103 protein-coding genes (2 of these 103 running past the window's edge) are annotated in these 114,269 nt (G+C 73.2%); 46 read left to right on the forward strand and 57 right to left on the reverse strand.

Annotation, left to right across the window (positions count from 1 at the left end; translation table 11 throughout):
* On the reverse strand, positions 1–2,435 hold the 5' portion of the coding sequence (locus EV284_RS04175) for a CHAT domain-containing protein (RefSeq protein ID WP_242625558.1). The gene continues 871 nt to the left of window position 1, outside the view; only the first 2,435 of its 3,306 coding nucleotides appear in the window; the start codon lies at positions 2,433–2,435; its stop codon lies off the left edge, out of view.
* Positions 2,436–2,599: 164 nt separating this feature from the next.
* Here EV284_RS04175 and EV284_RS04180 point away from each other — a divergent pair, with 164 nt between their 5' ends.
* On the forward strand, positions 2,600–3,004 hold the full coding sequence (locus EV284_RS04180) for a hypothetical protein (protein WP_130330314.1): 405 nt from the start codon (positions 2,600–2,602) through the stop codon (positions 3,002–3,004).
* Positions 3,001–3,909: a hypothetical protein gene (locus EV284_RS04185; protein WP_130330316.1), complete on the forward strand. Its 909-nt coding sequence runs from the start codon at positions 3,001–3,003 to the stop codon at positions 3,907–3,909. The genes EV284_RS04180 and EV284_RS04185 overlap by 4 nt, the downstream gene beginning before the upstream one ends.
* A 14-nt stretch (positions 3,910–3,923) precedes the next feature.
* On the opposite strand, the gene EV284_RS04190 is transcribed toward EV284_RS04185, so the two are convergent.
* On the reverse strand, positions 3,924–5,483 hold the full coding sequence (locus EV284_RS04190; RefSeq protein WP_130330318.1) for a cytosine permease: 1,560 nt from the start codon (positions 5,481–5,483) through the stop codon (positions 3,924–3,926).
* Between the two features lie 451 nt (positions 5,484–5,934).
* Between EV284_RS04190 and EV284_RS04195 the strand changes: the two genes are divergently transcribed.
* The gene (locus EV284_RS04195) at positions 5,935–6,357 is read left to right on the forward strand and encodes a subtilase-type protease inhibitor (protein ID WP_130330320.1); all 423 of its coding nucleotides are present in this window, start codon (positions 5,935–5,937) and stop codon (positions 6,355–6,357) included.
* A 188-nt stretch (positions 6,358–6,545) separates the two neighbouring features.
* On the opposite strand, the gene EV284_RS04200 is transcribed toward EV284_RS04195, so the two are convergent.
* The 4 genes from EV284_RS04200 to EV284_RS04215 form a co-directional block, all read right to left on the reverse strand.
* Positions 6,546–9,362 (reverse strand): NHLP bacteriocin export ABC transporter permease/ATPase subunit, encoded by a 2,817-nt coding sequence (locus tag EV284_RS04200; RefSeq protein ID WP_130330322.1) that lies wholly within the window; start codon positions 9,360–9,362, stop codon positions 6,546–6,548.
* A 1-nt stretch (position 9,363) separates the two neighbouring features.
* A complete protein-coding gene (locus tag EV284_RS04205; RefSeq protein WP_207228901.1) occupies positions 9,364–11,598 on the reverse strand; it encodes an NHLP family bacteriocin export ABC transporter peptidase/permease/ATPase subunit in 2,235 nt (744 codons plus the stop codon).
* Complete coding sequence (locus tag EV284_RS04210) at positions 11,595–12,401, reverse strand: HlyD family efflux transporter periplasmic adaptor subunit (RefSeq protein WP_130330324.1); 807 nt, start codon at positions 12,399–12,401, stop codon at positions 11,595–11,597. The genes EV284_RS04205 and EV284_RS04210 overlap by 4 nt, the downstream gene beginning before the upstream one ends.
* Positions 12,402–12,509: 108 nt before the next feature.
* Positions 12,510–12,725: a hypothetical protein gene (locus EV284_RS04215; RefSeq protein WP_031179346.1), complete on the reverse strand. Its 216-nt coding sequence runs from the start codon at positions 12,723–12,725 to the stop codon at positions 12,510–12,512.
* Between the two features lie 654 nt (positions 12,726–13,379).
* Here EV284_RS04215 and EV284_RS04220 point away from each other — a divergent pair.
* Positions 13,380–14,759 carry a S1 family peptidase gene (locus EV284_RS04220; protein ID WP_130330326.1) on the forward strand — a complete coding sequence of 460 codons (1,380 nt, stop codon included), beginning with the start codon at positions 13,380–13,382 and terminating at the stop codon, positions 14,757–14,759.
* A 54-nt stretch (positions 14,760–14,813) separates the two neighbouring features.
* On the opposite strand, the gene EV284_RS04225 is transcribed toward EV284_RS04220, so the two are convergent.
* A complete protein-coding gene (locus EV284_RS04225) occupies positions 14,814–16,937 on the reverse strand; it encodes a SpoIIE family protein phosphatase (protein WP_130330328.1) in 2,124 nt (707 codons plus the stop codon).
* A 215-nt stretch (positions 16,938–17,152) separates the two neighbouring features.
* On the opposite strand from EV284_RS04225, the gene EV284_RS04230 reads away from it, so the two are divergent.
* Complete coding sequence (locus EV284_RS04230) at positions 17,153–19,606, forward strand: SpoIIE family protein phosphatase (protein ID WP_207228943.1); 2,454 nt, start codon at positions 17,153–17,155, stop codon at positions 19,604–19,606.
* A gap of 125 nt (positions 19,607–19,731) precedes the next feature.
* Positions 19,732–20,001 (forward strand): hypothetical protein, encoded by a 270-nt coding sequence (locus EV284_RS04235; protein WP_130330330.1) that lies wholly within the window; start codon positions 19,732–19,734, stop codon positions 19,999–20,001.
* A 60-nt stretch (positions 20,002–20,061) separates the two neighbouring features.
* On the opposite strand, the gene EV284_RS04240 is transcribed toward EV284_RS04235, so the two are convergent.
* Together EV284_RS04240 and EV284_RS04245 are read right to left on the reverse strand one after the other, a co-directional pair.
* A complete protein-coding gene (locus tag EV284_RS04240; RefSeq protein WP_130330332.1) occupies positions 20,062–20,646 on the reverse strand; it encodes a hydrolase in 585 nt (194 codons plus the stop codon).
* Between the two features lie 45 nt (positions 20,647–20,691).
* The gene (locus tag EV284_RS04245; RefSeq protein ID WP_130330335.1) at positions 20,692–21,129 is read right to left on the reverse strand and encodes a MarR family transcriptional regulator; all 438 of its coding nucleotides are present in this window, start codon (positions 21,127–21,129) and stop codon (positions 20,692–20,694) included.
* An 89-nt stretch (positions 21,130–21,218) separates the two neighbouring features.
* Between EV284_RS04245 and EV284_RS04250 the strand changes: the two genes are divergently transcribed.
* Positions 21,219–21,713 (forward strand): metallophosphoesterase, encoded by a 495-nt coding sequence (locus EV284_RS04250; protein ID WP_130330337.1) that lies wholly within the window; start codon positions 21,219–21,221, stop codon positions 21,711–21,713.
* 96 nt (positions 21,714–21,809) lie between these two features.
* The gene (locus tag EV284_RS04255; RefSeq protein WP_130330339.1) at positions 21,810–22,835 is read left to right on the forward strand and encodes an alcohol dehydrogenase; all 1,026 of its coding nucleotides are present in this window, start codon (positions 21,810–21,812) and stop codon (positions 22,833–22,835) included.
* A gap of 5 nt (positions 22,836–22,840) precedes the next feature.
* On the opposite strand, the gene EV284_RS04260 is transcribed toward EV284_RS04255, so the two are convergent.
* Positions 22,841–23,035 carry a hypothetical protein gene (locus tag EV284_RS04260; protein ID WP_130330341.1) on the reverse strand — a complete coding sequence of 65 codons (195 nt, stop codon included), beginning with the start codon at positions 23,033–23,035 and terminating at the stop codon, positions 22,841–22,843.
* Positions 23,023–23,388: a nuclear transport factor 2 family protein gene (locus EV284_RS04265; RefSeq protein WP_130330343.1), complete on the reverse strand. Its 366-nt coding sequence runs from the start codon at positions 23,386–23,388 to the stop codon at positions 23,023–23,025. Before EV284_RS04265 ends, EV284_RS04260 begins: the two co-directional genes overlap by 13 nt.
* A 171-nt stretch (positions 23,389–23,559) precedes the next feature.
* Between EV284_RS04265 and EV284_RS04270 the strand changes: the two genes are divergently transcribed.
* The 6 genes from EV284_RS04270 to EV284_RS04295 all read left to right on the forward strand — a co-directional run bounded on the left by EV284_RS04270 (position 23,560) and on the right by EV284_RS04295 (position 27,792).
* Positions 23,560–23,859 (forward strand): hypothetical protein, encoded by a 300-nt coding sequence (locus EV284_RS04270; RefSeq protein WP_130330345.1) that lies wholly within the window; start codon positions 23,560–23,562, stop codon positions 23,857–23,859.
* Between the two features lie 166 nt (positions 23,860–24,025).
* On the forward strand, positions 24,026–25,114 hold the full coding sequence (locus tag EV284_RS04275) for an S-(hydroxymethyl)mycothiol dehydrogenase (RefSeq protein WP_130330347.1): 1,089 nt from the start codon (positions 24,026–24,028) through the stop codon (positions 25,112–25,114).
* Positions 25,114–25,743 (forward strand): MBL fold metallo-hydrolase, encoded by a 630-nt coding sequence (locus tag EV284_RS04280; RefSeq protein WP_130330349.1) that lies wholly within the window; start codon positions 25,114–25,116, stop codon positions 25,741–25,743. Before EV284_RS04275 ends, EV284_RS04280 begins: the two co-directional genes overlap by 1 nt.
* Before the next feature lie 77 nt (positions 25,744–25,820).
* Positions 25,821–26,630 (forward strand): SDR family NAD(P)-dependent oxidoreductase, encoded by an 810-nt coding sequence (locus EV284_RS04285; RefSeq protein WP_130330351.1) that lies wholly within the window; start codon positions 25,821–25,823, stop codon positions 26,628–26,630.
* Positions 26,631–26,776: 146 nt separating this feature from the next.
* Positions 26,777–27,472 carry a L,D-transpeptidase gene (locus tag EV284_RS04290; RefSeq protein ID WP_130330353.1) on the forward strand — a complete coding sequence of 232 codons (696 nt, stop codon included), beginning with the start codon at positions 26,777–26,779 and terminating at the stop codon, positions 27,470–27,472.
* A 134-nt stretch (positions 27,473–27,606) separates the two neighbouring features.
* A complete protein-coding gene (locus tag EV284_RS04295; RefSeq protein WP_086696398.1) occupies positions 27,607–27,792 on the forward strand; it encodes a hypothetical protein in 186 nt (61 codons plus the stop codon).
* Between the two features lie 107 nt (positions 27,793–27,899).
* Here EV284_RS04295 and EV284_RS04300 read toward each other — a convergent pair whose 3' ends face one another.
* Complete coding sequence (locus EV284_RS04300) at positions 27,900–29,273, reverse strand: S1 family peptidase (protein WP_130330355.1); 1,374 nt, start codon at positions 29,271–29,273, stop codon at positions 27,900–27,902.
* A gap of 132 nt (positions 29,274–29,405) precedes the next feature.
* A complete protein-coding gene (locus EV284_RS04305) occupies positions 29,406–30,236 on the reverse strand; it encodes an SAM-dependent methyltransferase (RefSeq protein WP_130330357.1) in 831 nt (276 codons plus the stop codon).
* Positions 30,237–30,378: 142 nt separating this feature from the next.
* Between EV284_RS04305 and EV284_RS04310 the strand changes: the two genes are divergently transcribed.
* Positions 30,379–30,765, forward strand: coding sequence for a PPOX class F420-dependent oxidoreductase (locus tag EV284_RS04310; RefSeq protein ID WP_130330359.1), 387 nt, complete (start codon positions 30,379–30,381; stop codon positions 30,763–30,765).
* A 13-nt stretch (positions 30,766–30,778) separates the two neighbouring features.
* Here EV284_RS04310 and EV284_RS04315 read toward each other — a convergent pair whose 3' ends face one another.
* Complete coding sequence (locus tag EV284_RS04315; RefSeq protein WP_130330361.1) at positions 30,779–31,183, reverse strand: zinc ribbon domain-containing protein; 405 nt, start codon at positions 31,181–31,183, stop codon at positions 30,779–30,781.
* Between the two features lie 116 nt (positions 31,184–31,299).
* Entirely contained in the window at positions 31,300–32,031 is a 732-nt protein-coding gene (locus EV284_RS04320) for a TetR family transcriptional regulator (RefSeq protein ID WP_130330363.1), read from the reverse strand.
* Between the two features lie 165 nt (positions 32,032–32,196).
* Here EV284_RS04320 and EV284_RS04325 point away from each other — a divergent pair, with 165 nt between their 5' ends.
* Both EV284_RS04325 and EV284_RS04330 read left to right on the forward strand, forming a co-directional pair.
* Entirely contained in the window at positions 32,197–33,048 is an 852-nt protein-coding gene (locus tag EV284_RS04325) for a hypothetical protein (protein WP_130330365.1), read from the forward strand.
* A 67-nt stretch (positions 33,049–33,115) separates the two neighbouring features.
* Positions 33,116–33,718, forward strand: coding sequence for a peptidoglycan-binding protein (locus EV284_RS04330; RefSeq protein ID WP_130330367.1), 603 nt, complete (start codon positions 33,116–33,118; stop codon positions 33,716–33,718).
* A 4-nt stretch (positions 33,719–33,722) separates the two neighbouring features.
* Here EV284_RS04330 and EV284_RS04335 read toward each other — a convergent pair whose 3' ends face one another.
* From EV284_RS04335 to EV284_RS04355, 5 genes are all read right to left on the reverse strand, one after another.
* A complete protein-coding gene (locus EV284_RS04335; protein WP_130331084.1) occupies positions 33,723–36,068 on the reverse strand; it encodes a SpoIIE family protein phosphatase in 2,346 nt (781 codons plus the stop codon).
* Between the two features lie 147 nt (positions 36,069–36,215).
* Positions 36,216–36,596, reverse strand: a complete 381-nt coding sequence (locus EV284_RS04340; protein WP_031179370.1) for a hypothetical protein — start codon at positions 36,594–36,596, stop codon at positions 36,216–36,218.
* Between the two features lie 177 nt (positions 36,597–36,773).
* The gene (locus tag EV284_RS04345) at positions 36,774–37,715 is read right to left on the reverse strand and encodes a MurR/RpiR family transcriptional regulator (protein ID WP_130330369.1); all 942 of its coding nucleotides are present in this window, start codon (positions 37,713–37,715) and stop codon (positions 36,774–36,776) included.
* Between the two features lie 54 nt (positions 37,716–37,769).
* Positions 37,770–39,323, reverse strand: coding sequence for a phospholipid carrier-dependent glycosyltransferase (locus tag EV284_RS04350; protein ID WP_242625602.1), 1,554 nt, complete (start codon positions 39,321–39,323; stop codon positions 37,770–37,772).
* Positions 39,324–39,614: 291 nt separating this feature from the next.
* Complete coding sequence (locus tag EV284_RS04355) at positions 39,615–40,280, reverse strand: nucleoside/nucleotide kinase family protein (protein WP_130330373.1); 666 nt, start codon at positions 40,278–40,280, stop codon at positions 39,615–39,617.
* Positions 40,281–40,385: 105 nt separating this feature from the next.
* Between EV284_RS04355 and EV284_RS04360 the strand changes: the two genes are divergently transcribed.
* The 3 genes from EV284_RS04360 (at position 40,386) to EV284_RS04370 (ending at position 44,614) form a co-directional block, all read left to right on the forward strand.
* Positions 40,386–41,126, forward strand: a complete 741-nt coding sequence (locus EV284_RS04360) for a beta-phosphoglucomutase family hydrolase (protein ID WP_130330375.1) — start codon at positions 40,386–40,388, stop codon at positions 41,124–41,126.
* Entirely contained in the window at positions 41,123–43,474 is a 2,352-nt protein-coding gene (locus EV284_RS04365) for a glycosyl hydrolase family 65 protein (protein ID WP_130330377.1), read from the forward strand. The genes EV284_RS04360 and EV284_RS04365 overlap by 4 nt, the downstream gene beginning before the upstream one ends.
* A 171-nt stretch (positions 43,475–43,645) precedes the next feature.
* Complete coding sequence (locus tag EV284_RS04370; RefSeq protein ID WP_130330379.1) at positions 43,646–44,614, forward strand: lysylphosphatidylglycerol synthase domain-containing protein; 969 nt, start codon at positions 43,646–43,648, stop codon at positions 44,612–44,614.
* Between the two features lie 20 nt (positions 44,615–44,634).
* Here EV284_RS04370 and EV284_RS04375 read toward each other — a convergent pair whose 3' ends face one another.
* A complete protein-coding gene (locus EV284_RS04375) occupies positions 44,635–44,841 on the reverse strand; it encodes a hypothetical protein (RefSeq protein ID WP_130330381.1) in 207 nt (68 codons plus the stop codon).
* Positions 44,842–44,985: 144 nt separating this feature from the next.
* Between EV284_RS04375 and EV284_RS04380 the strand changes: the two genes are divergently transcribed.
* Positions 44,986–46,824 carry a glycoside hydrolase family 15 protein gene (locus EV284_RS04380; RefSeq protein WP_130330383.1) on the forward strand — a complete coding sequence of 613 codons (1,839 nt, stop codon included), beginning with the start codon at positions 44,986–44,988 and terminating at the stop codon, positions 46,822–46,824.
* A 29-nt stretch (positions 46,825–46,853) separates the two neighbouring features.
* Here the strand turns inward: EV284_RS04380 and EV284_RS04385 are convergent, their stop codons facing one another.
* From EV284_RS04385 to EV284_RS33510, 5 genes are all read right to left on the reverse strand, one after another.
* The gene (locus EV284_RS04385; RefSeq protein WP_242625559.1) at positions 46,854–49,592 is read right to left on the reverse strand and encodes a SpoIIE family protein phosphatase/ATP-binding protein; all 2,739 of its coding nucleotides are present in this window, start codon (positions 49,590–49,592) and stop codon (positions 46,854–46,856) included.
* Between the two features lie 159 nt (positions 49,593–49,751).
* Complete coding sequence (locus tag EV284_RS04390; RefSeq protein ID WP_130330385.1) at positions 49,752–50,042, reverse strand: YkvA family protein; 291 nt, start codon at positions 50,040–50,042, stop codon at positions 49,752–49,754.
* A gap of 78 nt (positions 50,043–50,120) precedes the next feature.
* Entirely contained in the window at positions 50,121–51,305 is a 1,185-nt protein-coding gene (locus EV284_RS04395; protein WP_242625560.1) for a hypothetical protein, read from the reverse strand.
* A 235-nt stretch (positions 51,306–51,540) separates the two neighbouring features.
* Entirely contained in the window at positions 51,541–52,905 is a 1,365-nt protein-coding gene (locus EV284_RS04400; RefSeq protein WP_130330387.1) for an FAD-dependent oxidoreductase, read from the reverse strand.
* A 114-nt stretch (positions 52,906–53,019) separates the two neighbouring features.
* The gene (locus EV284_RS33510; RefSeq protein ID WP_278045807.1) at positions 53,020–54,822 is read right to left on the reverse strand and encodes a C40 family peptidase; all 1,803 of its coding nucleotides are present in this window, start codon (positions 54,820–54,822) and stop codon (positions 53,020–53,022) included.
* A gap of 463 nt (positions 54,823–55,285) precedes the next feature.
* On the opposite strand from EV284_RS33510, the gene EV284_RS04410 reads away from it, so the two are divergent.
* Positions 55,286–57,241, forward strand: a complete 1,956-nt coding sequence (locus tag EV284_RS04410) for a DUF1996 domain-containing protein (protein ID WP_130331090.1) — start codon at positions 55,286–55,288, stop codon at positions 57,239–57,241.
* A 43-nt stretch (positions 57,242–57,284) separates the two neighbouring features.
* Here EV284_RS04410 and EV284_RS04415 read toward each other — a convergent pair whose 3' ends face one another.
* Positions 57,285–57,926, reverse strand: a complete 642-nt coding sequence (locus tag EV284_RS04415) for a class I SAM-dependent methyltransferase (RefSeq protein WP_242625561.1) — start codon at positions 57,924–57,926, stop codon at positions 57,285–57,287.
* A gap of 108 nt (positions 57,927–58,034) precedes the next feature.
* Between EV284_RS04415 and EV284_RS33125 the strand changes: the two genes are divergently transcribed.
* From EV284_RS33125 to EV284_RS04450, 7 genes are all read left to right on the forward strand, one after another.
* Positions 58,035–58,487: an NAD(P)H-dependent oxidoreductase gene (locus tag EV284_RS33125; RefSeq protein WP_242625562.1), complete on the forward strand. Its 453-nt coding sequence runs from the start codon at positions 58,035–58,037 to the stop codon at positions 58,485–58,487.
* A gap of 212 nt (positions 58,488–58,699) precedes the next feature.
* Positions 58,700–60,784 carry an acetoacetate decarboxylase family protein gene (locus tag EV284_RS04425; RefSeq protein WP_130330393.1) on the forward strand — a complete coding sequence of 695 codons (2,085 nt, stop codon included), beginning with the start codon at positions 58,700–58,702 and terminating at the stop codon, positions 60,782–60,784.
* Between the two features lie 22 nt (positions 60,785–60,806).
* Complete coding sequence (locus EV284_RS04430; protein ID WP_130330395.1) at positions 60,807–61,124, forward strand: hypothetical protein; 318 nt, start codon at positions 60,807–60,809, stop codon at positions 61,122–61,124.
* A gap of 110 nt (positions 61,125–61,234) precedes the next feature.
* The gene (locus EV284_RS04435; RefSeq protein ID WP_130330397.1) at positions 61,235–62,488 is read left to right on the forward strand and encodes a beta-ketoacyl-[acyl-carrier-protein] synthase family protein; all 1,254 of its coding nucleotides are present in this window, start codon (positions 61,235–61,237) and stop codon (positions 62,486–62,488) included.
* A gap of 81 nt (positions 62,489–62,569) precedes the next feature.
* Positions 62,570–63,538, forward strand: coding sequence for an acyl-CoA desaturase (locus EV284_RS04440; protein WP_242625604.1), 969 nt, complete (start codon positions 62,570–62,572; stop codon positions 63,536–63,538).
* A 56-nt stretch (positions 63,539–63,594) separates the two neighbouring features.
* Positions 63,595–64,092, forward strand: a complete 498-nt coding sequence (locus EV284_RS04445) for a hypothetical protein (RefSeq protein WP_130330399.1) — start codon at positions 63,595–63,597, stop codon at positions 64,090–64,092.
* Between the two features lie 96 nt (positions 64,093–64,188).
* Positions 64,189–64,659: an SPW repeat protein gene (locus EV284_RS04450; protein WP_207228903.1), complete on the forward strand. Its 471-nt coding sequence runs from the start codon at positions 64,189–64,191 to the stop codon at positions 64,657–64,659.
* A 56-nt stretch (positions 64,660–64,715) separates the two neighbouring features.
* Here EV284_RS04450 and EV284_RS04455 read toward each other — a convergent pair whose 3' ends face one another.
* The 7 genes from EV284_RS04455 to EV284_RS04485 form a co-directional block, all read right to left on the reverse strand.
* Positions 64,716–65,705: an aldo/keto reductase gene (locus tag EV284_RS04455; RefSeq protein WP_130330401.1), complete on the reverse strand. Its 990-nt coding sequence runs from the start codon at positions 65,703–65,705 to the stop codon at positions 64,716–64,718.
* Positions 65,706–65,863: 158 nt separating this feature from the next.
* Positions 65,864–67,090 carry a cytochrome P450 gene (locus EV284_RS04460; RefSeq protein WP_130330403.1) on the reverse strand — a complete coding sequence of 409 codons (1,227 nt, stop codon included), beginning with the start codon at positions 67,088–67,090 and terminating at the stop codon, positions 65,864–65,866.
* A complete protein-coding gene (locus EV284_RS04465) occupies positions 67,087–68,307 on the reverse strand; it encodes a cytochrome P450 (RefSeq protein ID WP_130330405.1) in 1,221 nt (406 codons plus the stop codon). Before EV284_RS04465 ends, EV284_RS04460 begins: the two co-directional genes overlap by 4 nt.
* A complete protein-coding gene (locus EV284_RS04470; protein ID WP_130331096.1) occupies positions 68,307–68,888 on the reverse strand; it encodes an ATP/GTP-binding protein in 582 nt (193 codons plus the stop codon). The genes EV284_RS04465 and EV284_RS04470 overlap by 1 nt, the downstream gene beginning before the upstream one ends.
* 13 nt (positions 68,889–68,901) lie before the next feature.
* A complete protein-coding gene (locus tag EV284_RS04475; RefSeq protein WP_130330407.1) occupies positions 68,902–69,249 on the reverse strand; it encodes a DUF742 domain-containing protein in 348 nt (115 codons plus the stop codon).
* Complete coding sequence (locus EV284_RS04480; RefSeq protein ID WP_030813062.1) at positions 69,246–69,653, reverse strand: roadblock/LC7 domain-containing protein; 408 nt, start codon at positions 69,651–69,653, stop codon at positions 69,246–69,248. The genes EV284_RS04475 and EV284_RS04480 overlap by 4 nt, the downstream gene beginning before the upstream one ends.
* A complete protein-coding gene (locus EV284_RS04485; protein WP_130330409.1) occupies positions 69,650–71,161 on the reverse strand; it encodes an ATP-binding protein in 1,512 nt (503 codons plus the stop codon). Before EV284_RS04485 ends, EV284_RS04480 begins: the two co-directional genes overlap by 4 nt.
* A 365-nt stretch (positions 71,162–71,526) precedes the next feature.
* Here EV284_RS04485 and EV284_RS04490 point away from each other — a divergent pair, with 365 nt between their 5' ends.
* Positions 71,527–72,297 (forward strand): hypothetical protein, encoded by a 771-nt coding sequence (locus EV284_RS04490; RefSeq protein WP_242625605.1) that lies wholly within the window; start codon positions 71,527–71,529, stop codon positions 72,295–72,297.
* Between the two features lie 76 nt (positions 72,298–72,373).
* Entirely contained in the window at positions 72,374–75,748 is a 3,375-nt protein-coding gene (locus tag EV284_RS04495) for a pyruvate carboxylase (protein WP_130330411.1), read from the forward strand.
* A gap of 58 nt (positions 75,749–75,806) precedes the next feature.
* On the opposite strand, the gene EV284_RS04500 is transcribed toward EV284_RS04495, so the two are convergent.
* The 3 genes from EV284_RS04500 to EV284_RS04510 all read right to left on the reverse strand — a co-directional run bounded on the left by EV284_RS04500 (position 75,807) and on the right by EV284_RS04510 (position 78,458).
* Positions 75,807–76,256, reverse strand: coding sequence for a hypothetical protein (locus EV284_RS04500; RefSeq protein ID WP_130330413.1), 450 nt, complete (start codon positions 76,254–76,256; stop codon positions 75,807–75,809).
* A gap of 91 nt (positions 76,257–76,347) precedes the next feature.
* Positions 76,348–77,118 (reverse strand): polysaccharide lyase family 7 protein, encoded by a 771-nt coding sequence (locus tag EV284_RS04505; protein WP_130330415.1) that lies wholly within the window; start codon positions 77,116–77,118, stop codon positions 76,348–76,350.
* A gap of 119 nt (positions 77,119–77,237) precedes the next feature.
* Complete coding sequence (locus EV284_RS04510) at positions 77,238–78,458, reverse strand: carbohydrate-binding protein (protein WP_130330417.1); 1,221 nt, start codon at positions 78,456–78,458, stop codon at positions 77,238–77,240.
* A gap of 286 nt (positions 78,459–78,744) precedes the next feature.
* Here EV284_RS04510 and EV284_RS04515 point away from each other — a divergent pair, with 286 nt between their 5' ends.
* From EV284_RS04515 to EV284_RS04525, 3 genes are all read left to right on the forward strand, one after another.
* Positions 78,745–79,836, forward strand: a complete 1,092-nt coding sequence (locus tag EV284_RS04515; RefSeq protein WP_130330419.1) for a GNAT family N-acetyltransferase — start codon at positions 78,745–78,747, stop codon at positions 79,834–79,836.
* Positions 79,837–80,036: 200 nt separating this feature from the next.
* Positions 80,037–82,193 carry a discoidin domain-containing protein gene (locus EV284_RS04520; protein WP_130330421.1) on the forward strand — a complete coding sequence of 719 codons (2,157 nt, stop codon included), beginning with the start codon at positions 80,037–80,039 and terminating at the stop codon, positions 82,191–82,193.
* Between the two features lie 302 nt (positions 82,194–82,495).
* A complete protein-coding gene (locus tag EV284_RS04525) occupies positions 82,496–82,732 on the forward strand; it encodes a chaplin (RefSeq protein ID WP_130330423.1) in 237 nt (78 codons plus the stop codon).
* A 60-nt stretch (positions 82,733–82,792) separates the two neighbouring features.
* Here the strand turns inward: EV284_RS04525 and EV284_RS04530 are convergent, their stop codons facing one another.
* The gene (locus EV284_RS04530) at positions 82,793–83,953 is read right to left on the reverse strand and encodes an acyltransferase (RefSeq protein ID WP_130330425.1); all 1,161 of its coding nucleotides are present in this window, start codon (positions 83,951–83,953) and stop codon (positions 82,793–82,795) included.
* 322 nt (positions 83,954–84,275) lie between these two features.
* Here EV284_RS04530 and EV284_RS04535 point away from each other — a divergent pair, with 322 nt between their 5' ends.
* The 3 genes from EV284_RS04535 (at position 84,276) to EV284_RS04545 (ending at position 87,725) form a co-directional block, all read left to right on the forward strand.
* Positions 84,276–84,716 (forward strand): Fur family transcriptional regulator, encoded by a 441-nt coding sequence (locus EV284_RS04535; RefSeq protein ID WP_130330427.1) that lies wholly within the window; start codon positions 84,276–84,278, stop codon positions 84,714–84,716.
* A gap of 35 nt (positions 84,717–84,751) precedes the next feature.
* On the forward strand, positions 84,752–86,992 hold the full coding sequence (gene katG, locus EV284_RS04540; RefSeq protein WP_130330429.1) for a catalase/peroxidase HPI: 2,241 nt from the start codon (positions 84,752–84,754) through the stop codon (positions 86,990–86,992).
* A gap of 130 nt (positions 86,993–87,122) precedes the next feature.
* The gene (locus EV284_RS04545; RefSeq protein ID WP_130330431.1) at positions 87,123–87,725 is read left to right on the forward strand and encodes a hypothetical protein; all 603 of its coding nucleotides are present in this window, start codon (positions 87,123–87,125) and stop codon (positions 87,723–87,725) included.
* Positions 87,726–87,734: 9 nt separating this feature from the next.
* On the opposite strand, the gene EV284_RS04550 is transcribed toward EV284_RS04545, so the two are convergent.
* Positions 87,735–88,622 (reverse strand): serine hydrolase, encoded by an 888-nt coding sequence (locus EV284_RS04550; RefSeq protein WP_130330433.1) that lies wholly within the window; start codon positions 88,620–88,622, stop codon positions 87,735–87,737.
* On the reverse strand, positions 88,619–89,482 hold the full coding sequence (locus EV284_RS04555) for a LysR family transcriptional regulator (RefSeq protein ID WP_130330435.1): 864 nt from the start codon (positions 89,480–89,482) through the stop codon (positions 88,619–88,621). Before EV284_RS04555 ends, EV284_RS04550 begins: the two co-directional genes overlap by 4 nt.
* A 134-nt stretch (positions 89,483–89,616) precedes the next feature.
* Here EV284_RS04555 and bla point away from each other — a divergent pair, with 134 nt between their 5' ends.
* From bla to EV284_RS04570, 3 genes are all read left to right on the forward strand, one after another.
* Complete coding sequence (gene bla / locus EV284_RS04560; protein ID WP_130330437.1) at positions 89,617–90,525, forward strand: class A beta-lactamase; 909 nt, start codon at positions 89,617–89,619, stop codon at positions 90,523–90,525.
* A gap of 280 nt (positions 90,526–90,805) precedes the next feature.
* Positions 90,806–91,732: a hypothetical protein gene (locus EV284_RS04565; RefSeq protein ID WP_130330439.1), complete on the forward strand. Its 927-nt coding sequence runs from the start codon at positions 90,806–90,808 to the stop codon at positions 91,730–91,732.
* 188 nt (positions 91,733–91,920) lie between these two features.
* Entirely contained in the window at positions 91,921–92,103 is a 183-nt protein-coding gene (locus tag EV284_RS04570; protein WP_130330441.1) for a hypothetical protein, read from the forward strand.
* A gap of 12 nt (positions 92,104–92,115) precedes the next feature.
* On the opposite strand, the gene EV284_RS04575 is transcribed toward EV284_RS04570, so the two are convergent.
* A complete protein-coding gene (locus EV284_RS04575; protein WP_130330443.1) occupies positions 92,116–93,087 on the reverse strand; it encodes a phosphotransferase in 972 nt (323 codons plus the stop codon).
* Positions 93,088–93,206: 119 nt separating this feature from the next.
* Positions 93,207–94,301 carry an ROK family transcriptional regulator gene (locus EV284_RS04580; protein ID WP_130330445.1) on the reverse strand — a complete coding sequence of 365 codons (1,095 nt, stop codon included), beginning with the start codon at positions 94,299–94,301 and terminating at the stop codon, positions 93,207–93,209.
* A 92-nt stretch (positions 94,302–94,393) separates the two neighbouring features.
* On the opposite strand from EV284_RS04580, the gene EV284_RS04585 reads away from it, so the two are divergent.
* Positions 94,394–95,662 carry a DUF1479 domain-containing protein gene (locus EV284_RS04585; RefSeq protein ID WP_130330447.1) on the forward strand — a complete coding sequence of 423 codons (1,269 nt, stop codon included), beginning with the start codon at positions 94,394–94,396 and terminating at the stop codon, positions 95,660–95,662.
* 7 nt (positions 95,663–95,669) lie between these two features.
* Here the strand turns inward: EV284_RS04585 and EV284_RS04590 are convergent, their stop codons facing one another.
* Positions 95,670–96,446, reverse strand: coding sequence for an isoprenyl transferase (locus tag EV284_RS04590; protein ID WP_130330449.1), 777 nt, complete (start codon positions 96,444–96,446; stop codon positions 95,670–95,672).
* Between the two features lie 116 nt (positions 96,447–96,562).
* Between EV284_RS04590 and EV284_RS04595 the strand changes: the two genes are divergently transcribed.
* Positions 96,563–97,531, forward strand: coding sequence for a TAXI family TRAP transporter solute-binding subunit (locus tag EV284_RS04595; protein ID WP_242625563.1), 969 nt, complete (start codon positions 96,563–96,565; stop codon positions 97,529–97,531).
* On the opposite strand, the gene EV284_RS04600 is transcribed toward EV284_RS04595, so the two are convergent.
* From EV284_RS04600 to EV284_RS04615, 4 genes are all read right to left on the reverse strand, one after another.
* A complete protein-coding gene (locus EV284_RS04600; protein ID WP_130330451.1) occupies positions 97,510–98,895 on the reverse strand; it encodes a HAMP domain-containing sensor histidine kinase in 1,386 nt (461 codons plus the stop codon). The genes EV284_RS04595 and EV284_RS04600 overlap by 22 nt on opposite strands.
* Positions 98,892–99,563 carry a response regulator transcription factor gene (locus EV284_RS04605; RefSeq protein ID WP_130330453.1) on the reverse strand — a complete coding sequence of 224 codons (672 nt, stop codon included), beginning with the start codon at positions 99,561–99,563 and terminating at the stop codon, positions 98,892–98,894. The genes EV284_RS04600 and EV284_RS04605 overlap by 4 nt, the downstream gene beginning before the upstream one ends.
* 71 nt (positions 99,564–99,634) lie before the next feature.
* On the reverse strand, positions 99,635–100,987 hold the full coding sequence (locus tag EV284_RS04610) for an MFS transporter (RefSeq protein WP_130330455.1): 1,353 nt from the start codon (positions 100,985–100,987) through the stop codon (positions 99,635–99,637).
* A gap of 120 nt (positions 100,988–101,107) precedes the next feature.
* Positions 101,108–101,866 carry a GNAT family N-acetyltransferase gene (locus EV284_RS04615; protein ID WP_130330457.1) on the reverse strand — a complete coding sequence of 253 codons (759 nt, stop codon included), beginning with the start codon at positions 101,864–101,866 and terminating at the stop codon, positions 101,108–101,110.
* 123 nt (positions 101,867–101,989) lie between these two features.
* Here EV284_RS04615 and EV284_RS04620 point away from each other — a divergent pair, with 123 nt between their 5' ends.
* Together EV284_RS04620 and EV284_RS04625 are read left to right on the forward strand one after the other, a co-directional pair.
* Complete coding sequence (locus tag EV284_RS04620; protein ID WP_207228906.1) at positions 101,990–102,616, forward strand: PAS domain-containing protein; 627 nt, start codon at positions 101,990–101,992, stop codon at positions 102,614–102,616.
* 30 nt (positions 102,617–102,646) lie between these two features.
* On the forward strand, positions 102,647–103,615 hold the full coding sequence (locus tag EV284_RS04625; protein ID WP_130330459.1) for a threo-3-hydroxy-L-aspartate ammonia-lyase: 969 nt from the start codon (positions 102,647–102,649) through the stop codon (positions 103,613–103,615).
* Between the two features lie 60 nt (positions 103,616–103,675).
* Here EV284_RS04625 and EV284_RS04630 read toward each other — a convergent pair whose 3' ends face one another.
* The 6 genes from EV284_RS04630 to EV284_RS04650 form a co-directional block, all read right to left on the reverse strand.
* Positions 103,676–104,167 (reverse strand): peptidylprolyl isomerase, encoded by a 492-nt coding sequence (locus tag EV284_RS04630; RefSeq protein ID WP_130330461.1) that lies wholly within the window; start codon positions 104,165–104,167, stop codon positions 103,676–103,678.
* Between the two features lie 201 nt (positions 104,168–104,368).
* Positions 104,369–105,613, reverse strand: a complete 1,245-nt coding sequence (locus tag EV284_RS04635; RefSeq protein ID WP_130330463.1) for a cytochrome P450 — start codon at positions 105,611–105,613, stop codon at positions 104,369–104,371.
* Positions 105,614–105,757: 144 nt separating this feature from the next.
* The gene (locus tag EV284_RS32600) at positions 105,758–105,913 is read right to left on the reverse strand and encodes a DUF6131 family protein (RefSeq protein ID WP_135793346.1); all 156 of its coding nucleotides are present in this window, start codon (positions 105,911–105,913) and stop codon (positions 105,758–105,760) included.
* 128 nt (positions 105,914–106,041) lie between these two features.
* Positions 106,042–107,115 (reverse strand): NAD(+)/NADH kinase, encoded by a 1,074-nt coding sequence (locus tag EV284_RS04640; protein ID WP_130330465.1) that lies wholly within the window; start codon positions 107,113–107,115, stop codon positions 106,042–106,044.
* A gap of 89 nt (positions 107,116–107,204) precedes the next feature.
* Positions 107,205–108,056, reverse strand: a complete 852-nt coding sequence (locus EV284_RS04645) for a CAP domain-containing protein (RefSeq protein ID WP_130330467.1) — start codon at positions 108,054–108,056, stop codon at positions 107,205–107,207.
* Positions 108,057–108,491: 435 nt separating this feature from the next.
* Positions 108,492–109,331 (reverse strand): helix-turn-helix transcriptional regulator, encoded by an 840-nt coding sequence (locus EV284_RS04650; RefSeq protein WP_130330469.1) that lies wholly within the window; start codon positions 109,329–109,331, stop codon positions 108,492–108,494.
* 87 nt (positions 109,332–109,418) lie between these two features.
* On the opposite strand from EV284_RS04650, the gene EV284_RS04655 reads away from it, so the two are divergent.
* Positions 109,419–110,210, forward strand: coding sequence for a glucose 1-dehydrogenase (locus EV284_RS04655; RefSeq protein ID WP_130330471.1), 792 nt, complete (start codon positions 109,419–109,421; stop codon positions 110,208–110,210).
* 39 nt (positions 110,211–110,249) lie between these two features.
* Here the strand turns inward: EV284_RS04655 and EV284_RS04660 are convergent, their stop codons facing one another.
* Positions 110,250–111,095: a DUF1206 domain-containing protein gene (locus EV284_RS04660; RefSeq protein WP_207228908.1), complete on the reverse strand. Its 846-nt coding sequence runs from the start codon at positions 111,093–111,095 to the stop codon at positions 110,250–110,252.
* Positions 111,096–111,160: 65 nt separating this feature from the next.
* Here EV284_RS04660 and EV284_RS04665 point away from each other — a divergent pair, with 65 nt between their 5' ends.
* Positions 111,161–112,366, forward strand: a complete 1,206-nt coding sequence (locus tag EV284_RS04665; protein ID WP_130330473.1) for an MFS transporter — start codon at positions 111,161–111,163, stop codon at positions 112,364–112,366.
* Between the two features lie 56 nt (positions 112,367–112,422).
* On the opposite strand, the gene EV284_RS04670 is transcribed toward EV284_RS04665, so the two are convergent.
* From EV284_RS04670 to EV284_RS04680, 3 genes are all read right to left on the reverse strand, one after another.
* On the reverse strand, positions 112,423–113,307 hold the full coding sequence (locus EV284_RS04670) for an FKBP-type peptidyl-prolyl cis-trans isomerase (RefSeq protein WP_165425454.1): 885 nt from the start codon (positions 113,305–113,307) through the stop codon (positions 112,423–112,425).
* 243 nt (positions 113,308–113,550) lie between these two features.
* Positions 113,551–113,859, reverse strand: a complete 309-nt coding sequence (locus EV284_RS04675; RefSeq protein ID WP_130330477.1) for a hypothetical protein — start codon at positions 113,857–113,859, stop codon at positions 113,551–113,553.
* Positions 113,860–113,950: 91 nt separating this feature from the next.
* On the reverse strand, positions 113,951–114,269 hold the 3' end of the coding sequence (locus EV284_RS04680; RefSeq protein WP_130330479.1) for a DNRLRE domain-containing protein. Its footprint extends 5,834 nt past the window's final position; only the last 319 of its 6,153 coding nucleotides appear in the window; its start codon lies beyond the right edge, outside the window; its stop codon occupies positions 113,951–113,953.

A 114,269-nucleotide genomic window follows, 5' to 3' on the forward strand; every position in this document is an offset into this window, starting at 1 on the left:
ACCGCCTCCTGCGCGGCCCGCTCCCCGTCCGGGGCGGCCGCCTCGGCGAGCGCGGCGGTCAGGCGTCCCACCTGCCTCTCCACCGCCGGAAGTCCCGCTTCCGGCAGCGGGACCAGGAGCACCCGGTCCGGGAGCAGCACCAGCGCGTCGCTGCGGTACGGACTCGCGTACACCACGACCACCGGCCCCTGCCCGGCACACGCCCGGACCTCGGCGGTGCTCGGACCGGCCAGGAAGCGGCCGAAGCCCGGCAGCGCGCGGATCTCGCCGACCAGCCGCTCCCACCGGGCCGCGAGCGCGTGCCGTTCGTCGGCGTTCCGCCCCTCCGCGTCCGTCCCCTCGCTGTTCTCGCCCTCCGTGGAGTCCAGCGCCTCGATGAGCTCGCGCAGCCCCGTGAAACGGTCGGCGGCCGCCGGATACGCGGCCCGCAGCCGCTCCAGTTCGGCACGCGCCGCGATGGTCTGCCCGAGCAGCACCCCGCGCCCCTGCTCCAACAGCAGCACCGCGTGGTCGAGTCGGCCCAGCTGCACGGCACACGCGGCGGCATCGGCGGCCAGCCCCTGCACACTGGTCAGCCCGTGTTCCTGGTCGCTGCGGTTCAGCCGTCTGGTGATGCTGAACGGCAGCAGGGTGAGGGCGAGTTCGAACCCCTCGAGCGCCTGCTCCCACCGGCCCGCGTCCCCCGCGGCGATGCCCCAGGAGTACGCGGCCCGGACCCGCTGCGCCGCGGGCAGCGCCGTGATCCGGGCGACCTGCCGGTAGGCGTCCTCCGCCGCGAGCAGCACGGCCGGGTCCTCGGTCACCTCATGCAGGGTGCGCAGCGCGGACGCGTACGACTGGAGGCGGTTGGCCAAGTGGGCCGCGCCGGGGGCCGAGGCCCACACCGCCCGGCCCAGCGTGGTCACCGCCTGGTTCAGCAGCGCCGGGTCCTCGGCCGCGCGGGCCCCGGTGAGCTGGACCAGACCCAGGTTGTGCAGATGGTCGGCGTGCCCCGGAGTGCCGTACGCCGTCCGTTCCACGGCCTCGGTCAGTACCGCGACCGACTCCGCCAGATCGGCCTGGTCGCCCCCGCACTTGTACCGCTTGGAGAGGGCGTTGCCGAGGTGGTTCAGCCGCATGGCCCGCTCCCTGCCGCCCGGCGGGGTCCGGGCGAGCACCTCGCGGGCCGCGTCGACGGCCTCGCTCGCGGCGTCCGCGTCACCCGTCCGGTCGGACCAGGTCTGGAGGATCACCCCGAGGTTGGCGAGCGCGATGTCGGAGTCCCGAGCCGTACGGGGCGTGTGCAGCGCCAGCCGGGCCAGCCGGGCGGCCTCGCGCAGCGTCTCCAGGTCGCTCGTCAGGTGGTAGCGCTCGCGCAGGGCCAGGGCGAGGTTCGCCACCCGCTCGAAGTGGCCCTCCTCCTGGGGCGAGGGCTCCGCGATGGCGGCGCGCAGGACGCGTACCGACTCGTCCAGCAGAGCCGCTTCGCCGGTGCGTTCCCCGAGCAGGTGCAGGGCGTTGCCGAGGCTGTTCAGCCGGTGGGGGAGCGGCCGACTGCCCCGAGGTGTCTCCCGCACGGCCTCGGTCAGCAGGGCCACGGCTTCCCGCAGCTGACCGGTGTCCTCGGTGTGCGCGGCCGCCAGCCGGAGGGCCACCCCGAGCCCGGTGAGGGTCCGCACCCGCAGCGGGTGCCCCCTGGGGGTCCGGGCGTGGGCCGCGCGGTGTGCGGCGACCATGGCCTCGGCGTCGGCCGCCCGGGAGGTCAGTTCGGCTTTCGTCTGCCAGGCCGTGGCCAGGTTGAGCAGCGCCTGCGGTCGGCGCGGCGAGTCGGGCGGGGTGCCGGTGAGGGCCGCGTCCAGCAGCTCCACGGCCTCCCGCGCCTGGTCCGGGTTCCGGTACAGCTCGGCGGCGTGACGGAGGGTCGCCGCCAGGTTGTTCCGTACGGTCGGCAGCTCCGGCGAGTCCTCGGTCAGCAGGCTCAGGGCCACCCGGCGCAGCCGCTCCGCCTCCGCGAGGTCGGCGGGGTCGCCCGTCGCCTCGCCGCGCTCGGCCAGCAGGCCGCCGAGGGTGTCGAGGATGAAGGGCCGGTTGTCCCCGCCGTGCATGGGCAGCTCGGCGGCTCGGCGCAGGGCGGCGATGCCCGCAGCCAGGTCGGCCGGATCACGGGTGAGTGCGTGGCGGTCGGCCAGCATGGCGCCCAGGAGGCGGAAGTCCTGCTCGTCCGGGGCGGGGCCCGCGGTGAGCACCCGTCCCTCGGCGATCGACTCGTCCAGGTCCCGCCGGTCGTGGAACGCCGACCAGCGCATCACGAGGGTGCTGCGCAGTGCCGCCCGGCACGCGCCGGGTACGGGGCCTCCGGGTGGCGCCGCGCGCAGGGCCTCCCGGGAGATCCCGACCGCGCTGTCCAGCGGAAGACGGTCACCTGTCCGGTCGAACTCGCGAATCAGCGCAGCCACTTGGCGGAGCGCGCGCCCAGCCGCTCCGTGCGCGTCCGACATGACCGGCCCCCGTGTGTGACGCCATGGGTTTTCGAGTCCCGAGCCCGATTTTACCCAAGTGCTCCGCGCGGTGCCCTCGTTATGCTGAGTCGCCGGTCGGCTGGTCCAGGGAGGTCAAGACGATGAGCGGGCATGACGACGGGGACGGCGGCCCGGGCCACGAGCGGCTGGCGGCCCTCTGCCACCGGTTGGCCGTGCGGGCGCCCGAACTCGGCCCCGAGGGGGACCGGTTGATCGACCACATCACCACCGAGGTGCGCGGCGGACGCCCGCCGGAGGAACTCGAGGACTCCTTCGACGAGTTGGAGGACCTCCTGCTGGCCGCCGGTCTCACCGCGGGCCTCGGCTCGTACCGCACCGACACCCCGCCCGTCTATCAGCGGTTTCCCGGCGCCGGGCACCCGCTGCTGCGCGTACTTGCGTGTCCCGGTGGCGGCTGCGCCCGCGTGGAGGCCCCCGAGCCCGAGAGCCCGGCCCGGTGCCGGATCTTCGGACGGCCACTGCGGGAGATCAGGCTGCGCCCGTGACCGCCTTCCTCAACGCGCTCAGCGGCAAGCTGGCCGAACGCTGGCTCGCCCTGCTGGCCGTTCCCGGCCTGGTGTACCTCGCCCTGCTGGCCACCGCCGTCACCCTCGGCCAGCGGCACTGGCGGGACACCGGCCGGCTGCGCGAGCGCCTCGACGCCCTCGCCGGGGCGCCGGGCGCGCACAGCGCCGGTGTGCTCGCGGTGTGCGCGGTCGCCGTGCTGGCCGGGGCCGCGCTGGCAGGTGCCGGTGCGCAGGCGCTGGGTGCGCTGGTGGAGCGGATCTGGCTGACCGGCCCGCGCGGGCCGGTGACCCGGTGGCTGACGGAGCGCCGGGCGCGCGAGTGGCGGGCCGCCGACGGCGCTTACCGCACGGCCCTGATCGCCGCAGGCCGGGCCCGGCTGGGCGGTGCGGCCGACGCGGACGCCCTGGCGGAGGAGGCGGAGTCGCGGTACGCCCGGCGCAACGAGCTCGGGCTCGTGGCGCCGCGCCACCCCTTTTGGACCGGAGACCGGGTCACGACCCCGGACCGGCGCGTGTGGCGGGCGTACCGCCTGGACCTGGCCGCCGCCTGGCCCCACCTCTGGCTCCTCGCCCCCGACAGCACCCGCGCCGAACTCGGCACGGCGCGGGCCGCCCTGAGTGCCGCCGCCCGGCTGACGGCCTGGGGCCTGGCCTATCTGCTGGCGGCCGTGTGGTGGTGGCCCGCCGCGCTGGTCGGCGCCGCCACGACGGCGACGGGTGTCGTACGCGGCCGTGCGGCGGCGGCGTCCTTCGCGGAGCTGGCGGAGGCCCTGGTCGACCTCCAGGGCGCGGACCTGGCCCGCGCCCTCGGCCTGCCGTGCGAGGGCCGTCTCACCCCGGAGACCGGCGAAGAGGTGACCCGGCTGCTGAGCAAGCCCGACTGAGCCGGTCGGCGAGGTCACACGGCGGCCGGCGCCGGCACCTGCGTGATCGGTGGCACCGGCAGCTCCCGCGTGGGCACCCAGCGCGCGCCCTCCGGCCCGTAGGCCGCCCGCGGTTCCGGGAACAGCCACAGCAGGGCGAGGTACAGCACCGCCGCCACGGCCAGCGACAGCGGCAGGCTGATGTCGACCCCGCCCGCCAGGCCGCCCAGCGGGCCGACGAACTGCCCCGGGATGTCGGTGCAGAGGATGCCGAGGGCCGCCGACACCCACCACGCGGTCATCCCGCGCCAGTTCCAGCCGTGGGCGAACCAGTAACGGCCGCCGCGCTGTCGGCGGTTGAAGACCTGGAGGGCATCCGGGTCGTACCAGCCGCGCCGGGTGAAGAAGCCGATGATCATCACCACCATCCACGGTGTGGTGCAGGTGATGATCATCGTGGCGAAGGTGGAGATCGACTGCACCAGGTCCAGGGCGAACCGGCCGAGGAAGATGAACGCGACCGACACCGCGCCGACCAGCATGGTCGCCCGCACCCGCGACAGGCGGGGGAACACCGAGGAGAAGTCCAGCCCGGTGCCGTACAGCGCGGTCGTGCCCGTGGACATGCCGCCGATCAGGGCGAGCAGGCACACCGGCAGGAAGAACCAGCTCGGAGAGATCGCCAGCAGCCCGCCCACGAAGTCGGGCGCGGCCGGGTCGACGTACTTCGGGGCCTTGGTGGCGATGATGCTCGCCGTCGCCAGGCCGAACACGAAGGGGAGCAGGGTGGCGAGCTGGGAGAGGAACGCGGCGCCGGCCACCCGCCGGCGCGGGACGTCCGCCGGGATGTACCGCGACCAGTCACCGAGGAACGCCCCGAACGACACCGGGTTGGACAGCACGATCAGGGCCGCGCCGATGAAGGACGGCCAGAACATCGCCCGCGTCGCGGCGTCCGCCGAGGCGGTGAACGAGCCGCCGTACGACGGGTCGAAGTCACCGGCGAAGGCGACCGAGCCCAGCAGGAACAGCACCGTGGCCGAGGGGACCGCGATCTTGTTGACGAACAGCATGAAGCGGAACCCGTACACGCACACCGCGAGCACCAGTCCCGCGAACAGCGCGTACGCGACCACGTACGACAGCGTGCCGCGCGGCAGGCCGAACAGGCGGTGCGCGCCGCCGACCAGGGCGTCGCCCGAGCTCCACACCGAGATGGAGAAGAACGCCACCGCCGTCAGCAGGGAGAGGAAGGAACCGACCACGCGGCCGTGCACGCCCAGGTGCGCCGAGGAGGAGACCGCGTTGTTGGTGCCGTTGGCCGGGCCGAAAACCGCCATCGGACAGAGGATCAGGGCACCCGTGAGCACCCCGAGCACGGTCGCCGCGAGGCCCTGCCGGAAGGAGAGCCCGAAGAGGATGGGGAACGCCCCCAGGACGCAGGTGGAGAAGGTGTTGGCGCCCCCGAAGGCGACCCGGAACAGGTCGAACGGGGTCGCGGTGCGCTCCGCGTCGGGGATGCGCTCGACTCCGTAGGGCTCGACCTCGGTGAGCGAGGGCGCCGGGGCGGGGGAGTCGGGGTGCTGTGGGGTCAACGAGGGCTCCTGGGGCCGGGTCTGCCGACCGTACGGCCGGATCGGCACGGCGAGCCAGGGGACGTTTCATCCATCCTCGGCCGCCCCGGTGGAGGGTTCGACCATCGGGAGGGCCCGGCGAAACCCGCGCGAACGCGAGGAATCGTGAAGGTGTCGCGGGCGGATCGTGAAAGCGGCCCCCGCGCGGGCGGGCGGAATGTTTCAGGCCGATTGCGCAGGCGGTGAGTTCCGGCCATCGGGCGGACCCCCGTGTTCGGAAAGCCCGGCGTTGAGGGGTGGAGGTGTTCGAATTCTGTGACTTCGCGCCACTGATTCAATACGCAATGTTACCGAAAGTCATGGGTGGGATGTGTGTTCCGGCTGCGGACTCGGCAGAGTGGCGCTCGCCGTCGCGGCGCCCCACCGGGCAACGGGCGGCACACCCTCAAAATCGAGCGGAAGGATGCACACCATGCGGAACACCGCGCGCTGGGCCGCGGCCCTCGGCCTCACCGCCGCCGCCGTCTGCGGACCCCTGACCGGTTCCGCCGTAGCCGCGCCTGCCTCCCTGTACGCGCCCTCGGCACTGGTCCTCACCACCGGGCACGGCGACAGCGCGACCACGGTCACCCCGGAGCGCGCCGTCACCCTGAGCTGCGCCCCGACGGCCACCGGCACGCACCCGGCCGCGGCGGAGGCCTGTGCCGAACTGCGCGGCGTGGGAGGCGACTTCACCGCTCTCAAGGCCCGCGCCGACGTCCACTGCACCCGGCTGTACGACCCGGTGGTCGTCACCGTCCAGGGTGTCTGGCAGGGCCAACGGGTCGCCTACGAGCGCACGTTCGGCAACGCTTGCGCGAAGGACGCGCTCGGCAGCAGCGTCTTCGCGTTCTAGACCGGGATCGCACGGACTCCGTGCCGCAGGGTCGGTTTTCGCAACTGGGGAGTGCGGCCCCTGGGGCGGAGCGGCCGGCGATCCCGTACCGGGAGGGTGAGGCGGAGTGGGGCCGCCGCCTTCCGGACCCACAGCCGCTTCCCGGCCAGGCCCGTGGGGGGCCTTGCCGGGAAGCGGCACATCCATCCCTACGTGAGCTGCCTGCGCACCAGTTCGTGCAGCCGGCCGCCGGTGTCGGCGAGCAGTTCGGCGGGGGTGCCCTGCTGGATCACCTTGCCGTCCTCCATCACGACCACCCGGTCCGCGTCCATCACGGTGGACAGCCGGTGGGCGATCACCACCCGGGTGGCGTTCAGCTTGCGGGTGGACTCGATGACCGTGCGCTGGGTGTCGTTGTCCAGGGCGCTGGTCGCCTCGTCGAAGAAGAGGATGCGCGGCCGGCGGATCAACGCCTGCGCGATCATCAGCCGTTGGCGCTGGCCGCCGGAGACCGCGCCGCTCCCGGCGACGATCGTGTGCAGCCCCATCGGCATCCGCCGCACGTCCTCCGCCAGGCCCGCCAGCTCGATGGCCGCCATGACCTCCTCCGGCGAGTACGGCTCGGTGCCGCAGACCACGTCCATGATGGAACCGTTGAACGGCTGCGCGTGCTGGAGCACCACCCCGCACTGCCGCCGCACCGCGGACTGGTCCAGCGCGCCGAGATCCTGGCCGTCGTACAGCACACTGCCGGAGACCGGCTTGTCGAAGCCGATCAGCAGGCGCAGCAGGGTGGACTTCCCGCAGCCGCTGGGGCCGACCACCGCGACGAACTCGCCCGGCCGCACCGAGAAGGACACGTCGTCCAGGACCAGCGGGCCGTCGTCGGAGTACCGGAAGGACAGCCGCCGGGCCTCCAGCGCGCCGGTCAGCGGGCCCGGCCGGGTGCTGCCCGCCCGCACCTCCGGGGTGGCGTCCAGCACCGGGCGCAGCTCCTCGAACAGCGGAAGCGCCGCCACCGCCGACACGAAGGCGCCGGTCAACTGGGTGACCGAGGTCAGCACCATCGTCACCGCCGTGCTGAAGGTGAGGAACGACGCCGCCGACATCGCGCCCTTCGCCGGGCCCGCCAGCAGCATGAACATCACCAGTGTGCACACCGGCAGATACACCGCGCCCAGCACCGAGCTGAGGTTCTTGATCCGGCCGACCTTCTGCTGGAGCTCCCGGCTGCGCGCGAACTCCCGGGCCCAGGCGGCGTAGGCGTAGTTCTCCGCCGACGCCACCCGCAGCTTGGGCAGCCCGCGCAGGGTCTGGAACGCCTGGTTGTTCAGTTTGTTGCCGAGCGTCACAAGACGCCGCTGCCAGCGCACCTGCCACAGTCCGAGCCCCGTGAAGACGGCGCCGATCACCAGGAGCATCGCGATCGCGGCCATCGCCATCGGCACGTTGTAGTAGAGCAGCAGGCCGACGTTCATCGCGCCGATCGTCACCGACTGCGCCACCACCGGGCCGACGCCCGCCAGCAGCCGCCGGATCGAGCTGATGCCCATCGCGGCACTCGCCAGCTCGCCGGTGGAGCGCCCGCTGAAGAACCGGGTCGGCAGCCGCAGCAGCCGGTCCCAGACCGCCGGCTGGAGCGAGCCCTCTATGCGCCCCTCCAGGCGCAGGATGGTGAGGTTCTCCAGCAGCGTGAACGCCGCCGACACCACCCCGCTGAGCATCACCGCGAGACACACCTGCGCGATCAGGTTCTCCCGCGCCTGCGGCACGTACTCGCCGAGCACCTTGCCCGTGGCGACGGGCACCAGCGCGCCGATCGCCACCGTGACCAACCCCGCCAGCAGCAGGTTCAGCACGTCGTTCCGCGTGCCGCCCAGGCTGAACCGGAGCAGGCCCAGCGGGCCGAGCCGCTTCTCGGGCAGCGGCCGGTAGAACATCACCGCCCGCGGCTCGAACTCCTCCGCGTTCGCCTTCTCCACCGGCGTCTCCCGGCCGGTCGCCGGCTGTACGGCCACATAGCCGCCCCGGCGCCACAGCAGCGCCACCGGCGCACCCGAGAGCGCCCGGTGACCGACCAGCGGGCCCACGTTCTCCCGCCACCAGCGGCCCTCCAGGCGTACCGCCCGGACCCTTACGCGCGAGGCCAGCGCCACCCGCTCCACCGGGTCCAGCCGCTCGCTCTCGCCGATCCCGCGCGCCGGGTCGGCCAGCGTGATCCCGGCCGCCTGCGCGACCAGCTTGCAGGCCGCGTAACCGGCGTCCGCGTCGGCCGCCGTCGTCCGCCGGTCCGAGCGCTTGCCGATGGAGGCGAGCAAGGTCTGGTCGGCCTGGGCGCGTACCGCCTCACCGGCCTTGATGCCGGCCGCCGCCCGCGTCTCGTGGGTGCGCTCCAGCTGCTCGATCCAGCGGTCCAGCGCGGTCAGCAGCCGGTACTGCTGGTCGACCAGGCTCTGCCACAGCCCCGGGTCCATCAGCAGGTCGGCCGCCGCCTCCGCGCCGTACACCGAGCCGTACTGCACGCTGCCCGGCGGCACCTGCATCCAGAACACGTCGTCGTCCGAGGGCGCCACCGACTTGTCCTCGGCGAGCGGCGCCTGGAACAGCACCGAGAGACCCCGGCCGACGCCGAGCGCGAGGGCGTACTCCAGCGGGCTGGAGGAGGGCGGCACGTACTGCGGGTTGCCGTACTCGTCGTAGGACCAGGTCTCGGTCTGCGCGCCCTGGTACAGCTCGCGCAGGTCGACCCGGTGCACCACGCAGTCCCGCACCGGGCGGGCGACCAGGGAGTGCTGGGGTCCGGCGACCGGGCCGAGCAGCAGCGCGCCCGCCTCCAGCCGGCCCAGGTGGTGCCAGTGACCCTGCTCGGCGGCGTCCACCGCGAACAGGTCGAGCGCGCCGGCGGCCACCAGCCAGAGGACCTGTGGTCCTTCGAGATCGAGCCGGTTCAGGCCGGCGCAGTCGACCCGCGTACCCAGCGAGCCGAGGGCGCCCAGCACCAGATCACCGTCGTGCGTGGACGTCATCTCACCGCTCCCTGACCAGCGCCGCGTACGCGCCACCGCGCGCCACCAGCTCCTCGTGCCTGCCCCGCTCCACGACCGTGCCGTGCTGGAGCACCACGATCTCGTCGCTGTCGCGGACCGTGGACAGCCGGTGGGCGATCACCACACAGGCGCAGCCGCGCCGGCGCAGGTTGTCCATCACCGTCAGCTCCGTCTCCGCGTCCAGCGCGCTGGTCACCTCGTCCAGCACCAGGATGCTGGGGCGGCGCACCAGCGCCCGCGCGATCTCCAGCCGCTGGCGCTGCCCGCCGGAGAAGTTGCGGCCGTCCTGCTCGACCTTGCTGTGCACCCCGCCCGGCCTGCGGGCCACCACGTCGTACAGCGCCGCGTCCCGCAGCGCCTCCTCCACCGCCTCGTCCGGGATCGAGGGGTCCCACAGCGCCACGTTGTCGCGGACCGAGCCCTCGAAGAGGAACACGTCCTGGTCGACGAAGGACACCGAGGCGGCGAGCGCGCCGCGCGGGATGTCCTCCAGCCTGCGGCCGTCGATCCGGATCACGCCCTCCCAGGGCGAGTACAGGCCGGAGATCAGCCGGGACACCGTCGACTTGCCGCTGCCGGAGCCGCCCACCAGCGCCACCTGCTGACCCGGCCCGACCGTGAGGTCGAAGTCCGTCAGCAGCGGCTTGTCCAGCGGGCTGTAGCCGAAGGTGACGCCCTCCAGCTCCACGTGCCCGCGCAGCCTGCGGGTGGAGTCGGCGCCGCCGGGACGCGCGTACAGCGGGTCGGCCTGGAAGTTCTCCACGTCCTTCAGCCGGGCCACGTCGGCCGCGAAGTCCTGGATGCGGCCCGCCACGCCGTTGAGCCGGGTGAGCGGCGCGGTGAAGCGGGCCACCAGCGCCTGGAACGCCACCAGCAGACCGACCGAGATGTGCCCCTCGACCGCCCGGAGACCGCCGATCCACAGGATCAGCGCGCTGTTGAAGGTGGCCAGCGTCGGCGCGACCACGCCCAGCCAGGCGCTCGGCACCCCGAGCTTCTGCTGCTCCTCCAGCGTCGCCGCGTGCTGCCCCGCCCACTTGCGGAAGTAGCCGTCCTCCCCGCCGGTCGCCTTCATCGTCTCGATGAGCTGGAGCCCGGTGTACGAGGTGTTCGTCAGCCGCGCGGTGTCCGCCCGCAGCTTCGCGGTACGGGTCGCGCGCAGCCGGATCACCAGCCGCATCGCCACGATGTTCAGCAGCGCCACGCCGATGCCGACGAAGGTGAGCTGCGGGTCGTAGGTGTACAGCAGGACCGCGTACAGCACGACCACGATCGCGTCCACGCCCGCCGCCGCGAGGTCGCGGGCCAGTGTCTCGGCGACCTGGTCGTTCGACTGCAGGCGCTGCACCAGGTCGGCGGGGGAGCGCTGGGAGAAGAAGGTGACCGGCAGCCGCAGCAGGTGGCGCAGGAACCGCGCGCTGGACAGCGTGGAGGAGATGATCCGGCCGTGCAGCAGGTTGGCCTGCTGGAGCCAGGTCAGCACCAGGGTCAGCGCCACACAGGTCGCCATCGACGTGAACAGCACGCCGAGCAGCGAGGTCTGGCCGCCGATCAGGAACATGTCGATGTAGGTACGGCTCAGCGCGGGGACCGCCGCGCCCACCGCGACCAGCAGCAGACTCGCCAGCACCGCCGCGGGCAGGGTGCCCGCCGTGCCGCGCAACCGGGCGGGCATCGCGCCGAGCACACCGGGCTTGCGGCCGCCCCTGCTGAAGCCGTCGCCCGGCTCCAGCACCAGCACCACACCGGTGAAGCTGCCGTCGAACTCCTCCATGGGCACGAACCGGCGGCCCTTGGCGGGGTCGTTGATGTACACCCCGCGCCGGCCGAAGCGGCGGCCCATGCCGTCGTAGACGACGTAGTGGTTGAACTCCCAGAACAGGATGGCCGGGGCGCGCACCTCGGCGAGCGCCGCGAGGTCCATCTGCATGCCCTTGGCGGTCAGCCCGTAACTCCGGGCCGCCTTCAGCAGGTTGCTCGCGCGCGAGCCGTCGCGGGAGACACCGCAGGCGATGCGGAGCTCCTCCAGCGGGACATGGCGGCCGTAGTGGCCGAGCACCATGGCGAGGGAGGCGGCGCCGCACTCGACGGCCTCCATCTGGAGCACGGTGGGCGTACGGACCGTGCCGCCACGGGGTTTGGGCACCGGGCGGCGGGCCGGCGCGGCCCGTCTGCGGCCCCGGTTCTCCTGCGCGGTGTCGGTCGGGGCGGTCACGGGAGCAGCCAATCGATCGGGCGCTGGTCGCTCAGATGGACCGCACCGGAGGCCAGGGTCATGGAGTCCAGCCCGAACGGCGGCCCGCCCGCCGACGACCAGCGGTAACCGCTCTTCGCGGAGGCCGACTTGTCCAGCGAGACGAGGACGGCGACCGGGCGGCCCTTGCTGGTGAACTGCTTGCCGAGCTGGCTGTCGCCGAGGAACGCCCCGATCGACTGCGGGGTCTGCGCCGTGCGGTCCACCGACTTCACCGTGCCGCGCAGCACGCCGTAGCGCTCGGCCGGTACGGAGGACACGGTCAGGTCCACGGTGGCGTGCGCGGGGATCGAGGCCGCGTTCTCGGCGGGGACGTACACCGTCGCGTACAGGGGGTCGGAGTCGTGTGCGACCTTCTCCACGGCGGCCACGTCGGCGCCGGTCTGCACGATCTGCCCGATGGTCGCGGCCAGCGCGGTGATCCGGCCCGCGGCGACGGTACGGATCACCGAATCGCCTTGCGCGGTCCGGACCTTGAGCACCGGGGCGCCGGCGGGCAGGCGTTGCCCCTGCCTGGTGAGCACACCGGTGACCTGGCCGGCCACGGGGCTCTGGAGGACGTAACTGCCCTGCCCGTGCGTGAGGATGGCCGGGGCGCTCACGGTGGAGGCGACCGAACCGGTCACCGCCCACACTGATGCGGCCGCCATGACGACGACGGTGATACCGAGGACGAGCCACCCCTGCGGACGTGCCAGCCGCACCGGGAGGTCGAGATCCTCCGGCGACTGGAGCTTGGCGAGGGCCTGTTGGCGGAACTGCACGGAACTTCCCTCACCCGAGGAGAGACGACGGCACGGAAAGGTTTCGGGACGCCCGAGAGTCCCGGACCCGCGAGGGGGTCCGGGACTCTCGGTGACACCGAGGTGCGGTCAGAGACCGGCGACCAGGCCGGTGACCGGGGCGGTGTTGAGGCCGGTGACACCCTCGACGGTGCCGACGACGGTGTCCACCAGGCCGGAAACCGGGGCGATGCCGTTGACGGCGCCGGTCACGGTGGAGAGGGCGTTCACGGACAGACCGCCGGAAACGTTGTCCAGCTCGGCGTCCGAGATCTCGACGGTCTCGACACGGGGGGTGGAGTTCATGGGAGAACTTCCCTTCGTATAGGTCTTCATAAGGGGGGAGCGGCCCCCTCTGGGGACAGATGACGGCCGCGACCGCGAGGAGTTCCAGACCTTCCGGCCGCCGTCTCCGGCAGCCATGGGGCGGTTCCTGCGATGCGATGGATCAAAGCACGCACGCCGCGCCCGGTTCCACTTACTCAGGGCTCTCACCAGCGAGTTCGGTGCAGGGTGGGGGTCATTCGTGCAGGGAGGCGCACTCCCTGGGCGGTTTTCCTCCACATTCCCCGCGCCGTCGTCGCACCGTCTCCACTACCGCCGGTAACGCGAATCCGGCACACCTCTCCAAAGGCATGTCCGGGGCACCCGTACCGGCGCGCGGACCCCTCGGTCCGTGCCCCGCCTGGGTGCGGGATGTGCAGATTCCCTGAAGCCGGGATTCCGTTACCGGTGTTGGACGCAGGGCGACCCGGTCGTGACAAGGGGTGACCGAGGTGCCGGTGTGTCAGAAGAGGCGTGGGCGTGGCTGATTCCCCACCCGCACAACGAAGTTGGCAATCGGGATTGAACGCGCCGGGCGGACCGCCCGTACCTGTAGCCAGCCGGCACCCCCCTACGAACTGCCCGACAGCGGCAGACCCCCGCACCCAGGAGGTCGAGAAGTTGAGTCACAAGCGCATGCCCAAGAGGAAGGCCGCGATAGCGGTCGGCGGTGTCGCGGCGCTCGGAGCGGCGGCCCTGCTGCTGCCCAACGCCAACGCGTCCCAGGACAAGGACACGGCCGCGACGGGCACCGCGAGGACCCTCAAGGCCACCGACGCGACCACCCTCGCCGCCCAGTTGAAGCAGTCCCTGGGCGGCCAGTTCGCCGGCTCCTACTACGACAGCGCCAAGCGGCAGCTCGTCGTCAACGCCGTCGGTGACGGTGCCGCCGTCGCACGTGCGAAGAGTGCGGGCGCCGTCGTACGGCAGGTGGAGAACAGCACCGCCGACCTCCAGTCCGCCGCGCGGACCCTGCGGACCAAGGCGGCCATCCCCGGTACCGCCTGGGCCGTCGACCCGCGCACCAACAAGGTGATCGTCAGCGCCGACTCCACGGTGACCGGCGCCAAGTGGGACCGGCTGGAGTCGACCGTCGACGGTCTCGGGTCCGGCACGGCCACGCTGAAGAAGACCGGCGGCACCTTCAAGACCTTCGTCTCCGGCGGCGACGCGATCTTCTCCCAGGTGCAGGGCGGCGGCGTCCGCTGCTCCCTCGGCTTCAACGTCACCGCCTCCGACGGCAGCCCCGCCTTCCTGACCGCCGGTCACTGCGGGGTCGCGGCCAAGGAGTGGTCCGACTCGCAGACGGGGCAGCCCATCGCCACCGTCGACCAGGCCACCTTCCCCGGCGAGGGCGACTTCTCCCTCGTCAAGTACGACGACCCGGCGACCCAGGCGCCCAGCGAGGTCAACGCGGGCAACGGCCAGGTCGTGGCGATCACCCAGGCCGCCGAGGCCACCGTCGGCTCCACCGTGTTCCGGATGGGCTCCACCACCGGGCTGCACGACGGCCAGGTCACCGGCCTGGACGCCACCGTGAACTTCCAGAGCGAGACCGACCCGAACGGTGTCGACACCGTCACCGGACTCATCCAGACCGACGTGTGCGCCGAGCCCGGCGACAGCGGCGGCTCGCTGTTCACCCAGGAGGGCGCGGCGATCGGCCTGACCTCCGGCGGCAGCGGCGACTGCACCAGCGGCGGCGAGACCTTCTTCCAGCCGGTCACCGCCGCCCTCGCGGCCACGGGCGCCACCCTCGGCGACGGGGGCGCGGGTGCCGGTGCCGGTGACGGCCAGGCGGGTGCTGGCGACCAGGCGGGCGCCGGGGACCAGTCCGGCGCGGGCGACCAGGCGGGTGCCGGGGACCAGTCCGGTGCCGGTGCCGGTGACCAGGCGGGCGGTGACCAGATCGGCGGCGCCGACGACCAGGCCGGCGCGGGTGCGGGAGCCGCTCAGGAGCAGGGCACCAAGCACCACCACCGCAACCGTCAGCAGGGCGGAACCGCCTCCAACTGACCGACCGGGTCCGGCCCTTCGGCGGAGGGGCCGGACCCTTTGCGCGGCGGACGCTCACATACCGTCCTGCGCCCGGAGCAGCAGCACCGCCACGTCGTCCACCCGGTCCCGCCCCGCCGTGCCGTGCCGGACCAGCGCGTCCGCCAGTTCCTCCAGCGGACCGTCGCCCGCCTCGGAGAACAGCGCGCCCAGGTCGGTCAGCGCGTCCTCGATGTCCACACCGGGCGACTCCACCAGTCCGTCCGTATAAAGGGCGAGCACCGAGCCCGGGGTGAGCGGCACCTCCGTCGTCGGGTAGGCCGCCTCCGAGTCGATGCCGAGCAGCGGGCCCCCGGCCAGGTCCAGCACCCGTACCCGCCCGTCCGGACGTCTGAGCAGCGGCGGCGGATGACCGGCCCGCGCCATCACGGCACGGCCGTGCGCGGGGTCGAGGCGCAGATAGAGGCAACTGGCGAACAGCTCGGTACCGAGGTCGATCAGCAGCCGGTTGATGCTGCGCATCACCTCGCCCGGTGCCTGCCCCACCGTGCTGTACGCGCGGACACCGGTGCGGATCTGGCCCATCAGCGCCGCCGCCGTCACGTTGTGCCCCTGCACGTCGCCGATCACCGCGGACGCCCGCGGCCGGGTCGGCACCAGGTCGTAGAAATCGCCGCCGATGTCCATGCCCCGTGTCGCCGGGAGATAGCGCGCGGCGGCCTCGATGCCGGGCGGCGGGGACAGCGAGTGCGGCAGCAGCGCCTCCTGGAGCCCGTGCGCCAGCCGGTGCTTGGCGTCGTACAGCATCGTCCGCTCCAGCGCCTGGGCGATCAGCCCGCCCAGGCTGGTCAGCACCGCCCGCTCCTCGGCGGGGAAGGAACGCGGCTCGGCGTACGCCAGCACACACGTCCCCACCGGGCGCCCGGACGCGACCAACGGCAGAAAGGCCCACGCCGAGAAGCCGTCACGGGACTCGCGTCGCACGGGATACAGCCGCTCCAACTGCTCCAGAGACTCGAAGAACGCCGGCACTCCACTGCTCAGCGCCTGGGTGCCCGGGGTGCGTTCGCTCAGCGGCATCCCGTCGAACCAGCCGGCCACCCGCTCGTCCCGGTAGCCGCGGTGCCCGAGCACCCGCATCCGCCCCTCCTCGGCGGCGAGCAGCATCAGCGCGTGACTGCCGACCGCCGGACCCACCTCGTCCGCGACCAGCTGGACGAGATCCTCGACCGCCACCGCCTCCGTCAGCGCCCCCGTCAGGCTCAGCAGCCGCGAGATCGTCACCAGCCGGTGCGGCCGCGCCCCGGCCGGCACACGCGTGCGCTCGGTCAGCACCCGGACCCGCGTGATGCGCACGCTCACCCCGGTGCTGCCCGGATAGAGCCGGAAGGACAGCCAGTGGCCGGGTGGCCGCAGGGCCACGAAGGAGGCCGGACGGCGGCTGATCAGCGCGGCCCGGTAACGGTCCTCGTACAGCGGATCGTTCAGCCACGGCACCGACACCCAGGGCAGCGTGCCGAGCAGTTCGGCGGCGGGTCGGCCGAGGAGCTCCGCGGCGGCCGCGTTGACGTGGCCGATCCGGCCGTGCAGGTCGAGCGACACCAGCCCGTACGGCAGCCGGGCCACCATCCGCGCCGCCTCAACCGGTCCCAGCGTGTCCACGACGGCCGCGTCCGGTGTCGCCACCAGATCCCGTTCGGAGCCCAGCGACAGATTCCCGGCCGACGCCCGCGCCAGCACCCGGGTCAGCCGCTCGCACCCCGCCGCCAGCAGCGTCCGCTCCCGCTCGGTCAGCTCCGGGCCGTGCCCGGCCGGCCAGGTCACGAACACCGAGCCGAGCACGGCGTCGTCCGTGGCCAGCGGCAGCGCCGCCAGCGCGAAGGGGTACGGCAGCACCATCGCGATGCGCGGGAAGCGGCGTGCCATCTCCTCGCCGCCGCCGACCCACACCGGCCGCCGCTGCCGCACCGCCTGCGCGACCGGGATGGGCGCGCTCACCCCGACCCGCTCCCACGGCGCGGCGAACGCCCTGGGCAGGCCCGCCATCACCGCCATCTCCAGCACGGGCACATCGGGCCGCAGCAGGTAGACCGCGCCCGAGTGCGCGCCCACGTCCTCCATCATCGCGGTCAGGGCGACCGACAGCGGCGGCCGTCCCGCCTCCGCCGTCTCCCGCGCGGGGTCCGGCGTGTCGGACACGCCGACCACCTCCTCGTACGGCCCTCGCGCCCCGGACTGCGGACGAGTCCCAGCTCTGGGAGACACGCCGAGTACCCCCTCCCGACGCCGCTCATGCCGAGCGGCGGAAAAGGCCGGTACACGCATGCATGAGGCTTACGGGCCAATCGCGCGGTAGGGAAAAACCGCGCGTGGTCGGTGCACAGGGGCTGCGCCACGCGCCCGCACGCGCTGTAATGGCCAACGTGGTGGGTGAGGGTGCTGCGGTGCGCAGGACGGGAGCCGGGCGTGCCGAGCACGTCCTCGCCACACTCATGGCCGCGCCCCCCTCCTCCGACCGGCTCCGCCGCGTCCTGGAACAGGCCCTCGTCCTCGCCGGCGCCTCGTTCGCCGGCGTGTACGCCCCCGGTGACGACCCCGCAGTGCTGTGCCTGGCCGAGTCCGTCGGACTGCCCGGCTCGCTGTACGGCCTGCGCGACAGCTACCCCGCGGGCGGCGGCGCCCCGGTCGCCGGGGCCCACCGCACCGGCCGCCCCCTCTGGCTCGGCCCCGGCGAAGTGGCCGACCGGGCCGAGGGCCGCCGTACCCCGGCACCCGACTTCTCCCTCGCCGCCCTGCCCCTCGCCGGGCCCGGCGGCGGCTCGCTGCTGGCGGTCGCGGAACGGCCCGAGGGGTTCGACGCGGGGGAGAGGGCCGCGCTGGAACTCATCGCCCGCGCCGTCGCCGTCCCCGAGCCCGGCCCCGCCGACTCCCGCGAACTGGCCCCGGACGCCTTCAGCCTCGCCATGGACACCGGGCGGGTGGAGGTCGGCGACGAGATACTGCGGCTCTTCGGCATAGGGCGCGACGACTTCGACGGCAAGGTGGAGACGCTGCTCCGGCTCACGGTGCCCGAGGACCTGCCCGCGCTGATGTCGGTGGTGGAGCCCGGCCACATGTCGCTGGACGAGCGCGAGCTGGAGTTCCGCGTCCGGCAGCCGTCCGGGGCGCTCCGCTGGCTCCGGCTGCGCGGACGGCTGCTGCCCGGCGGGGAGGGCAGGCCCGCACGGCTGGCCGGCACCGTCGCGGACGCCACCAAGCTGCGCTCCGACGTCACCGACGTGGCGCGCGTCCAGCGCCTCGCCGCCGACCTCGCCACGGCGGGCACCGTGAAGGACGTGGGGCACGCCGTCGTCGACGCCCTGCGCAAGCCGCTGCGCGCCGACCGCATCGCCCTGGCCGAACTGGAGAACGACCGGCTCGTGGTCACCGTCCTCGACCCGCCCGAACCCGAGGCGTGGCCCGAACTCTGGCGGGCCGAGTGGCGCGGGGAGTGGCCCGACGCCCCCGTACGCGCCATGCCCGCCCTCGCCGCCGCCCTGCGCGACGGCCGCGCCCACATCTGGCCCGCCGGCTCCGCCCTGGAGCCGAGCCTCGCCGGAGTCGGCCCCGGCGGCCTGGCGGTGCTGCCGCTGCCCGCGGGCGGCCGGATGGCCGGGGCCTGCCTGATCGGCTGGGACCGCCCGCACGAGTTCGCCCCCGACGAACGCGCCCTGCTCACCGCCTGTGCCGCCCTCGCCGGACAGGCCCTGCGACGCGCCCACGCCTTCGACGCCGAGCACGAACTCGTCGGCATGCTCCAGCGCACCCTGCTGCCCCACCGGCTGCCCCGCCTGCCCGGCGCCGAGGCCGTCGCCCGGTACCTGCCCGCCACCGAGGGCCTGGAGGTCGGCGGTGACTGGTACGACGTGATCCCGCTCGCCGACAACCACGTGGCCTTCGTCATCGGCGACGTCCAGGGACACAACGCGGGCGCCGCCACCCTGATGGGCCAGATGCGCACCGCCCTGCGCGCCTACGCGGCCGAGGGCCACCCTCCCGACGTGGTCGCGGCCCACGCCAACCGGCTGCTCCTGGACATGGAGACCGACCTCTTCGCCACCTGCGTCTACGTCGACATCGACATGGAGCAGGGCACCGCCCTCTGCGTACGCGCCGGGCACCCGCAGCCGGTGCTGCGCCACCCGGACGGCAGCACCGAGATCGTGGAGGCCGAGGGCGGACCGCCGCTCGGGGTCCTCACCCGGGCGGAGTACCCGATGACGCCGCTGAGACTCAAGGCCGGCACGGTCCTCGCGCTGACCACCGACGGCCTGGTCGAGTCGTCCGGCACGGACCTCGACACCGGCATGGACCGGCTCGCCCGCGACCTCGCCGCCGCCGATCCCGTCCACCTCGGCCAGACCGCCGACGCCCTGCTGGCGGGCGCGCACCGGGGCGACGACGTGGCGCTGCTGCTGGTCCGCTACGACGGCATGGCCGTGCGCCCGCGCCGCGAGAGCTGGAGCGTGTGGCGGGTCCCGGAGGCGGTACGGCACGCCCGGCGTTTCGTCCGCCGCACCCTGCGCGCCTGGGAGCTGCCGAGGGACACCGCCGACACCGCGCTGCTGGTGGTGTCCGAGCTGGTCACCAACGCCCTCGTGCACACCGAGGGGCAGGTACGGCTCGACCTCAGCCTGGTCGGGCACCGGCTGCGCATCGCGGTCACCGACTCCTCGCCGCGCGGGCCCCTCAAGCCGACCAGCGTCGGCTGGGAGGCCACCGGCGGCCGGGGCATCCTGCTGGTCGAGGCGGTCTCGCACGCCTGGGGGACCGTCCCGGTCAGCGGCGGCAAGCAGGTGTGGGCGGAGCTGGTGACGGACGAGGCGTGAGGGGCGGGTGGGGGATGAGAGACCTCGACGAGGCGGGCGACGACGCCGGGAGACCGGCCCTGGCGGACAGCGCGGACGGCGGCCCCGAGTGGCGGGTTCGCCCCGCGTGCCTAGGGTCGGTTGGTGTGGCACACACCTTCGAAGAACTGGTCCAGAAGCAGCGCGCGGCGGCCGCGGCCCACGCCACGGTGGAGGGACTGCGGGACACCTACGGTCCCCCGGCCGAGCGGGCGATGACCGGCGCGCAGTCCGGGACGTACGAGACCGCCCTGCGCGCCTGGCGCGACCTGGCCCGCGACGTGCAGACCGCGCTCAGCGAGTACGCCCGGGACACCGGACGGCCCCGCGCCGAGGTCGAGGCCGAGGTGGAGCGCGCCGCGGCCGCCGGGGACTGACCGGACGACGGCGGCGGAAAGGCCCGGCACCCCCGTGGGTGCCGGGCCGTCCGGGCGTGCTCAGGCGTGGGTCTTGGCCAGCAGTTCGAGGATCTCCGCCGTCGTACCGCTCTCACCGAGGCGGGGGAAGATCCGCTCGACGCTGTTGGCGTGCGCGTCCGCGTCGGCGTCGGCCATGGCGTCGGTGGCCAGGGTGACGTGGTAGCCGGCCGCGTACGCGTCACGGGCGGTGGACTCCACGCCGATGCTGGTGGCGATGCCGGTGAGCACGATCTGCGTGACGCCCCGGCGGCGGAGCTGCACCTCCAGGTCGGTGCCGAAGAGGGCGCTCCAGTTGTGCTTGGTGACCAGGACGTCCCCGGCGTGGCCGGTCAGCTCGTCCACGATCACGTCCCAGCCCTCGGGGAAGGACAGGCCGCGCGCCTGGCGCTCGGTGCGGCCGGGCACCGCGTCCGCGCCGTCGGCGGCGAAGGACACCCGGACCAGCACCACGGGCAGGTCACGGGCGCGGAAGGCGTCGGCCAGCTCGGCACTGCGGGCCACCACGTCGGCGGCGCTGTGCGGCTGGACGGGCATCGCCGTGATCCCGGCCTGGAGGTCGATCACGACGAGGGCGGTACGGGGGTCGAGCGTGGTGACGGACATGCGTCGGCCTTTCGAGAAGGGTGGGGGCCGGGGAGGGCCCGGTGTTCAGGGGCGGGACAGCCGCTCCAGCAGCTCCAGCGCGGTCAGCACCGTCTCCCGCTCCTCCTCGGTGAACCGGTCCTGGAAGGCGCGGGCGAGCCACTCCTCACGCAGTTGCCGGTTGCCCTCGACGCGGGCCCGGCCCGCCTCGGTGAGGGTGACGAGCTGACGGCGGCCGTCGTCCGGGTCGGGGGCGCGGCGGATGAGTCCCTGCTGGTCCAGCGCGGCGAGCGTGGCCGCCATGGACTGCGGACGAACGCCCTCGGCCGCCGCGAGCGCGCTCGCCGTGGCCGCGCCGTGCTTGCCGACCAGGGAGAGCGCGGACTCCTGCGGGGGCGTGAGATCGGCGTCCCGCGCCACCTCACGGATACGGCGCCGCAGCCGGCTGAACACCACCCGCAGCTCGCGCGCCGCGCGGGCGGCCGAACCGGACATCTGGACCATGCCCGCCACCGTAGAGAACGTCAGCCCAGCCTGTCCAGTTCGAGCTGTTCAGTTTTACCTGTCCATTGTGCTTTCCCTAGGCTGGAGACGTGCGCCTCCTCCTCATGTCCGACACCCACCTCCCGAAGCGGGCCAAGCGGCTCCCAGACCGCCTCCTCGCCGAACTCCCGCACGCGGACGTGGTGTTCCACGCCGGCGACTGGGTGGACACCGCCACCCTCGACCTGCTGGAGTCCGAGAGCCGCCGCCTGGTCGGCGTGTACGGCAACAACGACGGCGACGACCTGCGCGCCCGGCTGCCCGAGGTGGCCCACGCCGAGCTGGGCGGCCTGCGCTTCGGCGTGGTGCACGAGACCGGGCCCACCCGAGGCCGCGAGGCCCGCTGCGCCGAGCGCTTCCCCGGCCTGGACGTCCTGGTCTTCGGGCACAGCCACATCCCCTGGGACACCACCGCCCCCGGCGGCCTCCGCCTGCTCAACCCCGGCTCCCCGACCGACCGCCGACGCCAGCCGCACGCCACCTACCTGACCGCCACCGTGGCGGACGGCGTCCTGGCCGACGTCACCTTGCACACCCTTCCCTGAGCCCGGTTCCCCGCCTCGGCGCGCGCGATCGGGGTACTGCTGGTCTGCTGGAGCGAAGGCCCGGGCGGGCCTTCCCGACGTTCTCCGGAGAGGCGTATGAGTACGTATCGAGTGGCGCAGGTGACCGAACCCGGCGGCGGCTTCGAGCTGGTCGAACGGGAGGTGCGGCAGCCGGGCCCCGGCCATGTGCGGATCGCCGTGGAGGCGTGCGGGATCTGCCACAGCGACGCCATGTTCGTCGAGGGCGGGCTGCCGGGCATCTCCTTCCCCGAGGTGGCCGGGCACGAGATCGCCGGGCGGATCGCCGAGCTGGGGGAGGGTACGGCGGACCGGGACTGGAAGGTCGGGGACCGGGTCGCGGTCGGCTGGTTCGGCGGGAGCTGCGGCTGGTGCAAGCCGTGCCGCGAGGGCGACTTCATCACCTGCGTCCGCCTCCAGGTGCCCGGCTGGGCCTACGACGGCGGCTTCGCCGAGCAGGTGATCGTGCCCGTCGACGCCCTCGCCCGCATCCCCGAGGGACTGGACGCCGTCGACGCGGGGCCCATGGCCTGCGCGGGCGTCACCACCTTCAACGCCCTGCGGCGCACCGACGCCCGGCCCGGCGGAGACCTGGTCGCGGTTCTCGGGGTCGGCGGTCTGGGGCACCTCGGGGTGCGGTACGCGGCCGCGATGGGGTTCGAGACCGTCGCCATCGCACGCGGCGCCGAGAAGGAGGACTTCGCGCGGGAACTGGGCGCCCACCACTACATCGACAGCACCTCCGGGACCGCGGTCGCCGAGGCGCTCCAGGCGCTGGGCGGTGCCAAGGTGGTGCTGGCCACCGCCGGGAACTCCGATGCCATGTCGGCCACCGTGGACGGCCTCGCCCCACGCGGCCAGCTCGTCGTCATCGGCGCCACCATGGAGCCGATCGACATCAGCCCGGTCCAGCTCCTGATGGCCGGCCGTGAGGTCAGGGGCCACCCCTCCGGCACCTCCCAGGACGTGCAGGACACCTTGGAGTTCAGCGCCCTGCACGGCATCCGCCCGATGAGCGAGACCGTGCCGCTCGACGACGTCGAGTCCGCCTTCCAGAAGATGCTCGCGGGCAAGGCCCGCTTCCGGATGGTTCTCACCACCTGACCCGCTCAGCGGTGCCGGTGCGGCAGACCCGGCCGCACCGCCCGCAGCACCGCCAGCACCAGCCGGACCGGACCGGGCAGCACGCTCCACCGCCGGGAACTCCCGCCCGGCGGCGGACCCGGTCCCAGCCGGGCCGAGAAGGTCCAGGTCAGCCGGGAGCTGACCTGGACCCGCGCGAGCCTCGCACCTACTCGTCCCATGCCTGGATGAGGATCTGTTCCGAGATCCGGCCGTCGCGCAGGGTGACCATCGACTCGGCGTAGACCTTGTTGCCGTTGGGGTACTGGCACGACTCGGTGAACGCCGCGTGGTCGCCGTCGATGACGCACTGGTCGAGCCGGTGGATCATCTCGCGGCTGTAGATGTCGGCGAGCATCTCCTCGATCTCGCCCCTTCCGCGCAGCACCTTGGGGTGGCTCGGCTGGTCGGCCTGGTCGATGACACGGATCTGCGCGTCGTCCTCGTACAGCGCGAGCAGGCCGTCTCCCGAGTCCGCTTCGATGGCCTCGCGCAGTGCCTCCGTGGTGAAGGCGGAATCCTTCTTGCTCGCCATGGTGACCTCCTTCGTACGCCCGCGGCCCGGCGGGCGGCGGACCGCGGGGGCCCACATCCGAGACTCCTCCGCCCCGGCGGCGACGGCAAACGCAGGCGACCGGGTCCGCCTGTCGGGTGAGCCACGGCCGCCGCCCGTGTCCGGCACGGGGGTACGGACGTTGCTCCAGGCATGATCTCAACACGACGCATCGTCGCCGCCGTCGGTCTGGCCGTCGGTGTCACGGGCCTTGCCGCACCCCTGGCGAACGCGGCCGACGCCGCCGCACCGGCAGGCGGGCAGCTCAACCCGATGACCGTGCTGGACGACGTCGCCCTCAGCGAACTCCCGCCCCAGGCCCAGAGCCAGGTCCCGCGCGTCGGCGAGCAGTTGCGCGGCCTGAACCAGGTGAGCGAGCTGAACCGGCTGAACGAACTGCACCAGCTCACCGACCTCGCCGCCCCCGTGACCGGCCTGCTCCCCGGCCTCTAGGGCCGAGCCGGGTCTGAACAGCCGTACCCGCGAGGGCCGTCCGTGACCGGGCGGCCCTCGCTCGTGCCGGGAAACCCGCTGGTCCACGCCCTCACGGAACCTCCCCGCGGATCTCCGGTGGCGTAGGGTCGGCACGAGCGGAACACCGATGGAAAGGGGCCTGACCATGGCGCAGGAAGTACGCGGCGTCGTCGCACCGGGGAAGGACGAGCCGGTACGGATCGAGACGATCGTGATCCCCGATCCGGGCCCCGGCGAGGCCGTCGTGGACATCCAGGCGTGCGGGGTCTGCCACACCGACCTGCACTACAAGCAGGGCGGAATCTCCGACGACTACCCCTTCCTGCTGGGCCACGAGGCCGCCGGTGTCGTGGAGTCGGTCGGCGAGGGCGTCACCGACGTGGCACCCGGTGACTTCGTCATCCTCAACTGGCGTGCGGTGTGCGGCAATTGTCGTGCCTGTCTGCGGGGACGCCCCTGGTACTGCTTCAACACCCACAACGCGAAGCAGAAGATGACCCTGGCCTCCACCGGCCAGGAACTCACCCCCGCCCTCGGCATCGGCGCCTTCGCCGAGAAGACGCTCGTCGCGGCCGGCCAGTGCACCAAGGTCGACCCCGAGGTCTCCCCGGCCGTCGCCGGACTGCTCGGCTGCGGTGTCATGGCGGGCATCGGCGCGGCCATCAACACCGGCAACGTCGGCCGGGGCGACTCCGTCGCCGTCATCGGCTGCGGCGGCGTCGGGGACGCGGCCATCGCCGGGGCCGCGCTGGCCGGGGCCGTGAAGATCATCGCTGTTGACATCGACGACCGGAAGCTGCAGAAGGCGCGCACGCTGGGCGCCACCCACACGGTCAACTCCAAGGAGACCGACCCGGTCGAGGCGATCCGCGAACTCACCGGCGGTTTCGGCGCCGACGTGGTGATCGACGCGGTCGGCCGTCCGGAGACCTACCGGCAGGCCTTCTACGCCCGGGACCTGGCCGGCACCGTCGTCCTGGTCGGCGTGCCCACGCCGGAGATGAAGCTCGAACTGCCCCTGCTGGACGTGTTCGGCCGCGGCGGCTCCCTCAAGTCCTCCTGGTACGGCGACTGTCTGCCCTCGCGGGACTTCCCGGTGCTGATCGACCTGCACCTCCAGGGGCGCCTGCCGCTGGACGCGTTCGTCTCCGAGACCATCCGACTGGACGAGGTGGAGCAGGCGTTCGAGCGGATGCAGCACGGCGACGTGCTGCGCTCGGTGGTGGAGTTCTGATGACCGCCCGTATCGAACGCCTCGTCACCTCCGGCCAGTTCACTCTCGACGGCGGAAGCTGGGACGTCGACAACAACGTGTGGATCGTCGGCGACGACCACGAGGCCGTCGTCATCGACCCCGCGCACGACGCCCAGGCCATCGTCGCGGCCGTGGGCGACCGCCGGCTCACCGCGATCGTGTGCACCCACGCGCACAACGACCATGTGAACGCGGCCCCCGCCCTCGCCGAGCTGACCGGTGCCACGATCTGGCTCCACCCGGACGACCTGCCGCTCTGGCGGCTCACCCACCCCGACCGCGAGCCCGACGAGCACCTGGTCGACGGTCAGGTGCTGGAGGCCGCAGGAGCCGACCTGACCGTGCTGCACACGCCCGGCCACGCCCCCGGCGCCGTCTGCCTCTACGACCCCGGCCTCGGCGCGGTGTTCAGCGGCGACACCCTCTTCCAGGGCGGCCCCGGCGCCACCGGGCGGTCGTACTCGCACTTCCCGACGATCATCGACTCGATCCGGGACCGGCTGCTCACCCTGCCCCCACAGACCAAGGTGCTCACCGGCCACGGCGACCCGACGACGATCGGCGAGGAGTCGGGTCACCTCCAGGAGTGGATCGAGCGGGGTCACTGATCCGCACCGCCTGAGCGGGGACCGCCGCGGCCGCACAGCCTCTGTCGCGGCGGTCCCCGCTGCCCTACCGTCGGCCCATGACCGATCTCACCCATCGCTTCACGGGCCACGCGGCCCTCGTCACGGGCGCGGGCCGGGGCATCGGCGCCGCCGTCGCCCGGCGCCTCGCCCAGGAGGGCGCCCGCGTCCTGGTCACCGACCAGGACGCACCCGAGGCCGAGCGGACCGCCGACTCGCTGCGCCAACAGGGGCTCACCGCCGAGGCGTCGGTGTGCGACGTGGCCGACCGGGCCTCGGTGGAGGCGGCTGTGGCCCACGCGGTCGACGCCTTCGGCTCGCTCGACGTGCTGGTGAACTGCGCCGCCCACTGCTCACCGGACGCGGGCACGAAGTTCGAGGACGACCCGGACGAGTCCTGGGCCCGTGACCTCGACATCACCCTGGGCGGCGTCCGCCGCTGCTGCCAGGCCGCGCTGCCCCACCTCGCCGCCTCCGGACGCGGCGCCATCGTGAGCATCGGCTCGGTCAACGGCCTGATGGACTTCGGCAACCACGCCTACAGCGCCGCCAAGGCCGGCCTCGGCTCCCTCACCCGCACCCTCGCCGGCCGCTCGGCCGCCCGCGGGGTCCGGGTCAACCTGGTCGCGCCGGGCACCGTGCGCACCTCCGCCTGGGAGGGCCGCGACGACGACCTGGACGCCGTACGCGACTGCTACCCGCTCGGCCGGGTCGGCGAGCCCGGGGACATCGCGGCGGCCGTCGCCTTCCTCGCCTCCCGCGACGCCGCCTGGATCACCGGAACCACCCTCGTCGTCGACGGCGGCCTCACCTCGGTGCACACCGGGTTCAGGACCGCGATGGACGGGAGCCGCGGCGGACCGGGATAAAGTTCACCGTTTCGTCACAGCATGCCGGAAACGCAACCATCCGGCCGACGAGCCGGTCTAGTAGGCCGAAAGCCCCACGGACGAGCGGGGCAGACAACCCCGGGGGACGTCCCGGGACCCGCAGGGGAGAAGGGATGGGGCCGACCATGGGCGACATACGCAGACGGGGAGCCGTGGCACTCGGGATCGGCGCGCTGGTCGCGCCGCTCACCATCGCCGCCACCGCCACTCCGGCCCAGGCCGCGAGCTGCACCACCAAGGCGGGCCCGTACCAAAAGCAGGTCGAGCGGTTCCTCGGCCGCACGGTGGATGGCAAGCAGTCCTCGGGGGACTGCTCGGCCATCCGCAGCTTCCAGAACAAGCACGGCATCACCCCCAACATCGGCTACGCCGGACCCGTCACCTGGGGTGTGATGGACCTCATGAACCGGCAGAAGGCCGTGGGGAAGAACCCCAACAAGGACGGCAAGTGCCCGGTGAACAAGGGCCGCATCGCCTGTGTGAACCTCACCCTGCAGCTCAGCTGGGTCCAGGACGGCAAGAAGCTGGTCTACGGCCCCGTCCCGGTGCGCACCGGCCGCGACAAGTACGAGACCCGCACCGGTCTGAAGAAGGTCTACTGGCGTGACATCGACCACGTCTCCAACCTCTACGACGTGCCGATGCCCTACAGCCAGTTCTTCGACGGCGGCCAGGCCTTCCACTCCGTCGGTCTCAGCATGTGGAACCCGCCGGGCTCCCACGGCTGTGTGAACATGACCACGAAGGACGCGAAGAAGTACTGGTCGCTGCTGAAGAACGGCGACGACGTCTTCGTCTACGGCCGCAAGCCCGGCACCTGAGCACGGCCCGCGTGCGGACGGGCGGGCCGAGCCGAACTCGCCCTTCCGCACGGCTTCTTGACGTGATGAGCAACACGGTCCGAAATGCCCGAATCGCACGTACTTATTCACGGCGCCTTCACGGGGACCGGCCTATGCTTCACACCATGTCCACCACTGCTGAAGCCTCCTGCGGGCGCTCGGCCGCGGAGGTCAACGAGGAGATCCGGGCCCTGTGGCGCCGGTCGGGCGGCATCCTGACCAGCGAGCAGCGCGCGGAGTACCAGCGCCTCGTGATGGAGTGGGCCGCCGCGGCCCCGACGCCGCGCCGCCCGGTCTGACCGGACCCCGCAGAGCCACCGTCGAACCGCCCAGAGGGCACCCGTGACCGGGTGCCCTCGTCTGCCGTGCCCGTCTCCTCGGCCGCCGCGACCGCCTCGGCCGGGACTCAGTTCCAGGTCGCCGAGTAGTACCGCTGGTACGCCTTGCGGTCCTGCTCGGCACGGATGTACCGGGTGGCGACCAGCGCGATCACGCTCCCCGCGATCACCAGCAGTCCGGGGCCGACGTTGCGGGTGTCGGTGAGGCGGGCCAGCAGGGTCTGTCCGTCCACGCCGGTGACCGGGGCCGAGGAGCCGGGGCGGGCCGCGCTCGGCGTCATCCCGCTCTGGCCGGCCTCCGTCGTGGGGGCGGGGGCGGCGCTCTGGGCGCCGGGGGGCGGCGTCGCGGTGATGAGCTTCACGTTCAGGGCGGTGAGCGCCTTGGTCACCGGCTGGAAGAAGGTCGTCCCGCCCGTGGTGCAGTCGCCGTTGCCGCCCGAGGTGACGCCGAGGGCGACACCCTCGGAGAACATCGGGCCTCCGCTGTCCCCGGGTTCGGCGCAGACATCGGTCTCGATCAGGCCGGTGACGGTGCCCTCGGGGTAGTTCACGGTCGCGTTGAGCGCGGTCACCTGCCCGTCGTGCAGCCCGCTGGTGCTGCCGCTGCGGAACACCCGCTGGCCCACGGCCGCGTCGCCCGCGCCGGTGATGCGGACGCCCTTGCCGCCGCCGACCGCGACCACGTCGGCGCCCTGGCCGGCCTTGTCGGTGTCGTACTGGACGAGGGAGAAGTCGCCGCCGGGGAAGCTGCTCTTCACCGTCGCGCCGAGCTGCCGGGTGCCCTGGCCGTCCGCGAACCAGATGGAGCCGGTCGGCCCGCAGTGCCCGGCCGTGAGGATGAAGTCCCGCTGTCCGTCGCTCACGTTGAACCCGGCCGAGCAGCGACCGCCGGTCGAGAGGATCGGCTGGGCGCCGTTGAGCCGGGTGGTGAACCTGCCCCCGGTCCGTCGCATCGTCACGAAGTCACCGATGCGCGAGGCGACCTGCGTCATCTTCGTCCAGTCGCCGGACGAGACCGTGCGGTCCCCGCTCACCACGATCCGGTTGGTGCGGTAGTCCACCGCCCAGGCGGTTCCCGGCACGCGCGGGGCCGAACGCAGCGCGGTGGTGGCGGACTTCAGCTCGTTCATGCTGTGTCCGACGACCTTCGCCCGCGCTCCGGCCGCGCGTACCTCGGCGGCCGCCCGCTCGTCGGTCACGGCGACGACCGGACGGCCCTGCGCGTCCACCCAGTTGCCCGCCGAGCGGGCGGTGCCGAGCCGCTCCGCGAGTGCGGCGCCCTTGGTCCCGGCCGTACCGGCCGCGCTGAAGGTGGCCGCCGGCGTGGCCGGGGTCTCGCTCGCCATGGCGGCCTGCGCGACCATCCCTCCTCCCAGGAGGAGTCCGCCGACCGCCGCCAGCCGTGTCACTCGCCGGACGACCCGCCGTCGTGCGTGCCTCATGCCAGACTCCCGAACCCCGAGCGCGCACCGCCCGGACCGGCGGCACGGGGCCCTCCGGTCGCGAGCGCCCCCCGTCAGTACGGGACCGGGGCCGGGAGTGTTCACCGGACGGCACGATTCCGCCCGGCGGGGTCAGTTCTTGCGGGCCACCCCGCCGAACATGGCGACCTCCTCCGGCTCGGCGTCCCCGGCGCCCTCGGGACGCCAGCGCGAGCAGGACACCACGCCCGGCTCCAGCAGCTCCAGACCGTCGAAGAAGCGGGTCACGTCCTCGGGGGTGCGCTGGGTGAGCTTGGGCGTGCCGTGCTCGTTCCAGAACTTCACCGCCTCGTCCACGTCCGGCATCGAGGGGCTGGTGACGGTGTGCGACAGCACCAGGTGGCTCCCGGCCGGCAGCCGGTCCACCAACTGCCGTACCAGGCCGTACGGGTCCTCGTCGTCGCCGATGAAGATGACCACGCCGAGCAGCATCAGGGCCACCGGCCGGCTGAAGTCCAGTGTCTTCGACGCATGTTCGAAGATCGCGTCGATGTTGCGCAGATCCTCGTCCAGGTAGTCGGTACGGCCCTCCGGGGTGCTGGTGAGCAGGGCGCGGGCGTGGGTGAGGACCAGCGGGTCGTTGTCGACGTAGACGACCCGCGTCTCCGGGGCCACGCTCTGCGCGACCTCGTGCGTGTTGTCGGCGGTGGGCAGGCCGGTGCCGATGTCCAGGAACTGCCGGATGCCGAGGTCGCCGACCAGATGACGCACGGCGCGGCCCAGGAAGAGGCGGTCGTGGCGGGCGTACTCCCCGATGCCGGGGTGCAGTTGGCGGATCTGGTCGCCGGCCGCGCGGTCGACCTCGTAGTTGTCCTTGCCGCCGAGCCAGTAGTTCCAGATGCGGGCGGTGTGCGGCTGGCCGGTGTTGATGCGGGCGCGCAGGGACACGGCCACGTCGTTGGTGGCGGCCGGGTTGTCGGTCACGGGGGTCAGCTCCTGGGGTGCCTGGGACGGGAGGTACCGGTCAAGACGCAATCTAGACGCCGGAGTTGTTCCGCGCCGCAGGTCCGCGGCATTGGGGGTGTCCGCGCGGCCCGCCGGTGGCCCGCCTCGTAGACTCCGAGCCATGGAAGACGCGCTTGTGTCCCGGCTCGGCTCGGGCAAGTATCTGCTGGTCACCAGCTACCGCAAGGACGGCACCGCGGTGGCCACCCCGGTCTGGGTCGTCCCCGACGGCGACGCCCTCGGCGTCTGGACCGCCGCCGACAGCTACAAGGTCAAGCGCATCCGCCGCCGCGCGGACGTCCTGGTGGGTCCCTGCGACATGCGCGGCCGCCCGACCGGCGCCCCGCACCCCGCGCACGCCGAGATCGCCGACCCCGCCACCACGGCCCGCTACCGCGCCCTGATCGCCCGCAAGTACGGCATCGCGGGCCGCCTCACCCTGCTGGGCAGCAGGCTGCGACGGGGGACCGAGGGCACGGTGGGAATCCGGGTGACCTTTCCGTCCTAGCCGGCCGACCGCTTCAGGTCCACGCCCGGCACGACTCGTCCAGCAGCTGGAAGACCGGTTCGCCGCGTACCGGGTCCTCGGCCGTCGACAGGCGGACCCGGTCGCCGCTGTGGATGCCGATCAGGGGGCCCATGACGCGGCCGCGCACGACGAAACCCTCGGCGAGTTCGACGAGGGAGACGTTGCGGGCGGCGGGGGTGTTGCGGTGGACGGTGGTGGAGTGGCGGACCGTGCCGATGCCCTCGCTGCGCTCGGTGCGCAGGTCGCTGCCCTGGCAGACCGGACACAGCAGCCGGTGGTACATCGCGGTGCCGCACCAGCCGCAGCGCTGGTACTCGAGGGAGTCGGCGGGGCGTTCGGTGAGGAGGCTCGCCGAGCCCGCCCCCGGCTGGGCCGTTCCTGCTGAGTGGTGGTACACGCTCGTCAACTCCCTGCACTGGGCCGGAATCCGCTCGTGCCCGATGCCGTGCCACCGTGCACGGGCGACAGCGTATGGCACTCAGTGTCACTCGTAAAGGCACTGCGTACCCTTAATTACCGGCTCTCGCCCCGGGCCGCCTCGAACTGCCGCACCACCTGCCAGAGCGGGGCGTCCCTGCGGGCCACCAGCACCACCACGTCGTCCGGGCGCGGCGACTCGGGCGGGAAGGGGGAGGGCGCGGGCCGGGCCGGCGCGTCGGCGAACGCCGCCTGGACGCAGCCCAGCGCGTGGTCCACGGCCGTCTCCGCGTCCCCCTTGCCGTCCGAACGCAGCCACGAGCGCAGGGCGTTGTTGTGCGCGGCGACCACCGCGGCCGCGATCACGTCCGCGCGCAGCGTGCCGTCCGGGAGGTCCGCGAACCTCCCGCGCAGATACGCGGCGAGTGCCCGCTCGTAGCGCCAGACGACCGACAGCTCGTACGCCCGCAGCCCCGGCACCCGGCGGGTCAGCCGGTAGCGCTGGACCGAGAACGCCGGGTTCTCCGCGTACATGCGCAGCACCAGCCGGGCCGCGTCGCACACCCGCCGCACCGGCTCCGCGTCGCTCTCGCCCGCCGCGAGGAACGCGGTCATGTCGGCGAGGCAGCTCTCGTGGTCGGGGAAGACCACGTCCTCCTTGGAGGGGAAGTAGCGGAAGAACGACCGCCGTCCGACCTCCGCCAGCGCCACGATGTCGTCCACCGTGGTCTGCTCGTACCCGCGCTCCAGGAAGAGCTGGAAGGCGGCCGCCACCAGGGCGTCGCGCATCGGCGGCTTCGCGGGCGGCGCCGCACTGCTGGTGCTCATGGACGGGAACGTAGCATCCGGTGGCCGCGCCTGGCACTGAGTGCAGCCAACAGGGCCACGCGAGGGAACCGAGTGCTCCGTGCGGGCCCGGCGATCATCGTCCACCTGCTGCGACGTAACCTTTCTCCACCCTGTCGGCACCCGGCCCGTACGAGGAGATCCCGTATGCCCTCCGCCCGCCCCCGCCTGCTCTACGTCACCGACCTGGCGTACCCGGCCCGCGGGCGTCGCTACGGCGACGAGGACGTCTTCCTCACCTCCCGGCTGCGCGACCACTTCGACCTCGCCCTCTGTCACCCGATGGACGCGGCCGCGCTGATGGACGGCTTCGACGCCGTCGTGGTCCGCAACAGCGGCCCCGTGCTGGGCTACCACGCCGAGTACGAGGCGTTCCGGGCCCGCGCCCTGGAGACCGGCGCCCGCGTCTACAACCCGCTGACCGGCAAGGCCGACATGGCCGGCAAGGGGTATCTGCTCGACCTCACCGAGGCCGGACTCCCGGTCATCCCCACCGTCGACCGTGCCGAGGACCTGCACCGGCTGCCCGCCGCCGACCGGTACGTGGTCAAGCCTACCTACGGCGCGGACTCCCTCGGCCTGCGCACCGTCCCGGCCGGCCGCGTGGCCGAGGCGCCGGTGGCGGACGGCTCGGTCCTGGTCCAGCCGCACATCGAATTCGTCCACGAGGTGTCCTTCTACTTCGTGGACGACGACTTCCAGTACGCCCTCTACGCCCCCGACCCCCGCGACCGCTGGGACCTGCGGCCGTACCGGGCGACCGCCGCCGACCTGGAGTTCGCGCGCGGCTTCGTCGACTGGAACGGCCTCGGCTTCGGCATCCAGCGCGTCGACGCCTGCCGCACCCTGGAGGGCGAGCTGCTGCTGGTCGAGCTGGAGGACCTGAACCCCTATCTCTCCCTGGACGTCCTGCCCGAGGAGGAGCAGGACGCGTTCGTGGGCACGTTCACCGCGTCCCTGAGCCGTTTCGTGCTGGCGGGTGCCCTGGCCCCGGCGTGACAGGGGCCCGCTGAACGGCGCCGCCCCGCGCTCCGTATCCCCCGGCGAGGGACGGAAGGAGAGCAGCGTGCCGACACCCCCCGATCCCGAACGCCCGCGCCCCGCGAGGGTCGTGGAACCCGTACGCGTCCTGCGTGCCCGCCCCACCGACGCCCTCGCGGAGCTGATGCGCGAGCTGATGCCGGAACCGGGGGAGCGGGCACGGGCCGAGCCGCCCGCCGGGGCCGAGGAGGACACCGAAGAACTGCCGCCGGTCCCGGCCGAGGACCCGGCGGTCACGGGGCCGCGTCGGCGGCGCCCGGCCGTCGCGGCGGCGCTGGCGGCGGCCGCCCTGGCCGGCTTCGGCTGCGCCCTCCTGCTCCCCGACCGTCAGGAGTCCACCGCGCGCCCGGCACCCGCACCCGCCCCGGCCACGGCCCGCGCCACGACCGCCGACCCCGACGGCCCCGGCACCCTCCGCCAGGGCGACTCCGGTCCCGAGGTCACCGAGCTGCGCCGGCGCCTCCTCCGCATCCCCGACGTCTTCCGGGACGGCTCCGCCACCGGCCCCTACGACGCCCCACTCACCGAAGCCGTGGCGCGGTTCCAGCTCTGGTACGGGGTCCGCGGCGACGAGAGGGGCGTCTACGGCGACGACACCCGCCGGGACCTGGAGTCCCGCACCGGCTGATCCCTCACTCCTCCGGGAACCGGATGTCCACCACGCACACGTCGTCCCGGTGCTCGTCCACCAGCATCGAGGCGAGCAGCGAGTCCAGACTGTCGTCACCCTTGGTGAGGACCGTGTCGGCGAGCCGGGCGAAGCCCATGAGGACGTCCTCGCCGGGGCGCTCCACGAGACCGTCGGTGAACAGCAGCAGCCGGTCGCCGGGCTCCAGCCGGGCCTCGGCGGAGTCGAACACCGGGGTCGCGCTCGCGCCGAGCAGCATGCCGACGGGCCGGGTGAGGAAGTGCGCCGTGCCCCCGCGCACCAGCAGCGGCGGCGGGTGCCCGGCCTGGGCCCACGTCAGTACGCGGGTCGTGGGGTCGTAGCGGGCGAGGACCATGGTGGCGGTGGAGCGGCCGTCCCGTGAGTGCAGCAGCAGGGTGTTCAGCCGGGTCAGCGCCCCGGTCAGCGAGGAGCCCGTACCCACCATGCCCTTGGCGGTGAAGCGGAGCTGGGCCATCGTGGCCACCGCCCCGATGCCGTGCCCCGCCACGTCGCCGACCACGAACAGGGCCGCGTCGTCGGAGAGCTCGATCGCGCTGAACCAGTCGCCGCCGACCTGGATGCCCGACTGGGCGGGCAGATAGGCGACTTCCACCCGCAGCCCGGCCAGGCCGACCGGTCCGGCCGGCAGGGGCAGCAGCGCGTGCTGCAGCCGGTCGGCCAGTGCCCGCTCGGCCTGGAGCACCCCGCGCTGGAGCAGCATCGCCCGCTCGCTCTCGACCAGCGCGAGCTCGGCGCTGCGCTGGGCGGTGAGGTTCTGTACGAACCCGTGCACCTCGGCGGGTGTGCCGTCCGGCTCGGTCACCGCCTCCGCGACGATCCGCAGGTGCCGCACCCCACTCGGCGTGTCGATCCGGAAGGGAACGTCGAAGGGGCGTGCGTGGCGGACGAGTTGGTCGATCGCGGCGCGCAGCGGAGCCGCGTCCTGCGGCTCCACCAGCGCGGGCAGCTCCGCCAGCGGCACCGGCCCGCGTGCCGCGTTGAGACCGAGCACGGCGTACGTCTGCGCGGACCAGGAGATCTCGCCGGTGACCAGGTTCCAGTTGGCCCAGCCCAGATTGCCCAGCCGCTGCACGTCCCACAGCCGCTGCTCCTGCCGGTCCACCGGGTCCAGGCGCTGCCAGGTCACCAGCAGCTCGTCGCCCAGCGGCGTCGCCCGCACGGAGTAGGTGGCGGTCACCGGTACGCCGTCCACCACGTCCTGGTAGGCGAACGGCGCGCTCTCGAAGGGCACGCCCGTGGTGAGTGCCGAGAGATAGCCGTGCCACAACTGCTCGCCCGCGACACTGGGATAGCTCTCCAGGATCTGCCGGCCGAGCATGTCGCGCCCGGTGTTGCCGAACACGTCGACCGCCTCCGGGCTCACGGCCTCGATCCGGTAGTCCTCGACCGCGCCGGACGCGGCGCGCAGCGGACGCAGCAGGATCGTGGCACCCGGCAGCGCGTCGAGCACCATCTGCACGTGCGGGGCGGTGCCGCTCGCGTCGGCGGCGCGGTCCGCGTCGAAGGCCCGCAGCCGCCCCGCGCACAACCGGGCCGCGCCCAGCAGCAGTTGCCGCTCACGGGGCTCGAACGGCCCTTCTTGAGCACGCAGTACGCCGAGTGCCACGCCCGAGCCCAGCCCCTGCGGCACCGGCAGCCAGGCCCGCGACAGCCACCGCTCGGAGGGGTCCAGGAGCATGTAGTGGCGCCGGTCCTCGGCGAGGTTCTCCAGCCAGCGCGGCGCGCCGGTGCGCAGGCACTCCAGCGGGGCGAGCCTGTGCGCCTCGGGCAGGTGGCGCCAGCGCCCGGCGAGGGCGGCGTCGACACCCGCGTACCCGATGAGTTCGAGGCCGTCCTCGGGCCGGTGCTGGTACAGCAGGACGGCGTCGACCGCCGCGTTCGGGCTCAGGTGGCGCAGCAGGCACCCGGCCAGCTCCTGCGGCGAGCCGACCCGGACCAGGGCCCGGCCCAGGTCGGCCAGGACGTCCGCGAGGTCGCCGGGCGTGGTCGGCGCGGGCTTGCGGGAGGCGGACACCGGCTCCGGCGCATCGGCCGGGTAGGTATCCGGCCCGCCCGACTTCGCGTGCTCCAGCGTGCCCAGTGTGAGCCAGCACTCCTCGATCAGGGTGCGGTGCCCGGCCTCGGCGCGGGCGAGCAGTTCCTCGTGAGCGGCGTCGGCGGACCGGCCGGTGAGAGCCATCAGCGCCCCCTTGGCGCGTTCCAGCACCGCCGAGGAGGCGGTGAGGTCCCGCAGCCGCTCCAGCTCGGCGCGCTGTCGGGCCACGACCTTGGCCAGCGCCGCCACGTCAGCGCCGAAACCGGTTTCCATGGAAGGGGTGGGCTCGCTCGTCACGCGACGAGCATGGCACACCCCGGCCGTTCGCTCACTTGTCCGGGCCTGCCGGTCCCCTCAGGGGCGGCGGGTGCCGGACCGGGGGCGCGAGGCGCGAGGTCAGCGGGGGCGCGAGGCGCGGGGTCAGCGGCCGGTACCACGGGTGCCCAGCGCCTCGGAGACGGCGCGCACGCTGCGCGCGATGTGCTGGAGCTGGAGCAGCTCGGCGGCGTACAGCTTGATGGTGTGCTCGATGACCGACTCCGGCAGCCCGAGCATCGGCAGTTCGGCGCGGGCGGTCTGCAGCGCGGTGCGTGCCACCCGGATCTCCTGCTGGACCTGGAGCCCCGCGTGCCGGGCCAGCAGCACGGGGTGCCGGATCAGCGCCGGATAGCTGGCGTAGCGCGCCGGGATCAGTTCGCGCAGCCACTTGGCCGCTGAGCGTTCCCAGTCGTAGCTGCCCGGCTGCTTCACCTGGCAGGGCCAGTCGGGGCTGATGCGCGTGGTGGTGATCGGCATGCTCATCGCTTCCGGTATGCCTCGTCGCCGGAGAGGGCGTCCGACGGGTGGGGGCGGCCCTGGCCCCGGCGGGCCGGGCGGGGACGCCACGGAATCCGTGAGCAGTATTTATATATGCCAACCGCTTTTCAAGACGGATGAAAACATTCATCCGGGCCGGGGTCGGCGCCGCCCCGTGCCGGATCAGTCCCGCAGGAAGAACTGCTGCTGGTCGGCGACCTGCTCGTACTGTTCCAGCCGGGCCTGGGTGCGCTCGGGGTCGGCGTCGGTCATCGCCTGGAGCAGCGCGGCGGCCAGCAGACCGGGGGCGGCGTAGGAGTCGAAGACCAGCCGGGAGCCGGTGCCGGTGGCGAAGGTGACGTCGGCCTCCTCCGCCAGCGGCCCGAGCGCGAGGTCGGTGATCAACGCGACCTTCAGTCCCGCCTCCCGCGCCACCCGCAGCGCGGCGAGCGTCTCCTGCGCGTGCCGGGGCATGGCGAACGCCAGCACCCAGGTGCCGCCCGCCTCACGGGACTGGAGCAGCGCGTCGCACGCCACGCTGCCGCCCCGCGTCACCAGCCGTACATCGGGGTGGATGCGCCGGGCCGCGTACCCGAAGTACTCCGCCAGCGACCCCGAGATGCGCAGCCCCAGCACGGTCAGCGGGGCGGAGCGCGACAGCTCGCGGCCCACCCGGACCACCCGGTCGGGGTCGGCCAGGTCGCGGCGCAGATGCTCCAGGTTCTGGATCTCCGCGTCCACGGCGGCCTGCAGCTCGTTCGCCCGGTCCTCCTCGCTCGGACCGCCCGCCAGCGCGCCCAGCGCGATCGACTGCAGCCGCTCCCGCAGCGCCGGATATCCGCTGAAGCCGACCGCGGAGGCGAACCGGGTCACCGAGGGCTGGCTCACCCCGGCCCGGTCGGCCAGCTCGGTGATGGACAGGAACGCGGCCTCGGTGAGGTGCTCGATCAGGTACTGGGCCACCCGGCGCTGTCCGGGGGAGAGCCGGGGCCCGTCGAACAGGGCCCGGAGCTGGGAGGTCGGCGCGGCCTCGGTGCCCGTGGCAGAGCCGCCCGAGGTGATCGCTGATGCCTGGGCGCGTGCCTGTTGCGGCGAGGCCGCCGGACCGTCGACTTTGTCTCCCACGACGAGCCAACATAGCTCACCCCTCCTGGTGGCACCGCGTGTCGGTGCGCGGGGTCAGCGCCGGTACACCGTGATCGAGTGCCCCACGTCGTCGACCGGGCGGCTCGTGCGGATCAGCTCCGCCAGCCGCCCCCGCGCCTTGGCGGCGGCGGAGTCCGACACCACCAGCAGCCCCCGCACCCGCTCCGGCGGCACCGAGAGGGGAGCGCCCGCGTGGATGCCGTAGTACGACGGGACCCCGCTGCCCTTGTAGACCAGCCACACCCGCTCCCCCGGGTACCGCTCGCGCAGCCGGTCCGCGAGGGCGCCGAGGTCCTGGCCCCAGTCCACGTTGGAGTCGTGCAGCAGCCGGTGCGTCCGCGCGGGGCCGCCGAACGCCTCGTTGGCGTAGGGCAGGTAGTACGGGAACGTCCGCAGCGAGCTCGCCACCACCCACAGCACCAGCACCAGCACCCCGGCCGGCGCTCCGGCCCACCGGCGCCGCCAGAGCGTGACGCACCCCCCGGCCAGCGCCAGGAACACCGGGACGAACAGCGCGTACCGGGTGCCGAAGTCCCGCGCGCCCGTCGTCGCGACCGCCAGCAGCAGCGCGGGCGGCAGCAGCAGGTAGGGGGCCGCGGGGCGCAGGCGGGGCACCGCCAGGACGGTCGCGGCGCCGGCCGCGCCCAGGGCCAGGAGGCCGAGCGGGGTCTTCACCAGGAGGGCCACCGGCAGGTAGTACCAGAGGGTGCCGGTGTACACCCGGCCGAAGAGGAAGCCCTCCCACGGGTAGTACTCCATGGAGAACTGCAGGCGCAGCCCGGCGCCGTAGGCGGGCGGCAGCGGCAGCAGACCGCTCACCAGCGCCCGCTTGCCCGCCAGCGGAGGGATCGGCTCCGCGGGCGCGAACCCGAGCCGGGGGTCGACGGCCAGATAGGTGGCCCAGACGACGGCCAGCGCCACCGCCAGCACGACGGCCGCGCCCCCGAGCGCCGACAGCGCCCTCGGCCGCCGTCCGGCACCGGCCCGCGCGTGCCGGACCGACCAGGCGGCCAGCAGCATCAGCAGCGGGATCGCGGGCAGCGCGCTCATCTTCGTGGCCACCGCCGCGCCCAGCGCCGCACCCGCGAGCGGCACGTACAGCCAGGGCCGGTTCCGCGCCCGCCAGGCCAGCCAGACCGAGGTCAGCAGGAAGGCGGTCATCGGGAGGTCCAGGGTGGCCAGCGAGCCGTGCGCGACCACATCGGGGCAGAAGGCGTACAGCGCGAGGGCCACCAGACCGGCCGCCCGCCCCGCCAGGTCCCGTGCGAAGGCGAACACCACCAGCCCGCCGAGCAGCGTCAGCGCGATCACCGGCAGCCGGGCCCACAGCATCAGCCGCCAGGGGTCGTTCCCCGACTCGTACAGGAGATGGCGCCCCGCCTCGCCCTGGGTGCCGGAGAAGCCGGGGTCGTAGTGCGGAGCGGCCACCGCGATCCCGGCCGCGATCAGGAGCTTGCCGAGCGGCGGATGCTCGGGGTTGTAGCGCAGCCGGTGCTCGTGGAGGTAGTCGGTGGCGGTGACCACGTACACCGGCTCGTCGATGGTGGGCGTCTGCCTGAGGGCCGTGGCGGCCATCGCGGCCGCCATCTGGGCCAGGAGCAGCGTCACCAGCAACGGCACCAGCCAACGGCGGTCACGGGGGCGGGGGAGCGGTGGTGCCGGGGGCGCCGGTGCGGGGATCGTCCCGGTCCCGAGGTGTTCGCTCGCCATCATCCGCCCCACGGTGGCACGGGCCGCACCGGTCCCGGTGCCGATCCGCCCCCTCGGGGGCCGTGTCCGCGCACCGTTCCCGCGACCGGCGGCGCCACCGCCCCCACCGGTCCCCTCGGCGGACCCTCCGCCGCGCACCCACGGATACGGGCCCCGGCGGGCGCCGGTTCAGCCCCGGCCCGGTGCGGGCAGCGCCGAGGCCGGTATCACCAGGTCCGCCCGGTCCCGCGTGGTGGCGATCAGGTCCGCGTTGCGCTGGTCGGTGCCGAGCACCCAGGCCACCGCCGCCGTGTGCTTCTTTCCGAACTCCACGTGCCGGGCCACCAGCCGCCGCACCCGCTCGGCCTCGCCGACCTCGCAGTACCAGACCTCGTCCAGCAGCGGCCGCACCCCGGCCCACGAACGCTCGCGCAGCAGAAGGTAGTTGCCCTCGGTCACCACCAGCCGCGCCGAGGGCGGCACCGGGATCGAGCCCGCCACCGGCTGCTCCAGGTCCCGCTCGAAGGCGGGCGCGTACACCACCTCGTCCGCGTCGGCGGGGCTCTCGCGCAGCCGCCGCAGCAGCGCCGCGTACCCGGCCGCGTCGAAGGTGTCCGGAGCACCCTTGCGGTCCCGCCGGCCCAGCCGGTCCAGCTCCGCGTCGGCCAGGTGGAAACCGTCCATCGGGACGTGCGCCACCCAGGGCGGGCCGTCCGCGTTCAGGGCGCGTACGAGGTGTCCGGCGAGGGTCGTCTTGCCCGCGCCCGGACCGCCCGCGATGCCGAGGATCGCGCGCTGTCCGTCCCTGACCAGGCTGCGGGCGCGGAGGAGAAGATCGTCGAAGGTCGGCGGCATGCAGCGAAGTGTGCCACCGGGCGTGCGCGGGGCGGCCGCCGGGCGCCCCCGTTTCCGCCCGGAACGGCGTGATCGCCGCGCCCGATCCGGGGAAGGGAGCAGGGTATGACTCAGCTCGGACTGCCCGACACCATCCAGGCGTGCCTGTTCGACCTCGACGGAGTCGTCACCAAGACGGCCGTCGTGCACGCCGCCGCCTGGAAGGAGACCTTCGACGCCTTCCTCCGCGACCACGAGGGCCCGGACGCGCGGCCGTTCGACGAGGTCGCCGACTACGACGAGTACGTGGACGGCCGCCCCCGCGCCGACGGCGTCCGCTCCTTCCTGAAGTCCCGCGGGATCGAACTGCCCGAGGGCGCCCCCGACGACCCGCCGGACGCCGGCACCGTGCAGGGCCTCGGCAACCGCAAGAACGAGCTGCTCCTGGAGAAGATCCGCACCGACGGTGTCGAGCCGTACGAGGGCACGCTGCGCTATCTGGCCGCCGTGCGCGCGGCCGGCCTGGCCACCGCCATCGTCTCCTCCAGCGCCAACTGCCAGGACGTGCTCCGCTCCATCGACGCCGAGGACCTCTTCGACGTACGGATCGACGGCGTGGTGGCCGCCGAACGGCACCTGCCGGGCAAGCCGGAGCCCGACACCTTCCTGGCCGCCGCGAAGGACCTCGGCGTGCCCCCGGAGCGGGCCGCCGTCTACGAGGACGCGCTCGCCGGGATGGACGCCGGCCGCGCCGGGGGCTTCGGATACGTGGTCGGACTGGACCGCACGGGGCAGGCCGACGCGCTGTACGCGCACGGCGCGCATATCGTCGTGAAGGACCTCGCCGAGCTGGGAGGGAATCAGTGATCACTGAGCGGGCGTACACCGTCGAGCCCTGGCACGTGCGCGAGACCACCCTCGATCTGGACGTGCTGGCCCAGAGCGAGTCGGTGTTCGCGCTGTCCAACGGGCACGTCGGCTGGCGCGGCAACCTCGACGAGGGCGAGCCGCACGGCCTGCCCGGCAGCTACCTCAACGGCGTGCACGAGGTGCACCCGCTGCCCTACGCGGAAGCCGGCTACGGCTACCCGGAGTCCGGGCAGAGCGTCATCGACGTCACCAACGGCAAGATCCTGCGCCTGCTGGTGGACGACGAACCCTTCGACCTGCGCTACGGCCGCCTGGTCTCCCACGAACGCGTCCTCGACATGCGGCGCGGGGTGCTGGAACGCACCTGCGAGTGGACCTCCCCGGCCGGCTCCACGGTCCGGGTGCGCTCCACCCGGCTGGTCTCCCTCACCCAGCGCGCCGTGGCCGCCATCGCCTACGAGGTCGAGGCCGTGGGCCGTCCCAGCCGTGTCGTGATCCAGTCCGAGCTGGTCGCCAACGAGAGCCTGCCCGAGTCCAACGGCGACCCGCGTGCCGCCATGAGCCTGCGCTCGCCGCTGGAGCAGGAGGACGGCTTCGCCTCCGGGGAGCGGCTGCGGCTGGTGCACCGCACCAAGCGCAGCGGCCTCAGGGTCGCGGTCGCCGCCGACCACGTCGTCACCGGACCCGGCCGCACCACCAGCCGCAGCGAGAGCGGCATCGACGTCGCCCGGCTCACCGTCACGTCCGTACTGGAGCCCGGTCACACCCTGCGGGTGGAGAAACTGGTCGCGCACGGCTGGTCCGGCACCCGCTCGCTGCCCGCCATGGCCGACCAGGTCGACGCCGCCCTCGCCGCCGCCTCCCACGACGGCTGGGAAGGACTGCTGGCGGACCAGCGGGAGGCCCTCGACGACTTCTGGGCGCGTGCCGACGTCGAGGTGCACGGCGACGAGGAGATCCAGCAGGCCGTACGCTTCGCCCTCTTCCACGTCTTCCAGGCCGGCGCCCGTGCCGAGCAGCGCGCCATCCCCGCCAAGGGCCTCACCGGCTCCGGGTACGACGGGCACGCGTTCTGGGACACCGAGATGTTCGTGCTGCCCCTGCTCACCCACACCGCGCCCCGCGCCGTCGCCGAGGCGCTCCGCTGGCGCCACAACACCCTGGACGCCGCCCGGGAGCGCGCCGCACAGCTGGGGCTCGGCGGCGCCGCCTTCCCCTGGCGGACCATCGAGGGCTCGGAAGGCTCCGCCTACTGGCCGGCGGGCACCGCCGCCTTCCATGTGAACGCCGGCATCGCGGACGCCGTCGTGCGCTACGTCGAGGCCACCGGCGACCTCCGCTTCGAGCGCGAGGTGGGGCTGGAACTGCTGGTGGAGACCGCCCGGCTGTGGCGCTCGCTGGGCCACCACGACCACCACGGCGCCTTCCACATCGACGGGGTCACCGGGCCCGACGAGTACAGCGCGGTCGCCGACGACAACACCTACACCAACCTGATGGCGCGGCAGAACCTGCTCGCGGCCGCCGACGCCGTGGAGCGCTACCCCGAGGAGGCCCAGCGGCTCGGCACCGACGAGGAGGAGAGCGCCGCCTGGCGGGACGCCGCCGACGCGATGAACATCCCCTACAACGACGAACTCGGCGTCCACGAGCAGAGCGCCGGCTTCACCCGCTACCAGCGCTGGGACTTCGCCGGGACCCGCCCCGAGCAGTACCCCCTGCTGCTGAACTTCCCGTACTTCGACCTCTACCGCAAACAGGTCGTCAAACAGGCCGACCTGGTCCTGGCCATGTACAGCTGCCCCTCCTACTTCGACGACGAGCAGGTGGCCCGGAACTTCGCCTACTACGAGCCGCTGACCGTCCGCGACTCCTCCCTGTCGGCCTGCTGCCAGGCCGTCATCGCCGCCCAGGCGGGCCATCTGCGGCTCGCCTACGCCTACACGACCGAGGCGGCGCTGATGGACCTGCACGACCTGGAGCACAACACCCGCGACGGACTGCACATCGCCTCGCTGGCCGGGACGTGGATGGCCCTGGTCGCCGGTTTCGGCGGCATGCGGCGGGTACTGGCGGGCCCGGCCGGGATGAGCTTCGCGCCCCGGCTGCCCGAGCGGCTGCGCAAACTCGCCTTCCACCTGCAGTTCCGGGGGCGGCGGCTGCGCGTGGAGATCAGCGGGGACAAGGCGACCTACACGCTGCTCGAAGGACCGCCGCTGATCATCGAGCACCACGGGGAGACCGTGATGCTGGAGGCCGACGAGCCCGCCGTGCGGACCGTGCCGCCGCCCACCCCGCGCCCCACCCCCGAGCAGCCCCCGCACCGGGTGCCGAAGGGGCTCTGAGCCCGCCGGTCACCCCGTGCGTCCCCCCGCCGCGCGCCGGGCCGCGGCCGTATGGCCGTACCTGCGCGGCGGGGGGTGGGGTTCCGCGTTAGTTTGACCTTGATCTCGCTGTGGCGTCCGGTTTCCCCCGGCGTCGGCGACGGGTGCTTCCGTGGAGGGGGAGGGGTGCCGATGACGCAGGACGCTCCCGACGTGCTCCCCGTACCGGCCGGCCGTCCGGCACCGCGCGTGCGAGGCCTCGTCTGGCAGGTGGGGCTGCTGGTCTGCGTCCTGCTCGTCCTCGCCTACCTCACCCAGCGGTACTGGCCCACCGTGCGCGGCGGCGCGGTGCGGCTCACCGAGGCCGACCAGGGCTGGCTCTCGGTCGGGGCGGTCGCGGCCATGGGTACCTGGGCGGCCGCCGCGCTCGCCCAGCAGGGGGCCGTCGTGGAGCGGCTGCCCGGCGCACGGCTCGTCGCGGCCCAGTTCGCCGCCTGTGCCGCCAACCATCTGCTCCCCGCCGGGATCGGCGCCGGGGCGGTGAACCTGCGCTTCCTGCTGCGCTGCGGGCTGCCCATGGGCCGTTCCGCCGGTGCGCTCGCCGTCAAGGGCGGGGCCGGGGGAGTCTCGAAGCTGCTGCTGATCGCGCTGCTGGTGCCGTTCTGTCCGGGGCTGCTGCGCGCACCCGAAGTGCCGCTGGTCTGGCTGACCGGCGCGCTCGGCGCGGCGCTGCTGATCGCGGCGGTCGCCGCCGGGCCGCTGTGGCCGCGCTGCCGCCGGCTGCTGAGCGCGCTGATGGCCGACGTACGGGCCGTGCACGCGCGCCCGCGGCGGGCGGCGGCCCTGTGGGGCGGCTCGCTCGGCTTCGCCGCGCTGCACTGCGCGGTGCTGGTCGCGGTGGCGCGTGCCGTCGCGCTGCCGCTGCCCGCGCCCGAGGTGGCCCTGCTGTACCTCGCCGCCAGCGGCGCCGCCGCCCTGCTGCCCACGCCGGGCGGGCTGGGCTCGCTGGACGCGGCGCTCGTCCTCGCGCTCGCCACGTCCGGCGCGCCCGCCGCCACGGCCGCCTCCGCCGTGCTCGGCTACCGCATGCTGACCGTCTGGCTGCCCCTGCCGCCCGGCCTGCTGACCCTCGCCGTACTGATGCGCCGCAAGGCGCTGTGAGAGGACTTCGACAGCCGCCTTCAGGGCAGGAGCTTCTCGATCGCCACCGGTCCCTCCGCCTCCAGCTTGCGGCGGGCCCAGTCCAGGGTCTTCGGGGTGACGTCCCTGCCCGCCGCCATCACCAGGTCCTCCGGGGTGACGTCCCTGGCCGGGGCGGTGTGCAGCAGGGCGTCGGGGGTGCAGTGGTCGTCGATCGACCGCGACTCTTCGGGCGTGGAACTCGACATGATGCCTCCTCCTCCGGATGGGCGCATCCGTGCCGGTGCCGCCGAACGGGGCACACTCTCACCATCGGCCGCCGGGCGCCCACGCGCATCCCGAGCGGCCTACGCTGGACGGGCAGCCGTACACCACCTTGGGAGGCCGCAGCGATGGCCGAGACGCCCTTCCAGCAGGAGACCCGGCAGAGCCACCGCTATCTGCCGATCGCCGAGCATGGCCTCATCGGGGACTTGCGCAGCGTGGCGCTCGTCGGCAGCGACGGCACCATCGACTGGTACTGCTCCCCGTCCTTCGACGCCCCCAGCGTGTTCGCCGCCCTGCTGGACGCCGAGCGCGGCGGCCGGTTCGAGCTGGCGGCCTCCGTGCCGGCCCACACCAAACAGTTCTACTTCCCCGACACCAACGTCCTGATCACCCGCTTCTTCACCGAGGAGGGCGTCGGCGAGGTGCAGGACTTCATGCCGGTCGGCACCGGCCGCCCCGGTGAGGAGGGCCGGCACCGGCTGATCCGCCGCGTGATCTGCGTACGCGGCACCGTGCCGTTCCGCGCCCTGGTCGCGCCCCGCTTCGGGTACGGCGCCGACCCGCACACCCTGCGCGAGGAGGAGGGCCTGCTGCTGTTCGACGCCGGGGAGCGCGCCCTCACCCTCACCGCCACCGTGGCCATGGAGTGCGACGGCCGGGACGCGCGGGCCGAGTTCAAGCTCGGCGAGGGCGAGAGCGCGGTGTTCGCGCTGGACCAGGCGGGCGGCGAGATCGCCCCGCGCGGCTGCGCGCACGCCGAGGCCGAGCACGAGTTCAACGCCACCGTCGCCTACTGGCGCCACTGGCTCGCCCAGTCCCGCTACCGGGGCCGCTGGCGCGAGATGGTGCACCGCTCCGCCCTCACCCTGAAGCTGCTCACCTACGCCCCCACCGGCGCCATCGTCGCCGCCCCCACCACCAGCCTGCCCGAACAGCTCGGCGGCGAGCGCAACTGGGACTACCGCTACGTCTGGGTCCGCGACGCCGCCTTCGCCGTCTACGCCCTGCTCCGGCTCGGCTTCGCCGGCGAGGCCGAGGCGTTCATGCGCTTCGTCACCACCCACATCAGCCCCGGCGACGGCGCCGTCGAGGGCCCGCTCCAGATCATGTACGGCATCGACGGCCGGGCCGAGCTGCCCGAGAGGGAACTGCCACACCTGGAGGGCTACTTGGGTTCGTCCCCGGTCCGCATCGGCAACGCCGCCGCCTCGCAGCTCCAACTCGACATCTACGGCGCCCTGATCGACTCCATCTACCTGTACGACAAGTGGGCCCAGCCCATCTCCAGCGCGCAGTGGGACGACCTGTGCCACCTGGTGGACTGGGTGTGCGACCACTGGGACCAGCCGGACGAAGGGGTGTGGGAGACGCGGGGCGGCCGGAAGAACTTCCTGTACTCGCGGCTGATGTGCTGGGTCGCCATCGAACGCGCCATCCGCCTCGCCAACCGCCGCGGCCTGCCCGCCGACCTGCCCCGCTGGCGCCGCTCCCGCGACGCCATCTACCGGCGCATCATGGACCGCGGCTGGTCCGAGGAGCGGAGCGCCTTCACCCAGTGCGAGGACAGCGACGTACTGGACGCGTCCCTGCTGATGATGCCGCTCGCCAAGTTCATCGCGCCGACCGACCCCAAATGGCTCTCCACCCTCGACGCCCTCACCGAGGACCTGGTCTCCGACTCCCTCGTCTACCGCTACGACCCCGAGGCCAGCCCCGACGGCCTGCGCGGCGACGAGGGCACCTTCTCCATCTGCTCCTTCTGGTACGTCGAGGCCCTGGTCCGCGCCGGCCGCGTCGACGAAGCCCGCCTGGCCTTCGAGAAGATGCTCACCTACGCCAACCATCTCGGCCTCTACGCCGAGGAAATAGGCCGCACCGGCGAACAACAGGGCAACTTCCCGCAGGCGTTCACCCACCTCGCGCTGATCAGCGCGGCCTTCAACCTGGACAAGGCGCTGGGCTGAGCCACCGGACCGCCAGCGCCGGCCCGGGCCTACGGCAGTGGCTGTTCCGCCCAGATGATCTTGCCGGTCGGGGTGTAGCGGGTGCCCCAGCGGTCGGAGAGCTGGGCCACGAGGAAGAGGCCGCGGCCGCCCTCGTCGGTGCTGGCGGCGTAGCGGAGGTGCGGGGAGGTGGTGGTGCCGTCCGAGACCTCGCAGATGAGGGTCCGGCCGCGCAGCAGGCGTACGCCGATGGGGCCCCGGCCGTAACGGATCGCGTTGGTGACCAGCTCGCTGAGGATCAGCTCCGTGGTGAAGGTCAGCTCCTCCAGGCCCCAGTCGGCGAGCTGACGGGTCACCTTGGCGCGGATCTCGGAGACGGCCGCCGGATCGGCGGGCACCTCCCACTGGGCCACCTGGTCCTCGCCCAGGACGCGGGTCTCGGCCACGATCAGCGCCACGTCGTCCGCGGGGCGCACCGGCAGCCGGTCCAGTACCGTCCGGCAGGTCTCCTCCGGCGAGGCGCCCGACGCGTGCCGCAGCGCGTCGCGCAGCAGGTCGAGCCCCTCGTCGATGTCCCGCTCCCGGTCCTCCACCAGCCCGTCGGTGTACAGCACCAGCCGGCTGCCCTCCGGCAGCTCCAGATCGGCCGTCTCGAACGGCAGCCCGCCCAGCCCCAGCGGGGGCCCGGCCGGCACGTCCGGGAACTCCACCGTGCCGTCCGGCAGCACCAGCGCGGGCGGCAGATGCCCGGCCCGCGCGATGGTGCAGCGCCGGGACGCCGGGTCGTAGACCGCGTACAGACAGGTCGCGCCGGTGACGGCGGCCGCGCCGTCCGCCGGGGTCTCGTCCTGGTCGAGCCGGGCCACCAGCTCGTCCAGCAGCCCCAGCAACTCGTCCGGGGGCAGGTCGAGCGAGGAGAAGTTGTGCACGGCCGTACGCAGCCGGCCCATCGTCGCCGCCGCGTGCAGCCCGTGCCCGACCACGTCACCGACCACCAGCGCCACCCGGGCACCCGGCAGCGGCAGGACGTCGAACCAGTCGCCGCCCACCCCGGACTGCGCGGGCAGATACCGGTAGGCGATCTCCAGCGCGTCTTGCGCGGGCAGCGTGCGCGGCAGCAGGCTGCGCTGGAGGGTCACCGCCATGCTGTGCTCGCGGGTGTACCGGCGGGCGTTGTCGATGGACACCGCCGCCCGCGCCACCAGCTCCTCCGCCAGCGCCAGATCCTCGGAGTCGAACGGCTGCGGCTTCTCCGTGCGCCAGAAGTTCGCCACCCCCAGCACCAGACTGCCGGCCCGCAGCGGCACCGTGATCAGCGAGTGGACGCCGTACTCGATGATCTGCTCGGTCCGCTCCAGATCCTGCGCCTGCCAGCCCGGCGCCGCGCTGAGGTCCGGCTCCACCACGGACTGCCCGGTCGCCAGGCTGCGCGCCTGCGGCGAGGTCGGCACGAACCGGATGCGCTCGCCCAGCGGATACAGCGGCGCGTCCTTGCGGATGCCGCTGAACGCCGCCCGACGCAGCTCGGTGCCCGGCTTCGGTTCCTCCCCCTTGAGCACCGGCTCGAACAGGTCCACCGTGACGAAGTCCGCGAACCTGGGCACCGCCAGCTCGGCCAGTTCCTCCGCCGTGCGGGTCACGTCCAGGCTGGTGCCGATGCCCACTCCGGCGTCGTACAGCATGTTCAGCCGCTCGCGGGCCACCTCGGCGCGGCCGGACAGGGCGCGCAGCTCGGTGGAGTCGCGGAGCGTGGTGACGCTGCCGGGCGGGCCGCCGCGCAGATCGGTGGGCCGCTGGTTGATGGCCAGCAGCCGGTCCTTGACCAGATGGACCTCGTCCGTGGCGACCCGCCCCGAGGCGAGCAGCCCGGCCGTCTCGTCGTCCAGGCCGAGGTCCAGCACGCTGCGCATCTCGGCGTCCTCGGGCAGGTCCAGCAGCCGGTGCGCCTCGTCGTTGGCGAGCAGCAGCTTGCCGCCGTCGCCCACGATCAGCACCCCCTCCCGGACCGCGTGCAGCACCGCGTCGTGGTGCTCGTACATCCGGGTCATCTCGTAGGGGCCGAGGCCGTGGGTCTGGCGCAGCAGGCGCCTGCTGACCAGCGCGGTGCCCGCCGTGGCCAGCGCGAGCGCCGCCGCGGCCGCCGCGAGGAGGAGCGGCAGCTGCTGGTCGGCGGCCCCGCCGACGTGCGCGGTGGTGATACCGGCCGAGACCAGGCCCACCACCTTGCCGTCCGCGTCCCGCACCGGGACGACCACCTGGACCAGCGGGCCTATCGTGCCGGTCAGCTGCTCGACCACCGTCCCCCCGCGCAGCGCGGGCCCGATCGTGCCGACGAACTTCTTGCCGATCCGGTCCGGATCGGGGTGGGTGTAGCGGATGCCCCGGGTGTTCATCACGACGATGAAGTCGACGTTGGTCGCCTTGCGAGCCGCCTCCGCGCTCGGCTGGAGGATCGCCGTCGGGTCCGGGGCGCGCAGCGCGGCGGCCGTACCGGGGGCGTTGGCGAAGGAACCGGCGGCGGACAAGGAGCGGTTACGGGCCTCCAGGTCGCTGTCGTGCCGTACCTGGAGCACCTGGGCCACCACGGCCGACACGACCAGCAGCAGCACGATCACCACTTGGAGCAGGAACACCTGACCGGCCACGCTGCGCCCCGTCGCCGCGGCCCGCAGCACACCGGGCTGACCGCCGTCGCCGGCACCGCCCGGATGCCGCGCGCCTATGGGCGCGCGCGGGTGCCCGAACGAACGGGGCGCCCGCGGATCGGGTCGGCCGGGCAGTCGCACCATGTGCCCATGTCTACACTGCCGCGCTCCGTCAGGCGAGGCCGTACCCCGAGGTGAAGGGCCTTGCGGCGCCCGTCCGCGCTCACCTGCGCCGCCCCCCTGCTCACCCGGTCGGTGGAAACCCGTACGGGATCACCCGAACCGCCCCGGGCCCCCGCGGGCTCAGAAGTCGCCGGGCTTCTCCGGCAGCGGGCGTGTCGCGGCGCGCATGCTGCGCAGGGCGAGCAGGAGGACGCCGATGTCGTCGAGGTAGACCGGGTCGGGGAGCAGATCGGTCGGCAGCACCAGATAGAGGACCGCGCCCCAGAACACCCAGCGCGGCCCGGTCGGCAGCCCCGCGTCCCGCAGCGAGCGCCGCGCCCTGACCAGCCGCACCAGCAGGACGACGGCGACCACCAGCACCACCGCCGCAGCGAGGGCCGCGACCACCAGCACGATCGTGGAGTTGTCCATGCGCCCTGTCCCCTCCCGACGCGCGGCCCGCCCGCGCCCTCTTCCTTCTGCCCGCTGTGGCGCGCGGCAGCCGTCGCGTCACACCCGGTCGCTGCCCCCGGCCTCGCGCTCCGGGCCGGTCTCATGGAGGGGCTCGGGGACGTGCTCGGGGTCTTCGGGCCGCTGCCCCCACGCCGGGATCCGCAGCCGCTCGAACGTCCGGGTGAGCTGCTGCAACGGCGACTGGCCGCGGGCCGGGGGCCGCTGATGGGGCAGCACCGGCAGCGGGGTGTCGCGGTACGCGGCCAGCGCCTCGTGGGCCTGCTCGGCGGCCTCGCGGTACAGATCCCGCGACTTGGTCATCGCCTCCAGCGCCTCCCGGTACCGCTCGGTCCGGCGCCGCTCCCGCTCCAGCTCCTCCCGCACGGTCATCAGCGTCCAGTTGTCCCGCAGACCGGACAGCGCCTCACCGAGCCCGCGCGGCCTGGGGCGCGACAGCGTGACGAAGTCCCGCAGGGCGGTGACCAGCTCGGCCGGCTCGGAGCCGTCCAGGAAGACGCTGCGCACGGCGTACGCCTGCCGGTCGTACCCCGCGGGCGCCGGGTCCGGGGGCAGCAGCACGGCACCACCGCGCGGCACCTCCACCCCGAGGTCCTTCAGCGCCCAGTTGACCGCCCGGAACTGCTGGGGGGTGGCCCGGTGCTCGATCACCCGGTGCCGCAGCCCCGGTGGCAGCAGCCGGGCCAGTGGCAGCCTGCCCCGCTCGTCCGGCGTCATCGCCTCGTGTACGACCAGATTGACGCACCACGCCTCACGGGCCGCGTCCCGCAGCCGCCTGCGCATCTCCTTGTCGTCCAGCGGCAGCGCGTTGACCTGCCGGAACCGCAGCCCCGGCACGGTCGGGTGGTGGTCCCACTCGCCGTCCTCGGCCGGGGAGCCGGACTCGGGCCAGAACAGAGTGGCCGGTGAGGGCCACGCCTCCTCCCAGAGCCGCTCGGCCTCCGCGACGAGCGTCCACTCGTGCCCCGGCCGCTCGGGCACGGAGACGAGTGTGAGCCGGGCCCGGACGGTGACCGTGCCCCCGGCGCGCCAGCGCGCCTCGAAGACGCGGTCGGCGGAGCCTTCGGGAAGGGGCGGCTCCGAGAAGTCGTCGAGATCCCCGCTCGCCCGGCGCTCGCTCAGGGTGCGGCGTACGACGTCCTCGGGGGTGGGACCGGTGTGACGGCCGCGGGCCGCCCAGATCGTCTGCGGGACGGGGGCGCGGTCGGTGGCGGAGTTCGACATGGGCCAATCTGCTGGTGGGGGCCGGTGCGCGTTCCAGTATCACCGGTATGCCCCGTCATCGGTGCGCCGGGTCCCGGGGCGGCGCGTCGGGCAGGGGCGCGCGCGGTCGCGTGCGCCCGTGGTGCGCCTCGTGCGCGCCCCGTCGGGGGCCGGATACGCGAGACCCCGGCGAGAGCCGGGCCACCGGTCTCGTCGGGGTCGCGTCGTCGTTCAGCCGCACGGGGGCGCCACGGGATCAGGCGCCGCTCTCCCGCAGCATGTCCTCGCGCTCCACGAGCTTCACGCGCTCGCGGCCGTGCGGCTCACCGAGGGCGCGCTCGGCGGCGTCCAGCTTGTACCAGCCGTCCCAGGTGGTGAAGCGGACTCCCCGCCCGGACAGGAAGGCGTACACGGCCTCCGGGTCCGGCGCGGACGGCGTGTGCAGCCGGCCATTGGCGTGATCGTCCAGCAGGTTGGCCACCGTCTCGTTGGCGTCGCCCTTGGTGTGACCGATCAGACCGACCGGGCCGCGCCTGATCCAGCCCGTGACGTAGGTCGACGTCAGGTGGGCGCCGCTCTCCTCGATGACCCGGCCGCCCTCGTCCGGGACGGTGCCCGTCCGAAGGTCCCAGGGCAGCTTGGGCAGCTTCTCCGAGAGGTAGCCGACCGCGCGGTAGACCGACTGGACGTCCCAGTCCTTGAACTCGCCGGTGCCCTTGACGTTGCCGGTGCCGTCCAGCACGGTGCGCTCGGTGCGCAGGCCGACGACCTTGCCGTTCTCGCCGAGGATCTCCGCCGGGGACTCGAAGAAGTGCAGGAACAGTTTGTGGGGGCGGTCGCCGATGTCGCGGATCGCCCACTTCTCCAGCGTCTTGGCGACCATGTCGGCCTGCTTGTTGCCGCGCCGTGTCTCGATGGAGCCCGCGTCGTAGTCGATGTCCTCCGGGTCGACGATGACCTCGATGTTGGGGGAGTGGTCCAGCTCGCGCAGTTCCATCGGGCTGAACTTCGCCTGCGCCGGGCCGCGGCGGCCGAAGACGTGGACCTCGAGGGCCTTGTTGGCCTTCAGGCCGTCGTAGACGTTCTGCGGGATCTCCGTGGGCAGCAGCTCGTCCGCCGTCTTGGCGAGGACGCGGGCCACGTCCAGGGCGACGTTGCCGACACCGAGGACGGCGACCTTCTCGGCCTCGAGCGGCCAGGTGCGCGGTACGTCGGGGTGGCCGTCGTACCAGGACACGAAGTCGGCGGCGCCGTAGGAGCCGTCCAGGTCGATGCCGGGGATCGACATGTCGCGGTCGGCCATGGCGCCCGTGGAGAAGATCACCGCGTCGTAGAAGGCCCGCAGGTCGTCCAGGTTGATGTCGCGCGGGTAGTCGACATTGCCGAAGAGGCGGATCTGCGGCTTGTCGAGCACCTGGTGCAGGGCGGTGATGATGCCCTTGATGCGCGGGTGGTCGGGCGCCACGCCGTAACGGATCAGGCCGAACGGGGCGGGCATCCGCTCGAAGAGGTCGATGGACACGCCCGGATCGGCGGCCGTCTCGGACTTCAGCAGGGCGTCGGCGGCGTAGATCCCGGCGGGGCCGGCTCCGACGATGGCTACCCGCAGGGGGCGCGGCATGATCAGGTTCCCTTCGAGCGTGGACAGGCGACTCGATCAGGAAGCCTAAGCTAAGGCAGCCCTAAGTTAGTACACGGGTCCGGTCTATGGACCCATAAACGGGTTTTATGAGTATCAGGCGGGCCTGATCACCCGGTGAATCGCGGCCTCTCCCGCGCCGTACACCGACTCCTCGCGGATGGTCGCGCCCGGACCCGGCGCGTGGATCATCGTGCCGTTGCCGACGTACAGACCCACGTGCCGGTCGTCCTCGAAGAAGAGCACCAGGTCACCGGGGAGGGCGGCGGCGAGCGTCACCTCGGTACCGGCCGCCGCCTGCTCGTGCGCGGCCCTCGGCAGCTCGACCCCGGCCGTGCGCCAGGCGCCCTGGGTGAGGCTGGAGCAGTCGAACGAGTCGGGGCCGGTGGCGCCCCAGACGCAGGGCTTGCCGACCTGGGCGGCGGCGAAGGCGATGGCCTTGGCGGCGCGCACGACGTGGGCGGATTCGGTGGTGGGACGGGGGGTGAGGGCGGCGGTGGGGAAGGTGCCGGTCCCGGGGGCGGGCGCGGGGGCCGCCGGCGGCGCGGGCTGGAAAGCGGGAGCCGGGGCCGGGGAGGGTGCGGCCGCCGGGGGCGCGGCCTGGAAAGCGGGCGCCACGCCAGGGGCCGCGGGTGGTGCGGGCTGGAACGCGGGGGCCGAGGGTGGTGCGGGCTGGAACGCGGGGGCCGCCGGGAAAGCGCCGGTCCCGTACGCGGGGGCCGGGGTCTCCTCGGCCAGGGGGGCCATGCCCGGGAACGCGCCCGTCCCGTACGCCGGGACCGGGAGCGCCTCGGCCACCGGAGGTACCGCCGGGAACGTCCCCGTGTCGTACGTGGGTGCCAGAGACGCCGCCGGGAACGCCCCGGTGTCGTAGCCGGGCGCGAAGGCGCTGGTGTCCACCGCCGGGAGGGTGCCCGTGTCCGTCTGCGGGGCCGGGGCCAGGTAGCTCAGGCCGCCGGTGTCGCTCAGCGGGCCGGGGATCGGGTAGGGCAGCGAGCCGGTGTCGCCCGGCGCCCCCGGCATCGGGTACGTCAGCGGGCCGGTGTCCGTGACGGGGGACGGTACCGCCCACTGGCCCGTCGGGGCGGCCGGTGCAGGAGCCGCGCCGGGGCTGGCGATCCCCGGCGCGGCAGTCTGAGCGCCGTCCGCCTGCGGGGTGTCCCACGCCTGCGCCGGGGCGGCGTTCCAGGAGTGGCGGGACAGCAGGTCCTTGGCGGCGGCGAGCTTGCGGCGGTTGCCCGCTTTGAGGTCGGCGGGGGAGCGACGGTCCAGGGAGGCGGGCTGGGCCGGCAGTACGTGGGGGGTGCCGCCGGGCGGTGCCGGCGCGGGAGCGGCCGGGAGGCCCGGCATGCCGGAGCCCCCGAGTGCGGGTCCACCGACCGGCACGGCGGGGGGAGCCGACTGGGGCGCGCTCACCGGCAGTTGGGCCACCGGCGCGGCCGGCAGTGCCGCCACGGGCGGGGCCGGGGGAAGCGCGACCGCCGTACCCGCCGCCTCGAGTGCCGGGGAGGACGGCGTGCCGCCGGTCAGCTCGGCCACCGGACGCTGCGAGGAACCCGCGGGCAGTGCGGGCCTCTCGGGCTCAGGGCTGGGCAGGCCCAGCTCGGCGGCGGTCCAAGTGCGTTCCACGGCAGGGCCGTTGTCGGGCATCCGGTCGGCGGGGAGCGCGGCGGGCACGGTCGGTCCGGCCTTGGCGCGGGCCGCGTCGAACCACTGGCGGGTCACGGCGTCGAGCGCGGGATCGGGACGGCTGCCGGACCGCTTGGCCAGCGGGACACCCCGCCTGCGGGTGGCGGCGGCCATCGCACGGGTGGCGTTGTAGTTGCCCGTGGCGGTCTCGGCCCGTGCGTAGAGGGAGTCGATCCGCTGCCGAACCTCTTCGTGACTCTCCGGCGCCATGGGAGACGACTCCTTCCTCGCCCCGCGGGGCAGTCGGGCCGCGCGCCCGGAGATCGGTCGAATCTCCCGTACCGGACGGCGCTGCGGGCTCCTGGGGACGGGGAGCCGGGCGGCCTGCGGTCAACCTAGCCAACTTGTGTCACTCGTGTGAAGGTCACCGGGTGGAATGTCCGATACGTATTTGTGATGTTCGCCGCCGTGTTCGGATGGGCACACTAGGAGCCCACGTGGCCGGCTCCCCTGTACGGGTGCGCGCGTCCCCCTTATGCCTCATCTGGCGCGGTTCTCTTGAGAGTTCGCCATGAAATCCGGGCCGGGCTGAACACCCCGGTGCCACCCCGCGTATGGGTGTGGGGCGCCACATGCCCCCACCGACCACGACTCGCAGGGGACGATCTTGGAACCGAACAGGCGCAGGCGCCCGACCGGCGCACGACGCGTGACCCTCGCCGCGGTCGCGCTGATGCTCGGCGGCGGCGGCCTCGTCGCGGCGAACGTCTACGCGTCGGCCAGCGAAGGCGGCTGGAGCGGACAGGGCTCCGGCGACGCGGCCGGCGCATCTCTCAGGTCGGCCGGCATGGCCACCGTCGACTGCCCCGACGTCGGCGCCCGGCTGACCGACGTACCGGAGGCGGCCCGGGGGGACGTCGACCGTGAACTGGCCCAGCTGGACCAGCAGATCGCGGAGGCGTACCAGCGGCTCCAGCAGTCGGCGGACGCGCTCCGGCAGGACCCCGCGGCCGCCGACAACTCGGTGATGAACCCGCTGAAGGACAAGCGGACCGCGACCCTGGGCCGCATCGCCGACGCCATCGGCCGGGCCGGGAACCGCCCCGACCAGCTCGACGCGCTCGCCCCCTGCACCCTGCGCCCCGCCGAGGCGGCGCCCGGCGGCGAGTCCGCCGTACCCTCCCAGAGCGGGGAAGGGGGCCAGGGCCAAGGCCAGGGCCAGAACGGCGGCACCGGGCAGGGTGGCAACGGACCCGTCGCCGCCGACTACGCGGACATCAACTCCGTGCAGCCCAACGCCCCCAAGGCGCCCCCCGGCGGCACCTTCCGCACCGAGTGCGGGGTCAACGAGAACGGGTTGTTCAACTCGGACAACGTGATCGTGGCCCCCGGTGTCTCCAACGGCGCCCACCACTTCCACGACTACGTCGGCAACCAGTCCAACACCGCCTTCGCCAGCGACCAGGACCTCGCGGACGCCAGGACGAGCTGCGCCGACCAGGGTGACAAGTCCACCTACTACTGGCCGGTGCTGCGTCTGCAGAACGGCAAGCAGGAGCGGGACGCCGGGGCGCCGGGCGGCGGTACCGAGGGCAACGCGGGACAGATCGTCACGCCCAAGGAGGTCACCCTGACCTTCGTCGGCAGCCCGAGCGGCAAGGTCACCGAGATGCCCCGGCTGCTGCGCATCATCACCGGTGACGCCAAGGCCTTCGTCAACGGACCCGCCAACGCCAACGCCTCCTGGAGCTGCACCGGGTTCGAGGACCGGCAGCTCAAGGACAAGTACCCGCTGTGCCCGTCCGGGAGCGACGTGGTGCGCAGCTTCCACTTCCAGAGCTGCTGGGACGGCCGCAACGCCGACAGCGCCAACCACCGCACCCATGTCGCCTTCGCCGACGGCCAGGGCAACTGCCCCGCAGGCTTCAAGGCCATTCCGCAGCTCGTGCAGCGGATCGTCTACGATGTGGACGCGCCGAGCCTGGACGACGGCGGCAAGAACACCCCGCTGTTCGCGGTCGACTCCTTCCCGGAGCAGCAGCACAAGCCGGTCACCGACCACGGCGACTTCATCAACGTCTTCGACGAGGGCCTGATGCGCACGATGGTCGACTGCATCAACTCCGGCCGGAACTGCGGTCCCGGCGACGACGGCAAGGGCGACGACGGCAAGGGCGGGACGGCCGAGCCGAGCGAGGAGCCCGGTGGCGGTCAGAACACCGCCGAGCCGAGCGCGACCGCCGAGCCGAGCGCGACCGCGGAGCCCGAGAGGCCCGCCGAGCCCGAGAAGCCCGCGGAGTCCCAGCCGGCGCAGTCGGAGCAGCCGGCCGAGTCCGGCCGGTCCGCCGGCACCGCCCCGGCCGGGCAGCCCGCGCAGTCCGACCCCGCCGAGGCCCCCCGCGTCGACGCCGGCACCGCCCCGGCCAACACCACCAAGAACCAGGGCGGCACCCCCAGGCGGGACGAGTCCAGCGCCCCGGCCACCGCCGCCGCGCCCCAGGTCTCCGAGTCCGCCCCGGCCCAGGCCGCCGCCGTCACCACTCCGCCGCCCGCGAACCTGGAGCCGCAGGCCGTGGGCAACGGCGGCCTCGCCGAGACCGGAGCCAACCTGTGGCCTGCGGCCCTCGGCGTGCTGCTGGCCGCCTCCGGCCTGGTGATGCTGCTCCGCGCCCGGCGTCTGCGCTACTGAGCCCCGGTCTCCGAGCCCCCGGTTCCCTCGCGGGACCGGGGGCTCAGTGCGCCGTGCGCCGGCAGTACAGGAACAGATGCGGCTCCGGACCGGCGTCGGCGTGGGCCGGCATGAAGGTGGCGTGCGCCTCGGACAGCACGGAGAATCCCGCGTCCGTGGCGAGTCGGGCGAAGTCGTCGGGGGAGAAGCTGCTCACCCGCACCGGCTGCCCCATGAACTCGGTCTCCGCGTCGGCCACGTCCACGGGCACCGTGGCCAGCACCGCGAGACCGCCCGGCCGCAGCGCCCGCGCCAGCGAGGTGAGGACGTCCCGCTGTTCGTCGCGGGACATCTGGAGCAGCGAGAAGTACACACAGATCGCTTCGAACGACCCTTCCTCCAGCTCCAGTTCACGGATGTCGGCCAGCTTGAACTCGGCGTCCGGCACCTGGCGCGCGGCCAGCTCGACCATCACCGGTGACACGTCGACGCCCAGCACCCGGTGTCCGGCCCGCGCGAGTGCCTCGGCGGTGGGCCGGCCGGTGCCGCTGCCCACGTCCAGCACCCGGCTGCCCGGCATCAGGTGGTCCACCAGCCAGCTCAGCGAGGCCAGATGCGGCCCGGAGGAGGCGAACGCCTGCTCGTAGGCGATGCCCAGCGTGTCGAACACCGCCGCCGCCGGTGCCCGGTTGTCTTCCTCTGCCAAGACGGCTCCTCTCACGTCCCCTACCGATGCCCGGCATCGTCGCACCCATACCCGCACGCACGGCAGCGCTGTTTGCGGACCGAAGCGCCGGCAGGGCAGGGTGCGGGCGTGCCCACCTTGCTGATCATCCACCACACCCCGTCGCCGAACTGCCAGGAACTGTTCGAGGCCGTCGTGTCCGGCGCCACCGCGCCCGAGATCGAGGGCGTCCGGGTCGTCCGCCGTGCCGCCCTCGCCGCGACCGCCGCCGACGTGCTGGCCGCCGACGGCTACCTCCTCGGCACCCCGGCCAACCTCGGCTACATGTCCGGCGCCCTCAAGCATTTCTTCGACCAGATCTACTACCCGTGCCTGGACGACACCCGCGGCCGCCCCTTCGGCTACTGGGTGCACGGCGGCAACGACGTGACCGGCGCCGTCCGCGCGATCGAGACCGTCACCACCGGCCTGGGCTGGCGCCGCGCCGCAGAGCCCGTCACGGTCACCGGCGCACCCGGCAGGGCCGACACCGAGGCGTGCTGGGAACTCGGGGCCGTCCTCGCCGCGGGCCTGACCGGCTGACGCCGGCCTCGCCCGTTCGGCGGCACCCGCCCACCTCCCTCGCCGTCCCGCCCCCGCCCGGCGCGGGAGCGGAAAGCCGCTGGTCCCCACACCCGGCACCGGCCGGACGAAGGTGCGGGCGCGGGACCCCTGGCCGACGATGGGCACGAGGCCGCGTCCCGCCGGACGCGGTCGCATCCCGTCGTACGTCGACCGAATCGAGGGAGCGTCGGATGCGAGCGGACGGCCACGCACCCGGACGGCCCGCGCCCGGCGGGCAGGACGCCGACCAGCGCACCACCGGGCAACTCCTGCGCGACGGCGCCCGCGAGGTCGCCGAGGTCGCCGACGGCGTACGCGCCGTCGCCGAACGCACCGCGGACGCGCTGCTCGCCCCACCCCACAGACGCGCCGCCCGCCACCCCCGTACAGGACTCACCGCCCGCTGGACGCTGCTGCGCGCCCTGACGGACCCGCGTGGTCTGGGTGCCCCCGCCGGGGCCGCGCGCAGAAGGATCGCGCGGCTGCTCGGTGCCCGCCGGGGCGGAGAGCCCCTGGCCGCGCTGATGGCCGTCACCTCGCTGCGGCTGCGCCTCGCGGCCGTGCTCACCGGCCACCCCGAACTGGCCCGCGACCCCGGCGCGCGCCGCCTCACCGAGGCCCTCGGCACCAGGGGCGACCGCGAGGCCGTACGCGCCCTGCGCGCCCTCTTCCGGGACCCCGGCGCCCAGCGCGCCCTGGCCGCGCTCACCCCCGTGCTGGACGAACTCCTGCGGGTACGCGCCCTGCTGGACGCCGAGCCCCCCGCGCCCGCGGAACCGGAGACCGGCGGGGACCGGCGCGCCGCCGAGGCCGTCGACCTCACCGACCGGGAGCGGCAGACCCTCGCCACCGAGGGCTCGCTGCTCGGGTTCCTCCGCAACATCGACATCCTCGCCCCCGAGGGCCGTGTCCTCGTGCAGAACGTGCGCGGCCCCGACGGGGTCGTCCGGTACGTCGTCCAGGCCCCCGGCAGCAGTTCCGGCCGGCCCCGCCACGGCTCCCCGCGCGATGTCGTCGGCGCCTGGCGGGAGCAGCTCACCGCCGACTCGCCGTACACCCGCGCGCTGCGGCCCGCGATCGAGGAACACGGCATCCCGCGCGGCGCCGAACTGGCCCTGATCGGGCACGGGGAAGGCGGAACCGCACTGCTCAACCTCGCGCGGGACGCCGGGTTCTGCCGTGCCTACCGGCTCACCCATGTCATCGCGGTCGGCGCTCCTGACCCCGCCGGACGCCCCGCCGACCCCCGCACCTGGGTCGGCCACGTCACCAACGAGCACGACCTCGTCCCGGCCGCCGCCCCCGCCGACCCGCACCCGGGCCGGTACGACGCCCGCTACACCGGACCCACCCGCGCCTTCCCGGAGTCCCACCTGCTGCGCGAGTACATCGGCCATCTGCGTACCGTCGCCCCCGAGGCCCGCGCGCACCTCGACGAGGCACTCACTCCGTACCGGGGCCCGGTCGTGCGCAGCCAGGCGTACCAGCTCAAGGACCCGGCGCACCCGCCCGAGGGCCACCCCTTCCTCACCCTGCCGACCTCCTCGATACCGACGACCACCGGCCCGGTCGGCGTGCCGGTGCGCTACCAGGACTCGGCCGCCGCCCACCTCTGCTTCCCGGTCGACACCGAGGCCGTACGGGCCCTGCTGCCCGACGTGCCCTGGATGCGGCCCAGCGGGATCGGCCGGCGCACCCTCGCCGTGCTCTCGCTGTACGAGCACCGCTGCTCCACCCTCGGCCCGTACACCGAGATCGCGCTGTCCGTGCCGGTGGACGACCTGTGGCGGCCCCACCCGGCCGACTTCGCCACCGATCTGCTGCGCCGTGCCGACCTGCGCCGTACCGGCCGCTACGTCCTCTCCCTCGCCGTCACCACCGAGGAGGCCCGGGTGGCCGCGCGCGAGCTGTGGGGCCAGCCCGCGGTACGGGCCGCCGCCGAGGTCCACCTCACCGGCCCCCGGCTCCGGCTCAGCGCGCCCGGCCTCGGCATCGCCGTGCTCGGCCGCCTCGGTCCCGGCGTGCGCTGCCCCGAGCCGGACTGGGCGCTGTACGGGCGGCGCGGCGACAGCACGGTACGCACCGCGATCCGCACCTCCGGGCGCCCCCGGCTGCACGCCGGGGCCGGGGTGCGCCTCCGGCTGGACACCGCCGCCGCCGAACCCATGGCCGGGCAGCTGCGCAGGCTCGGCATCGACACGGCCCGGCCGCTGTTCGTCGTGGCCTGCCCGCAGTTCATGGTCCACCGCGCGGCGGGCGCCGTCCTGCCGCGCTGAACCTCCGCCACCGGGAGCCGTCATGGTGAGCCACTCCACGCCCGCCCACCCGATCGCCGCCGAACTCCTCGACCGCATAGCCCAGTTGCGCACCGATGCCGATCTGATGGACGGCTACGCCCGCCGCCTCCTCGCCACCGCGGCCGCCCTGAACGGCCGGGTCGCCGCCCCCGAGTGGGGCAGACCCACGCTCGCCCGCCAGGCCGCCGCGTGCCGTACGACCGCTCGCCAACTCCGTCTCGTGGCGGAGATGTTGCTCCGTCAGGGCGGGCCCGGCCGGTCCCGGCCCCGTCGCCGGCCGGCCGCCACCGCCGTGCTCCCGGCCGCCGGCCGGGAATGAGGCGGTGCGTCAAGCACGTTCGGGCATCCGGGTGGTAGCCCGTGGCGTCCTGGGCCGAACGGGTCGTGGCGGCCGGGGGAGTACCCCACAGGTCCGGATAATCACCGCTCATGCAGCTCGTGAACGCAGGTCAAGCGACCCGGCGCGCCCCCGTGGCCGTCACCGGACTCGGACTGGTCACCCCGGCCGGCGTCGGACAGGCGGCCGCCTGGGAGGGCCTGTGCGCCGGGACCTCCACGGCCACCGCCGACCCCGGACTCGACGGCCTGCCCGTGGCGTTCTCCTGCCAGGTGCCCGACCTCGACGCGCCCCGGCTGCTCGGGCACCGCCTCAGCCGCCGGCTGGACCGCTTCACCACCTTCGCCCTGCTCGCCGCCCGCGAGGCCGTCGCCGACGCCGGGCTCACCCCCGGCGACTGGGACGGCCCCCGCATCGGCATCGTCATGGGTGTCGGCACCGGCTCCATGCAGGGCTGGCAGGCCGAGTTCGATCGGCTCGCCGCCCGCGTCCCCGACCGGGTCTCCCCGCTCGCCCTGCCGCGCAGTGTGCCCAACATGGCCGCCGCCGAGATCGCCCTCGACCTCGGTGCCGCGGGCCCCAACCTGGTCGTGTCCACCGCCTGCGCCTCCGGGACCAGCGCCATCGGTCTCGCCCGCGACCTGCTGCTCGCCGGCGCCTGCGACCTCGTCCTGGCCGGCGGCAGCGAGTCCGCCCGGCTGCCGATGACCGCCGCCTGCTTCGCCCAGATGCGTGCCCTGTCCCGCCGCGCCGACGCCCCGCACGAGGCGTCCCGCCCCTTCGACCGCGACCGCGACGGCTTCGTGCTCGGTGAGGGCGCCGCCGTCCTCGTGCTGGAACGCACCGCCGACGCCCGCGCCCGCGCCGCCCGGCCCACCGCCCTGGTCGCCGGCTACGGCGCCTCCTGCGACGCCCACCACTTCACCTCCCCGCACCCCGGCGGCGACGGCGCCGCCCGCGCCATCCGCAGCGCCCTCCTCGACGCCGGGCTCGCCCCCGAGGACATCGACCACGTCAACGCGCACGGCACCTCCACCCCGCAGGGCGACCTCGCCGAGCACAACGCCCTCCACCAGGTCTTCCACCGCCCGCCCCCGGTGACCGCGGTCAAGGGCGCCATCGGGCACGCCATCGGCGGAGCCGGTGCCATCGAGGCCGCCTGCACCGCCCTCACCCTGCGCCACCAGCTCATCCCGCCCACCGCCAACCTGCACACCCAGGACCCGGCCATCGACCTCGACATCGTCGCCAAGGCCCCGCGTCCCACGCCGATGCGCGCCGCCATCAGCAGCTCCTTCGGCTTCGGCGGCCAGAACGCCGTACTGGCCCTCACCGCCGCCGAGTAGTCACCACTCCACCGGGCCCACCCAGCGCCCGTGCCCAGCCGAAAGGTCCCGCCCGTGCCGGAAGTCCCGGAAGCGCCGCAGATCCCGGACCCCGTACCGCCCCCCGGCCAGACGGGGTCCTGGTCCTGGCCGGACGCCGAGCAGATCCTCATCGGGGTCTTCGTCGCCGTCCCCTTCCTCGCGCTCCTCGCCGCCGTCCCGCTGGCCTGGCGCGACGGGCTCAGCCCGGTCGACCTCGCGCTCGCCGCCGTGTTCTACCTGATCAGCGGGCTCGGTATCACCGTCGGGTTCCACCGGTACTTCACCCACGGCTCGTTCAAGGCGCGCCGCCCGCTGCGGATCGCGCTCGCCGTCGCGGGGAGTCTCGCCGTGCAGGGGCCGCTGCTCACCTGGGTCGCCGACCACCGCAAGCACCACCGGTACTCCGACCGCGACGGCGACCCGCACTCGCCGTGGCGGTACGGCCGCACGCCCGGCGCGCTCGCCAAGGGCATGTTCCACGCCCACCTCGGCTGGCTCTTCCACACCGATCACGCCTCCACGGCCCGGTACGCGCCCGACCTGGAACGGGATCCGGCGCTGCGGCTGGTCTCGCGGGGCTTCGGGGTCTTCGTGGTGCTCTCGCTGGCGCTGCCCGCCCTGCTCGGGCTCCTGATCACCGGGACCTGGGCGGGCGCGGCGACGGCGTTCTTCTGGGCCGGGCTGGTGCGGATCTGCCTGGTGCACCATGTGACCTGGTCCATCAACTCCATCTGCCACGCGGCCGGTTCACACCCGTTCCGCAGCCGGGACCGCTCCGGCAACGTGTGGTGGCTGGCGCCGCTGTCGTTGGGCGAGTCCTGGCACAACCTCCACCACGCGGACCCGACCAGCGCCCGGCACGGCGTCCTCACCGGCCAACTCGACGCCAGCGCCCGCCTGATCCGCTGGTTCGAGGGGCTCGGCTGGGCCTACGACGTGCGCTGGCCCGACGCCGGCCGGGTGCGGGCGCGACGCCGCGAAGCCAAAGCGCCGGGATCGGGAACCGGGGCGCGAGAATTGCGGTCTTAGGCACCGTCAACGACCGGGATCGGCCCGGCCGCGTGGAATACGGGGAATCGAGACACATGTCCATCCGCATTCGTACGACTCCGCTGACCGTCGTCGCACTCGCCGCGGGCCTCGCCCTGGCCGCCGTCACCCCGGCGCTCGCGGGCACCGCCTCGACCCCGTCCCGGCCCGCCGCCGCGACCTCCGTCCAGGGCGACCCGCGCAATGTCACCCAGCGGGTCACCGACTTCTACGGCGCCTACATCGACGCCGTGTGGGAGACCGAGGACCCGGCGAGCGGGGCCGGCGCCAAGGCGCTGCGCGACTTCTACCTCTCCGCCGCCGCCCGCAAGAAGGTCACGGCCTGGGAGAAGAAGAACCACGCCGACGGCATCCTCTTCGCGCAGAACGTGCCGGTGAAGTGGAAGGTCGCCTACACCGGCTCCGGCATGGGCCACGCCACCAGCAGGGTCACTTTGACCTGGAGCGACGGCAAGAACCCGGAGGTCACCCGGATCGACGTCCAGTCCGATCTGACGACGCGCAAGATCACGGATCTGAAGCCGGTCAAGTGAGTCCCGTTTCCTCGGGTGTGCGGTGTTTTCGGGGGGTACTCGAATCGCTGTAAAATCCACATAAGGACGTGGAGCCCCTACGCAGGAGGCGCGATCATGACGGAACGTATGCACACCACCATGGAGACGCACCCGGACGTCCTGGAGATGCGGGAGCGCTTCGTGCTCGCGGAGCGGGCGGCCGCGACGCGGCAGGGACAGGCCGTCGAGGCGATGGCCCTGATCACGGGGCTCTACATGGCGGCCTCCCCGTGGATCGCGGGCTTCAACGGCTTCACCACCCTCGCGGTGAACAACCTGATCGCGGGCGTCGCCTACGCCCTGCTGATGAGCGGCTTCGGCCACGCCTACGAGCGCACCCACGCCCGCGCCTGGGCCGCCGCCCTCATCGGCATCTGGATGATCATCGCACCCTGGGTGGTCGCGGGCGACGTCAGCACCACCCGTACGATCATCAGCAACGTCGTGGCCGGAGCGGTGGGCCTGTGCCTCGCCCTGATGGCCACCGCGGCCAACCGGTCCGGCGCCCGCCGGAGCAGCCGGGCGGCGGGGCTGATGGGCCGGTAGCGGGACACACCGGCCGGGATCCGGCGCCGTACGCGGGCCCGGCCGGGCGGTCCGGATCAGATGTTGACGGCTCGCATCCCCGCCTCGTCGTACCGTTCGCCCGAGACGTCGGGCAACTCGGCGTCGATCTGCGAGAGTTCCTCGGGCGTGAGGACGATGTCGACCGCGGCCGCGTTCTGTTCGAGGTAGGAGCGGCGCTTGGTGCCCGGGATGGGGACGATGTGGTCGCCCTGGGCGAGGACCCACGCGAGGGCGAGCTGGGCGGGGGTGACGCCCTTCTTCTCGGCGATCTCCTTGACCTTCGCCGCGAGGCGCAGGTTGGCCTCCAGGTGCTGGTCGGTGAAGCGGGGGCTGTTGCGGCGGTAGTCGTTCTCGTCCAGCTCGTCCGGGGAGGAGAAGCGGCCGGCGAGGAAGCCGCGGCCCAGCGGGGAGTAGGCGACGAAGCCGATACCCAGCTCGCGGCAGGTCGGCAGCACCTCCGCCTCCACGTCCCGCGACCACAGCGAGTACTCGCTCTGCACGGCCGTGATCGGGTGCACCGCGTTGCCCCGGCGCAGCGTCTCCGCGCTCGCCTCGCTCAGCCCGATGTGCCCGATCTTGCCCTCGGCGACCAGCTCGGCCAGCGCGCCGACCGTCTCCTCGATCGGCACGTTCGGGTCGACCCGGTGCTGGTAGTACAGGTCGATGTGGTCGGTGCCGAGCCGCTGGAGCGAGCCCTCCACCGAGGCCCGGACATGCTCGGCCGAGCCGTCCTGGCGGCCCACGCTGGACATGTCGCCGGGTACCGCGTCGTCCATCCGGTAGTTGAACTTGGTGGCCAGCACGTACTCGTCGCGGTGGCCCCGGATCGCCTCGCCGACCAGGGACTCGTTGGTCAGCGGGCCGTACATCTGGGCCGTGTCCAGGAAGTCGATGCCCAGCTCGCGGGCGCGCCGGATGGTCTCCACGCCCTCGTCCTGGTCCGCCGTCCCGTAGAAGGCGGACATTCCCATACAGCCCAGACCGATTGCGGAAACTTGCAGGTCACGCAGACTGCGCTGTCGCATGTGGTGTTCCAGCCTTTCGCACGCGCTCGATCGTCCGTCGGACGACTTCGGGCCCCTTCATCCATCTAGCGACGGATCTGGCCGCCCGGCATCCCGTGGGGGACGCCGGGCACCGGAGCACCTGCGACGCTACGAGCTGAAGCGCGCTCGAAGTCAAGTCACCCGTTCAGGCGGACCGGAAGCTCGAACAGGTCGTTCTGCGTGACCACCGGCTTGTGGCGCAGCTCGGCCGCCGGGACCGCCAGGTCCAGGTGCGGGAAACGGGCGTACAGCGCGGGCAGCGCCACCCCAGCCTCCAGCCGCGACAGGGCGGCGCCGGGGCAGACGTGGGGGCCGTGGCCGAAGGAGATGTGCCGGTTCCCGCTCTCCCGCGTGATGTCGAACTCCCCGGCGCTCGGCCCGTGCGCCTCCTCGTCCCGGCCGAGCGCGCCGTACGACACGATCAGCGCGTCCCCGGCCGGGATCACCCGGTCGCCGACCGGTACGTCCTCGGTGGCGAAGCGGATCAGCACGTGCGAGGTCGGGGTGGACCAGCGCAGCGTCTCCTCCACCACCGCCGACCAGTCCGCCTTCCCGGACAGCACCAGCTCCCGCTGGCCGGGATGGGTGGAGAGGTTGACGACCGCGTTGACGATCAGGGAGATCGTCGTCTCGTGTCCGGCCGCGATCATCAACTGCAGGGTGGCGACGATCTCCTCGTCCGTGAGGTGGTCGCCGTCCGCCGACGCCAGGATCAGCGCGCTGGTGAGGTCGTCCCCCGGCTCGGCACGCTTCGCCGCGACGGTCGCCGCCATCATCCCGGCCAGCTCGGTTAGGGTGGCGATGACCTCGGCGGGCGGTGTCTGGGTGGAGAAGAACTTCTCGAACAGCACCTTCAGCCGGGGCAGCAGCGCCTCGTCGATGCCCATCAGCTCGGCCACCACGTACATCGGCAGCGGGTAGGCGAAGGCGGCCTTCAGGTCGACCACCCCGCCGTCGGCGGGCAGCGCGTCCAGCAGCTCCCGGGTGAGCTCGCCGATCCGCTCCCGCATCAGCTCCACCCGGCGCGGGGTGAGCGCCTGGGCCACCAGCGTGCGCATCCGCCGGTGGTCCGGGCCGTCCACGGTGAGCATCGAACGGCCCGGATTGGCCAGCCCGATCAGCGGCCAGTCCGCGGGTATCTCGCCGCGCCGCCAGGCGCCCCACACATTGATGTCCTTCACCAGGCGCGGGTCGGTCAGCAGCGCCTTGGCCTCGGCGTGCCGGGTGACGGCCCACACCGGCACCCCGCCGGGCAGCTCCACGGCCGCCAGCGGTCCGGCCGCGCGCAGGGCCGCGCTCTCGCCGTCCAGATCGGTGACGAAGGGGTCGAGGGCGATACGGGAAATCCCGGTACCGGTGGTCATCGTGACGTGCCTCCCAGGGCAGGGGTCGAAGTGAACCGCACGGGCAGCTCGGTCAGCCCGCGCAGCCACGGCGAGGGCCGGCGGGTGAGGGACCCGGCGGGCACCGCCAGGTCGATGTCCGGCAGCCGGTCGAGGACGACCTCGATGCCGGTACGCGCGATGACCTCGGCGACCTCCTGCGCCGGGAACGGGCAGCGGTGCTCGCCGTGCCCGAAGGAGAAGTGCGCGTTGTTGCCGCCGGTCAGCGCGGAGGCGTCGGTACGCACCTGGGGGTCGGAGTTGGCGCCCTGGAGACCGAGCAGCAGCAGGTCACCGGCGCGGACCCGGCGCCCGCCGAGGTGGGTGTCGCGCGCGGCCCAGCGGCCCGCCACGTTCTGGGTGGGCGTGTCCTCCCACAGCACCTCGTTCATCGCCTCCGCGACACTGTTCCGGCCGCCGAACAGGGAGGCCGCGAACCGGTCGTCGGTCAGCATCAGCCGCAGCGAGTTGCCGATCCAGTCGGCGGTCGGCTGGTGTCCGGCCGCCATCATCACCATCAGGTCCTGGACGATCTCCTCGCCCGTGAACCCGCTGTCGTCGGCGAGCATCCGCGAGACCACGTCGTCGGCGGGCTTCTCGGTACGGTCGGCGACCAGCCGGGCCATGGAGGAGGCCAGGTGGGACTGCCCGGCCAGCGCCCGCTCCCGGCCGTCGATCATGTCGTTGAGCGCGGTCACCAGCCCCGGCCCCTCGTCGTCCGGGAAGCCGTAGAGGTGCGCGAGGACCCGTACCGGCAGCAGGGACGAGTACTGGGCGACGAGGTCGGCCTCGCCGGAGAGGCAGACGGTGTCGATCAGCTCGTCCGCGAACCGTTCGGCCTGGCGCCGGAGTTCGAAGGGGTCCACCGACTCCAGCGCGTTGCTGATCATCGCGGCGCGCTGCCGGTGCCGTTCCCCGACCGTGTAGAGGATGGAGGGCTGGCGGTGCCCGATCATCGGCAGCAGCGGCCAGTCCTCCGGGATGTTCTCCCACTGGTTCCACAGCTCGGAGTCCCGGCTGAACAGCGCCGGATCACCGGTCACCTGATGCAGCTCGCGGTAGCCCAGCACCAGCCACGCCGGGATGCCGCCGTCCAGCTCCACCGGGACGACGGACCCGTGGTCGCGCCGCATCTCCCGGTACAGGCAGCCGGGTTCGGTCTGGAAGCGGGGTCCGCCGAGCGGAACGGCCTCGGACATCACACCAGTTCCCCTCTGACCCCGGCGGCCGTGGCGTACCGGGCCTGCACATGGCGGACCAGGGTGATCAGGACCTCCTTGACCGACTCGCGCGACCGCGCGTCGCAGTCGACGAGCGGGACGTCCGGGTCGAGGTCCAGCGCCGCGCGAACGTCCGCGCCCGCGCGCACCGGGCCGCCGAAGTCGTTGCAGGCCACGATGAACGGCGTGCCGTGGTGTTCCAGGCGGTCGATGGCGTACCAGGAGTCGTCGATGCGCCGGGTGTCGACCAGGACGACCGCGCCGAGCGTGCCGGAGAACAGCCGGTCCCACAGGAACCAGAACCGCTCCTGGCCGGGCGCGCCGAACAGGTACAGCACGTTGTGCGCGTCCAGCGTGATGCGGCCGAAGTCGAAGGCGACGGTGGTGGCCGTCTTGGTGCCGACGTGCGCGATGTCGTCCACCGACTCGCCCGCCTGCGTCATCGTCTCCTCGGTGTTGAGGGGACGGATCTCGCTGACCGAGCGGACCAGCGTGGTCTTGCCGACGCCGAAGCCGCCCACGACGACGATCTTCAGACCGTTGTCGGCGGAGGCACCCAACGGGGTGCGCGCGTCAGAGATTGCGGAGTCCAACGAGCACCTGCTCCAGGATGTCGGGGTCGGTGATGGCGGGGCGGCGCGGATGACGGGCGCTGACATGGCCGGTGGCCAGCAGGTCGGACAGCAGCACCTTGGTGATGCTGACGGGCAGGCGCAGCTCGGCGGCGATCTCCACCACCGAGGTGGGGAACTCCGCCAGCCGCAGGATGGCCACGTGCTCGGACTGCATGCCGGTGGCCGCCGCCGACTCGGCGACGATCAGCGTGACCAGGTCCAGCGTGCTGCCGGCGCCGGCCCCGGTCCGTCCCCGCGTGATGGTGTAGAGACGGTCGGGAGCGTCGTCCCTGCCCGGACGGCTCATGAGGAGCGGGGCGGCGCGGTCAGGTGCTCGCCGAGCTGCTCCACCAGTTCGCTCATCGTGTGGCCGACCACGCCGGGGTCCGCGTCCTCGCTGGTCACCACGGCCAGATGGGCGCCCTCGCCGGCCTCGACGATGAACAGCACCCCGCCGTAGAACTCGGCCATCGCCGAGCGGACGCCGCCGCTGCCGTCGCCGAACTCCACGGACGCCCCGTGCGACAGCGACTGGATGCCGGCGGCGATGGCGGCGAGCTGGTCCGCCTGGTCGACGGACAACTCCGGGGTACGGCACAGCTTGAGGCCGTCGCGGGAGAGGACGAGCGCGTGCCGGGCGCCCGGAGTCTTCTCCAGCAGGCCCTCGAGGAGCCAGGTGAGCGTGTCGTCCGCGGTGGTCGGGCCGGTCATGAAGTGGTGTCGCCTTCCAGGTGCGTGTGCGGTTGCGTCGGGGGATGGGAGACAGCGGGGGTGTCGGCCGGGCCGCCTTCGCGCGGTTCCTCGGACCGGGTGTGCGGTGCCTCGCCCTCGGGGGTCCTGCCGGGGCGTACCGCGTTGCGGAAGCTGCTGAAGCGGGCCGCGCGGACCTTGGCCTCGTCGGGGCCGGGCGCGGGCCGTCCGGTGTCGTCCCGCCCGGCCGACCGGGACCGCTCGGCCTCGGCCAGCGTCCGGCCGCGCCGCCGCTTGGGCAGACCGCCCACCTCCTCGGCTGGCGGCGCCGGGGTCTCGCGCACCCGGGCGGGCGGCGCGGCGGGACGCTCGGGCTCCGGCGCGGGGGCGGCCGGGGCGGCGGGCGCCGGGCTGGTGAGGATCTCCTGCGGTACGAGCATCAGTACCCCGGTGCCGCCGCGCGCCGAGGGCCGGAACGACACCTTCAGCCCGTACTTCCGGGCCAGCCTGCCGACCACCGCGAGCCCGAGCCGGGTGCCGGTCAGACCGCCCAGTCCGGAGATGTCACCGGTCACCGCCTTCTCGGCGCGCCGCAGTTGGACGTCGCCCATCACCAGGCCGCTGTCCTCCACCGAGACGATGACCCCGGCCGGGACCTCCTCGACGTAGACATGGACCTCGGCGGTGGGCGGCGAGAAGTTCGTGGCGTTGTCCAGGAGTTCCGCGAGTGCGTGCATCACGCCCTCGGCCGCGTGCCCGGCGACGGCGATCTCGCTGACGGAGTGCACCCGCACCCGGCGGTAGCCGCCGATCCGGCCCATGGCACCGCGCAGGATGGACTCCATCGCGATGGGCCGCGCCCAGCGCCGCCCCGAACGCGCCCCGGTCAGCACGGCGATGGAGTCCGCCAGCCGGCCCGCCTGCGCGGTGCGGTGGTCCAGGTGCAGCAGGTCGGCGAGCACGTCCTCGTCGCTGTGCCGCTCCTCCATCGCCCGCAGGTCGGCCAGGGTGGCCGTGGCCAACGCCTGCATCCGGCCCGCCGTGTTGGACGTGGCCGACACGGCCGCCGCCCGCTCGCGCCGGGCCTTCTCCAGCTCGCCGGAGAGCCGCAGCACCTCACGGCGCAGCCGGTCCGCCTCGCGCGCGCCCTCCTTCTCGACCCTGGTCTGCTCGGCACTGAACTCGGCCCGCTGTGCCGCCAGTTCGTCGATGAGCCGCTGCTGTTCCCGCCGCGTCTCCTCGGTCGCCGAGGTCCGCTCCCGCTGCAGCCGCTCCACGTCGGCCAGCGCGCTCGCAAGCCGCAGCCGGGCCCGGTGGGCGGAACCCCGGGCATGCGCGGCCACGGTCACCGCGACACAGAGCACGACCGCCGCCGGACCCCCGGCCCACAGCAGCGCGTCGTGCGCCGAACGCGGGGCCGCCGCCAGGGCCGCGCCGAGCGCGAGCGCCGACAGGACGGCGGACGCGGCCAGGGCGAGGGCGGGCGTACGGAGGGCTGGGCGGTCGCCGGGGGGAGTGGGCGCGGTCATCGGTCCGGTCTGGTCCTCGCGGAAATCGGGGGTGGTCGGGAGACGAGAAACGACAAGAAACAGCGTCTTGGGTGAACCGGCGGTCACTATACGAGAGTTGATGATCAAAATGGAAAGAAAGCAGCGGCCTTCCATGAAGTGGACGTGCAAATGGTGGTGTTGGCCGCAATCCGGGCGGTGACGGCTTATCGACCGAAGCCGTGGATCTTGACTCCCGGTTCCCGGCCCGCTGGACTGTGACCGCCCGCCCCGGCGGGCCGTCGGCGAAGGGGGAGCGGCACGTGGCGGGGGAAGCGGGGGCGTGGAGCCTCCTCGTGCGCGCGGCCCGGTTCACCGGCCGCACCCTGCGCGGCGAATGGCACGCCATGGTGGTGGACCCGGTACGCCGCCTCGCGCACCGCGGACTGTCCGGGCTGCTCCTCGCCTTCGTGGCCGCGTCCGGCGTCATCTTCTTCCACGACCTGGCCCAGCACCCCGCCGGCGCCACGTGGGTCCGGCGGCTCGGCGGCGTCACGGCCGACCTCCCCCTCTGGCTCTCCCTGCTCCGCACCCCCGTCTCGCTGTACGTCCCCGCGCTCGACCTGCCGGTGTGGGCGGGCATCACCCAGCTGTTCCTGGCCTTCGCCCTGGCCGAACTGGTCCTCGGCCGCGCCCGCACCCTGGTCATCGCCCATGCCACCACCCTGGCCGGCACCCTCACCGCGCGGCTGATGATCGAGCTGGGGCCCGGCCCGTGGGGGCTCGGGCTGCCCGCCGGGTACAGAGCCGTCCTCGACACCGGCCCCTCGGCGGCAGTGGTGGGCCTGTTCACCTATCTGGCCGTCATCCGGCGCGCCCCCGTGGTTTTCACCCTGACAGGCGGATCGATGGTGTGGGAGTCCATCGCCGTACCCAACCTCGCCGGGCGCGAGCACCTCGTCGCCGTGTCCGCCGCGATCGCCCTCGCCCTGCTGCGCGGCCGCCGCCTCCGCCTGCCCCACGCCCGAAGGCACCGGCCCGGACCGGTGCCCGCGGCCGCGGCCCCGCCCAGGACTTCCGTGCCGCACCCCCGCGCCTCGGCCGTACGCCCCACCGACCCGACGCGCGCACGTCAATGTGACGGTTTTCGCACTTCGACCGGGGCGCGCACCCCCTAGTGTTTCGGCGGAGTACGGGGGCAGTACGTGGCTGACACCATGGTGTTCGTCGCCGGCAGGCTGAAGGGAATCCCAGATGTTCCGCAAGGTGCTGGTAGCCAACCGCGGAGAGATCGCCATCCGCGCGTTCCGGGCGGGCTACGAACTCGGCGCGCGCACGGTGGCCGTCTTCCCCCACGAGGACCGCAACTCGCTGCACCGGCTCAAGGCCGACGAGGCGTACGAGATCGGCGAGCCCGGTCACCCCGTACGCGCCTATCTCTCCGTCGACGAGATCGTGACCGCCGCCCGCCGCGCCGGTGCCGACGCCGTGTACCCCGGCTACGGCTTCCTGTCGGAGAACCCCGACCTGGCCCGCGCCTGCGAGGAGGCCGGGATCACCTTCGTCGGCCCCAGCGCCGACACCCTCGAACTCACCGGCAACAAGGCCAGCGCGGTCGCCGCCGCGCGTGCGGCCGGGGTGCCCGTGCTCGGCTCCTCCGCACCCTCCAACGACGTGGACGAACTGGTGCGCGCCGCCGACGAGATCGGCTTCCCCCTCTTCGTGAAGGCGGTCGCGGGCGGCGGCGGCCGGGGCATGCGCCGGGTCGAGGAGCCGGCGCAGCTCCGCGAGTCCATCGAGGCCGCCTCCCGCGAGGCCGCGTCCGCCTTCGGCGACCCGACCGTCTTCCTGGAGAAGGCCGTCGTGGACCCCCGCCACATCGAGGTGCAGATCCTCGCCGACGGCGAGGGCGACGTGATCCACCTCTACGAGCGCGACTGCTCGCTCCAGCGGCGTCACCAGAAGGTCATCGAGCTGGCGCCCGCCCCCAACCTCGACCCCGCGCTGCGGGACCGGATCTGCGCCGACGCCGTGCGCTTCGCCCGCGAGATCGGCTACCGCAACGCGGGCACCGTGGAGTTCCTCCTCGACCGGGACGGCAACCACGTCTTCATCGAGATGAACCCCCGCATCCAGGTCGAGCACACGGTCACCGAGGAGGTCACCGACGTCGACCTCGTCCAGGCCCAGATGCGCATCGCCGGCGGGGAGACCCTGGCCGACCTCGGGCTCTCCCAGGACCGCGTCACCCTGCGCGGCGCCGCCCTCCAGTGCCGGATCACCACCGAGGACCCCGCCAACGGGTTCCGCCCGGACACCGGACTGATCAGCGCGTACCGCTCACCCGGCGGCTCCGGTATCCGGCTCGACGGCGGAACCACCCACGCCGGCACCGAGATCAGCGCCCACTTCGACTCCATGCTGGTCAAACTCACCTGCCGGGGACGGGACTTCCAGGCCGCCGTGGGCCGCGCCCGGCGCGCGGTCGCCGAGTTCCGCATCCGGGGCGTGGCCACCAACATCCCCTTCCTGCAGGCCGTGCTGGACGACCCCGACTTCCGTGCCGGGCGCGTCACCACCTCGTTCATCGAGGAGCGTCCGTACCTGCTGACGTCCCGTCACTCGGCCGACCGGGGCACCAAGCTGCTCACCTACCTGGCCGACGTCACCGTCAACAAGCCGCACGGCGAGCGCCCCGAACTCCTCGACCCGGTCGCCAAGTTGCCCGTCCTCCCGGCGGGCGAGCCCCCGGCCGGCTCCCGGCAGCGACTGGTCCACCTCGGACCCGAGGGCTTCGCCCGCGAACTGCGCGAATCCCCGGCGCTCGGCGTCACCGACACCACCTTCCGCGACGCCCACCAGTCGCTGCTGGCCACCCGCGTGCGCACCAAGGACCTGCTCGCGGTCGCCCCCGTCGTCGCCCGCACGCTGCCCGAACTGCTCTCCCTGGAGTGCTGGGGCGGCGCCACCTACGACGTCGCGCTGCGCTTCCTCGCGGAGGACCCCTGGGAGCGGCTGGCCGCGCTGCGCGAGGCGGTGCCCAACATCTGCCTCCAGATGCTGCTGCGTGGCCGGAACACCGTCGGGTACACCCCGTACCCCACCGAGGTCACCGACGCCTTCGTACGGGAGGCCGCCGCCACCGGCGTCGACATCTTCCGCATCTTCGACGCGCTCAACGACGTCGACCAGATGCGGCCCGCCATCGACGCCGTACGGGAGACCGGCACGGCCGTCGCCGAGGTCGCGCTCTGCTACACCGCCGACCTCAGCGACCCGGCCGAGCGGCTCTACACACTCGACTACTACCTGAGGCTGGCCGAGCGGATCGTCGACGCCGGCGCCCATGTCCTCGCCATCAAGGACATGGCCGGCCTGCTGCGGGCCCCCGCCGCCGCGAAGCTGGTCACCGCGCTGCGCGGCGAGTTCGGGCTGCCGGTGCATCTGCACACCCACGACACCGCGGGCGGCCAGCTCGCCACCTACCTCGCCGCGATCCAGGCGGGCGTCGACGCGGTGGACGGCGCGGTCGCCTCCATGGCCGGAACGACCTCACAGCCCTCGCTCTCCGCCCTGGTCGCCGCCACCGACCACTCCGAGCGCCCCACCGGCCTCAGCCTCCACGCGGTCGAGGAGCTGGAGCCGTACTGGGAGGGCGTGCGCAAGATCTACGCCCCCTTCGAGGCCGGCCTCGCCTCCCCGACCGGCCGGGTCTACCACCACGAGATTCCCGGCGGCCAGCTCTCCAACCTGCGCACCCAGGCCGTCGCGCTCGGCCTCGGCGACCGCTTCGAGGAGATCGAGGCGATGTACGCGGCCGCCGACCGCATCCTGGGCCGCCTGGTCAAGGTCACCCCGTCCTCCAAGGTGGTCGGCGACCTCGCCCTGCACCTGGTGGGCGCGGGCGTGTCGCCGGACGACTTCGAGGCCGACCCGGACCGCTTCGACATCCCTGACTCGGTGATCGGCTTCCTCCGCGGCGAGCTGGGCACCCCGCCCGGCGGCTGGCCGGAGCCGTTCCGCACCAAGGCGCTGCGCGGCCGCGCCGAGGCCAAGCCGGTGCGGGAGCTGTCCGCGGAGGACCGCGAGGGGCTGGAGAAGGACCCGAAGCCCACGCTGAACCGCCTGCTGTTCCCCGGCCCGACCGGCGAGTTCGACACCCATCGGCAGGCGTACGGCGACACCAGCGTCCTGGACAGCAAGTCCTTCTTCTACGGCCTGCGCCCGGCCAAGGAGTACGCCGTCGACCTGGAGCCCGGTGTGCGGCTGCTGATCGAGCTGCAGGCGGTCGGCGAGGCGGACGAGCGCGGAATGCGCACGGTGATGTCCACCCTCAACGGCCAGCTCCGGCCGATCCAGGTCCGCGACCGCTCGGCCGCGACCGACGTGCCGGTGACGGAGAAGGCCGACCGCTCGAACCCCGGCCAGGTGGCGGCGCCGTTCGCCGGCGTGGTGACGCTCGCGGTGGAGGAGGGCGCCGAGGTGGCCGCCGGGGAGACCGTGGCCACCATCGAGGCGATGAAGATGGAGGCGACGATCACCGCGCCGAAGGCGGGCCGGGTCTCCCGGCTGGCGATCAACCGCATCCAGCAGGTGGAGGGCGGAGACCTGCTGGTCGAGCTGGCCTGAGCCGCGCGCGTCCGCTCCGGCCCTCAGCGGGGCCGGAGCGGAGTGCCTGCGAGCGGGATCAGTCCCAGAGCGGATAGACCATGGTCTGCGTGAAGCCCTTCGGGCGCGCGTCGTCGTACGTGACGCTCATCCGGGTGTAGCGCTTGACGTCCGGGTTCTTCTTCCAGGCGGCCGGGCGGTCGAGGCGCACGGTGACGTGGTAGGAGCGGAAGACGCCCTTGGCGCAGTACGGGTCGCAGTTGTTGACCGCGTTCACACCCTCGGCCAGGGCCGACTCCGAGTCCCACTTCACCCACGTGAGTCCGCCGAGCCTGCTGTTGCCGTCACCGCAGGCCAGGATGAAGTCGGTGGGGCGCACGTTCTTGTTGAACTGGCAGTCGACGAGGACGGGCGCGGTCACGCGCGGCACGGAGCCCGTCGGCGGGCTGGCCGACGCTGTCGTCATCGCCGCGGTGAGCAGGGCTCCCGCAGCCAGGGTGACCGTCGTTCCCACCAGCGATCCGCGCATGGTCGCTCCCACCTGTCGTGCTGTGTCCGACCGTGAGCCGACGCTACGACCGTTCGCCCGAATGCACCACTCGCGCAGGTGGGAGCGCGGGTCACCCGTGCTGGACGGTCAGCCCGTAGAACGCGACGCGGGCGCCGTTGGTGGTCGAGTCCGAGGAGGACTGGTTGTAGGACCCGGCCTTGAAGTACTGCTTGTACGGGTCGAAGGACGCGGGGATCGGGTAGCGCGTGGTGCTGCCGTTGACGGTCAGCTCGATGGTGTTCCCGCCGGTCACGGCGATGCTGTACGTCCAGGTCTTGCCCAGGGACACATGGCCCACCGTGTGCGCGGTCTGACCGCCGGAGGGGGAGTTCTCGGTGCCCAGGACGATGTCGCCGTCCGCGTGGTAGTAGAGCTCCAGCAGTGGCTTGGTGGAGGAGCCGCCGGAGCCGAGGTGGATCTGTCCGACGCAGACGTTCTTGGTCACCGACACCACCCGGAGGGTCGCGGTCATCCGGTGCGTACCGGCGAGCGCCCAGTCGGCCGCGCCGCCGTCGCGGTTCATCTCGCGCAGCTCGGAGCGGGCGTAGTTCGAGTTCGGCGTGGTGACGCCCTTCTCGGGCGCCCAGAAGGTCATCGCGCCGTCGCGGGTGTCGGTGTAGAAGTACGCGTCCTGGTAGCCGTTCGCGCCGCGCAGCCGGGACGAGGAGATCGTGGTGGGGGAGCCGGGGGAGCCGACCGGCTCCTGGAGCTGCCAGACCGAGAGGTCGAAGTTGCCGCCGGGCGCCACGTGCGGATCGGCCGCGCGCGCGGTGCCGCCGAAGGCGCCGAGGGTGAGGGCGAGGCTCGCGGCCGCAGCCGTGAGAAGCCGGGAACGGATCATGTGGGGGGTCCTCCCGCCGGGCTGGATGCGTTCAGCATGCTGAACGCCGAACGCATCCTTGGACGTCGATGGACCGTGAAGCTAAAGGTCCGGTCCAGGCCCGTCAAGGGGTCGCGCTGTCAGCAGGAGCCCTCGTCCTGCCACGGGCCCCAGTCGGAGCCGTTCGGAGTCTCGTTCTGCGTCCACCACTTGGCCTTCCAGTTGTGGTGGTTGTAGGACACCTCGTCCCCGCTGACGTACACCGCCGACGAACTCCACGCGGACTTGCAGGAGTTGCCGGGGTTCGGGGGCGTCGGGGTGGGAGTGGGCGTGGGCGTGGAGCTCGGCGGGGTGGCACCGGCGAACTTCACCGAGAACTTGGCGAAGTCCCAGGCGTTCTGGGCCACGCTGGAGCAGGTGCCGGAGGTGCGGCCGCCGTTGTCGGCCGGCGTGCACTGGCGGTCCCGGTTCAGACTCCAGAAGGTGAAGCGGTCCATGTGGTGGGCGGTGGCGAAGTCCAGCACCGTCTGGAAGTCGGCCTGGGAGAAGTACTCCCCGGTGTCGCTGCGGCCGTTCATCCCGGAAAAGCCCTCGTGCGCGTACGCCGTGGCCTCGTCCCAGCCGAAGGTGGAGCGCAGGATGCCGTTGAAGTTGGCCAGCGCGCCGGTCTGGCTCGCCGCGCCGTTGAAGCCGCCGTCGAACGGCATGATGGAGAAGTTGTTCGGGGTGAAGCCCTGGGACTTCGCCTCCAGCAGCATCTGCTTGCCGAACCAGCCGGTGCCGTCCGCCGTGCCCGCCGTGGTGACCGAGACGTACAGGCCGGGGTTGTTCTGCTGGAGGATCCTGGCCGCGCCGATCTCGTTGTGGATGGCCGCGGTGTTCTCGTACTCCGGCTCCTCCAAGTCGAAGTCGATGGCGTGCAGGCCGTACTTGGTGATGACCTGCTGGTAGGCCGCCGCCGTGGCGGCCGGGTCGGCGCAGGTCTGGCCCAGCTTGGTGCCGCCGTATCCGCCGATCGAGATCGAGACGTCACCGCCCTTGGACCGGATGGTGTTGATCACGGACTGCACGGCGGTGTCCGAGGAGACCGGCGAGGTGCCGCCCCAGGTGGGCGAGCAGCCGCCCCCGTTGGGCGCCAGCACGAAGGCGAGCTGGAAGGCCTTGAGGCCGGTCGCGTCCATGATGGCGGCCGCGTCCGGCGGCTCGTTGTCCGTCGGCATCAGATACGGGGCCGCCGCGTACCAGCGGTTGTCGAGCGCGCTCGTGGCGCCGGACGCGTTGCCGGCCACCAGTGCCGTCGTGCCGGCCGCGGCCAGCGTGACGGCGGCCGCCGCGCCCAGACATGCCCGAAGTCGTCTCACTACGAGCCTCCAGAGGGTGGGGGATGGGGGAGTGCCAGACTCGCGGACGGCGCCCTGTTTGGTCTAGTCCAATACGTGTCTTTGGACTGGACCAAACCGTCTCTTTACTCGGTGGTAAGTGAACGGCCCCTCGGTGCACGGCACTTGCCGGACCTCTCGATCTGTGCGGAACCGTGGCGGACCGTCCGCCCTCTGAGGCACCCTTGACGCTGTGCGTACTGTTTCGCCACGTTTGAGCGGCGGTGCGCGAGGGGGAGCGATCACATGAAGGGCGGGGCGAACCACGGTGGAGATCACCATTCACAGACCCGGCGAACTGACCTCCGCGCTGCGCGGGGCCTGGCACCGGGCGATGGACGAGTCACCCGAGTACGCCAATCCCTTCCTCGCGCCGGAGTTCGCCGTCGGGGTCGGCCGCCATCGCGGCGGTGTACGCATCGCGGTGCTGCACGAGGACGGTGAGCCCGTCGGCTTCCTCCCGTACGAGCGGGGGCCGCTCGGCATCGGCCGGGCCATCGGCCTCGGACTCTCCGACTGCCAGGCGCTCGTACACCGGCCCGGCGTCACCTGGGACGCGGCCGAACTGCTGCGGGCCTGCGGGCTCAGCATCTTCGAGTTCGATCATCTGGTGCAGGAGCAGCGGCCGTTCGCCCCGCACCTCACCGGCACCTTCGCCTCGCCGGTCATCGACGTGAAGCCGGGCGACGGCACCTACCCGGAGTGGCTGCGCGCCACCTACCCCGGTCTCGCGAAGACGACCCTGAAGAAGGAGCGCCGGCTCGGCCGGGACATCGGCGAGGTGCGGTTCGTCTTCGACGAGCGCGACCCGCGGATGCTGCGCACCCTCATGCGCTGGAAGTCGGCCCAGTACCGCCGCACCGGCCGCATGGACCGGTTCTCCCGTCCCTGGATCGTGGACCTGGTGAACCACCTCTTCCATGTCTGCGAGGAGCACTTCACCGGCGTGCTCTCCGTGCTGTACGCGGGCGACCGCCCGGTCGCCGCCCACTTCGGACCCCGCTCCAGCACCGTCCTGGCCGCCTGGTTCACCGCCTACGACCCCGAACTGCACTACTACTCGCCGGGGTTGATGATGCACCTGCGCACGGCCGAGGGCGCCGCCCGCAGCGGCGTGACCCTGGTCGACCTCGGGCGGGGCGACAAGGAGTACAAGGACTGGCTCAAGACCCGGGAACTCCGGGTCGGCGAGGGCTTCGCCTCCCGCCCCCACCCGGTGTCCGTGGCCCGGCGGGTGTGGCGCCGGCCGGTGCGCGGGCTGCGCAACACCGTGCTGGCCCATCCTCAACTGCTGGCACCCGCCGATCGGTTGCTGAAGACGGTGGGTCAACTACGCACCCAGGGGCGGTCGGGCCGCTGACCGTACCGGGCGGGGCTGTCGGGACCAAAGCACATGGTCCGGACAGTCCCGCCCTGGTGTGAACGGCTGCTGGGTGTGAACGCCCTTGTGCGTGAAGGATTTGGCTTCCGAAGGCTTGCGCCCCGTTGGTTCATCCCTTAAATCAAAACATGAACTAAGTAGGGGCCGGTCTCCCGGTCCCGCAGTCGCAGGGAGCCGCAATGAGACTGAGATCCCTGGGGACAGCGCTCGCCGCCACGGCAGCACTGCTCGCCCTGCCCACCTTCCAACCCCCGGCCGTCGCCGCCACGGACGCCGCCCAGGCCGGCTGCAACACCGCCAACGCCGCGCAAGGGAGGCCCGCCACCGCCTCGTCCAGCGAGAGCGCGGGCACCCCGGCCTCCGCCGCCTTCGACGGCGACACGGGCACCCGCTGGTCGAGCGCGTTCGCCGACCCGCAGTGGCTCCGCGTCGACCTCGGCTCGGTGCAGGACCTGTGCGGTATCGACCTGAACTGGGAAGCCGCCTACGGCAAGGACTTCCAGCTCCAGAGCTCGACCGACGGCACCAACTGGACCACGCTCAAGACCGTCACCGGCGGTACGGGCGGTACCGCCTCCTACGCGGTCAGCGGCTCCGGCCGGTACGTCCGCATCAACGGGACCGCGCGAGCCACCGCCTACGGCTACTCGCTGTGGGAGATGGCCGTGCACACGGCCACCACCGGTGTCCCGCCGGTACAGGGCGGCGGTGACCTCGGGCCGAACGTGATCGTCGTCGACCCGAGCACGCCGAACCTCCAGCAGAAGTTCGACAGTGTCTTCGCCAGCCAGGAGTCGAACCAGTTCGGTTCCGGCCGCTACCAGTTCCTCATGAAGCCGGGCACCTACAACAACATCAACGCCCAGCTCGGCTTCTACACGTCGGTCTCCGGCCTCGGGCTCAACCCCGACGACGTGCAGATCAACGGTGACATCACCGTCGACGCGGGCTGGTTCAACGGCAACGCCACGCAGAACTTCTGGCGTTCGGCGGAGAACCTCGCCATCCGCCCGGTCAACGGCACCGACCGCTGGGCCGTCGCCCAGGCGGCGCCCTTCCGCCGCATCCACGTCCAGGGCGGGCTCAACCTCGCGCCCAACGGCTACGGCTGGGCCTCCGGCGGCTACATCGCCGACTCGAAGATCGACGGCACGGTGGGACCGTACTCCCAGCAGCAGTGGTACACCCGCGACAGCTCGGTGGGCGGCTGGACCAACGGCGTCTGGAACATGGTCTTCAGCGGTGTGCAGGGCGCACCCGCGACCAACTTCGACAGCGGCCCCTACACCACGCTGGACAACACCCCGGTCTCGCGTGAGAAGCCGTTCCTCTACCTCGACGGCTCCACGTACAAGGTGTTCGTCCCGGCCAAGCGCACCAACGCGCGGGGCGTGTCCTGGCCGGCCAACGCGGGCTCCTCGCTGCCGCTCGACCAGTTCTACGTGGTCAAGCCCGGTGCGACCGCGGCCACCATCAACCAGGCGCTAGCCCAGGGGCTCAACCTCCTGTTCACCCCGGGTGTCTACCACCTGGACCGGTCCATCGAGGTCACCCGCGCCAACACCGTGGTCCTCGGCCTGGGTCTGGCCACCATCGTCCCGGACGGCGGCGTCGACGCCATGCACGTGGCCGACGTGGACGGCGTCAAGCTCGCCGGCTTCCTCATCGACGCGGGCAGCGCCAACTCGGACACCCTGCTGCGGATCGGCCCGGCCGGCTCCACCGCCGACCACTCGGCCAACCCCACCACCATGCAGGACGTGTTCGTGCGCATCGGCGGTGCCGGACCCGGCCTCGCCACCAACTCGGTCGTGGTCAACAGCAACAACGTGATCATCGACCACACCTGGCTGTGGCGCGCCGACCACGGCAGCGGCGTCGGCTGGGACACCAACCGCGCCGACTACGGCCTGCGGGTGAACGGCAACGACGTCCTGGCCACCGGCCTGTTCGTCGAGCACTACAACAAGTACGACGTGTACTGGGCCGGACAGCGCGGTCGCACGATCTTCTTCCAGAACGAGAAGGCGTACGACGTGCCCAACTCCGCCGCCATCACCCATGACGGCATCGTCGGCTACGCGGCCTACAAGGTCGCCGACTCGGTCACCTCGCACGAGGCGTGGGGTCTGGGCAGTTACTGCAACTTCACCACGGACTCCTCCATCGTCCAGGCGCACGGGTTCCAGGTCCCGGTGAACTCCGGGGTCAAGCTGCACGACATCCTGGTGATCTCACTGGGCGGCAAGGGCCAGTACGCCCACGTCGTCAACAACACCGGGGCTCCCACCTCGGGGTCGGACACCGTCCCGTCCAAGATCACGCAGTTCCCGTAGAGCGGGTGCGCGGAGTCCGGAAGGCGGGCTTCGCGGGCCGCGCCTAGGGTGGCGTGCACGGAGGGCCGGGTGGTCCTCCGTCACGGCCCCCGGCCCGGTCAGGCGTCCGAGCGGCCGGCCGCCCAGGTGAACCCCTGGGCGGCCGGGCCGACTTCACCCACCGGGAGCCTCACGCTCCCACCTCGGACGGCACCGGACCGGGGGCTGCCGCCCGAACGGAGTACCACAGCGGGCGCACCGCCGGGGCTGCCGATGTGATGGAGGGGTCCCCAACCTCGATTCAGTGAGGCAACCTCATGCGTATGCGCAAGCTTGCTGCAACGGCCGTTCTCGCGGGCGCCCTCGCCCTCTCCGGTGCCACGGCGGCCCAGGCGGCCGACCCGGACCCGACCACCGGTGTCGCCGCCAACAGCCCCGGCGTCGCTTCCGGCAACGTCATCCAGATCCCGGTGGACGTCCCGGTCAACCTGTGCGGCAACACGATCGACGTCGTCGGCCTGCTGAACCCCGCGTTCGGCAACATCTGCGCCAACTCCTGACGGAACGTGCGAAGAGTGCCGGCTCCTTCCTCCGGGGGGCCGGCACCCGCCTGCCGTGAGTCAGTCGGCCGCGACCGGTTCCTTCTGGACGGCGGGGAGCCCCTTCGTCCGGCCGCTCCGCAGCAGCAGGCGCCGGACCGGGCGTTCCACACCCTCGAACAGCGCCCAGGACAGCGCGAGCGAGATCGCGAACGCGGCCGCGGTCACCCCGATGCCGGCGACGGCGCCGAAGCGCGGTTTGTCGCCCAGGACGGAGATGCCCGCGCGCAGCACCAGCAGATGCACCATGTAGAACGCGAACGACAGCTCCCCGAGCCGCACCAGCAGCCGCCCCCGCCACAGCGTCGGCAGCCCGCGCAGGTCGGCCACGGCCGCCGCCGGGATCAGCAGGGTGAACCCGGTCAGGGTGCAGGACGTGGCCGCGTAACCCGGCGCCACCTGGGGGACGAGGAAGTAGCCGAGGAGGGCCAGGGCGAGTGAGCCCTCCACACCGGGGCCGCGCCAGCGGCCGAGCAGCACGAGCCGCGCGGTGACCGTGCCGAGCACGAACTCCGGCAGCCGGGCCAGGGGCAGCGAGTACATCGGCTGATTCAGCCAGTGATGGGCGTCCGCCCAGGCCAGGGCCAGCGCGACCACCGCCGCGCAGCCGCCGAGGACCAGCGTGCCGCGCGCGCCGAGGCGGCGCAGCAGCCAGAAGAGGGCGGGGAAGAGCGCGTAGAAGAACGCCTCGCACGCCAGCGACCAGCTCACCGGGTTGAGCGTCTGCCACCAGGGCTGCCACCAGGAGTGCACCAGCGACACGTTCGCCAGGGTCTGCTTCCAGGTCGGGAGGGCCGGCTTGCCCATGGCGAAGGCGATGGCGACCGCGAGGAGTGCGGTGGCCAGGTGCACCGGGTAGACCCGGGCGATCCGCCGCCGCCAGAAGCCGGGTGCCCGGTCGCCGGGCCGGGCCGACCAGGTCAGTACGAACCCCGACAGGATGAAGAAGAAGGACACCCCGGTGCCGCCGGGCGTGAAGGCCCAGGAGACCAGGCGCCCGGCCTGGCCGCCGAGATAGCCGAAGTTGTTGATGTGCAGTCCGAAGACCAGCAGGGCCGCCACCCAGCGCAGTCCGGTGAGCGAGGGCAGTGAGGGTCTGACCCCGTCCGGTGGGGCGGGGGCGCCGGCCGCATCGGGCCGTGCGGGCGGCGTCCGGGGCGTCCGGGTCGTCGCCGTGGTCATCCGATCACCTGCCGCTGGAGGTTCGCGTGGGGCATGAAGGGGACTGCTGCCCTCCGTCGCCCCGACATTCACGTCATGCCGGAAACATCACACTGCTGCCGAACGAGAGAGCGTCCGCCCTGCCACGGATGGCGGGCCCGGAGCACCCGGACGAGTGAGCGCCGCTCCGGCGGGGAACCACCACCTCGGTGGGTTCCGTTTTGTGCGACACAGGGCGATATGTGGCGGTACGCGCCGGTGTCGACTGGTGACCCTGAGAAGTCAAAAACTTGTACAGCTCGTTTTCTTGAATCGTTCGTGTTTAAGGCGCTAGTGTTCCCTCATGACCACATCCCAGCCTCCGACCGCCGCCGCCGCGGAACTGCGCGGTGCCGGCCTCCGCGTCACGGCGGCCCGCGTCGCGCTGCTGGAGACCGTCCGCGCGGGCGACCACCTCGGTGCCGAGGCGATCGCCGCCCAGGTCCGCGCACGGGTGGGCCACATCTCCGTACAGGCCGTCTACGAGGGCCTGCACGCGCTCACCGCCGCGGGTCTCATACGCCGCATCGAGCCGGCCGGCAGTGCCGCCCGGTTCGAGGGACGTGTCGGTGACAACCACCACCACGCCGTGTGCCGGTCGTGCGGTGCCGTCGCCGACGTCGACTGCGCGGTGGGTCACGCGCCCTGCCTGACCGCCTCCGACGACCGGGGCTTCGTCATCGACGAGGCCGAGGTCGTGTACTGGGGCGTCTGCTCCGACTGTTCCACCGGCCGCAGCTCCTAGCGCCGCTTTATCCCGCCCTTTCCGGAAGGATCGACATGCCTCACAACGAAGACGCGATCGTCACCGACCCGAAGCCCGAGGAGACCGGCGGCTGCCCCGTCGCACACGGTGCCAGTGCCACCTCCCTGCACCCGGCCCTGGGCAGCGGCAACGACCGCTGGTGGCCCAAGCAGCTCAACCTGAAGGTCCTTGCCAAGAACCCGCCCGTCGCCAACCCGCTGGGCGAGGACTTCGACTACGCCGAGGCGTTCCTGAGCCTGGACCTGCCGGCCGTGAAGCGCGACCTCGCCGAGGTGCTCACCACCTCCCAGGACTGGTGGCCCGCCGACTTCGGCCACTACGGCCCGTTCATCATCCGCATGGCCTGGCACAGCGCCGGCACCTACCGCACCCGTGACGGCCGCGGCGGTGGCGGCACCGGCCAGCAGCGCTTCGCCCCGCTGAACAGCTGGCCGGACAACGCCAACCTGGACAAGGCCCGCCGACTGCTCTGGCCGGTGAAGAAGAAGTACGGCAAGAACATCTCCTGGGCCGACCTCATGATCCTCGCGGGCAATGTCGCGCTGGAGACCATGGGCTTCAAGACCTTCGGCTTCGGCGGCGGCCGCGTGGACGCCTGGGAGCCCGACGCCGACGTGTACTGGGGTCCGGAGACCACCTGGCTTGGCGACGAGCGCTACACGGGTGACCGCGAGCTGGAGGAGCCCCTCGCGGCCGTCCAGATGGGCCTGATCTACGTCAACCCGGAGGGCCCCAACGGCAACCCGGACCCCGTCGCCGCGGCCCGCGACATCCGCGAGACCTTCGGCCGCATGGCGATGAACGACGAGGAGACCGTCGCCCTGATCGCGGGCGGCCACACCTTCGGCAAGACCCACGGCGCGGGCCCGTCGAGCGATGTCGGCCCCGACCCGATGGACGCCCCGATGGAGCAGCAGGGCCTCGGCTGGAAGAGCAGCTACGGCACCGGCAAGGGCCCCGACACCATCACCTCGGGCCTGGAGGTCACCTGGAACTCCACCCCGATCACCTGGGACGTCAACTTCTTCGCCACCCTCTTCGGCTACGAGTGGGAGCTGACCGAGAGCCCCGCCGGCGCCAAGCAGTGGAAGCCGAAGGACGGCGCGGGCGAGGGCACCGTGCCCAGCGCCTTCGACCCGGACAAGAAGATCGCGCCGAACATGCTCACGACGGACCTGTCGCTGCGCTTCGACCCGATCTACGAGCCGATCTCCCGCCGGTTCTACGAGAACCCCGAGGAGTTCGCGGACGCCTTCGCCCGTGCCTGGTACAAGCTGACCCACCGGGACATGGGCCCCAAGTCGCTGCTGCTCGGCCCCGAGGTCCCCGAGGAGACGCTGCTCTGGCAGGACCCGCTGCCCCAGCCGGTGGGCGAGCCGATCGACGCGGCCGACGCCGACGCGCTCAAGGGCAAGATCCTCGACTCCGGTCTGACCGTGGCCCAGCTCGTCAGCGCCGCGTGGGCGTCCGCGTCCACCTTCCGCGGCAGTGACAAGCGCGGCGGTGCCGACGGCGCCCGGGTCCGCCTGGAGCCGCAGCGCGGCTGGGAGGTCAACGACCCGGACCAGCTCGCCCTGGTGCTCCGCACGCTCGAGGGCATCCAGGAGGAGTTCAACGCCTCCGCCGGCGCCAAGCACGTCTCCCTGGCCGACCTGATCGTCCTCGGCGGCGACGCCGCGGTGGAGAAGGCCGCGAAGGACGGCGGCTTCCCGGTCGACGTGCCCTTCACCCCGGGCCGCGTGGACGCGAGCCAGGAGCAGACCGACGTGGAGTCGTTCGAGGCGCTCAAGCCCGCCGCCGACGGTTTCCGCAACTACGCCGGCAAGGGCAGCAACCCCGGCCGCGCCGAGTACGCGCTCATCGATCGCGCCAACCTGCTGACCCTCACCTCCCCGGAGCTGACCGTCCTCATCGGCGGCCTCAGGGTCCTGGGCGCCAACTACCAGGACTCCGACCTGGGCGTCTTCACCGAGACGCCGGGCGTGCTGACGAACGACTGGTTCGTCAACCTGCTCGACCTCGGCACCACGTGGAGCTCCACCTCCGAGGACCAGGCCACCTTCGAGGGCCGCGACGCCTCCACCGGCGCGGTTCGGTGGACCGGCACCCGTGCCGACCTGGTCTTCGGCTCCAACGCCGAGCTGCGCGCCGTCGCCGAGGTGTACGCCTCCGACGACGCCAAGGAGAAGTTCGTCAAGGACTTCGCCGCCGCGTGGCACAAGGTGATGAACCTGGGCCGCTTCGACCTCGCCTGAGTCGCGGCGCCCCCTTGCCTTGCCGTACCCCCTCCCGCCTGCGGCTCCTGTGCCCCGGCCGTCCGCACTGCGGGTGCGCCGGGTCAGGTGCACGATGGTGGTGTGGGCAGGCGAGAGGAGGCGGCTGCCGATGACTCGGACACCTCCGCACACGATCACCCCGATACGGCTCTGGCGCTGGCGGCGCAATCCGCTGCGCCGGCACGGCGACCTCGTCGAGGCGTGGGTCGTGCTCCTCACCTGGGTCCTCGTCGTCCTGGGCGGTGCCCTCGCGGGCTGGGCGGCCGCGTCTTCCGTGGACTTCGCCCTCGCCGCCCGCCGCGACCAGGTGCACCAGGTCCGCGCGGTCCTCACCGGCCCCGCGCCCAGGACCGCGCCCTCGCGCGGCGGTTACGACGACGACCGGGTGTGGGCCAAGGCCCGCTGGACCGACGACCGGGGCGCCGTGCACACCGACAGGGCCAAGGTGAGCCCCGGCACCCCGGCCGGCACCACCGTCGACCTGTGGACGGACGGCACCGGGCGCACCGTGCCGCCGCCCGCCTCCACGGCCGAGTCCATGCTCCAGACCGTGCTCACCGGCGTCCTCGTCGCCCAGGTCACCGGCACGGCCGTCTGGGGCGGCGGACGGCTGGTGTGCGGTTCGCTCGTCCGGCGCCGGCTCGCGGAGTGGGACGCGGAGTGGAGTCGCGTCGGTCCGGAGTGGCGGCGGCTCAGCGGCGGCAGGGGCTGACGCCCGGCCTCAGCTCCGCAGCGCCTCGAACGCGCGCCGGGCCGCGACCCCGATCGCCAGGTCGATGTCCGGCGCCAGGGACGCCCTGCGGTCGGCGCGGGTCAGCGCCGCCAGCGCCACCCGGTCGCCGGAGTCCGCCTCCACCACACCGATCTCGTGCCGCAGATGCAGGAACGACCCCGTCTTCCCGCTGTACCGCAGCGAGTCCGCGCGCAGCTCGCTGACCATCCGGTGGGCGAAGACCTGGAGGCCCATGAGCCGGCGCAGCTCCGCCGTCGCCGCCGGATCGGAGATCTCGTCGCGCCACACCCGCTCCAGCAGGGACACCAGCGCCCCGGCCGTCCCGGTGCTGGCGTGCGCCGGGTCCAGCGTCTCGATGGTGTGCCGGCCGGCGCGCTCGTCGCGTACGGCCAGCTCCAGCGCGAGGGAGAAGTCGTTGCCCGAGGCTCCGGCGGCGCAGGCGTACATGTGGTGCAGCCGGTGCCGTACCCGCAGGTCCGCGCAGTCCCACGAGCGCAGCCGGTCGTCCACCTCCGGCACCGGGACCAGGTCGAGGAGGAGGTCGGCGGCGGCGTTGTCGCTCACCGAGAGCATCATCAGCAGCAGGTCGCCGACGGCCAGCGTCACCGGATGGCGGAACGCCGCGAGCCCGGTCGGACCGGCGCTCCCGGCGGGGGGTACGTGGGTCACGGGCCGGGCGGGGTCGAGCTCCCCGGCCGCGATGCGGTCCAGCACCACCAGGGCCAACGGGACCTTCACCACCGAGGCGAGCGGCACCGGTACGTCCACGGCGAAGCCCAGCTCCTCGCCGGTGTCGATGTTCCGGGCCAGGAACGAACCCCGGACGCCGAGCGCGTCCCACTCGCGGGCGATGCCGTCCGCCACCTCGGCGCTCATCGCGGCACCTCCGCCAGGGCCTCCGCGAGCCACCGCGGGATCTCACCGCTCTCCCCGTGGGACTCGCTCGCGCCGACCTCGTACCCCCGGTGCAGGGAGGGGTCGGCCAGCGGGGTCCAGCCCGCGCCGTGCTGCCGGGCGAACGGTTCCGCGCACAGCAGCCGTGCCCGCCCGGCCAGCGTGTCGGCCAGCGCGGCGGCGGCCGGGCCGGCCGGTCGCAGAAGCGTCTCCGGCAGTCCCGCACGAGCGGTGGCCCGCGCCAACCGGTCCCGCGCACAGGGCACTTCGTCCTCCTCCAGGGTCAGGATCGGCAGCCCGGCCACGCCTCGCGGCGGGCGGAGGTCCTCCAGGTGGAGGGTGCGCCGGGCCGGCCGCTCCGCCGCGGCCAGGCCGAGCGGGACCCGGAGCGCGGCCCGCTCCGGGGCCACGCGGAGCAGGGCGTAGGCCAGCGAACCGTCGCCGAGGCCCGACTTCCTCTGCCCCGGCGGGAGTTCCCGAACCATCAGCGTAGTGCCGTGCTCGGTACCCGCCCGGAGTACGCCCGCCAGGGCCACCGGCGCGCAGTGCGCGGGCACGCCCACGACCCGCGTCCGCGCGGAGCGGGCGGAGCGGGCGGCCTGGTCAAGCCGGTCGGCGCGCTCCAGTACGGCGCGTGCGTACGGGAGCAGTGAGGTGCCGAACTCGGTCACGGCGACCTGGCGCCGGGAACGGTCGAACAACTGGCCGCCGAAACGCGCCTCCAGCGACTTGATGCGGCGGCTGAGGAGCGGCTGCGCGATCCCCAGCCGGTCGGCGGCGCGCGAGAAGCTCACCTCCTCGGCCGTTGCGGTGAACGCCGCCAGATGCGCGAGCAGATCCATCCAGGAGTCATATCAATAAGTCATGGAGCCTTCAAAGTTCACTCTTGGACATGAGCGGTGCCCTGCTGTTTCGCTGTCACCCCGTCGGTGATCCAACCGGCCCGACAGCCCAACTCCAGTGGAGGAAAGCGCAGATGACCCGTGCCACCCCCGTTCCGCGCCGCACCCTGCTCCGTGCGGGCGCCGCCCTCACCGCCGCTGCCGCCGCCGCCACCCCCGCCCCCGCCTTCGCCGCCCCGAACGGCCCGGCCGTGCCGCGCCCGGAGCTGGCCGCGCTGGAGAAGCGGTACGGCGCACGGCTCGGTGTGTACGCGCGCAACACCCGCACCGGCGCGACGGTGGCGTACCGCGCCGACGAGCCGTTCGCCATGTGCTCGACCTTCAAGGCCATCGCCGCCGCCGCGGTGCTGCGCGACCACGGCGGCCGCGCCGCGCTCGGCGAGGTGATCCACTACCCGCCGGCGGACATCCTTTCCAACTCCGAGCAGACCAGGGCCCATCAGCAGACCGGCATGGCGCTGGGCGACGTGTGCGCGGCCGCCATCCAGTACAGCGACAACACGGCGGGCAACCTCATGCTCCGCCGGATCGGCGGCCCGGCCGGCCTCACCCGCTTCTTCCGCTCCCTCGGCGACCGGGTGAGCCGGCTCGACCGGTGGGAGACCGATCTGAACACCGCCGTACCCGGTGACCCGCGCGACACCACCACCCCGCGCGCCCTCGGTCGCACCTTCGAACTGCTCACGCTGGGGCGGGCGTTGGGCGGAAGCGAGCGGGAGCAGCTGGTCGGCTGGCTGCGCGGCAACACCACCAGCGGCAAGCGGTTCGGCGCCGGGCTCCCCTCGGACTGGGTTCTCGCGGACAAGACCGGTACCGGCTCCTACGCCAGCGCGAACGACCTCGGCGTGGCCTGGACCGGCAAGGGTACGCCGCTGCTGCTTTCCGTGCTGTCCACCAGGCCCGAGCCCGACGCACCGGTGGACGAGGCGCTGATCGAGGAGACGGCGCGCCTGCTCGCGACCACCCTCGCGCCGGGGGAGTAGCCACCGGTCGGCCCCGCCCCCCGGCCGGCGGGGCCGACCCGTGCAATTCGGGGATGTCGGGTCCCGTACCGAAATCTGCCGTCCGTGCTGACCTGCGTATTCGGTGCAGGCGCGGCTGTGATGATGCTCAACTCATGGAAAATTGACGGGAGTTGTAAAGGCGACAAGACTCTGACCGTCCTCGCTTCCGCCTCGGGCGGGCGAAGGGACACGGGGCGCCGCGCGCCGGTTCGCGCGCGCCCTGCCACCTCCCACACCTTTGAACGGACAGAGGCTCACCTTGGCACGCTCGCAACCAGCCAGATTTCTCGCCACGGCCGCCGCGGCCTTCCTCGCGGCGACCGCCGCGCCGCTGATCGGCGCCACCGCCGCCCATGCCCAGGAGGGCGGCGCCTGCTCGTCCGCCACCGTGCAGTACCGCCTGGTCGACGCGGACGGCAAGGTCGTCGGCGCCGACTGGTCCTCCCAGGGCGGGTTCCACCAGTGGGACACCCTCCCCGGCACCGTCGAGGTCCGCCTCGCGCCCGGCCAGAGCGTGGGCGAGGGGTGCACTTATCCCGTGTCCCTGGCCGAGTACACCACCGAGGGCCCGGACTGGGCGTCCTCCGGCCGCCAGGAGATGGTCGACAAGGCCACTGTCCACCTCACGGCCGAGGACCTGGCGGGCGAGGGCGACGAGGGACGCACCTGGCAGAAGCTGAGCGTCAAGCCCCCGGCCTGTTTCGGTCAGCTCGACCTGTACGGCGAGGACACCGCCTACGACGGCAAGGAGGGCGACGGGCACGGCCCGCTGCCCGACGTGCGCGCCGGCGTCGTCACGCCGTACCACCTGATAGCCGCCTGGAACGGCGGGGACAAGCGGTGCGAGGCCGGTACGCCGGAGTCGGCCCCGCCGAGCCCGTCCGCGCCGGAGACCTCCGCGAGCCCGGCGCCTTCCGCGCCGCCCGCCGGTGGTGGGCCGAGCACGCCCGCCGAGGGGACCAGGCCTCCGGTGAGCCCCAAGCCCGGCGCGACGCCGTCCACCGACGCGGACGTACCGCCCGCCCAGTCCAGTCCGCCCGCGCCCAAGTCCTCGCCGAACGGCGGTCATCCGCCGCTGGCGGAGACCGGTGCGGGTGCCCCGGTCGGCATGCTCGCGGGTGGGGCCGCGCTCGTGCTGGCCGTGGGAGCCGGGACGGTGTACGCCTCGCGCGCACGCCGTTCCTGACCCCTCCCGCGTCACCGGCGCGGGAAGGGGAGGCAGGAGGGGGAGCCGTCGGCGGACGGTTCCCCCTTTTTCGGCTTCACGCGGGCTGGTTTCCCAGTACCGGCAGTAACATGATGATCTTCCTCCGGAAGTTACTCACCAGTCAATCAGGCGCCGTCCGCGTGGGCGCGCCTCCTCCGGAGATGACCATGTCCATGGCCGACGAGGCGTTGGAAAACGCCCGCATCACCTATGAGCAGCACGTACGGACCTGTCGCCAGTGCCGTGCCGACGGAGCGGCCTGCGCCGTGGCCAAGGTGCATCTGCGCACGTACAACAACGCCCGCCGTGACCATCTCCGGGCCACGGGCGGCGCGGCTCCCAGAGGCTGAGGCCCCCGGGGCTCAGAACGGGGGAGCGTCGCCGGTCTCCAGCAGTGAGCGGGCACCGTTCGCCGACTCCGTCGCGGCCGGGAAGAGCCGGGTCCAGGCACGCGCGCGGCCCAGCGCGCCCAGCCGCCAGGCGAGTCGGGCGGCGCGGCGGAGTTCCGCGGCCGACAGCCCGAGGTCCGTCCAGGGGTCCAGGTAGGCGTCCCGCAGGCGGGGGAGCACCTCGGGCCCGTACCGCTCGGCCGCCCGCTGGGCCGGGACGCGCAGAGTGGCGAAGGGGTGCGAGACGACGGCGTCTCCCCAGTCGAAGTAGGTGAACCGGCCCGGCGCCGGATGGAAGAGCTGGCCCTCGTGCAGGTCGGCGTGGTCCAGGGAGTCGGGGACCCCGATCGCGTCCAACTCCGCACACCAGTCGGCCAGTCGGGGACGCAGGGCGTCGAGCCGGGCCCGCTGCTCCGGCTCCAGGGAGCCGTTGCCGTGCCGCAACCGGTCGAAGGACGCGGGCACTTCGCTGACCCGCAGCCGCGGTACACCGAGCGCGCCGAGCTCACCGGCGCGCGGAACAAGGGCACGCTGCATCCTGGCGTAGCCGCCGAGCAACTCCTCCCAGGCCCGCGGGCTCGCCTCCGCGTCCCGGAACAGTGGCCCGCCGTCCGGCAGCAGCGACCACCCCCGCTCGCCGTCCACCGCCAGCGGCCGCAACACGCACTCCGGCACCCACCGGGCCAACGCGGCGGTCAACGGAGCCTCGAACGCGCTGCCGGGTGGATTGGCCTTGAACCACACGGGGCCCCGCCCGCCCACCGGCACCCGCATCAGCACCGACCAGGGCCGCACCCGTACCCGGGCCACCCCCGTCGACCGCAGCCCGCGCCCCGTGAGTCGCCCTTCGATCCACGCGAAGACGGCGTCCCGCCACGCCTCTTCCTCCCAGGGCGTCACCGCATCGGGATACGCACCCCGGTCCACCTCGATCACGTGCTCCATCGAGCCATCCCAGCACGCCGGACCGCCCCCGGCCAGGGATTTCCACCACACCGCCCGAGTGGGCGGCTCCACCACCGTCGGCGGTGCCGGGCGCGGTCACCGTCTCCGGGCTGGAGTACTCACCGCGCGGTCCCCACCACCAGCTCCCTCAGCTCCGCCACCGCCCGTTCGCGCGCCGCCGTCAGCTCGGGTGAGTCGACCGTCGCCGCCACCACCGGGACGGGACGCGGCCCGGCGGCGAGCTGGTGGTCGACCGCCGCCCGCATCGCCGGAAGGCGTCCCCACTCGCCGCCCAGCACGATCAGCGCGGGGTCTGCCAGGGCCACGGCCGCTCCCAGCACGCCGCCCACCGCGCGCGCCAGCGTCCGCGCCGAACCCGCGTCGGAGGTGATGGCCGCCTCCAGGGCCGGTACGTCGACGGCCGTCGAGTCGGGCCGGCGCAGGCCGAGCGCGGCGAAGACCTCCGTCAGAGGCATGGCCGAGCCGTCCGGGCCGGTGGTGTGCACATGGGCGATCTCGCCGGCCACGCCCCGGTGGCCGCGGCGGACGGCACCGTCGGTGACGACGGCGCAGCCGAGGCCCTCGCCGAGGTGGACGTAGACGAAGTCGTCGACGCCCACGGCCCGGTGTTCGGCGCGGGCGGCCCAGTTGACGTCGTTGTCCACCAGGACGGTCCCGGCGACATGGGGGGCGAGCACGGCCGCCGGGTCGAGGGCGCCGACCAGGAAGGGGGCGTCGGGCAGGCGCACCAGGCGGCCGGTCGCGCGGTCGACGGGGTCGGCCGCGCTGACGACGGCCAGCCGCGAGGGGCCGTCGAGCCGGGCCGCCGCCTCGGCCAGCGCCCTGGCCGCCTGGTGCTCGCCCGCGTTGCGACTGAGGGCTGCGTGCGCCCGCCCCACGGTGTCACCGAGCGCGTCCACCGTCTCGGCCGTCACGCCGTGCGGCGAGATGCTCGCCACCAGCGCCGTGCCGAGCCCCGGTGCGAGTGCGTAGTACGAGCCCGAGCGGCCGCGTCCCGTCGTGCGCTCGCCGGTGTCCACCACCAGACCCGAGGCCGCGAGGCGCTGGACGGCGTCGGAGATGGTCGGCTTGGAGATACCCGTACGGGCCGCGATCTCCGCGCGGGTCAGCCGTCGGTCGGCCATGAGGGCGCGCAGCACGTTCTCGTCCGTGAGGGCGCGCAGCATCTCCAGCGAGGGCTTGGCGGGTGTCATGCGCGCGAGTCTAGTAAGGACTCTTGCCCAAAGTCGTCGTCCCGCCTACCGTTGTTTTAGTAAGGAGCCCTCACCAAAGGAGCCGGGCCGCCATGACCCCCACCCGCAGCGACCTGCCGCACTGGGAAACCGTCCCCACCGACCTGCCCGCCGCGATCCGCGAGATCAAGGCCGCCCTCCGGACCCGCATCGAGGCCTCCGGCCGCGGCGTCGAGGAGGTCTTCGCCGTCGTCGAGCGGCGCGTGGCCGCGCGCGTCGCGGAGATCGAGGCGGCCGGTGACGACGTCTGGCCGGTCGTCGACTACGCCGACATCGAGAACGGCACCGTCACCCCCGAGCAGTCGGCCCGCGTCACGGCCCGCGGCTGCCTCGTCGTACGCGGCCACTTCCCCCGCGAGCAGGCGCTCGCCTGGGACGCCGGGATCGTGGACTACGTCGAGGGCAACCGCTTCTTCGACAACTACACCGGCCCCGGGGACGACTTCTTCGGCAGCGTCGGCTCCAAGCCGGAGATCTACCCCGTCTACTGGTCCCCGGCGCAGATGGAGGCACGGCAGAGCGAGCGCATGGCCCGCGTGCAGTCCTTCCTCAACTCCTTCTGGCGGCACACCTCCGACGGCGTCCAGTGGTTCGACCCAGACCGTGACGCCCTCTACCCCGACCGCATCCGCCGCCGCCCGCCCGGCACCGACTCCGCCGGGCTGGGCACCCACTGCGACCCCGGCACCCTCGACCTCTGGATGACCGGCGCCTACCAGCGGGCGTTCCGCCACCTCTTCGACGGCACCGTGGAGGAGTACGACCCCTGGGACCCGGCCCACCGGACGTCAGGCCCCCAGTACCCCGGCTCCACCATGTGCTCGGCGTTCCGCACCTTCCAGGGCTGGACCGCGCTGTCCGACATGGACCGCGACCAGGGCGTCCTGCACACCGTGCCGATCCCCGAAGCCATGGCCTACCTGATGCTGCGCCCGCTGCTGGCCGACGTCCCCGAGGACGACATGTGCGGAGTCACCGTCAACCAGGTCTTCCCCGCGAGCGAGAAGTGGCACCCGCTGCTCATGAAGCCGCTCACCGGCATCCCCGACGTCCGCGCGGGCGACTCCGTCTGGTGGCACTGCGACATGATCCACAGCGTGGCCCCGGTCCGGGACCAGCGCGGCTGGGGCAACGTCATGTACATCCCCGCCGCCCCCTGGTGCCCGCGCAACGAGGCGTACGCCTCCTCGGTGCGCGAGGCGTTCCTCACCGGTTCGAGCCCGGCCGACTTCCCCGGGGAGCACTACGAGCGCACCTGGCCCGACCGCTTCCCGGCCGAGCGCCTCAACGCCACCGGCCGCCGGGGGATGGGCCTGGACTGACGCCCGCTCAGCGCCCGTAGCGCCGCTCGCGGGCCGCGTACGAGCGCAGCGCGCGCAGCAGGTCGATCTGGCGGAACGCGGGCCACAGCACGTCCACGAAGTGCACCTCCGCGTACGCCGACTGCCACAGCAGGAAGCCGGACAGGCGCTGCTCGCCGGAGGTGCGGATGACGAAGTCGGTGTCGTGCCCGGCGGGGGAGTACAGGTTGTCGGTGATGTGCTCCAGGTCGAAGTCGGCGGCCAGGTCGCGCGGGTCGCCCCCGGCGCGGATGTGCTTGTCGAAGGCGGCCCGGACCGCGTCCACGATCTCCCGGCGGCCCCCGTAGCCGACCGCCACGTCGACCTTCAGGCCGCCCCGGCCGGTCGTCGTGGCGGCGGCCTCCTTCAGCACCCGCGCGGTGTCGCCGGGCAGCAGGTCCAGCGCGCCGATGATCTCGATCTCCCACGGCGCGTCGGTCCCGCACACCCGGCGCACGGTCTCCTCGATGATGTCGAGCAGCGGGCCGAGTTCGGCCGCCGGACGGTGCAGGTTGTCGTCGGAGAGCATCCACAGGGTGACGTGACTGATCTCGGCGTCGGCGCACCAGTGCAGGAAGTCCGTGACCTTCGCGCCGCCGACCCGATAGCCCTCACGGACGTCCGTGTGCCCGGCGCCGCGCGCCCAGCGCCGGTTGCCGTCCAGCATGATCGCCACATGCCGGGGCCGGGGCAGCCCCTCCAACTTGCGGTTCAGCCGCCGCAGATAAACCGCTTCCAGCGCCGAGCGCAGTGCCTTCCATGCCACGCCGAGATCCTTCCAAGGCCAGGGGGGACGAGGTCGCAAACGATAGCGGCAATTGCCGGGGGCGTACCTCCCGGCCGCCCTCCGGCCGCATCCGGCACGGGCGTTACGCTGCCGCGGTGACCGCCCGACCGATCAGCCGACGCGGGCTGCTGCGCTCCGCCCTGCTCGGCGGCCCGGCCCTCGCGCTGCCCGGCTGCGCCCAGGAGGACGGCCCACACCGGCGGCTCACCCTGGCCACGGGCGCCCCCGGCGGCCCGTACCACGCCTTCGGACACGCCCTCGCCGCCGAGGCCGCCCGCACCCCGCCGCACCCGCGCGTCACCGCGGTGAGTACGGCCGCCAGTGTGGACAACCTGCGTCGGATGACGGCCGGTTCGGCGGACCTGGCGCTCGCCATGGCGGACGCCGCCGAGCAGGCGCTGCACGGGGCGGCGCCCTTCACGGCCCCGGCCCGTGTGACCGCGCTCGCCCGTGTCTACGTCAACTACACCCATCTCCTGGCCCGTGCCCACGGCCCGGTGCGCTCCGTGGCCGACCTCGCGGGCCGCCCGGTGGCCACCGGCGCCACCGGCTCCGGGGCCCAGGTGCTCGCCGGGCGGCTGCTGCGGGTGGCGGGGCTCACGGGCGGGCGCGCGGTACGGGAACAACGGCTCGGGCTGGCCGAGTCGGTGGCCGCGCTGCGCCGGGGCACGGTGGACGCCGTGATCTGGGCCGGCGGGGTCCCCACCCCGGCCCTGTCGGCGCTCACCCGCCGACTACCGCTGCGTGTCCTGCCGTTGGAGGCCGAGGCGGAGGCGCTGCGTACGGAGTACGGCCCGGTGTACTCGGCGGTCACCCTGCCGGCGGGGGTCTACGGGCTCACCGCGCCGGTCACCACCATCGGCGTCGGCAACTATCTGCTGGCCCGCCCCCAGGTGCCGGACCGGGACGTGCGTGACGTGCTGCGGGTGGTCTTCGACCGCTGGCGGGTGCTGCTGCGCGAGGTCACCGCGGGCGCGCGACTGGAACCCCGCTTCGCCGTCGCCACCGGCGACCTCCCGCTGCACCCGGGAGCGGTGGCGTACTACCGGTCCGTGTACGGCTGAGCGGGCAGCCACAGCTCCACCACCAGCCCGCGCGGAGCCCCCGCCCGCGCGGCCAGCCGTCCCCCGCTGAGCCGGGCGATCTCGTCCGCGATGGCCAGACCCAGACCGGTACCGGGCACGTTCTGATGCTCGGGCGCCCGCACGAAGCGCCGTGTGAGAAGCGGGAGTTGACTGTCCGGGACACCGGGACCGTCGTCGGCCACCCGCACCACGGCCTCGCCGTCCTCCACCGCCTCCGCCGACACGGTCACCCGCCCGCCGGCCGGCACGAACTTCAGCGCGTTGTCCAGCGCCGCGTCCAGCACCCGCCCCACCGCGTCCGGCACCGCCCGCACCCGCAGACCGGGCGGTACCCCGGCACCGGTGAGCGTCAGCCGCGAAGCGTCGAACACCGGCTCCCAGGCCGCCACCCGGGCCGCCACCGCGCCGGAGAGATCCTGCTCGACCCGCTCGGCCGAACCCGACTCCACCCGCGCCAACGCCAGCAGTCCGTCCAGGAGTTCCGCCAGCCGCTCCGCCTCGTCCAGCGCGCGGGTGTGCTCCTCGCGGCCCGGGCCCGGTGCCAGATGCGGTTCGATGTTCTCCAGTTGCAGCACCAGTGTGGCCAGCGGATTGCGCAACTGGTGCGAGGCGTCCGCGACGAAGGCCCGCTGCCGCCCGATCGAGTCCGCCACCGCCTCCGCCATGGCGTTGAACTGCTCACGCAGGCGGCGGAGTTCGGGCGGTCCGGTGGCCGAGACGGCGCGCGCCTCCAGTCGGCCCGAGGCCAGCCGCGCCACCGCCCGGTCGAGGTCCCGGACCGGACGCATCAGCCAGCGGGTGATCCCGGCCGCGACCAGACCCGCGGCTCCGAAGGCCGCCGGCGCGCCGCAGGCGATCAGCAGCCAGCGCACGGTCACGTCCCGGCGCGCGGCCCCGGTCGGCACGGCCATCAGCACCGTCCCGCTCACCCGCTCGTCCCGGCCCACCGGCTCGGCCAGCACCAGCCGGTGCGGACCCCACGGCCGCACCGTCGGCAGACGCTCGGTCGACCGGCCGGTCAGCGCCCGCCCCAGCGCCTCCCGCGCCGCTGCCGCTGGCACCGGAGCCCCGGCCCGCGCGACGGTCCGCCCCGAGGTGTCCGACACCGCCACGGAGGCGCCGTACAGACAGGCGTACCGGCGGATCTCGGTGGCCAGTTCGGTGCGGTCGGCGGGGGAGCGGACCCGGTCGGCGAGGTCGGCGAACCGTACGGCGTCCGCCCGCCGCCGGAGCAGCAGATGCTCGGTGCGCCCGGCCGCGTACGACTCGGCCAGCGGGACGGACAGCAGCAGGGCCGCCGCTCCCATCAGGGCCATCAGCACCGCCAGTAGCCTGCGCCTCATCGCGGGCCCAGTCGGTAGCCGAAGCCCCTGACCGTACGCACCAGTTGGGCGCGGCCGGTCTTGGCCCGGATGCCGGCCACGTGCACGTCCAGCGAGCGGGACGCGGCGAGGAAGGCGTCACCCCAGACGCGGTCGAGGATCTCCTCCCGGGAGTGCGCCTCCTCCGGGCGGCCGGCCAGCATCGCCAGCACGTCGAACTCCCGCCGGGTCAGCCGTACTTCCACCCCCGCGACGGTGACCGTGCGGCCCGCGAGGTCCACCTCCACGTCCCCGGCGCGCACCGGGCCGGGGCCGGCGTCCGGGCGCGGGGGCAGGGCGCCGGTGCGACGGCGGACGGTGTCGATGCGGGCCATCAGCTCGTTCATCCGGAACGGTTTGACCACGTAGTCGTCCGCGCCCGCCCGGAGCGCCTGCACGATGTCCCGTTCCTCGCAGCGCGCCGTCACCACGATCAGGGGCGCCGCGCACACCGTGCGCAGCCGCCTGAGGAGTTCCAGCCCGTCCAGGTCGGGCAGGCCGAGGTCCAGCAGGACGAACTCGGCCTCCCGTACGTGCCGGAGCGCGTCCAGGGCGCGGGCGGCCCGGCGCACGGTGTGGCCGCGCTGGGCCAGGGCCGTGGTGAGCGCCTGGGCCATCCGGTCGTCGTCCTCGACGAGCAGGGCGTGCATGGAAGTCCTCGTGCCGGTTGCTGACCTGGGCCAGAGCCTATGCGGCGGCCCCGGCCCGCTGTCGCGCCGGGTCAGCCGGCCGTCTTCGCGGGGGCGAGCCCGGCACCGGTGCCGGCGTCCGCCTCGGCCCGGCTCAGCGCCGCGGCACGGGTGTCCGGCATCAGCACATAGGTGACCAGCGAGACCAGCGCGCACCCCGAGACGTACCAGAAGAACATCTTCTCGTGGCCCGCGTCCTTGAACCACAGCGCCACGTACTCAGCCGTCCCGCCGAACAGGGCGTTGGCCAGCGCGTACGGCAGGGCCACACCGAGCGCGCGCACCCGCGTCGGGAACAGCTCCGCCTTCACGGCCGCGTTGATCGAGGTGTACCCGGTGACGATCACCAGCGCCAGCAGGGACAGCCCCAGCGCCGACCAGTACGAGTGCGCCGACCCCAGCGCCGTCATGATCGGGTACGTGCCCACCGTGCACCCCACCGCGAAGGTGATCAGCAGCGGCCTGCGGCCGATCCGGTCCGAGAGCGCCCCGGCGAGCGGCTGGATCGCGGCGAACACCGCGAGCGCGGTGAAACTCACCAGCGTAGCCGTCGACTTGGCCATGCCCGCGCTGCCGATCAGGTACTTGGTGAGATAGGTGGTGTACGTGTAGTAGGCCACCGTGCCGCCCAGGGTCAGCGCCATCACCAGACCGGCCTCCCGGCGGTGCTCCCACAGCGCGCTCAGCGAGCCGCGCGCGGTGTCGCTGCCGCCGCCCGTCTCCTCGGTGAACGCCTCGGTCTCCGTGAGCCGCCGCCGCAGCCAGAACACCACCAGCGCGAACACCGCGCCCAGCACGAACGGCACCCGCCAGCCCCAGCTCTGCAGCTGCCCGGTGGTGAGGGTGTGCTGCATCGTGATCAGGATCGCCAGACCGAGCAGCTGCCCGCACGTCATGGAGACGTACTGGAAGGACGAGCCGAGCCCGCGCCGGTTCCGGGCGGACGCCTCGGTCAGATAGGTGGCGCTGGCCGCGTACTCACCGCCGATGCTCAGGCCCTGGAGCAGCCGGGCCAGCAGCAGCACCAGCGCGCCGAAGTACCCCGCCTGGCCGTAGGTCGGCGCGACGGCGATCAGCAGGGCCGCGACCGACATCAGGGAGACGGTGAGGGTCAGCGCGCTCTTGCGGCCGTGCCGGTCCGCCGCCCGCCCCAGCAGCCAGCCGCCGACCGGACGCATCAGGAAGCCGACCGCGAAGATGCCGGCGGTGTTCAGCAGCTTCGTCGTCGGATTGTCGCCGGGGAAGAAGGAGTCCGCGAAGTAGATCGCGAAGCTGGCGTAGACGAACCAGTCGTACCACTCCACGAGGTTGCCCAGCGAACCGCCGATCAGGGCGAAACGGCGGGCGGCGGGGGTCACCGTGGGCGGTGCGGTGGACGCGGACATGGCGGCTCCAGACGAGGGGGGACGGGGCCCGCCGCCGTGGGACGCCGGACCCGGATGCCGCCCGAGCATGCGCCGCGCACCCGCACCGGACAAGGGACGACGCGCAGATCTAACACGCCGCTAAGGAAGCGGCGCGCCCAGCCGCAGATACAGCCGGGTGCCGCCCGGCCGGAAGCCGACCCGCTCGTACACCCGCCGGGAGCCGTCGCCCGCGGGTTCCAGCCACACCGACCCGGCGCCCCGCTCGAACAGCGCCCCCGCCAGCGTGGAGGTGACGGCCGCCGCCACACCCCGCCCCCGGTACGCGGGCCGCGTGCCCACCCCGGCCAGCTCCGCCGTGCCCTCGGCGGGCGCCGAGCAACCGGCCGCCCCGGCACACGCGCCGTCCTCGGCGCGCACGAACCGCACCGCACCGCCCCGCTCCCGCGTCCGCCGCAGCAGCGAGGCGCCGTCGGCGGGAGCCGGGAACGCGGCGCCGAACGCCTCGGCCAGGGCCGCGTCGATCTCCGCGAACTCCGCGTCGGTGCGGGGGGACCGCGTCGCGGGCAGGCCGGCGGGGCGGGTCAGCGTCGCCGGGGTGCAGACCAGGTACTCGTGCACCGCCTCGGTGGCGAAGCCCGCCCGGCGCAGGGCCGGTTCCACCTCCGGTGCCGCCTCCGGGGCGAACTCCAGCCCGGGGACCAGCCCCCGCCCCACGAACTCGTCCACCAGGGCGGCCACTTCGGCCTCCGTGGGGGCCGTGCCGGGCAGCGGGGTCGCGTAGTTGACGTACGGGCTGGTCGTCGCGGGGTCGAAGCCCGCCACGAAGCCGCCGACCCGGATCGGCTCCGGGCGGCGCAGCAGGTTGGCGGCGGCGAAGTTCTGCACGTCGAGGGACACGGCACCGCACGCTGCCACAGCGGGGCCGCCCGGCCAACCCGATTACGGCCCTGGTGCCGAGGGTGGCATGGATGTATCGTCCAGAACTGGAAAACCCGTCCAGCTACTACGGAGGCGGTGCCGGTGGCTTCCGAGGACGAGCATCTGCTGGGCGAGGCCGAGAAGGTCGCCGTAGCGCTGGGGCGGATGTTCCCGGGGCTGTGCGAAGTCGTCCTGCACGACCTGCGGGACCCGGACCACGCGATCCGGGTCATCGAGAACAACCTCTCCGGCCGGGCGCCCGGCGACCCCGCGACCGAGCTGGGCGTCGCCCGCATCGCGGACCCCCGCTACCCGGACGTCGTACAGAACTACCCCAACCGCTTCCCCGACGGCCGCCCGGCCAAGAGCACCTCCATCGGCATCCGGAACAGCGCGGGCGAGTACATCGCGGCCCTCTGCCTCAATCTGGACGTCTCCGTGCTCTCCCCGGTCGCGCTCACGCTGGCCGGCCTGGTCGCCACCGGCACCGAACACGGCGCCGAGACGTTGGAGACTCTGCGGGACCGGCGCGCCCGGGAACTGCGCGGGACCGTGGAGGAGCTGGCGGCGCGGCGTGGGGCCACCCCGAGATCGCTGGGCCGGGACGCCAAGCGCGAGCTGGTACGGCAGCTGCACGGTGAGGGCTGGTTCGACTCGCGGGACGCCGCCCGGACCATCGCCGACCTGCTCGGGGTCTCCCGGGCGACCGTCTACAACTACACGAAGTAAGAGCCCACACCACTCCCTGGGGGACCCGCCATGCCTGCCGAACCGCACCTCACCCTCGACGACGTCCGCGCGGCCGCCGCCCGCCTGGAGGGCGTCGCGCACCGGACCCCCGTCGTCACCTCGCGCACCCTGAACGCCCGCGTCGGCGCCGAGGTGTTCGTCAAGTGCGAGAACTTCCAGCGGATGGGCGCCTTCAAGTTCCGGGGGGCCTACAACGCCGCCGCGCAGCTGCCGCCGGACCGGCTCGCCAAGGGCATCGCCGCCTTCTCCTCCGGCAACCACGCCCAGGCGGTCGCGCTGGCCGCCCGCGAACTGGGCACCACCGCCGTCATCCTGATGCCCGAGGACGCGCCCCGCTCCAAGATGGCGGCCACCCTCGGCTACGGCGCGGAGGTCGTCACGTACGACCGCTACACCGAGGACCGCCAGGCCCTCGGCGAGGGCCTGGCGAAGGACCGCGGGCTGGCGCTGATCCCCCCCTACGACCACCTCGATGTCATCGCGGGCCAGGGCACGGCCGCGCTGGAACTCCTCCAGGAGACCGGAGAGCTGGACGCGCTGGTGGTTCCGGTGGGGGGTGGCGGGCTCATCGCGGGCAGCGCCGTCGTGGCGAAGGCCCTGCACCCGGCGGTGCGGATGATCGGCGTGGAGCCGGCGGCGGGCGACGACACCAAGCGGTCGCTGGAGTCGGGGGAGCGGGTCACCATCCCGGTGCCCCGGACCATCGCCGACGGGCAGATGCTGTCGAGCCCCGGCGAGATCACCTTCGCGCTCAATCAGCGGCTGGTCGATGCCATCGCGCTGGTCAGCGACGAGGAGATCGTCGACGCCATGCGGTTCGCCTTCGAACGCCTGAGGATCGTCCTCGAACCGAGCGGTGCCACGCCGCTGGCGGCCCTGCTGTCCGGGCGGGTCGAGAACCTTCCGCCGCGCATCGGCGTCATCGCCTCGGGCGGGAACATCGACACCCGGCGTTTCGCGGAACTCACCGCGGGCTGAGCCGGCCGTCGGCCGCCGTGCCCCCTCAGGTCGCGGGGGCACGGCGAATGGCGGGGCGGATCAGACGGTGCCGCTCGCGGAGACCGCGACCTTCGCCTTCGGGGCGCCGCTGCCGGTACCGAGGGACTCGATACGGTCCACGACGTCCTGGCCCTTGACGACCTCGCCGAAGACGACGTGCTTGCCGTCCAGCCAGTTGGTGACGACCGTGGTCACGAAGAACTGCGAGCCGTTGGTGTTCGGGCCCGCGTTCGCCATGCTCAGCAGGTACGGCCGGTCGTGCTTGAGGTTGAAGTTCTCGTCGGGGAACTTCTCGCCGTAGATGCTCTTGCCGCCGGTGCCGTTGCCCGCGGTGAAGTCGCCGCCCTGGAGCATGAACTGCGGGATGACCCGGTGGAAGGGGGAACCGGCGTACCCGAAGCCGTGCTCGCCGGTGGCCAGCTCGCGGAAGTTCTTGGCGGTCTTGGGCACGACGTCGTCGAAGAGGCGGAACTCGATCCGGCCCGCCGGCTCGTCGTTGATGGTGATGTCGAAGTACACGTTGTCGCTCATGTAGATCAACCTACCGCCGCTCGGCACCCGACGTTCGACCGAGCCCGGCCCCGCGGACCGGGCCGGGCCGGTCCGGGTGCGGGTGTTCGAACTAGCGTATGCATTCGCGAATGTCATCAGGTTCATCAAATGGGCTTGCAAGACGGCATTTTGCCCCGAACGTGCACCTCCCGCGTACGCGAGGGCAAACTGTGCTGGGCGCTACCAGGTCACCGGCAGTGTTCTCGGACCGCGAATCAGCCCGTCCCGCTGGAACTCGACCTCCTCGGCCGGTACGGCGAGCCGCAGCTCCGGGAACTCCGTCATCACGGCCTGGATCAGCACCTCGGCCTCCATCCGGGCCATCAGCGCGGCCAGGCAGAAGTGCGGGCCGTGCCCGAAGGCGACGTGCCCGGCGCCGGAGCGGTCGAAGTCCAGCAGCTCGGGGGTGGGGAAGGCAGACGGGTCCCGGTTGGCGGCGACGTAGGCGTTGTAGACCACGTCCCCCTTGGGGATCAGATGGCCGCCGATCCGCACGTCCTCGGTGGCGACACGGGGGATGCCGACGCCGTTGCGGTGCGGGACGAACCGGAAGAGCTCCTCCACCGCCTTCGGCAGCAGCTCCGGCTCCCGGCGCAGTCGCTCGAACTGGTCCGGGTGGGTGAGCAGCGCGTACATCATGGAGCCGCTGTTGTTGCGCACCGCGTGCCCGCCGCTGACGTACACGGCCATGGCCAGCGAGATCGCCTCGTCGTCGGTGATCTCGCCGCTCGCCGCGGCCGCAGCCAGCACTCCCGCCAGGTCCTCGCGTGGCTCGGTGCGCCGGCGCTCCAGCAGCGCCACCACCCGGCTCCGGGTGTCCTGCCGGGCCGCCTGGTTGCGCTCCCTGGCGTTCGCCTTGGTCAGCAGCGCCTCGGAGTTGCCGGCCCAGTTGCGCCAGTCGTCCTCGTCGGCGCCCAGGAAGGCGCAGACCACCGCGATGGGGAACGGCGTGTACAGGTGCTCCATGAGATCGCCGGGAGCCCCCGCGCGCCGCATGCCCCGGAGCATCTCGCGGGCGGTGCGCTCGGCCCGCGGCCGCAGCCGGGCCATGCTCCGCGCGGTGAACGCCCGCGCCACCACCCGGCGCAGCACGGTGTGCCGGGGCGCGTCGATGTACTGGAGCCCGGCCGTCTGCGAGGCCACCGTCTGGGGCGCCATCGTCGTCACCGAGCGGCCGACCAGCTCCGCGCGGGAGAAGCGGGGGTCGGAGGTGACGAAGCGGACGTCCTCGTAGCGGGTGACCAGCCACGCGTGTCCCTCCCCGTAGGGCAGGCGGATACGGGTGACGGGCTCGTCGCGCAGCAGCGAGTCCAGGAACGGATCGGGGTCCAGCGCGGGCAGGTCCTCGACCAGCCACGGCCGCACGGGCGGCGGAGGCGGGGAGGACGGTGGTACGGGCTCGACGGACGCGGAGTCGAAGGTCATGGCGGGTCCCTTCTCCAGCAGTGTCCGTCAGCCTCCCGCAGCCGCGCGGGTCCCGCATGCGGGGTTCCGCCACATCAGCGGTCCCCCTGGCGCACCGGAGTGCGTCAGGGGGACCGATGGGGCCGGGAGGTCACCACCGAAGGGTCACCAGTAGTGCCGACGGCCGGCCACCGCGTGACCGGTGGCGCCGAGGATCCACAGGATGGCGCCGATCACCGCGAGAATGATGCCGATCGTCCAAAGGATCGAGATCCCGGTGAGAAAACCGATGATGAGCAGAATGACACCGATGGCGAGCATGGTGTGCCTCCAGCCGTAGGAGAAGTACCTGTTCTCCTAGTGCCCCGATGAGGGGCACATTCTCACTTTGGACCGGGAAACCTGGACATCCTTTCGAGCCAGTTCTCGCCGGGCGGCGTTTCCCCAGGTCAGTGGTGCGGCCGGGGTTCGTCGGGCGACGTGGGCAGGGCCAGATGGCCGAGGTCGCCGGGCGGCGCCGAGCGTACCGGCCACAGCGGGGCCGCCTGTCCGTCCGCGACGGCCGCGGGGGCGTCGGTGAGGTTCATCCGCTCCCGCAGCCGCCCGTAGAAGTCCATCGGGCCCAGCCGGACCGCCCGCAGCCGCCGGGGGGAGGCGTACACGCCGATCCAGTCGCCGGGGTTCAGCACGCCCCGCACCTGGCCGTCGATGCTGACGGCGGCCTGGCCGGAGCGCTCCAGCACCCGGAACGCGATCGGCTCGTCCGGCGCCGCCAGCACCGAGCGGTCGAACGTCATGTGCGGGGCGACCGGAGTGAACAGCAGCCCCTCCATGCGCGGCGAGACCACCGGCCCCCCGGCGGCGAAGCTGTACGCGGTCGAGCCGGTCGGCGTGGCCACCAGCAGCGCGTCGGCGGAGTACGAGGCGAGGAGCTGGCCGGCGATGTACACGCCGACCGACACCTGCCGGTCCCGGGTCAGCTTCTCCAGGACCACGTCGTTCAGCGCGGTGACGTTCAGGGCCACGCCCCAGTCGTCCCCGACCGTGCAGTCCCCGCGCACCCGGGGCGGCGGCAGCATCGGGCCGCGCCCGTAACGCACCAGGTCCGCCATGTGCGCGGGCACGCCCAGCGGGCAGGAGGCGCGCATGGTGAGCAGCATCCGGCTCTCCACCTCGTACCGGCCCTCGTACACCGCGTCCAGCGCGGCCGCCACGGCCGGGGCGGGCACCTCGGTCAGGAAACCGACGCGGCCGAGGTCGACGCCGAGCACCAGGGCGTCGTTCTCCGCGGCCAGGCGGGCGCCGCGCAGGAAGGTGCCGTCGCCGCCCAGGGTGACGATCAGGTCCGGGTCGCCGGCGCTGTCGACCTCCTCGCGGGCGCTGTGCCGGGCGCCCTCCTGCCAGACGTCGATGTCGGCGCAGCCCACGTCGTGCCCGGCGCACCACTCGCGCACCGCGTCCGCCGCGGCGAGGGCGGCCGGGCGCCCGGCGTGCACGACCAGACCGATACGGCTCACCGTCATCCCGACACCCGCCTCCCAGCCGACCCGCTCGACCGCCCCATCCTCGACCGGAGGCGGACACCCGTACGGGACGCCACGCCGCCGGGGTGCTAGCGGGCGGTCCCGAAGTCCTGCGTCCAGTAGTCGCCTGGCTGGGCGAGGCCCACGCCGATCTCCTTGAAGGAGCAGTTGAGGATGTTCTCCCGGTGGCCGGGGCTGTTCATCCAGCCGGCCATGACCTGCTCGGGCGTCGCGTAGCCGTAGGCGACGTTCTCGCCGTACGTACTCCACTGGTAGCCGGCCGCGGTGATGCGCGAACCGGGGTCGGAGCCGTCGGAGCCGGTGTGCGACATGGTGTTGTGCGCGGCCATGTCGGCGCTGTGGTCCTGCGCGGCCTTGGTCAGCGTGGAGTTGAGGGTGACCGGGGAGCAGCCGACCTTGGCCCGCTCGGCGTTGACCAGCTCCACCACGCGGGCCACGTCGCCGGAGGCGGTCGCCGCGGGCTGCGGGGCGCCGGACGAGGCGGCGGTGGCGGTCTGCACGGGGCGGGGCGCGGTGGAGACCTGGCGCACGGTCGGGGCCGAGGCGGTCTTCACCGAGGCTTGCCTGGCGGCGGGGGCCGTCGCCGGCGCGGTGTGCTGGGCGGCGGCCGCCGTGGTCTTCGCCGCCTCGGGGGCCTGCCGCGGGGTGCGGTGGTGGGTGGGCGCCGCGGTGGGCCGGTGCTCGGTGCGGATGCTCGGGGAAGCGGAGGGGGTCGCGGGGGCGCCGGTCTGCTTCCGCACCTGGTGCGAGGCGTGACGGGGGCTCTGCTCGGTCTGCCAGGCGGTGGCCTCGGTCTGGCGGCCGGAGTCGTCCTTCCAGTCGACGCAGGCCACGGCGGCGGTCGGTACGCCCACCGCGGCCACGGCGACGGCGGCTATGAGCACCCGCCGGTACTGCTGGTTCTTGCGGTGCTTTCCCATGCGTGAAACCTCATTCGGTAGGCGCCGGGCGCCGCCGCGCGGCTTCCTCTTGCTGGAACCCGCCTCCCGAACAGCAAAAGACGCCCTGCGAGTCGTCATTCTTAGGACGGTCACACAAGGCGTGCAAAGGGACTGTCGTACTAACGCGCTTCGTAGACCTGGCGGCCCCTTGCCAAGGTCACGCGGGCGTGCCGACCCGGTGGCAGCGGCTTCCGGCCGCTGCTGCCGGGCCGTCAGAACCCCGCGTGATTTGCGAAAGCGAGGCTCTCGGCCGAGCGGATCGGCCCCTTCGGCGGACAGCATGATCCAAATACCCGCCAAGACGGACAAAGCGTACTTGTCGTCACGGTTCGTCACCTACTAAGGGACCCCCGTAGGTCACCAGAGCTTGTGAGGGATGTCACGGAACCATCCCCTTGTCCGGCGGCTCCGGGGCTACACGTCCATCCGCTGGGTGCCCACGACCGACAGCAACCGGAGCGCCTCCTCCGACGCCGAGCCCGGCGTGGCGGTATAGAGGACGAGGCGCTGGTCCCGGTCCGGGACGTGCAGGGCATCGCAGTTGACGGTCAGGGGGCCGACCACCGGGTGGTGGAAGGTCTTGGCCAGGGTCGGCACCACGGACACCTCGTACGCCTCCCAGAGCCGGGCGAACTCCTCGCTGCCCGCCAGGAGTTCGGCCACCAGGCCGGTCACCTCGGGGGAGTCGGGATAGCGGGCGGAGGCGGCGCGCAGTCGCCGCGCCGAGTCGCGGGCGAACGCGGCCCCGTCCGAGACGCCGTAGAGCCCGCCCCGGCGCGCGTCGAGGAAGACGCGGCGGATGAGATTGCGGTCGCGCCGCGAGAGCGCGGAGAAGTCCTCCATCAGGGCCGCCGCCAGGTCGTTCCAGGCGAGCACCTCGCCGATCGCCGACGTGACGATGGCGGCCGTACCCGGCAGCCGGGTCAGCAGGTCCAGGATGCTCTGCCGCACCTCGCGCGGGGGACCGGCCGGCGCGGCCGGTGGCGCCCCGGCGAGGTGGTACAGGTGGTCGCACTCGGCGTCCGTCAGGCGCAGCGCCCTGGCCAGTGCGGACAGCACCTCGCGGGACGGGCGCGGTCCGCGCGCCTGCTCCAGCCGCGTGTAGTACTCGGTGGAGATGAACGCCAGTCGCGCCACCTCCTCGCGCCGCAGCCCCGGCGTGCGGCGGCGCGGCCCGGCGGGCAGACCCACCTCGGCCGGGCCGATCCGCTCGCGCCTGTCACGCAGGAATGCCGCCAGTCCGTCTCGGTCCACGGGCTCAGTCTGCGCCGTGACCGGCGGAGCCAGCCAGGTACCGCCTGTGCCTGGATGGGCGGTGCCGGGCGGCGCACGCTGGACGGCATGAACTCCACACCGGCGGAAACCACCGCCACCACCGGACTGCTTCCCGGCAAGGTCGCCTTCGTCACCGGCGCCGGACGCGGGATCGGCGCCGCCGCGGCCCGGCTCTTCGCCCGCGAGGGGGCGCGGGTCGTGCTCGCCGCCCGCAGCGAGGACCAGCTCGAGGCGGTCACCGCGGAGATCCGGGCCGAGGGCGGCACCGCCGACCACGTCGTGTGCGACCTGGCCGACGGGAACGCGGTGCGCGCCGCCGTCGACCGCGTCGTACAGCTCCACGGACGCCTCGACATCGCCTTCAACAACGGGGCCGCGGGCCAGGCGCCCGGCGCGCTGGACGCGCTGTCCGAGGACGAGTTCGACCGGCTCTACACCGTCAACCTCAAGGGGCAGTGGCTCGCCATGAACGCCGAGGTCGCGGCCATCCGTGCCACCTCGGGCAGCGGAGCGATCGTCAACAACTCCTCCGTCGGCAGCCTGCGCGGCAACCCCGAACTACCGGGCTACGGCGCGACGAAACGGGCCCTGAACAGCATCACCGAGTCGGCCGCCGTCACCTACGGCCCGGAGGGCATCCGCGTCAACGCCATCGCGCCCGGCAACACGGCCACCGAGATGATGCGCTCCTGGGAGGCGAAGTCGCCCGGCCTGCAGGAGCGGCTCCAGGCGCACACCCCGCTGCGCCGGGACGCCCGGCCCGAGGAGATCGCGGAGGCCGCCGCCTGGCTGCTGAGCGACCGGGCCTCCTTCGTCACCGGCGCGGTCCTCCGGGTGGACGGCGGCGCCCTCACCTGAACCGCGGGTGGGGCGCCGTGATCGTGGCCGGGGTGCTGCTCAGACCTTGCGCCACCGGGCGTTGCACCAGGAGAAGACACCGAAAGCGGCCAGGCCCAGCGCGATCAGCGCCAGCAGCCAGGGCCCGGCGGGCAGGTCCCGGAACGAACGCAGGGTGTCGTCCATGCCCTTGGCCTTGCCCGGCTCGTGCTGGACGGCCGCGATCAGGGCGAACACCCCGGCCACGGCGAAGACGATGCCGCGGGCCGCGCCGCCGACCACACCCAGGACGTCGACGATCTTCCGCACGGTCGGGGACATCTCGCCGGTGCGCAGATGCTTGCGGAACTTCCGCATCACCGCGCGTGCCGCGATGTACACCCCCGCCCCGATCACCACGAGCCCGACGGCCCCGACGATCCACTGCCCGCCGGGCCACTTCAGCGCCATCGCGGTGACGTCGTCGCTCTGCTGGTCCGAGGAGCCGCCGCCGCTGCCCTTCTGACCGGCCGCGTAGGACAGCACGGAGTAGGAGACGAAGGCGTAGAACACCGCGCGCGCCGCGGACATCGCCCGCTTCGACGCCTTGGTGCCGTCCGGGCCGGCGCTGCCGACCACCGCCTCCGACAGCCGCCACAGTGCCATGCCGACGAGGGCGACGCCGACGATCCACAGCATGGCGGCGCCGAACGGCTTCTCCGCCAGCTCGGCGAGGGCGCCGCCCCGGTCGGCCTGCTTCTTGCCGCCGTCACCGCCCAGGGCTATCTGAAGGGCGATGACGCCCACGAGCAGGTAGATCAGTCCACGGGCGAAGAAGCCCGCCTTCGCCGCCGCGGTCATCGCCGGGCTGTCGGCCGCTCGCCGGGCCTGCCCCCGACCGCGCTGTGCCAGAACGCTTGAGTCCATGACACATCCGATGCCCCGGCGTGTCCGCGTCACGCCCGACCGGCGCCGACGTGCCAAGGTGAGGTGTGATCGACTCCGGCACGGACCCCTCCCGGCGGCGCCCGCGCCCCGGATACCTCGGCGCGGCGGGTGTCTTCGCCGTCGGCATGATGGGCACCACGCTGCCCACCCCGCTGTACGGGCTGTACCGGGAGCGGATCGGGTTCTCCGAGCTGATCGTGACCGTGGTGTTCGCGGTCTACGCGGTCGGCGTCATCGTCGCCCTGCTGCTCGCCGGCGGCGCCTCCGACGTGCTGGGACGGCGGCCGGTGCTGGTCGTCGCCCTGGGGCTGTCCGCGCTCAGCGCGGTGTGCTTCCTGCTGGAGGGCGGGCTGCCGCTGCTCTGCCTCGGGCGCGTGCTGTCCGGGTTCTCGGCCGGGCTGTTCAGCGGCACCGGTACGGCCGCCGTCCTCGACCTCGCGCCGCCCGGGCGCCGGGGACGGGCCGCGCTCGCGGCGACCGCCGCCAACATGGGCGGGCTCGGGCTCGGGCCGCTGGTCTCCGGACTGCTCGCCGAGTACGCGCCCCGGCCGCTGGTCCTGCCCTTCCTCGTCCACCTCGCCCTGCTCGCCGTCGCGCTCGTCGTGACCCTGCTGCTCACCGAGACGGTTCACCACGAGGGGGCCCGGCCGCCGCTCAGGCCGCAGGGGATGCGGGTGCCACCCGAGGTGCGCGGGGTGTTCGGGCCCTGCGCGCTGGCGGCGTTCGCCGGGTTCTCCCTGCTCGGCCTGTTCACGGCCGTCGCGCCCGCCTTCCTCGGCGAGACCCTCGGCGAGCACAACCTCGCGGTGACCGGCGCCGTGGTCTTCAGCGTGTTCTGCGCCTCCACGGCCGGCCAGCTCCTCATGGGCCGCATCGGTGCCCGCGCCGCTCTCCCCTGGGGCTGTGCCGTGCTGGCCGCCGGCCTCGTCCTGGTCGGAACCTCCCTGTTGGCGGAGTCGCTCCCCCTCCTCCTCGTCGGGGCGCTCACCGGCGGCGCGGGCCAGGGCATGGCCTTCCGCGCGGGCCTCACGGCCATCGGCGCGGCGGCCCCCGAGGAGCATCGCGGCGCCACCATCTCCGCCTTCTTCGTCGTCGCCTACCTCGGCATCTCCCTGCCGGTCGTCGGCGTGGGCGCGCTGACCGTCGGTCTGGGCGTACGGGGGGCGGGGCTGGTGTTCACGGCCTGCGCGATCGTGCTGGTGGTCGCGGTGGGCGCGCGGGTACGGCTGCGTCCGCTCCTGGAGCAGTAACCGGCCGGCGGGAGACGCCGGGCGATCTCCTGCCGACCGGTCTTTCGCCGGGGACCTCAGGCGCCGGCGAGGATGTCGAGGACCGAGACGACGGTGTCACCGGGCGCCAGGCCCTTGGGGGGATGCGGGCCGTACGCCAGCTTCGCGGGGATGACGGCGAGGACGCGGCTGCCGACCCGCCGGCCGACGAGGGCGCGGTCCCAGCCCGCGATGACGTTGCCCCGCCCGATCACGACCGACAGCGGACAGCCGTCCGCGCGGGAGCTCTGGAAGAGGCCCGCCGCGTCCTTGCCGCGAGAGGCGTCCCACGCCACCGAGGAGTACTGGAGGACCAGGGTCTGCCCGGCCTTCACCAGCGGTCCCCTGCCGTCCACCAGGTTCCGGACCACCAGTTTCCGGGGCGCGGCGCGGTCCGGGACGGTCACGGTCGCGGTGCCGTCACCCTTGTTCATGTGCACCTGGGGCAGGGTGCCGGGAACTGATGCCTGCTCGCCGGGAACGACGGCCCGTGCGGCGACGACTTTCAGTATGTCGACGGCGTAGACGACGGTGTCCTCACCGGTGACCCCGAGCCGCGCGCTGCCGGTCGAGCCGTACGCGGCGGCGGGGGGCGCGACCACCAGGACCCGGCTCCCGGCGTGCTGTCCCCGCACAGCCCGGTCCAGCGCGGGCAGGGTGGCACCCCGGCCGACGGCGAACACCTGAGGGGCGGCTCCCTTGTCGTACGAGCCGGGAAGCGTCCTACCGGTCCGCCACACCTTGGCCGTGTAGCGGACGACGGCCGTGTCACCGGCGCGAGCGGCGGGTCCGTGCCCCGGTGTCCGTGGCGCTACCACGAACTTGCCGCTGGGCGCGGACCTCGGCACCGAGATGGTGGCCGGGCTGCCGAACGCGCCGAACACCTCCGGCAGTTCGGCGTCCGTGCGCACAGGGGCGGCCACGGGCCGCGTCCGCGCCGGCACCGAAGGGGCGGTGAGCGGCCGGTGCCAGCCATCGGGCGGGGTCTTCTCCGCCGGGCGATCGCTGCCACACCCCACGAGCACCAGAGCAGGGGCTATCAGCAGCACTGCAAAACGACGCATTGATCTCTGCTTCCCACAGTACGTTCCGCCCCTTCGTCCCACCTGTTTGTCCACGTGGAGCGGTTCCCGGATCCGATATCGCGTACCTTGTCCGCCTCGCTCTCAGCCGGAACGCTCATCCCCCGTGGCGAAGAACCGCCGTACGTACTCCCCTGGTGGCAGCTCGCTCTCCCGCATGAGGGAGAAGACCTCGACGCCCTCGCCCGGCACGTCGCCGATGCGGAACGCCTCGGCGAAGTTCACGTACTCCACTGCGTCGAGCATTTCGCAGTACTCGCGCGCCTCGGTCTCCGCGCGGGCGATCGCCTCGTCCAGCGAGCGCGCGGTCCACAGCGTGACGCGCTCCTCGTACACGTCGAGGTGGTGATGCCGGAAGACGCATCTGACTCCGTACCAGCTCACGTCGGTCATGGGACTCTCTCTTTCATATATGTGTGCCGGTGTCCGAGGGGGCGGCGCGTCGGCCGCCCCCTCTCCTGGACGGTCTTCTACCGGTGCTCCGCTACGACAGCGCCCACAGAACGGCCGCCACGATGTCCACCTCCCAGAAGACGACCGCGGTGACGACGATGGCGATGATGAAGGCGAACAGTCCTATCGCCTTCAGTACCACCCGCAGGCTGTCCGACTGGGAGCGGTTCTTCTGCTGGTTGCGGCTGCCCGCGTACTTCTCGGCCTGTTCGAGCTTCTTCTTCGCCGACTTGTAGGCCTTGAGGTCGTACCGCCGTCCGTTCGCCTTGTTCTCGAGAGCCTCCTTCTCCTTGTGGCTCAGGGACGCGGGCTTCCTCGACGCCCGCCCGTCCAGGTCCAGTTGGTTGACC

The organism is Streptomyces sp. BK022, assembly GCF_004217355.1.
Lineage (GTDB): Bacteria > Actinomycetota > Actinomycetes > Streptomycetales > Streptomycetaceae > Streptomyces > Streptomyces griseoluteus.

Coding starts and splice junctions, on each gene's coding strand:
- EV284_RS04180 (WP_130330314.1), top strand. CDS start 2,600: ATGAGCGGGCATGACGACGGGGACGGCGGCCCGGGCCACGAGCGGCTG.
- EV284_RS04195 (WP_130330320.1), top strand. CDS start 5,935: ATGCGGAACACCGCGCGCTGGGCCGCGGCCCTCGGCCTCACCGCCGCC.
- EV284_RS04200 (WP_130330322.1), bottom strand. CDS start 9,362: ATGACGTCCACGCACGACGGTGATCTGGTGCTGGGCGCCCTCGGCTCG.
- EV284_RS04215 (WP_031179346.1), bottom strand. CDS start 12,725: ATGAACTCCACCCCCCGTGTCGAGACCGTCGAGATCTCGGACGCCGAG.
- EV284_RS04220 (WP_130330326.1), top strand. CDS start 13,380: ATGCCCAAGAGGAAGGCCGCGATAGCGGTCGGCGGTGTCGCGGCGCTC.
- EV284_RS04230 (WP_207228943.1), top strand. CDS start 17,153: ATGGCCAACGTGGTGGGTGAGGGTGCTGCGGTGCGCAGGACGGGAGCC.
- EV284_RS04240 (WP_130330332.1), bottom strand. CDS start 20,646: ATGTCCGTCACCACGCTCGACCCCCGTACCGCCCTCGTCGTGATCGAC.
- EV284_RS04245 (WP_130330335.1), bottom strand. CDS start 21,129: ATGGTCCAGATGTCCGGTTCGGCCGCCCGCGCGGCGCGCGAGCTGCGG.
- EV284_RS04255 (WP_130330339.1), top strand. CDS start 21,810: ATGAGTACGTATCGAGTGGCGCAGGTGACCGAACCCGGCGGCGGCTTC.
- EV284_RS04260 (WP_130330341.1), bottom strand. CDS start 23,035: ATGGGACGAGTAGGTGCGAGGCTCGCGCGGGTCCAGGTCAGCTCCCGG.
- EV284_RS04265 (WP_130330343.1), bottom strand. CDS start 23,388: ATGGCGAGCAAGAAGGATTCCGCCTTCACCACGGAGGCACTGCGCGAG.
- EV284_RS04270 (WP_130330345.1), top strand. CDS start 23,560: ATGATCTCAACACGACGCATCGTCGCCGCCGTCGGTCTGGCCGTCGGT.
- EV284_RS04275 (WP_130330347.1), top strand. CDS start 24,026: ATGGCGCAGGAAGTACGCGGCGTCGTCGCACCGGGGAAGGACGAGCCG.
- EV284_RS04280 (WP_130330349.1), top strand. CDS start 25,114: ATGACCGCCCGTATCGAACGCCTCGTCACCTCCGGCCAGTTCACTCTC.
- EV284_RS04285 (WP_130330351.1), top strand. CDS start 25,821: ATGACCGATCTCACCCATCGCTTCACGGGCCACGCGGCCCTCGTCACG.
- EV284_RS04290 (WP_130330353.1), top strand. CDS start 26,777: ATGGGCGACATACGCAGACGGGGAGCCGTGGCACTCGGGATCGGCGCG.
- EV284_RS04295 (WP_086696398.1), top strand. CDS start 27,607: ATGCTTCACACCATGTCCACCACTGCTGAAGCCTCCTGCGGGCGCTCG.
- EV284_RS04300 (WP_130330355.1), bottom strand. CDS start 29,273: ATGAGGCACGCACGACGGCGGGTCGTCCGGCGAGTGACACGGCTGGCG.
- EV284_RS04310 (WP_130330359.1), top strand. CDS start 30,379: ATGGAAGACGCGCTTGTGTCCCGGCTCGGCTCGGGCAAGTATCTGCTG.
- EV284_RS04320 (WP_130330363.1), bottom strand. CDS start 32,031: ATGAGCACCAGCAGTGCGGCGCCGCCCGCGAAGCCGCCGATGCGCGAC.
- EV284_RS04325 (WP_130330365.1), top strand. CDS start 32,197: ATGCCCTCCGCCCGCCCCCGCCTGCTCTACGTCACCGACCTGGCGTAC.
- EV284_RS04335 (WP_130331084.1), bottom strand. CDS start 36,068: ATGGAAACCGGTTTCGGCGCTGACGTGGCGGCGCTGGCCAAGGTCGTG.
- EV284_RS04340 (WP_031179370.1), bottom strand. CDS start 36,596: ATGAGCATGCCGATCACCACCACGCGCATCAGCCCCGACTGGCCCTGC.
- EV284_RS04350 (WP_242625602.1), bottom strand. CDS start 39,323: ATGGCGGCCGCGATGGCCGCCACGGCCCTCAGGCAGACGCCCACCATC.
- EV284_RS04355 (WP_130330373.1), bottom strand. CDS start 40,280: ATGCCGCCGACCTTCGACGATCTTCTCCTCCGCGCCCGCAGCCTGGTC.
- EV284_RS04360 (WP_130330375.1), top strand. CDS start 40,386: ATGACTCAGCTCGGACTGCCCGACACCATCCAGGCGTGCCTGTTCGAC.
- EV284_RS04370 (WP_130330379.1), top strand. CDS start 43,646: ATGACGCAGGACGCTCCCGACGTGCTCCCCGTACCGGCCGGCCGTCCG.
- EV284_RS04375 (WP_130330381.1), bottom strand. CDS start 44,841: ATGTCGAGTTCCACGCCCGAAGAGTCGCGGTCGATCGACGACCACTGC.
- EV284_RS04380 (WP_130330383.1), top strand. CDS start 44,986: ATGGCCGAGACGCCCTTCCAGCAGGAGACCCGGCAGAGCCACCGCTAT.
- EV284_RS04385 (WP_242625559.1), bottom strand. CDS start 49,592: ATGGTGCGACTGCCCGGCCGACCCGATCCGCGGGCGCCCCGTTCGTTC.
- EV284_RS04390 (WP_130330385.1), bottom strand. CDS start 50,042: ATGGACAACTCCACGATCGTGCTGGTGGTCGCGGCCCTCGCTGCGGCG.
- EV284_RS04395 (WP_242625560.1), bottom strand. CDS start 51,305: ATGTCGAACTCCGCCACCGACCGCGCCCCCGTCCCGCAGACGATCTGG.
- EV284_RS04400 (WP_130330387.1), bottom strand. CDS start 52,905: ATGCCGCGCCCCCTGCGGGTAGCCATCGTCGGAGCCGGCCCCGCCGGG.
- EV284_RS33510 (WP_278045807.1), bottom strand. CDS start 54,822: ATGGCGCCGGAGAGTCACGAAGAGGTTCGGCAGCGGATCGACTCCCTC.
- EV284_RS04410 (WP_130331090.1), top strand. CDS start 55,286: ATGCTCGGCGGCGGCGGCCTCGTCGCGGCGAACGTCTACGCGTCGGCC.
- EV284_RS04425 (WP_130330393.1), top strand. CDS start 58,700: ATGCGAGCGGACGGCCACGCACCCGGACGGCCCGCGCCCGGCGGGCAG.
- EV284_RS04430 (WP_130330395.1), top strand. CDS start 60,807: ATGGTGAGCCACTCCACGCCCGCCCACCCGATCGCCGCCGAACTCCTC.
- EV284_RS04435 (WP_130330397.1), top strand. CDS start 61,235: ATGCAGCTCGTGAACGCAGGTCAAGCGACCCGGCGCGCCCCCGTGGCC.
- EV284_RS04445 (WP_130330399.1), top strand. CDS start 63,595: ATGTCCATCCGCATTCGTACGACTCCGCTGACCGTCGTCGCACTCGCC.
- EV284_RS04450 (WP_207228903.1), top strand. CDS start 64,189: ATGACGGAACGTATGCACACCACCATGGAGACGCACCCGGACGTCCTG.
- EV284_RS04455 (WP_130330401.1), bottom strand. CDS start 65,705: ATGCGACAGCGCAGTCTGCGTGACCTGCAAGTTTCCGCAATCGGTCTG.
- EV284_RS04460 (WP_130330403.1), bottom strand. CDS start 67,090: ATGACCACCGGTACCGGGATTTCCCGTATCGCCCTCGACCCCTTCGTC.
- EV284_RS04465 (WP_130330405.1), bottom strand. CDS start 68,307: ATGTCCGAGGCCGTTCCGCTCGGCGGACCCCGCTTCCAGACCGAACCC.
- EV284_RS04475 (WP_130330407.1), bottom strand. CDS start 69,249: ATGAGCCGTCCGGGCAGGGACGACGCTCCCGACCGTCTCTACACCATC.
- EV284_RS04480 (WP_030813062.1), bottom strand. CDS start 69,653: ATGACCGGCCCGACCACCGCGGACGACACGCTCACCTGGCTCCTCGAG.
- EV284_RS04485 (WP_130330409.1), bottom strand. CDS start 71,161: ATGACCGCGCCCACTCCCCCCGGCGACCGCCCAGCCCTCCGTACGCCC.
- EV284_RS04490 (WP_242625605.1), top strand. CDS start 71,527: ATGGTGGTGGACCCGGTACGCCGCCTCGCGCACCGCGGACTGTCCGGG.
- EV284_RS04495 (WP_130330411.1), top strand. CDS start 72,374: ATGTTCCGCAAGGTGCTGGTAGCCAACCGCGGAGAGATCGCCATCCGC.
- EV284_RS04500 (WP_130330413.1), bottom strand. CDS start 76,256: ATGCGCGGATCGCTGGTGGGAACGACGGTCACCCTGGCTGCGGGAGCC.
- EV284_RS04505 (WP_130330415.1), bottom strand. CDS start 77,118: ATGATCCGTTCCCGGCTTCTCACGGCTGCGGCCGCGAGCCTCGCCCTC.
- EV284_RS04520 (WP_130330421.1), top strand. CDS start 80,037: ATGAGACTGAGATCCCTGGGGACAGCGCTCGCCGCCACGGCAGCACTG.
- EV284_RS04525 (WP_130330423.1), top strand. CDS start 82,496: ATGCGCAAGCTTGCTGCAACGGCCGTTCTCGCGGGCGCCCTCGCCCTC.
- EV284_RS04530 (WP_130330425.1), bottom strand. CDS start 83,953: ATGACCACGGCGACGACCCGGACGCCCCGGACGCCGCCCGCACGGCCC.
- EV284_RS04535 (WP_130330427.1), top strand. CDS start 84,276: ATGACCACATCCCAGCCTCCGACCGCCGCCGCCGCGGAACTGCGCGGT.
- katG (WP_130330429.1), top strand. CDS start 84,752: ATGCCTCACAACGAAGACGCGATCGTCACCGACCCGAAGCCCGAGGAG.
- EV284_RS04545 (WP_130330431.1), top strand. CDS start 87,123: ATGACTCGGACACCTCCGCACACGATCACCCCGATACGGCTCTGGCGC.
- EV284_RS04550 (WP_130330433.1), bottom strand. CDS start 88,622: ATGAGCGCCGAGGTGGCGGACGGCATCGCCCGCGAGTGGGACGCGCTC.
- EV284_RS04555 (WP_130330435.1), bottom strand. CDS start 89,482: ATGGATCTGCTCGCGCATCTGGCGGCGTTCACCGCAACGGCCGAGGAG.
- bla (WP_130330437.1), top strand. CDS start 89,617: ATGACCCGTGCCACCCCCGTTCCGCGCCGCACCCTGCTCCGTGCGGGC.
- EV284_RS04570 (WP_130330441.1), top strand. CDS start 91,921: ATGTCCATGGCCGACGAGGCGTTGGAAAACGCCCGCATCACCTATGAG.
- EV284_RS04575 (WP_130330443.1), bottom strand. CDS start 93,087: ATGGAGCACGTGATCGAGGTGGACCGGGGTGCGTATCCCGATGCGGTG.
- EV284_RS04580 (WP_130330445.1), bottom strand. CDS start 94,301: ATGACACCCGCCAAGCCCTCGCTGGAGATGCTGCGCGCCCTCACGGAC.
- EV284_RS04585 (WP_130330447.1), top strand. CDS start 94,394: ATGACCCCCACCCGCAGCGACCTGCCGCACTGGGAAACCGTCCCCACC.
- EV284_RS04600 (WP_130330451.1), bottom strand. CDS start 98,895: ATGAGGCGCAGGCTACTGGCGGTGCTGATGGCCCTGATGGGAGCGGCG.
- EV284_RS04605 (WP_130330453.1), bottom strand. CDS start 99,563: ATGCACGCCCTGCTCGTCGAGGACGACGACCGGATGGCCCAGGCGCTC.
- EV284_RS04610 (WP_130330455.1), bottom strand. CDS start 100,987: ATGTCCGCGTCCACCGCACCGCCCACGGTGACCCCCGCCGCCCGCCGT.
- EV284_RS04625 (WP_130330459.1), top strand. CDS start 102,647: ATGCCTGCCGAACCGCACCTCACCCTCGACGACGTCCGCGCGGCCGCC.
- EV284_RS04630 (WP_130330461.1), bottom strand. CDS start 104,167: ATGAGCGACAACGTGTACTTCGACATCACCATCAACGACGAGCCGGCG.
- EV284_RS04635 (WP_130330463.1), bottom strand. CDS start 105,613: ATGACCTTCGACTCCGCGTCCGTCGAGCCCGTACCACCGTCCTCCCCG.
- EV284_RS32600 (WP_135793346.1), bottom strand. CDS start 105,913: ATGCTCGCCATCGGTGTCATTCTGCTCATCATCGGTTTTCTCACCGGG.
- EV284_RS04640 (WP_130330465.1), bottom strand. CDS start 107,115: ATGACGGTGAGCCGTATCGGTCTGGTCGTGCACGCCGGGCGCCCGGCC.
- EV284_RS04645 (WP_130330467.1), bottom strand. CDS start 108,056: ATGGGAAAGCACCGCAAGAACCAGCAGTACCGGCGGGTGCTCATAGCC.
- EV284_RS04655 (WP_130330471.1), top strand. CDS start 109,419: ATGAACTCCACACCGGCGGAAACCACCGCCACCACCGGACTGCTTCCC.
- EV284_RS04660 (WP_207228908.1), bottom strand. CDS start 111,095: ATGGACTCAAGCGTTCTGGCACAGCGCGGTCGGGGGCAGGCCCGGCGA.
- EV284_RS04675 (WP_130330477.1), bottom strand. CDS start 113,859: ATGACCGACGTGAGCTGGTACGGAGTCAGATGCGTCTTCCGGCATCAC.